Origin of the sequence: Variovorax sp. KK3, from assembly GCF_001984055.1 — a bacterium.
Classification (GTDB): Bacteria; Pseudomonadota; Gammaproteobacteria; order Burkholderiales; family Burkholderiaceae_C; genus Variovorax.
Window position 1 is genome coordinate 1 of sequence record NZ_LYVO01000030.1, and the last position, 80,888, is coordinate 80,888.

The 80,888-nt window shown below is 68.2% G+C and carries 75 protein-coding genes, 1 tRNA gene and 1 pseudogene; 24 read left to right on the forward strand and 53 right to left on the reverse strand.

Annotated elements, in window-relative coordinates; translation table 11 throughout:
- Positions 1-54: 54 nt before the first annotated feature.
- The 9 genes from B0W80_RS16035 to B0W80_RS16070 form a co-directional block, all read right to left on the reverse strand.
- The gene (locus B0W80_RS16035; protein ID WP_077000226.1) at positions 55-1,518 is read right to left on the reverse strand and encodes an aldehyde dehydrogenase family protein; all 1,464 of its coding nucleotides are present in this window, start codon (positions 1,516-1,518) and stop codon (positions 55-57) included.
- A gap of 81 nt (positions 1,519-1,599) precedes the next feature.
- The gene (locus B0W80_RS16040; protein ID WP_077000162.1) at positions 1,600-2,070 is read right to left on the reverse strand and encodes a nuclear transport factor 2 family protein; all 471 of its coding nucleotides are present in this window, start codon (positions 2,068-2,070) and stop codon (positions 1,600-1,602) included.
- Between the two features lie 30 nt (positions 2,071-2,100).
- Positions 2,101-2,487, reverse strand: coding sequence for a cytochrome c family protein (locus B0W80_RS16045; protein ID WP_083745438.1), 387 nt, complete (start codon positions 2,485-2,487; stop codon positions 2,101-2,103).
- Positions 2,484-4,232 (reverse strand): FAD-dependent oxidoreductase, encoded by a 1,749-nt coding sequence (locus tag B0W80_RS16050; RefSeq protein ID WP_083745439.1) that lies wholly within the window; start codon positions 4,230-4,232, stop codon positions 2,484-2,486. The genes B0W80_RS16045 and B0W80_RS16050 overlap by 4 nt, the downstream gene beginning before the upstream one ends.
- A gap of 49 nt (positions 4,233-4,281) precedes the next feature.
- On the reverse strand, positions 4,282-5,289 hold the full coding sequence (locus B0W80_RS16055; protein WP_077000163.1) for a hydroxyquinol 1,2-dioxygenase: 1,008 nt from the start codon (positions 5,287-5,289) through the stop codon (positions 4,282-4,284).
- Between the two features lie 137 nt (positions 5,290-5,426).
- Positions 5,427-5,939, reverse strand: coding sequence for a hydroxyquinol 1,2-dioxygenase (locus tag B0W80_RS16060; RefSeq protein ID WP_077000164.1), 513 nt, complete (start codon positions 5,937-5,939; stop codon positions 5,427-5,429).
- A 154-nt stretch (positions 5,940-6,093) separates the two neighbouring features.
- Complete coding sequence (locus B0W80_RS16065; protein WP_077000165.1) at positions 6,094-6,507, reverse strand: hypothetical protein; 414 nt, start codon at positions 6,505-6,507, stop codon at positions 6,094-6,096.
- Complete coding sequence (locus B0W80_RS35505) at positions 6,504-6,680, reverse strand: hypothetical protein (RefSeq protein WP_179106943.1); 177 nt, start codon at positions 6,678-6,680, stop codon at positions 6,504-6,506. Before B0W80_RS35505 ends, B0W80_RS16065 begins: the two co-directional genes overlap by 4 nt.
- A 12-nt stretch (positions 6,681-6,692) precedes the next feature.
- Complete coding sequence (locus B0W80_RS16070) at positions 6,693-7,643, reverse strand: LysR family transcriptional regulator (protein ID WP_077000166.1); 951 nt, start codon at positions 7,641-7,643, stop codon at positions 6,693-6,695.
- Between the two features lie 64 nt (positions 7,644-7,707).
- Here B0W80_RS16070 and B0W80_RS16075 point away from each other — a divergent pair, with 64 nt between their 5' ends.
- Complete coding sequence (locus B0W80_RS16075) at positions 7,708-8,142, forward strand: DUF1841 family protein (protein WP_077000167.1); 435 nt, start codon at positions 7,708-7,710, stop codon at positions 8,140-8,142.
- Here B0W80_RS16075 and B0W80_RS16080 read toward each other — a convergent pair.
- The gene (locus B0W80_RS16080) at positions 8,118-9,089 is read right to left on the reverse strand and encodes a LysR substrate-binding domain-containing protein (RefSeq protein ID WP_256856596.1); all 972 of its coding nucleotides are present in this window, start codon (positions 9,087-9,089) and stop codon (positions 8,118-8,120) included. The genes B0W80_RS16075 and B0W80_RS16080 overlap by 25 nt on opposite strands.
- 113 nt (positions 9,090-9,202) lie before the next feature.
- Between B0W80_RS16080 and pcaH the strand changes: the two genes are divergently transcribed.
- Together pcaH and pcaG are read left to right on the forward strand one after the other, a co-directional pair.
- Complete coding sequence (gene pcaH / locus B0W80_RS16085; protein WP_077000168.1) at positions 9,203-9,934, forward strand: protocatechuate 3,4-dioxygenase subunit beta; 732 nt, start codon at positions 9,203-9,205, stop codon at positions 9,932-9,934.
- Between the two features lie 176 nt (positions 9,935-10,110).
- Positions 10,111-10,713 (forward strand): protocatechuate 3,4-dioxygenase subunit alpha, encoded by a 603-nt coding sequence (gene pcaG, locus B0W80_RS16090; protein WP_218668910.1) that lies wholly within the window; start codon positions 10,111-10,113, stop codon positions 10,711-10,713.
- Between the two features lie 81 nt (positions 10,714-10,794).
- Here pcaG and B0W80_RS16095 read toward each other — a convergent pair whose 3' ends face one another.
- Positions 10,795-11,478 carry a cytochrome c gene (locus tag B0W80_RS16095; RefSeq protein ID WP_077000170.1) on the reverse strand — a complete coding sequence of 228 codons (684 nt, stop codon included), beginning with the start codon at positions 11,476-11,478 and terminating at the stop codon, positions 10,795-10,797.
- A gap of 160 nt (positions 11,479-11,638) precedes the next feature.
- Between B0W80_RS16095 and B0W80_RS16100 the strand changes: the two genes are divergently transcribed.
- The 8 genes from B0W80_RS16100 to B0W80_RS16135 all read left to right on the forward strand — a co-directional run bounded on the left by B0W80_RS16100 (position 11,639) and on the right by B0W80_RS16135 (position 21,765).
- Positions 11,639-12,481 (forward strand): MoxR family ATPase, encoded by an 843-nt coding sequence (locus B0W80_RS16100; RefSeq protein WP_077000171.1) that lies wholly within the window; start codon positions 11,639-11,641, stop codon positions 12,479-12,481.
- Positions 12,478-12,720: a hypothetical protein gene (locus B0W80_RS16105; RefSeq protein ID WP_077000172.1), complete on the forward strand. Its 243-nt coding sequence runs from the start codon at positions 12,478-12,480 to the stop codon at positions 12,718-12,720. Before B0W80_RS16100 ends, B0W80_RS16105 begins: the two co-directional genes overlap by 4 nt.
- Positions 12,721-12,724: 4 nt before the next feature.
- Positions 12,725-13,336, forward strand: coding sequence for a GNAT family N-acetyltransferase (locus B0W80_RS16110; RefSeq protein ID WP_077000173.1), 612 nt, complete (start codon positions 12,725-12,727; stop codon positions 13,334-13,336).
- Between the two features lie 6 nt (positions 13,337-13,342).
- Positions 13,343-14,530, forward strand: a complete 1,188-nt coding sequence (locus B0W80_RS16115) for a VWA domain-containing protein (RefSeq protein ID WP_077000174.1) — start codon at positions 13,343-13,345, stop codon at positions 14,528-14,530.
- A gap of 270 nt (positions 14,531-14,800) precedes the next feature.
- A complete protein-coding gene (locus B0W80_RS16120; protein ID WP_218668911.1) occupies positions 14,801-15,604 on the forward strand; it encodes a 2OG-Fe(II) oxygenase in 804 nt (267 codons plus the stop codon).
- Between the two features lie 63 nt (positions 15,605-15,667).
- Positions 15,668-17,557, forward strand: a complete 1,890-nt coding sequence (locus B0W80_RS16125; protein WP_077000176.1) for an autotransporter assembly complex family protein — start codon at positions 15,668-15,670, stop codon at positions 17,555-17,557.
- A 1-nt stretch (position 17,558) separates the two neighbouring features.
- Positions 17,559-21,632 (forward strand): translocation/assembly module TamB domain-containing protein, encoded by a 4,074-nt coding sequence (locus tag B0W80_RS16130; RefSeq protein ID WP_077000177.1) that lies wholly within the window; start codon positions 17,559-17,561, stop codon positions 21,630-21,632.
- A gap of 58 nt (positions 21,633-21,690) precedes the next feature.
- Positions 21,691-21,765, forward strand: a tRNA-Arg gene (locus B0W80_RS16135).
- Between the two features lie 795 nt (positions 21,766-22,560).
- Here B0W80_RS16135 and B0W80_RS16145 read toward each other — a convergent pair.
- The 12 genes from B0W80_RS16145 to B0W80_RS16200 form a co-directional block, all read right to left on the reverse strand.
- The gene (locus tag B0W80_RS16145; RefSeq protein ID WP_077000179.1) at positions 22,561-23,040 is read right to left on the reverse strand and encodes a DUF2501 domain-containing protein; all 480 of its coding nucleotides are present in this window, start codon (positions 23,038-23,040) and stop codon (positions 22,561-22,563) included.
- 84 nt (positions 23,041-23,124) lie between these two features.
- On the reverse strand, positions 23,125-24,552 hold the full coding sequence (locus tag B0W80_RS16150) for an MmgE/PrpD family protein (RefSeq protein ID WP_077000180.1): 1,428 nt from the start codon (positions 24,550-24,552) through the stop codon (positions 23,125-23,127).
- Between the two features lie 16 nt (positions 24,553-24,568).
- Entirely contained in the window at positions 24,569-25,576 is a 1,008-nt protein-coding gene (locus B0W80_RS16155; protein ID WP_077000181.1) for a tripartite tricarboxylate transporter substrate binding protein, read from the reverse strand.
- 13 nt (positions 25,577-25,589) lie between these two features.
- Entirely contained in the window at positions 25,590-26,948 is a 1,359-nt protein-coding gene (locus B0W80_RS16160) for an MmgE/PrpD family protein (RefSeq protein WP_077000182.1), read from the reverse strand.
- 3 nt (positions 26,949-26,951) lie between these two features.
- The gene (locus tag B0W80_RS16165; protein ID WP_077000183.1) at positions 26,952-27,920 is read right to left on the reverse strand and encodes a tripartite tricarboxylate transporter substrate binding protein; all 969 of its coding nucleotides are present in this window, start codon (positions 27,918-27,920) and stop codon (positions 26,952-26,954) included.
- Positions 27,917-28,744 (reverse strand): N-acyl homoserine lactonase family protein, encoded by an 828-nt coding sequence (locus tag B0W80_RS16170; RefSeq protein WP_077000184.1) that lies wholly within the window; start codon positions 28,742-28,744, stop codon positions 27,917-27,919. Before B0W80_RS16170 ends, B0W80_RS16165 begins: the two co-directional genes overlap by 4 nt.
- 3 nt (positions 28,745-28,747) lie before the next feature.
- Positions 28,748-30,130 (reverse strand): MmgE/PrpD family protein, encoded by a 1,383-nt coding sequence (locus B0W80_RS16175; protein ID WP_077000185.1) that lies wholly within the window; start codon positions 30,128-30,130, stop codon positions 28,748-28,750.
- Positions 30,131-30,176: 46 nt separating this feature from the next.
- Positions 30,177-31,574, reverse strand: coding sequence for an MmgE/PrpD family protein (locus tag B0W80_RS16180; RefSeq protein ID WP_077000186.1), 1,398 nt, complete (start codon positions 31,572-31,574; stop codon positions 30,177-30,179).
- A 36-nt stretch (positions 31,575-31,610) separates the two neighbouring features.
- A complete protein-coding gene (locus tag B0W80_RS16185; RefSeq protein ID WP_077000187.1) occupies positions 31,611-32,585 on the reverse strand; it encodes a tripartite tricarboxylate transporter substrate binding protein in 975 nt (324 codons plus the stop codon).
- Positions 32,586-32,598: 13 nt separating this feature from the next.
- Entirely contained in the window at positions 32,599-33,573 is a 975-nt protein-coding gene (locus B0W80_RS16190; protein WP_077000188.1) for a tripartite tricarboxylate transporter substrate binding protein, read from the reverse strand.
- 54 nt (positions 33,574-33,627) lie between these two features.
- Positions 33,628-34,422 (reverse strand): N-acyl homoserine lactonase family protein, encoded by a 795-nt coding sequence (locus tag B0W80_RS16195; protein WP_077000189.1) that lies wholly within the window; start codon positions 34,420-34,422, stop codon positions 33,628-33,630.
- The gene (locus tag B0W80_RS16200; RefSeq protein WP_083745441.1) at positions 34,419-36,452 is read right to left on the reverse strand and encodes an FAD-dependent oxidoreductase; all 2,034 of its coding nucleotides are present in this window, start codon (positions 36,450-36,452) and stop codon (positions 34,419-34,421) included. Before B0W80_RS16200 ends, B0W80_RS16195 begins: the two co-directional genes overlap by 4 nt.
- A gap of 85 nt (positions 36,453-36,537) precedes the next feature.
- Between B0W80_RS16200 and B0W80_RS16205 the strand changes: the two genes are divergently transcribed.
- Positions 36,538-37,461, forward strand: a complete 924-nt coding sequence (locus B0W80_RS16205) for a LysR family transcriptional regulator (RefSeq protein WP_077000191.1) — start codon at positions 36,538-36,540, stop codon at positions 37,459-37,461.
- Between the two features lie 10 nt (positions 37,462-37,471).
- Here the strand turns inward: B0W80_RS16205 and paoC are convergent, their stop codons facing one another.
- The 8 genes from paoC to B0W80_RS16245 all read right to left on the reverse strand — a co-directional run bounded on the left by paoC (position 37,472) and on the right by B0W80_RS16245 (position 46,207).
- Entirely contained in the window at positions 37,472-39,679 is a 2,208-nt protein-coding gene (gene paoC, locus B0W80_RS16210) for an aldehyde oxidoreductase molybdenum-binding subunit PaoC (protein ID WP_077000192.1), read from the reverse strand.
- A gap of 2 nt (positions 39,680-39,681) precedes the next feature.
- Positions 39,682-40,632, reverse strand: coding sequence for a xanthine dehydrogenase family protein subunit M (locus B0W80_RS16215; RefSeq protein WP_077000193.1), 951 nt, complete (start codon positions 40,630-40,632; stop codon positions 39,682-39,684).
- Positions 40,629-41,282: an aldehyde dehydrogenase iron-sulfur subunit PaoA gene (gene paoA, locus B0W80_RS16220; protein ID WP_077000194.1), complete on the reverse strand. Its 654-nt coding sequence runs from the start codon at positions 41,280-41,282 to the stop codon at positions 40,629-40,631. The genes B0W80_RS16215 and paoA overlap by 4 nt, the downstream gene beginning before the upstream one ends.
- Before the next feature lie 227 nt (positions 41,283-41,509).
- Positions 41,510-42,433 carry an SMP-30/gluconolactonase/LRE family protein gene (locus tag B0W80_RS16225; RefSeq protein ID WP_077000195.1) on the reverse strand — a complete coding sequence of 308 codons (924 nt, stop codon included), beginning with the start codon at positions 42,431-42,433 and terminating at the stop codon, positions 41,510-41,512.
- Between the two features lie 70 nt (positions 42,434-42,503).
- Positions 42,504-43,481, reverse strand: a complete 978-nt coding sequence (locus B0W80_RS16230; protein WP_083745442.1) for a tripartite tricarboxylate transporter substrate binding protein — start codon at positions 43,479-43,481, stop codon at positions 42,504-42,506.
- Positions 43,482-43,512: 31 nt separating this feature from the next.
- The gene (locus tag B0W80_RS16235) at positions 43,513-44,439 is read right to left on the reverse strand and encodes an NAD(P)-dependent oxidoreductase (RefSeq protein ID WP_077000196.1); all 927 of its coding nucleotides are present in this window, start codon (positions 44,437-44,439) and stop codon (positions 43,513-43,515) included.
- Positions 44,436-45,125 carry an RraA family protein gene (locus B0W80_RS16240; RefSeq protein WP_179106944.1) on the reverse strand — a complete coding sequence of 230 codons (690 nt, stop codon included), beginning with the start codon at positions 45,123-45,125 and terminating at the stop codon, positions 44,436-44,438. The genes B0W80_RS16235 and B0W80_RS16240 overlap by 4 nt, the downstream gene beginning before the upstream one ends.
- A 134-nt stretch (positions 45,126-45,259) precedes the next feature.
- Positions 45,260-46,207, reverse strand: a complete 948-nt coding sequence (locus B0W80_RS16245; protein ID WP_256856598.1) for a tripartite tricarboxylate transporter substrate binding protein — start codon at positions 46,205-46,207, stop codon at positions 45,260-45,262.
- A 159-nt stretch (positions 46,208-46,366) separates the two neighbouring features.
- Here B0W80_RS16245 and B0W80_RS16250 point away from each other — a divergent pair, with 159 nt between their 5' ends.
- The 3 genes from B0W80_RS16250 to B0W80_RS16260 all read left to right on the forward strand — a co-directional run bounded on the left by B0W80_RS16250 (position 46,367) and on the right by B0W80_RS16260 (position 48,723).
- The gene (locus tag B0W80_RS16250; RefSeq protein WP_077000199.1) at positions 46,367-47,164 is read left to right on the forward strand and encodes an IclR family transcriptional regulator; all 798 of its coding nucleotides are present in this window, start codon (positions 46,367-46,369) and stop codon (positions 47,162-47,164) included.
- Between the two features lie 161 nt (positions 47,165-47,325).
- Positions 47,326-47,529 (forward strand): hypothetical protein, encoded by a 204-nt coding sequence (locus tag B0W80_RS16255; protein ID WP_077000200.1) that lies wholly within the window; start codon positions 47,326-47,328, stop codon positions 47,527-47,529.
- A gap of 111 nt (positions 47,530-47,640) precedes the next feature.
- Complete coding sequence (locus B0W80_RS16260) at positions 47,641-48,723, forward strand: NUDIX domain-containing protein (protein ID WP_077000201.1); 1,083 nt, start codon at positions 47,641-47,643, stop codon at positions 48,721-48,723.
- 30 nt (positions 48,724-48,753) lie between these two features.
- Here the strand turns inward: B0W80_RS16260 and B0W80_RS16265 are convergent, their stop codons facing one another.
- The 8 genes from B0W80_RS16265 to B0W80_RS16300 all read right to left on the reverse strand — a co-directional run bounded on the left by B0W80_RS16265 (position 48,754) and on the right by B0W80_RS16300 (position 54,663).
- Positions 48,754-49,101 carry a hypothetical protein gene (locus B0W80_RS16265; protein ID WP_083745443.1) on the reverse strand — a complete coding sequence of 116 codons (348 nt, stop codon included), beginning with the start codon at positions 49,099-49,101 and terminating at the stop codon, positions 48,754-48,756.
- The gene (locus tag B0W80_RS16270) at positions 49,098-49,589 is read right to left on the reverse strand and encodes a hypothetical protein (RefSeq protein ID WP_143684652.1); all 492 of its coding nucleotides are present in this window, start codon (positions 49,587-49,589) and stop codon (positions 49,098-49,100) included. Before B0W80_RS16270 ends, B0W80_RS16265 begins: the two co-directional genes overlap by 4 nt.
- A gap of 315 nt (positions 49,590-49,904) precedes the next feature.
- On the reverse strand, positions 49,905-50,651 hold the full coding sequence (locus B0W80_RS16275) for a 1-acyl-sn-glycerol-3-phosphate acyltransferase (protein ID WP_077000203.1): 747 nt from the start codon (positions 50,649-50,651) through the stop codon (positions 49,905-49,907).
- Positions 50,652-50,667: 16 nt separating this feature from the next.
- Positions 50,668-51,942, reverse strand: a complete 1,275-nt coding sequence (locus B0W80_RS16280) for a dihydroorotase (protein ID WP_077000232.1) — start codon at positions 51,940-51,942, stop codon at positions 50,668-50,670.
- Between the two features lie 145 nt (positions 51,943-52,087).
- Positions 52,088-53,050 carry an aspartate carbamoyltransferase catalytic subunit gene (locus B0W80_RS16285; RefSeq protein WP_077000204.1) on the reverse strand — a complete coding sequence of 321 codons (963 nt, stop codon included), beginning with the start codon at positions 53,048-53,050 and terminating at the stop codon, positions 52,088-52,090.
- Between the two features lie 88 nt (positions 53,051-53,138).
- Positions 53,139-53,633, reverse strand: coding sequence for a bifunctional pyr operon transcriptional regulator/uracil phosphoribosyltransferase PyrR (gene pyrR / locus B0W80_RS16290; protein WP_077000205.1), 495 nt, complete (start codon positions 53,631-53,633; stop codon positions 53,139-53,141).
- The gene (gene ruvX, locus B0W80_RS16295; protein ID WP_077000233.1) at positions 53,630-54,052 is read right to left on the reverse strand and encodes a Holliday junction resolvase RuvX; all 423 of its coding nucleotides are present in this window, start codon (positions 54,050-54,052) and stop codon (positions 53,630-53,632) included. The genes pyrR and ruvX overlap by 4 nt, the downstream gene beginning before the upstream one ends.
- Before the next feature lie 11 nt (positions 54,053-54,063).
- On the reverse strand, positions 54,064-54,663 hold the full coding sequence (locus B0W80_RS16300) for a YqgE/AlgH family protein (RefSeq protein ID WP_077000206.1): 600 nt from the start codon (positions 54,661-54,663) through the stop codon (positions 54,064-54,066).
- Between B0W80_RS16300 and B0W80_RS16305 the strand changes: the two genes are divergently transcribed.
- On the forward strand, positions 54,662-56,182 hold the full coding sequence (locus tag B0W80_RS16305) for a deoxyribodipyrimidine photo-lyase (protein ID WP_077000207.1): 1,521 nt from the start codon (positions 54,662-54,664) through the stop codon (positions 56,180-56,182). The two genes, B0W80_RS16300 and B0W80_RS16305, sit on opposite strands and share 2 nt — an antisense overlap.
- 12 nt (positions 56,183-56,194) lie before the next feature.
- On the opposite strand, the gene B0W80_RS16310 is transcribed toward B0W80_RS16305, so the two are convergent.
- The 6 genes from B0W80_RS16310 to B0W80_RS16335 all read right to left on the reverse strand — a co-directional run bounded on the left by B0W80_RS16310 (position 56,195) and on the right by B0W80_RS16335 (position 66,400).
- Positions 56,195-62,419 (reverse strand): Hpt domain-containing protein, encoded by a 6,225-nt coding sequence (locus B0W80_RS16310; RefSeq protein ID WP_077000208.1) that lies wholly within the window; start codon positions 62,417-62,419, stop codon positions 56,195-56,197.
- A gap of 16 nt (positions 62,420-62,435) precedes the next feature.
- Entirely contained in the window at positions 62,436-64,784 is a 2,349-nt protein-coding gene (locus tag B0W80_RS16315) for a methyl-accepting chemotaxis protein (protein WP_077000209.1), read from the reverse strand.
- 40 nt (positions 64,785-64,824) lie between these two features.
- Positions 64,825-65,355, reverse strand: a complete 531-nt coding sequence (locus B0W80_RS16320) for a chemotaxis protein CheW (RefSeq protein WP_077000210.1) — start codon at positions 65,353-65,355, stop codon at positions 64,825-64,827.
- Between the two features lie 33 nt (positions 65,356-65,388).
- A complete protein-coding gene (locus B0W80_RS16325) occupies positions 65,389-65,754 on the reverse strand; it encodes a PleD family two-component system response regulator (RefSeq protein ID WP_077000211.1) in 366 nt (121 codons plus the stop codon).
- Positions 65,754-66,152, reverse strand: coding sequence for a PleD family two-component system response regulator (locus B0W80_RS16330; RefSeq protein ID WP_077000212.1), 399 nt, complete (start codon positions 66,150-66,152; stop codon positions 65,754-65,756). The genes B0W80_RS16325 and B0W80_RS16330 overlap by 1 nt, the downstream gene beginning before the upstream one ends.
- Positions 66,153-66,229: 77 nt before the next feature.
- The gene (locus B0W80_RS16335; RefSeq protein ID WP_007838397.1) at positions 66,230-66,400 is read right to left on the reverse strand and encodes a rubredoxin; all 171 of its coding nucleotides are present in this window, start codon (positions 66,398-66,400) and stop codon (positions 66,230-66,232) included.
- 111 nt (positions 66,401-66,511) lie between these two features.
- On the opposite strand from B0W80_RS16335, the gene B0W80_RS16340 reads away from it, so the two are divergent.
- The 3 genes from B0W80_RS16340 to B0W80_RS16350 are packed head-to-tail and all read left to right on the forward strand — an operon-like array spanning position 66,512 to position 69,299.
- Positions 66,512-67,477 carry a bifunctional hydroxymethylpyrimidine kinase/phosphomethylpyrimidine kinase gene (locus B0W80_RS16340; RefSeq protein ID WP_077000213.1) on the forward strand — a complete coding sequence of 322 codons (966 nt, stop codon included), beginning with the start codon at positions 66,512-66,514 and terminating at the stop codon, positions 67,475-67,477.
- Between the two features lie 21 nt (positions 67,478-67,498).
- Complete coding sequence (hemL, locus tag B0W80_RS16345; protein ID WP_077000214.1) at positions 67,499-68,782, forward strand: glutamate-1-semialdehyde 2,1-aminomutase; 1,284 nt, start codon at positions 67,499-67,501, stop codon at positions 68,780-68,782.
- Between the two features lie 10 nt (positions 68,783-68,792).
- Positions 68,793-69,299 carry a hypothetical protein gene (locus B0W80_RS16350; RefSeq protein ID WP_077000215.1) on the forward strand — a complete coding sequence of 169 codons (507 nt, stop codon included), beginning with the start codon at positions 68,793-68,795 and terminating at the stop codon, positions 69,297-69,299.
- A gap of 69 nt (positions 69,300-69,368) precedes the next feature.
- Here B0W80_RS16350 and purH read toward each other — a convergent pair whose 3' ends face one another.
- From purH to dusB, 3 genes are read right to left on the reverse strand one after another with little or no spacing between them, the layout of a single operon-like run.
- A complete protein-coding gene (purH, locus tag B0W80_RS16355; protein WP_077000216.1) occupies positions 69,369-70,940 on the reverse strand; it encodes a bifunctional phosphoribosylaminoimidazolecarboxamide formyltransferase/IMP cyclohydrolase in 1,572 nt (523 codons plus the stop codon).
- Between the two features lie 7 nt (positions 70,941-70,947).
- Positions 70,948-71,184, reverse strand: a complete 237-nt coding sequence (locus B0W80_RS16360) for a Fis family transcriptional regulator (RefSeq protein ID WP_077000217.1) — start codon at positions 71,182-71,184, stop codon at positions 70,948-70,950.
- A gap of 28 nt (positions 71,185-71,212) precedes the next feature.
- Entirely contained in the window at positions 71,213-72,271 is a 1,059-nt protein-coding gene (gene dusB / locus B0W80_RS16365; protein WP_077000218.1) for a tRNA dihydrouridine synthase DusB, read from the reverse strand.
- Between the two features lie 188 nt (positions 72,272-72,459).
- Here dusB and B0W80_RS16370 point away from each other — a divergent pair, with 188 nt between their 5' ends.
- A complete protein-coding gene (locus B0W80_RS16370; protein WP_077000234.1) occupies positions 72,460-72,933 on the forward strand; it encodes a YqaA family protein in 474 nt (157 codons plus the stop codon).
- Between the two features lie 18 nt (positions 72,934-72,951).
- Here B0W80_RS16370 and B0W80_RS16375 read toward each other — a convergent pair whose 3' ends face one another.
- The 3 genes from B0W80_RS16375 to B0W80_RS16385 all read right to left on the reverse strand — a co-directional run bounded on the left by B0W80_RS16375 (position 72,952) and on the right by B0W80_RS16385 (position 75,714).
- On the reverse strand, positions 72,952-73,626 hold the full coding sequence (locus tag B0W80_RS16375; RefSeq protein ID WP_077000219.1) for a glutathione S-transferase: 675 nt from the start codon (positions 73,624-73,626) through the stop codon (positions 72,952-72,954).
- 14 nt (positions 73,627-73,640) lie between these two features.
- Positions 73,641-74,732: a redox-regulated ATPase YchF gene (ychF, locus tag B0W80_RS16380; RefSeq protein ID WP_077000220.1), complete on the reverse strand. Its 1,092-nt coding sequence runs from the start codon at positions 74,730-74,732 to the stop codon at positions 73,641-73,643.
- Positions 74,733-74,829: 97 nt separating this feature from the next.
- Entirely contained in the window at positions 74,830-75,714 is an 885-nt protein-coding gene (locus tag B0W80_RS16385; protein ID WP_077000235.1) for an MOSC domain-containing protein, read from the reverse strand.
- A 54-nt stretch (positions 75,715-75,768) separates the two neighbouring features.
- Here B0W80_RS16385 and B0W80_RS16390 point away from each other — a divergent pair, with 54 nt between their 5' ends.
- Genes B0W80_RS16390 through B0W80_RS16405 form a run of 4 tightly spaced genes read left to right on the forward strand, consistent with a single transcriptional unit; the run spans position 75,769 to position 80,225 of the window.
- On the forward strand, positions 75,769-76,878 hold the full coding sequence (locus B0W80_RS16390; protein ID WP_077000221.1) for an FAD-dependent monooxygenase: 1,110 nt from the start codon (positions 75,769-75,771) through the stop codon (positions 76,876-76,878).
- A 20-nt stretch (positions 76,879-76,898) separates the two neighbouring features.
- Positions 76,899-77,609 (forward strand): DsbC family protein, encoded by a 711-nt coding sequence (locus B0W80_RS16395; protein WP_077000222.1) that lies wholly within the window; start codon positions 76,899-76,901, stop codon positions 77,607-77,609.
- Complete coding sequence (locus tag B0W80_RS16400) at positions 77,609-79,402, forward strand: M61 family metallopeptidase (protein ID WP_077000223.1); 1,794 nt, start codon at positions 77,609-77,611, stop codon at positions 79,400-79,402. The genes B0W80_RS16395 and B0W80_RS16400 overlap by 1 nt, the downstream gene beginning before the upstream one ends.
- A 43-nt stretch (positions 79,403-79,445) precedes the next feature.
- Complete coding sequence (locus B0W80_RS16405; protein WP_077000224.1) at positions 79,446-80,225, forward strand: enoyl-CoA hydratase; 780 nt, start codon at positions 79,446-79,448, stop codon at positions 80,223-80,225.
- A 1-nt stretch (position 80,226) separates the two neighbouring features.
- Here B0W80_RS16405 and B0W80_RS16410 read toward each other — a convergent pair whose 3' ends face one another.
- Positions 80,227-80,640, reverse strand: coding sequence for a hypothetical protein (locus tag B0W80_RS16410; RefSeq protein WP_218668912.1), 414 nt, complete (start codon positions 80,638-80,640; stop codon positions 80,227-80,229).
- Positions 80,637-80,888, reverse strand: a pseudogene (locus B0W80_RS35935) (hypothetical protein); the annotation flags it as partial. The pseudogene B0W80_RS35935 and the gene B0W80_RS16410, both read right to left, overlap by 4 nt.

The window sequence follows — 80,888 nt, forward strand, 5'->3', positions numbered from 1 at the left end:
CCACGCGCTGGGGTTGGCTGGTGTAGCTGAAGTCGCGCACGGTGGCCCTGGTGTTCAGCGCTGGAAATGCGGCGGGATCTGCGCGTCGACGTTGACCCACACGCTCTTGACCTGCGTGTACTCGCGCATCGCGTCGAAGCCCATCTCGCGGCCATAGCCGCTTTGCCCCACGCCGCCGAAGGGCGAGCCGGGGTTCACGCGCTTGTAGCTGTTGATCCACACCATGCCGGCGTGCAGGTCGCGCGCGACCTTGTGGGCGCGCTGCAGGTTGTTGGTCCACAGGCCGCTGCCGAGGCCGTAGTCGGTGCCGTTGGCGATCTGCATGGCCTCGGCGTCGTCCTTGAAGGTGAGCACGGTGACGAAGGGCCCGAACACTTCTTCCTGCGCGACGCGGTCGCGGAAGCTTTTCGCGCGCACCACGGTCGGCTCGACGTAGCAGCCCTTGGCCAGATCGCCACCCGGCCCCTTGCCGCCGGCGAGCACGTCGCCGCCCTCGCCTTGCGCCACCTCGACGTAGCTCAACACGCGCTCGCGATGCACGGCGCTGGTGAGCGGCCCCATCTCCGTGGCATCGTCGAGCGGGTTGCCGAGACGGATGGACTTCGCCAGCGGAATGAACTTGTCGAGAAAAGCGTCGGCGATCTTCTCGTGCAGCATCAGCCGCGAGCCCGCGATGCAGGCCTGGCCCTGGTTGTGAAAGATGGCCCAGGCACTGCCGTTGACGGCGGCCGCGAGGTTGGCGTCTTCGAAGACGATGTTGGGACCCTTGCCGCCGAGCTCGAGCTGCACCTTCTTGAGATTGCCGGCACTGGCTTCGACGATGCGGCGGCCGGTGGCGGTGCTGCCGGTGAAGGCGATCTTGGCAATCTCGGGATGCTCGGCGATGTACTGCCCCGCCACGCTGCCGAGGCCGGGCAACATGTTGACCACGCCATCGGGCAAGCCGACCTCGGCCATCAGCTCGACGATCTTGAGCGAGCTCAATGGCGTGATCTCGGCCGGCTTCATCACGATGCAGTTGCCGGCCGCGAGCGCGGGCGCCATCTTCCAGCTGGTGAACATGAGCGGGAAGTTCCACGGCACCACCTGGCCCACGATGCCGACCGGCTCGCGCAGCGTGTAGTTGAGGAAGCCCTCTTCCACCGGAATGGTCTCGCCCTGGAACTTGTCGGCCATGCCGCCGAAATAGCGGAAGCAGGCCGCCGTGCGCGGCACGTCGAGGCGGCGCGAGTCGCGCACGGGGTGGCCGGTGTCCAGCGATTCGAGGCGCGCGAGTTCTTCGGCGTTGGCCTCGATCAGGTCGGCCAGCTTGAGCAGGATGCGTCCTCGATCGGCCGCGGCCATGCGGCGCCACGCCGGCAAGGCGCGCTTCGCCGCGGCCACGGCCTTGTCGACGTCGGCCTTGCCGGCCAGCGCGACCTCGGCGATGGTCGAGTTGTCATGCGGGTTGAGCGTGGCCAGCGTCTCGCCCGACTCGGCATCGATGAAGCGGCCGTCGATGAAGAGCTGGTGGCGGATCGGTGACTTGAGGCCGGCGGCCTGCTGGATGTCGGCGAGGTTCATGGCGAGAGGCACTCCCTGTTCGTGTCGATGTCGATGTCAGCTCGCCTTGCCGGCAAGCCATGGATAACGCGAGGTGTCCTTGCTTGCGTAATCCGGATCGAGATAGATGAAGCAACGCTGGATCAGGAAGTCGCGCACCTCGAACACATCGCACCAGCGGCCTGCGCCCCACTCGGGCACGCCGGCGCGCCAGGGGCCATCGGCATGCTCGCCGTAGCTGGTGCCTTCGCAGGCGAACAGGTCGGTGCCGGTGAAGATCCAGTTGAAGCCCGCGTAGTCGTGGCGGATGGCCTTGCCGCGGCTGCCGACTTCGCCGAAGAGCTTGCCGATCTCGTCCTTGCCGTTGGCCAGGCCCCACTTGGGAAAGTAGACCTGCGCATCGCTCGCGAACAAGTCGAGGATGGAGCCGCCGGTGGACGTGACGCCACCGTTGTCGTAGGCCTTGAGGTATTCGAGGGCGACCGACTTGCGTTGCTCGTCGGTCATGGTTTGGCGGGTAAGGGCCATGGCATGTCTCCTTCTGTCTCGGTCGTTGGGTTACTTGAGCGACTGCATGTACTCGATGAGCGCGGCGCGCTTCTTCGGGTCGTCCTGGAAATAGGCCATCGTGCTGCCGGGCGCGACGGACTGGGTGTCGGTGAGCCACTTGTCGAGCAGGGCGCGGTCCCAGGTCTTGCCCTTCATCGCGTCGAGGTACTGCTTCGAATAGGTGAAGCCCGCACCGCCCGCGGCCGGCTTGCCGATGAGGCCGTAGAGGTTGGGGCCGACGCCATGCGGCGCACCCTTGTCGAAGCTGTGGCATTGCGCGCAGGCGGACTGGGCCAGGCGTTGGCCGACCGACTGGGCCTGAGCCTGGGCTTGCGCCTGGCTCGCGACGAGCGCCGTGACGAGCGCAAGCATCGGCAGCAATGTCGTGCTCCTCATGCCGCGCTCCTGCCTTCGGCGTTCACTGCGTTGGCGGCGCGATAGGCGAAGGCGATGATCGGTCCCAGCGTCGCACCACCGGCCCAGTAAGCGCGGCCGGAGGCCGAGGCGACGCAGTTGCCCACGCCGTACAGGCCGGGAATGGGCTGGTCGCGGACGTCGAGCACGCGCCCGTTCGTGTCGGTCTTTGGGCCGCCCTTGGTGTCGAGCGTGCCGGCGACCACCAGCGCCGCATAGTAGGGGCCACTGTCCGCGATGGGCCACATCGTCGGGTTGCTTCGGCCGGCCTCTTCCTTCACGTCACCGTTGAACAGCTGCTCGACGACGCGTTCGCCGCGGCGGAAGTTCAGATCCTTGCCGGTCTTCGCGAACTGGTTGAAGCGCGCGATGGCGGCCTGCAGGTTGGGCAGGAAGTCGGGGCCGAGCCTCGCGCCGCCGGTGACGCCTGCGTACTTCGCCATGCGCTCGTCGATGGCGCGCGCCAGTTCGGCCAGCGTGGCGCCCTTGATCACGTGGCGGTCGTCGGTGCCCGGCGGCACGATCAGGCGGCCGTATTCAGCGCTGGCCGAATGCTGCTGCGAGCGCTGGTCCCAGACGGCGATGCGCACGAGGTTGGGGTACTCGGCCTTGGCGCCGTCCCATTCGAAGAAGGTCTGGGCCAGCTCGTTGTATTGCAGCTTCTCGTTGACGTTGCGCTGGCCGTACTTGTTGACGAAGAGCATCGAGTCGCCGGCCACCGAGAACATGCCGGAGATGGAGCCGTCTTTCGCTACCGCTTTTTCGAGCGGGATCGGGCAGGTCCAGGCGTAGTTCATGTTGCGCAGTTGCGCGCCCAGCGGGCCGGCCAGGCCCACGAAGTCGCCCTCGTTGCTGGGCGCGGCGCAGCCGCCATAGATAGGGCCGTTGAGGAAGTTCTTGCGCAGCTCGACGTTGTGGGTGAAGCCGCCGGTCGCGAAGATCACGGCCTTGCGGGCCCGCAGGCGCACGGTGGCGTCGAGTTCGTCCTTGGCCTCGACGCCGATGACGCGGCCGGTCTTGTCCTGCAGGATTTTGGTGACGCGCATGCCGGTGCGGATCGGGATGCCTTCCTGCCGCGCCTTGGTCGACAGGGTGCGCACCGCGACCAGGCCGCCGTCGGACATGCTGGGGATCGCGTCCTTCGGCACCAGCACGCGTCCCTTGGGCGCCTTGTCCTCGGGCAGCTCGGCGAAGTAGTCGGGCACGTCGGCGACGTGTCGGTACGGAAGCGCGCCCTTGTTGGCCAGCAGTTCGGCCGCGGGCGAGGCGCTGTCGTAGAACGCGGAGCACATGTCGTACTCCCACTGGTTGAAGCCGTAGCGCGGGTGGTTGGGGTCGTAGCCCTGCGGGTTGGAGAGCCGCGCCACGTACTTCAGGAAGTCGGGCTTCGGGTCGGAGATGCCGGCCTTCCTCATGGCCTCGTTGTTCGGCACCCAGTACCAGAAGGCGGCCTTGGCGGTGGTGCCGCCGATGCTGCCCGCCTTCTCGAGGATGACAGCGCTGTTGCCCTGCCAGCGTGCGAACAGCGCCGAGGCCAGGCCGCCGCATCCGCTGCCGGCCACGACCACGTCGTAGGTGGCGTCGAATCCGCCCGCGGTCGCGGCATCGGCTTCGTGGGTCGACAGGCCGAGGGTGGCCGCGGCGACGGCGGCGGAGCCCACGCCCGCTTGCTGCATGAATCGTCGGCGCGAGGCTGCGCCGGCATCGGACCGGATAAGGTCTGCCATGGATGTCTCCTCAAAAGGACGCGCCGCAAGTGCGGCGCGTTATCGCCCGTTAGAAACTCACTGGGATTTCGGGGCTCTCGCCCTTCTGGATCTCGTACACCAGGCTCGGCGAGCCGTTCTCCCACACCAGCAGCATCGAACGCTTGGGGCTGAAGCCCTGGTGGCGGCAGTAGGCGGGCATGGCGGCCATGTCGCCGGCCTTCATGATCACGCGGGCCATGGGGCGGCCGGTGTTCTTGTCGCCGCAGTCCCAATGGATCTCGTCGGTCATCTGGAAGAACCACTCGACGCGGTCGTTGCCGTGGATGATCGGCAGGATGTGCTCCTCGGTGGTCGGGCACATGAAGCTGTGCTTGACAACCGAGGTGAAGCTCGGGTTCCAGGTCACCTGCGAGCGGCTCAGGAAGCCGAAGAGGTTGAAGGCATGCACCTCGTTCTCGAAGCCGGGCTCGGGGTGCAGTTCGGGCTGGGCCTGCGGCACGTCGGCGAAAGCGCGGTTGACCGGTGCGCCGGTGTCGTCGCTGCGCAGGCGCAGGTCGTCCTTGAGGCCCACGCAGCGCGTGGCCAGCTCGCGCGCCCGGGTGATCTTGGCGGTGTTGTTGCCGTTCTTGCGGCCGTAGGGCGAGCCGGTTTCCTGCGGCGCGCTGAAGGGGTCGAAGCTCTCGTTGGTCCAGTCGTCGAGCATCGCTTCGAAGGTCGCGCGGATCTGCGCGGTCGGGAAGTTCTCCAGCAGGTCGATGCCGGCTTCCTTCATCGTGCCGTTGTAGCTGCCGGCATAGAGGTCGACCGACTGGTAGTGGTTGACGGTGCCGACCACGTCGTCGAAGTTGACCCAGCCGTAGAAGAAGCCCCAGGCCACGTCGCGCATCAGGGCGCGCAGGTAGTTGCCGACGTCCATGGTGTGGCTCATCGGCCGGCCGTCCTTGGACTTCCAGGTGATGTGGGCGAAGTATTCGTCGCGATGGAAGCCGAAGCTGCCGAGCGTGAAGTCCTTGTAGCCCAGCGTGGCGTGGGGCTGGGAGGCGATGACCTTCGCGAGTTCTGCGGGGGCGTTCATAGTTCAACTCCAATGTTCGATGTTGGCCAGATGGTTTTTCGGTGGAACACCGCGGAACCGGCTTTGCCGGGCCGCTGGTGTTGCCCCCGGTGAGGGGGTTGGCGGAGCGACACGAAGTGCGCGCAGCCTGGGGGAGGTCAATGTGTTTGGCAGATGTCGGCCCACTTCTCGATCGAGAGATCGCCCTTGCAGGTCTGCAGCACGATCACGCCGGGCTCGCCGCGGGTTCGGAACTGGTAGGCCGTGTTCTTCGGCAGCAGGCCCTGGTGGCCGCGGGTCAGCTTCATCCAGCCCATCTTCTGGCCCTTGGGTTCGCCCTGGACGAGCACGGCGCCGTTCTTGTCCTCGTCGGCGACGGCCTGTGCGCCGTCGAGCTTGACGAGATGCACCTCGACCTCGCCGTCCATCACCAGAGCGAACTCGTCGTGGGCGCAGGTGTACCAGGGAGAGGTGCCCTCGGCGCGCAGCGCTTCGAGCACGTAGATCTGGTTCTGGCCGAACACGACCTTCTCGTACGGCTTGCTGCGGCTCGCGATGTCGAAGCAGTTCGAGAAGGCGTAGTGCTTCACGTCGTCGTCGATCGGCTCGACGTGGCCCTTCTCGAAGTTCTTGAGCGACCCGAAGCGGGTCTGGTATGCGACGGCGGTCATGGGCTTGTCTCCTGGGGTCATCGATGCAGCGGTGCTGCGATGGGGTGAACTCTAGGAACAGCGGGCCGCCTCGGGTAGGCCTCAAATGCGGGCCGCATTGTTCGGCCGTTCCGGTCAATCGGCAGGGTTTTCCCGGGATCGACCCTGAGGCGGGTCAGGGCTTGCGGCCGCGCCAGTCGGAGAAAAACGAGAAGAAGCACATGCCGAAGAACAGCACGCCGGCGACGCCGGTCCATCGGTCCTTGGCGGTGTTGCCGTCCAATGCCATCCACGCACCACCGAGCACGAAGACGAGGCTGGCCAGCGCGCAGAGCAGGTCGAAGGCGCGGGCCATGGCCGGGCGCGGCGCAGGCGGCGAGACGTAGGGGCGCGGTTCGACGTGGCCGAGCTTCGCGGGCAGCTGCGCGAGCGGCTCCCACAACTCTTCGCGATACATGCGGAAGCGGCGCGTCGCGGCCTCGACTTCGAACCGGCGCAGCTCGCCGGTGCGATCGGTCAGCGCGATACCGACGACGCCCGCGCGCGGGAAGCGCAATGCGGTGGGGGCGCGGTAGTTGGCCTCGCTCACAGCACCTCGCCGCTCGCCACCTCGATGAGCTGGACCGTGAGCCACGTTCCGGAGCGTTCGTCGTCGGTGCGATGCATCTCGACGCGCACGTCGCCGTCGGGCGACAACGCGGTTTCGAGCAGTGCGCGGCCCTCGAAGCGGAGCGTGTCGGCGCGCGGCGGCTGCTTGTTCATGAGGATGGCCTCTCAGGCATCCGCGATGAGCGCCGAAGGCAGCAGCCCGCGCTCGACCATGGCCGCGTCCCACGGCGCCACGCGCGTGAAGGCCGCCGTGATGTGCTCGATGAAGAGCTTGAGCTTGAAGGCATTGCGCGAGGTGCCCGCATACACCGCACTGAGCGAGAACGACGACAGCTGGTGCTCGGCCAGCACCACTTGCAGTTCGCCGCGCAGGATCGCGTCGCCCGCCACCAGGGTCGGCAGGCAGACGATGCCGGCATGCTCCAGCGCGTATTCGCGCAGCAGGTGCACGCTGTTGGTCAGGAGCGCCGCGGTCATGTAGAGCGTGATCTGCTCGCCCGCGTGATGAAAGGTCCAGCGGTCGCGGCTCGGGTAGCCCGAGTAGAGGCCCAGGCGATGCTTGTGCAGGTCGCGCGGGCTCTGCGGCGTGCCGTTGGCGCGCAGGTATTCGGGCGTGGCGCAGAACACGCGCCGCACCGGGAAGAGCGGGCGCGACACCAGCTCGGTCGAGGCGGCTGGAAATATCTGCAGGGCGCAGTCGACGCCGGCCTTGACCGGATCGACCACCGCGTCGCTCACGATCAGCTCCAGGTGGATGTCGGGGTAGCTCGACTGGAAAGCGCGCAACACCGAGGCCAAGTGGCCCAGCACGAAGCCGGTGAGCGCGTGGACGCGCAGCGTGCCGGTGGGGCCGGCACGGGCGCCGCGCATCTGGTCCATCACGTCGTGCGCGCGGCCCACGAGCTCGGTGCAATCGCGCAGGAAGGCCTGGCCCACGTCGCTGAGCCGCACCACGCGCGTGCTGCGGTGGAAGAGCGGCGCGCCCACGTGCTCTTCGAGCTGCTTGACGCGCGTGGTGACGACCGACTTGGCCACCCGCATCTGCCGCGCCGCCTCGGCGAAGCTCTGCGTCTGCGCGACCCGGACGAATGTCTCGATGTTTTCAAGTCGGTCCATGGGGCGCAAATGTAGCGGCCGCACGCGCCGTGCGCCCTTGGGGGCGGTGCTAACCTCGCCCCCCATGTTCAATCCCACTCAAGAAGAGGTGCGCCGCTTCTTCTGCGACGTCTACGCCAAGAGCCGCAGTGGCGCGCCGATGGAGGCGCTGGAGATCATCGCCAGCCGCTGGATCGACGAGCACCCCGAATACCATGCCGAACTGGCCGATGCCGATGCCGCGGTGGCGCGTGTGTACGACGGCAAGGACGGGCGCGAGAACCCGTTCCTGCATCTGTCGATGCACCTGTCGGTGAGCGAACAATGCTCCATCGACCAGCCGCGCGGTATCCGCCAGGCGGTCGAGCTGCTGGCGGCGCGCCGCGATTCACTGCTCGATGCGCACCACGAGGCGATGGAATGCCTGGGGCAGATGATGTGGGAAAGCCAGCGCGCGGGGCGCCCGCCCGATGGCGATGCCTACGTGGCCTGCGTTCAGCGGCGCGCCACGCGGGACTGATCGGCGCCGCGACCGACGCTGTTGTCGCGCAGCAGGCTGATCAGGGCTTGGCGCGCGGGCGACGGCTCGGCATCGCTGCGCAGGAGCAGTCCCACCGGCTCCTCCGTGCCGGTGGTGTCGACCGCGAGCCGGGTCAGCAGGCCGCTCGCCAGGTCGTCGTGTGCCGCGCCGATAGGGGTGAACCACACCGCATCCGAACGCACGACGAGCGCGCGGGCCACCGACAGGTCGAGGGTCTGCGTCGTGTGGGCCGGCAGGCGCAGGCCCAGTCCCGACAGAAAGCTCTCGGTGTGGTGGCGCGGGATCGTGCCCTCGCCGTAGACCACCATGGGGTGGCGAAGCACGTCCTGCACCGAGGGCGCCGCCTTCGACAGCGCATGGCCGGCCCGCGCGACCAGCGCCAGCGGTTCGGTGTAGAGCAGCTCGAAGGTGAGGCCGGCCATCAGCTGCGGATCGCTCATGCGGCCGGCGACCAGGTCGAGCTCGCCGGCACGCAGGGCATCGAGCAGGAACGCGTTGGCGCCTGTGTGGACCTGCACCTGCAACTCGGGCAGGCGTTCGCGCAGGGCGGCCAGGGCCGGCGGCAGCAGCGAGGGCGCCACGCTGGGCAGCGCGCCGATGCGCAGGCGCTGCAGCCGCGCGCCCGATGCCGGCATCAGGTCTTCGGCGCCTGCGTCCAGCGCTTCGAGCACGCGGAGCGCGTGCGCCAGCAGCTGTTCGCCCGCCACGGTGAAGCCCTGGATGCCGCGGCGGCCCGCACTGCCGCGATCCACCAGCCGCGCCCCGGCGAGCGTTTCGAGTTCGGCCAGGGTCTTGGACACGGCCGGCTGGCTCAGTGCCAGGCGCTCGGCCGCCCGGGCCAGGTGGCGCTCCTGCGCCACGGCCACCAGGCATCGCAGGTGCCGCAGCTGCACGCCTCGCAGAAAGGCTTCGGATCTGGCGGCCACGTGAACTCCCCTCAATTACCGCTGCTTATGAAAAAACACAAAAACGTCAATTTACATCAGCAATGCGCATGAATACAGTTCGAGGCATCCCCTACGAACACGGAGACAAGTTCATGAGCTCTTCCACCTCGCCGACGGGCGCCCTGCCCACGCTGACGCCGCGCGACTGGCCCAGCCATCCCTCGTACATCTACCCGGGTTACAGGTCGACCGCCAAGCGCGGGCCGACGCAGGCGCTGATTCCGCTGAAGGCGTCGCTGGGCGAGATCCGCCAGCCGGTGTACGGCCACAGCAGCATCGGCGAGCTGGACCACGACCTGACCCGCAACGCGCGCCGCAATGGCGAGCCGCTGGGCGAACGCATGATCCTCACCGGGCAGGTGCTCGACGATCGCCGCCGCCCGGTGCGCAACACGCTGGTCGAGCTGTGGCAGGCCAACGCCTGCGGCCGCTACGTGCACAAGGTCGACCAGCACGACGCGCCGCTGGACCCCAACTTCCTCGGCGCCGGCCGCTGCATGACCGACGACGAGGGCCGCTACCGCTTCCTCACGATCAAGCCGGGCGCCTACCCATGGGGCAACCATCCGAACGCGTGGCGCCCGCAGCACATCCACCTGTCGCTGTTCGGCGAGCACTTCGCCAGCCGGCTGGTGACGCAGATGTACTTTCCGGGCGACCCGCTGCATCAGTACGACCCGATGTTCACCGGCACGCCGGAGCACGTGCGCAACCGGCTGATCGCCGACTTCAGCCTCGACGTGACGGAAGAGAACTACGCGCTGGGCTACGTGTTCGACATCGTGCTGCGCGGCGCGGACGAAACGCCCTTCGAAAACCGCTGAACCAAGTTCTCCCCCAGGCTCCCCCACTTCGTGTGGTCCGCCAACCCCCTCGCCGGGGGCGACACCAGCGGCCCGGCAAAGCCGGTTCCGCGGTGTCCCCCGCCTGGCACGCATGGCGGCTGGCATTGCAGTTCTGAAGCGCACGGCAGCGCAACGCAAAAGGAAATGAAATCATGATGAGCGCACTCGAAACCAACTTCGGCCAGACCCCTTCGCAAACGGTCGGCCCCTACTTCGCCTACGGCCTGACGGCCACCCAGTACGGCTATGACTTCGACCAACCCTTCGACGCAGTGGTGGCGCTGGACGACGCACGCGGCGAGCGCATCCGTATCGAAGGCCGCGTGATCGACGGCGACGGCAAGCCGATCAACGACGCGCTGGTCGAGATCAGCCAGCCCGACGGCACAGGCGCCTATCCCCGATCGGTGGAAGACGCGCAGGCCATCGGCTTCCGCGCCTTCGGACGCGCAGGCACCGGCACCGATGCGCAGAACCGCTTCGTGTTCCACACGGTCAAGCCCGGCGCCGAGTCTGCCGGCGAGGCACCGCACGTCAACGTGATCGTGCTGATGCGCGGCATGCTGCTGCACGCCTTCACCCGGCTCTACTTCAGCGACGAGGCCAAGGCGAACGCGGACGACAAGGTGCTGGCCAGCGTGCCGGCCGCGCGGCGGCAGACGCTGATCGCGGAGCGCATCGAGACGGGTGGGCAGGTGACTTACCGCTTCGACATCCACATGCAGGGCCCGAACGAGACGGTGTTCTTCGACGTCTGAGGCACGGCGCTCGCACGACGCGACCCCAATGAAAAAAGCCCGCTGCGGTCGCAGCGGGCTTTTTCGTTGGGGAAACCGTTCTTACTTGGCGTGGTGGATGCGCGATTCCGGCACCGTCTTGAGTTCACCGGGCAGCGAGCTGATGTAGCTGGCCAGATCCTTGAGCTCGGCATTGCTGAACTTCTTGGCCTGTCCGCTCATCACGCCGTTGGAGCGGCCGATGGTGAGGTTCTTCTCGACCTTGTACGACTTGAGGGCGACCAGCAGGTAGTCGGCGTGCTGGCCGGCCAGCTTGGGCACGGTGCCGTCGTTCGGCGTGTTGAAGTTGGCGCCATGGCACTTGGTGCAGGCGTTGTCCTTGTCGCGGGAGATCAGGGCCTGCACGCGCTCGCTGGGCTGGCGGGCGGCGGTGGCGGGGGGTGCATCGCCTTCCTGCACACCGAGCTGGCTGTAGTAGGCGGCGAGGTCGGCGATGTCCTGCTCGGTCAGCGAGTCGGCAATGGCTCGCATGGTGGGATGCTTGCGGTCGCCGCCCTTGTACGCCGAGAGGGCCGAGGTGATGTACGTGGCGCTCTGGCCCGCGATCATCGGCACCTTGTGGACCTCGGGGAAGCTGGCCTGGTAGCCGATGATGCCGTGGCAACCCACGCACATCGCCACCTTCTTCGAGCCATTTTCGACACTGCCCGTGATCTTCTGGGCCTGGGCCGAGACCGTCACGCAAGCGACAGCGAGGGCAAACACCGTGGACAACAACTTGTTCATTTTGCGCGCACAATCTCGTGGAGAACTGGTTTCTTCAAGTCAACATTTGATTATATGCAGGGCCCTTGGCGGTCCCGGCCGCGAAGCACCAGGCATCGCGCAACGCAGATGATTGAAGTGTTGCGTCTTCACATCCACCCTTCTCTTCCACGCGCCATCCATGAAATTCAAGGGCTCCGACAATTACGTCGCCACACAGGATCTGATGCTCGCGGTCAACGCGGCGATCACGCTCAAGCGCCCACTGCTGGTCAAGGGCGAGCCGGGCACCGGCAAGACGATGCTGGCCGAGGAAGTGGCGAGCTCGCTGCAGCTGCCGCTGCTGCAGTGGCACATCAAGTCCACCACCAAGGCCCAGCAAGGCCTCTACGAGTACGACGCGGTGAGCCGCCTGCGCGATTCGCAGCTGGGCGACGAGCGGGTGAAGGACATCCACAACTACATCGTGAAGGGCGTGCTGTGGCAGGCCTTCACGGCCGAACAGCCGGTGGCGCTGCTGATCGACGAGATCGACAAGGCCGACATCGAATTCCCGAACGACCTGCTGCGCGAACTCGACCGCATGGAGTTCTACTGCTACGAGACGCGCGAGCTGGTGCAGGCCAAGCATCGTCCGGTGGTCTTCATCACCTCGAACAACGAGAAGGAGCTGCCCGACGCCTTCCTGCGCCGTTGCTTCTTCCACTACATCAAGTTCCCCGACGCCGAGACCATGAAGAGCATCGTGGCGGTGCACTTCCCCAAGCTCAAGCAAGACCTGCTGGCTTCGGCGATGAAGACCTTCTACGACGTGCGCAACCTGCCCGGGTTGAAGAAGAAGCCGTCGACCTCCGAACTGCTCGACTGGCTCAAGCTGCTGGTGGCTGAAGACATTCCGCTCGAAGCGCTGCAAAGCAAGGACGACAAGGTCGCGGTGCCGCCGCTGGTGGGCGCGCTGCTCAAGAACGAACAGGACGTGACGCTGTTCGAGAAGCTCGTCTTCATGCAGCGCCACAACCGATGAACGAGGGCCGCCCCACCACCCGACAGTTGCTGCTGCTGGGCGTGGCGCAGGCGGTGCTGTTCCTCGCGGGCGCGCTGCTCGGCCGCTGGCTCGGGCTGTTGTTCGGCCTCGATGCGTTCGGGCCCGGCTACGGCAACGGCACCATCGTCGGCATCCTGCTGATCGGCCTGGGCGGCGGCGCCGGCGCACAGCTCGCGCGGGTCTGGTTCACGCGCAAGTACGGTTCACCGAGGAGTTGAGAAGATGGCGTTCGTCGAGCCCGTCACGCTGAGGTCGCGCGGCATCGCGCTGGTGCCCCTGGGGCTGGATCACGAAGAAGGGCTGCGTGCCGCCGCGGCCGACGGCGAGTTGTGGAAGCTGCGCATCACCTCGGTGCCCGAGCCCCAGGACACTCGCGCCTACATCGAGACCGCTTTGGCAGGCCGCGAGGCCGGCCACCGCTTCGCCTTCGCCGTCACCGACGAGGCCAGCGGCACGGTGCTGGGCTCCACCAGCTTCCACGACATCCTGCCCGCGGTGAAGCGCGTGGAGATCGGCTACACGTGGTACGCCAGGCGCTGCCAGCGCACGCACGTCAACACCACCTGCAAGCTGCTCATGATGACGCACGCCTTCGACACGCTGGGCTGCCACGTGGTGGGCTGGCGCACCGACAACTTCAACCACGCGTCGCAGCGCGCCATCGAGCGCCTGGGCGCGCGCAAGGACGGCGTGATCCGCGGCCACGCGATGCGCCGCGACGGCACCATCCGCGACACCGTGATGTACAGCCTGCGCTCGGGCGAGTGGCCCGAGGTGCGGGCGCAACTGCTCTACCTGCTCGACAAGCCGCGTCCCGCGCGCGGCGAGGAGTGATTCGCCATGCTGATCGACTTCTTCTACACGCTGCGCTCGGCCAAGCTGCCGGTGTCGGTCAAGGAATACCTGAGCCTGCTCGAAGCGCTGCAGGCCGACGTGGTGGGCCCGAACTCCGACGGCGCCTACGGCCTCGACGACTTCTACTACCTCTCGCGCACCGCGCTGGTGAAGGACGAGAAGCACTACGACAAGTTCGACCGCGCCTTCGCCGCCTACTTCAAGGGCGTAGAGCTGGTGACCGACTTCACCAAGGAAGTGCCGCTCGACTGGCTGCGCAAGACGCTCGAACGCGAGTTCACGGCCGAGGAGAAAGCCAAGATCGAGAAGATGGGCTGGGACGAGCTCATGGAAACGCTCAAGAAGCGCTTCGAGGAACAGAAGGAGCGCCACGAGGGCGGCAGCAAATGGATCGGCACGGGCGGCACCTCGCCCTTCGGCCACGGCGGCTACAACCCGCAGGGCATCCGCATCGGCGGCGCCGGCAAGAACAAGAGCGCCGTGAAGGTGTGGGACCAGCGTGCCTACAAGGACTACGACGACAGCCAGGAGCTGGGCACCCGCAACATCAAGATGGCGCTGCGCAAGCTGCGCAAGTTCGCGCGTGAAGGCCACGAGGACGAACTCGACCTCGACGAGACCATCCACAAGACCGCGGCCAATGCCGGCTACCTCGACATCAAGATGCGCCCGGAGCGCCACAACAACGTCAAGGTGCTGTTGCTGATGGACGTGGGCGGCACGATGGACGAGCACGTGCAGCGCGTCGAGGAACTGTTCTCGGCCGTGAAGACCGAGTTCAAGCACCTCGAGTTCTATTACTTCCACAACTGCGTCTACGACTTCATGTGGAAGAACAACCGGCGGCGCTTCTCCGAGAAGTTCGCCACGCTGGACATCATTCGCAAGTACAACAAGGACTACAAGCTGATCTTCGTGGGCGACGCGACCATGAGCCCCTACGAGATCCTGCAGCCCGGCGGCAGCGTCGAATACAACAACGAGGAAGCCGGCGCCGAATGGATCCAGCGCCTGACCCACGCCTTCCCGAAATTCGCCTGGATCAACCCCGAACCCCAGGGCGTGTGGCAGTACCGGCAAAGCATCGCAGTGATGCAACAACTCGTATCGCACCGCATGTATCCGCTGACCCTCAAGGGGCTCGAGGAATCCATGCGTTTGCTCTCCAAATAGCGCGTTCCAGACGGAAGGCATAGGCCATCTGGAAGCTGCCAAAGCGCAACATGTGCGAAAAAAGTTGTCACAAGTCACAGACTGAGGGTTACATTTAACACCTAAGGATTCATTTAAGTCGCGTCGACGACGCGGATCCGCTGGAGGTGTTTGCTCATGTCCGCCGTACTGTCCCTTCCGCTCGAAACACCGGTTCTCGAGCAGCCGCTACCGCCTTCGGAGCCGGCAACGCTCTTTCAGCTGCATGCTGATTTCGTAAGCATCCGGGGCGTGCGCCTGCCGCGCGCCGAGCTGGTCGACCGCTCACTCTTCACGCCCGAGCGTCGCGAGCAGTTGCGCGACCAGCTGATGGCCGGCGCGCCCTTCCCGCACCTGGTGCTCGAGAACATCTTCAATCCGGCCCTGCTGGAGCTGGTGCTGGAAGAATTCGAAGCCCAGTCGGACAACTGGACGGACGTGAAGAGCCGTTACGAATCGACCCGCCGCTCGGTGCTGGGGCCCACGCTCGGCCCGGCCACGCAGCTGTATTTCGACATCATCCATTCCGGCTGGTTCATCGACTGGCTGTCGTCGCTGACGGGCGTGCCCTACCTGCTGTCCGATCCCAAGCTCTTCGGCGGCGGCCTGCATGAAAGCCGCACCGGCGCCACTTTCGCGGTGCACCGCGACTTCAATCGCCACCGCCACCTGGGCCTGAAGAACGAGATGGTCTTCATCACCTACCTCAACAAGGGCTGGCACCCGGACTGGGGCTCGGGCCTGGAGCTCTGGGACAAGAAGCACAACCGCTGCGTGACCACCGTGCAGCCCGAGTTCGGCCGCACCATCCTGCTGCCGCACGGCCCGGTGAGCTACCACGGCCACACCAAGCCGCTGCAGGCGCCCGACGGCCGCCCGCGCCGCTCGGTGGCCGCCTACTACTACACCAGCCCGCTGGCCGGCAAGCAGCACGGCGACGAATCGGCCTCGGTCTTCATGAAGACGCACAAGGTCGATCGCGTCAAGGCCTTCGCCCGCATGATGACGCCGCCCGCCGTCTGGCTGCTGGCGCGCAAGGTCACCGGCCGCGCGTAACCCGCCCCGGCTGCGCGGCCCCCGCCTACGGGGCCGTGCCGAGCGTGCTGTCAGAATGACCGCATGCTCAGGGTGCTCCGTTGGCTCTCGCCGGCTTGGATGCCGGCGTTTCTTTGTGCAGGCCTCCTTCTGTTGCAAGGTTGCAGCCTGCTGCCGAAGAGCGAGCCGACGCAACAAGAAGGCGCGCAGCCCGTGGCGGGCGAGCGGATGTCGGGGCAGCGCGATGCCTTCACGGTGGACGTGCGTGCGCCCGATTCGGTGCGCGAGTATCTGGAGCGCAACCTCGAGATCCAGCGCTACCGCCAGCTCGACGACCTGGGCGCAGCCGAGCTGTCGCGCCTCATGGTGGCGGCCGAATCGAACGCGCGTGAACTGCTAGGCACGCTCGGCTATTTCACGCCCTCGCTCACGCTCGAACTACAGGAAACGCCGACCGCCAAGGCACCGCGAGAGGTCCGCATCACGGTCGAGCCCGGCGAGCCCACGCGCATCCGCGCCGTGGACATCGAGTTCAGCGGCCCCATCGCCAGCGACGCCGCGGCCGCGTCGCAGCGCGAGGCCATCCGGCGCGACTGGCCGCTGCGCACGGGCCAGGTTTTCACCCAGAACGGCTGGGACGGTGCCAAGTCGGCCGCGCTGCGCAGCCTGACGGCGCGGCGCTTTCCCACCGGCAGCGTGGCCTTCAGCCGCGCCGACATCGATGCCGACCGCGCCCAGGCCGGGCTCAGCGTGCGTTACGAGTCGGGCCCGGCCTACCGCTTCGGGCCGCTCGAAGTGCGCGGCAGCGAGCGCTACGAGGCCGACGGCGCGCGCCGCATCGCACGCCTGCCCACGGGCAGCGACTACGACCAGCAGAAGCTGCTCGACGCGCAGCAGCGCCTGGCGAGCAGCGGCTATTACGACTCGGTGTTCCTCACGCTCGACACCGACGGCACCAACCCGCTGTGGGCGCCCGTCATCGCCCAGGTGCGCGAGGCGCCGCTGCAGAAGATCGTGCTCGGTGCCGGCTTCACCACCGACAGCGGCGCGCGTGTCTCGGTGGACCACATTCACAACAAGATGCCGCTGCTGGGCTGGCGAGCGGTGTCCAAGCTGTCGATCGACCGTGAAACGCAATCGCTCGGCACCGAGTGGAACGACATTCCCGACGACCGGGGCTGGCGCTGGTTCAGCTCCGGCCAGCTCAAGAGCGAGACATCCGGCAGCTACAAGGTCGACTCGGGGCGGCTGCGCGGCGGGCTGGGCAAATCGAGCGATCACATCGACTACAGCTACTTCCTGCAATACGACTACGCGCAGAACCGCGGCATCGACGCGCCGCCCTCGGCGTCGGCGATATCGGCCAACTGGGGCTGGACTGGGCGCTACTTCGACAACGCGGGCCAGCCCACGCGCGGCCATGGCCTGGCGTTGGAGGTCGGCGTCGGCTACACGCTGACGGGCGAGCGCCTGCCCTTCACGCGCCTGTACGGCCGCTGGCTCGGCATCGTGCCCCTGGGACGCACCGAAGAAGGCGACCAGGCGACCGAGGCACGCCGCGGACGCCTGCAGTTCCGTGCCGAAGCCGGTGCGGTCATCGCGAAGGACCGCGCCCAGATCCCGTCCACCCTGATGTACCTGACCGGCGGCGACACCACCGTACGCGGCTACGGCTACCGCCAGATCGGCACCGAGCGCGCCGACGGCCAGATCATCGCCGGCCGCTACCTCACCGTGCTCAGCGCCGAGTACCAGCGGCCCTTCGTCTACCAGGGCAAGCCGACGGACTGGGAGAGCGTCGTGTTCGTCGATGCCGGCTCGGTGGCCGACCGGCCCGGCGACCTGAAGACCAAGGTCGGCGTGGGCGTGGGCGCGCGCTGGCGCAGCCCTGTCGGGCCGGTGCAGGCCGACGTGGCCTACGGGGTCGCCACCAAGAAATTCAGGCTGCACCTGCGGCTGGGCTTCACGTTCTAGGATGGAACCGGACACCCAGCCCGCCTCCCTCGCGCCGCGCCGCTCTCGCGGCCGACGTGCATTGCGCGCAGCGGCCTGGAGCCTGTTGGGCTCGGTCGTGCTCGTGGTCGCACTCGTCGGCGGCGCCTGGTGGTGGCTGGGCACCAACGATTCGCTGGCCTTCGCACTCGCCAAGGCGGCGCGCTACCTGCCGCCCGGCCAGACGCTCGAAAGCCGCGAGGTCACCGGCTCGCTGCGCGCGGGCGGCCGCATCGGCTTCCTGCGCTGGCAGAGCGAGAGCCTGGCCGTCGAGGTGCACGAGGCCACCATCGGCTGGACGCTGCCGCCGCTGCTGGAGCGCAAGGTGAAGCTGGGCGAGGTGCACGCGACGCAGGTGTCGATCGAGCCGCGTGGGCCCAAGGAAAACAAGCCGCTCGAACCGCTAACGCCCATCGTGCTGCCGGTGGACGTGGAGTTGCCCTTCCGCATCGACACCCTGCGCTGGGCCGGCCCGCCCGAGCTGCGCGCCGACATGCTGGCCGGCAGCTACAAGTACAGCAGCGACAAGCATCAGGTCGACATCGAAGGCGTCGACATCGCCGAAGGCCACTACGCCGCGCGCGTCGCGCTGCAGGGCTCGGCGCCGATGGCCCTCGATGCCGCGCTCGAAGGCCGCGTTCGCGCCCCGCTCGCGGAGGGCCGCACCATCGACCTGCTGGCCGACGCCAAGATCAAGGGCACGCTCGCCACCGCCGATGCAAAGCTGGCCATCGAGGCGCAGGTCCGCCCTGCGGAAGAAGGCACCCCCGATCCGATGCAAGCGCAGCTGCGCGCCAACATCGCGCCTTGGCTGCCGCAGCCCGTGATCGACGCCGACGCGAAGCTGCAGAACCTCGATCTCGCCTTGTTGTGGCCCGAAGCGCCGGCCACGCAACTGAGCGGCGAGATCCAGGCCGGCCCCGATCCCGCCGCCACCGCCGGCACCACCGTCTGGCAGGCCCGCGCCGACATCCGCAACGCACGCCCCGGACCCTGGAACGAACGCAAGCTCCCGGTCGAGCAGGTGCGGGTCCGCACCGTCTACGACGGCAGCACCTGGACCCTGCCCGAAGCCACCGTGCGCGCCGGCGGCGGACGCATCGACGCAGCGGGTGCATGGAGCCCCGCCCCGGCGCCCTGGGACATCACGGCCACCGTGCTCGGCGTACAGCCCGGCGCCCTGCACACCGAGCTGGCGGGCCCGCCGGTGAACGGACGTGTCGAGGCCCGGCAGCGCGACGACGCGATCGCCTTCGACCTGGCGCTCCAATCCGCCGGCCGCACCGGCAGCAAGGTGCTGCAGGGCCTGCGCCTCGATCGCGCCCAGGCCCGCGGCCAATACACGCTCTCGACCCAGGTGCTGGACCTGCGCACGCTGCGCGTCGACGCCGCCAGCGCCACGGTCGAAGGGCAGCTGCAGCTGCGCGTGGCCGAGCAGGGCGGCAGCGGCGACGTCAAGCTCTCGATGCCTGGCGGGCAGGCGCAGGTCAAGGGCCGCATCGCGCCCGCCAGCGGAGGCGGCGACATCCAGGCGCGCGTCGACGACGCCGCCGTGCTGCAGCGCTGGGTCGAAGGCCTGCCAGGGCTGTCGTCCGCCTTCGCCGGCGCATCGGCGCAAGGCAGCGCGAGGCTCGACGCGAGCTGGCAAGGCGGCTGGCAGGCGGTGCAGCGACGGCTGCAGAACGCCAATGCGCCCGCCGCGCGCGGACAGGCCGACCCGACCATCAAGGCCCAGCTGACGGTGCCGCGCCTGGCACTGCGCATGCCGCCGTCCGCCGAGGGCGCACCGGCAACGGACGTCCAACTGCGCGACCTGAGCGCCGAGCTGGCCGGCAGCCTCGCGCAGGCCACGCTGGCACTCAAGGGCGAAGCCACCACCGGCACGCAGACGATCAGGCTCGACACCACCGCCGGCGGCGGCCTGGAGCGCGCGCGGCAATGGCGCGCCTCGATCTCGACCCTGCGGCTCGAAGCCAAGGACAGCGCGCGTCCCGGCCCGTGGGTGCTGACCCTGGATCGGCCGGTCAGCGCCACCGTACAAACGGGCGATGCGGACCGCCTGCAAGTCGACGCATCCGCCGCCGGCGCCGTGCTGCGCGGCCCGGTGCCCGGCACCGTGCGCATCGACTGGGAGCCGCTGCGCTACAGCCACAGCGGCGGTGCATCGGGCCGCGTGTTCCGGCTCAAGTCGCAAGGCCGGCTGCGCGGGCTGCCGATGGCATGGACCGAGGCGCTGGGCGAAAACAAGGCCCTGTCCGAGATGGGCATCAGCGGCGACCTGATCTTCGACGGCGACTGGGACATCGATGCCGGCGACGCGCTGCGCGCGCGCGCCCGCCTCAACCGCGCCAGTGGCGACATTCGCGTGCAGGCCGGCGAGGCCGCGCTCGTCACCCGCATCACCAGCCGCGGCACCGGCACCGCGAGCGAACGCACCATGAACGCGGCCGGCGAAGGCCTCAGCACGCCGGCCGGCCTGCGCCGCGCCGAATTCACGCTCGACGCCGAAGGCGACGCCGTCAAGGCCAACCTCGCCTGGGACAGCGAACGCGCAGGCCAGATCAACGCCCAGGCCGGCACGCGGGTGCAGCAACGCGCGGGCGGCTGGCAATGGGCACCCGATGCGCCGCTCGATGGCAAGATCAGCGCACGGCTGCCCAACCTCGGCGTGTGGTCGATGCTCGCGCCGCCGGGCTGGCGCGTGGCCGGCACGCTCGAAGCCGATGCGACCCTGTCCGGCAACCGCGAAGTGCCGCGCTGGAACGGCACCCTCGCAGCCAACCAACTCGCGCTGCGCGCCCTCGTCGAGGGGCTGGACCTGCGCGACGGCCGCTTGCGCGCATCGCTGACCGGCGATCGCATGGAGATCACCGAGTTCACGCTGAAGGGCGGCCGAGGCAGCACCACCCGCATCCCGGGCCAGAGCGGCAACCTCAGCACCGCGGCCAGCGAGGCCGCGAGCGACGGCGGCACCCTGTCCGTGCGCGGAGAAATGAGCTGGGGCGCCGCGCCGGCCACCGGCACCGGCATCCGCATGGCGATGCAGACCCAGTTGCGCAAGCTGCGCGTGCTGGTGCGCACCGATCGCCAGGTCACGCTGTCGGGCGACCTGCAGACGCGGCTGGACAACGGCCAGTTCACCGTGCGCGGCGACCTGAAAACCGACCGTGCCGTGATCATCCTGCCCGACGAGACGGCCCCATCCCTGGGCAGCGACGTGGTCGTGCGCTCCGCCGCCAAGGAACGCGAGGCGGCCGAAGCAGCCCGCCGCCAGGCCGCCGCCGCGGCTGCGGCCACCGCCACCGAAGAAGCGCAGGGCGCGCGCGCCCAGACCGCCAAGCCGCCCGACATCGCCATCGGCTTCGACCTCGGCGACGATTTCGCGGTGCAGGGCCGCGGCATCACGACCCGGCTGGAGGGCAAGCTCGACGTCCGCAGCACCGCCTTGAACGTGCCGCCGCGCATCACCGGCGAGGTGCGCATCATCAAGGGCCAGTACCGCGCCTACGGCCAGCGGCTCGACGTCGAAACCGGCATCGCCCGCTTCAACGGCCCCTACGACAACCCGGCGCTCGACATCCTCGCCATCCGGCCCAACATCTCGCAGCGTGCCGGCGTGCAGATCACCGGCAGCGCTCAATCGCCGCGCGTGCGGCTGTACTCCGAGCCCGCGCTGTCCGACGCCGAGACCTTGTCGTGGGTCATCCTGGGCCGCGCCTCGGCCACCAGCGGCGGCGAATCGGTGCTGCTGCAGCAAGCCGCGCTGGCGCTCTTGGGCAAGCTCGGCTCCGGCAGCCCGGGCGGCGGGCTCGCCAGCCGCTTCGGCCTCGACGAGATTGGCTTCAAGGGCCCTGGCAGCGGCGGCGACGTGCGCGACTCGGCCGTGACGCTGGGCAAGCGGCTGTCGAAGGACTTCTACGTCACCTACGAGCGCAGCCTGTCGGGTACGCTGGGCTCGCTCTTCATCTTCTACGACCTCACCCGCAGCCTGACGCTGCGCGGGCAGGCCGGGCAGCAGAGCGGGGTGGACCTGATCTACACGCTCAAGTACGACTGACCGGGCCTCGCACCCCGTCGAACTGGTAAAGTCGCGACCGCCTGCGCCCTTTGCCCTTGTCCCTGTAGTTCAATGGATAGAACGGGGTCCTCCTAAGACTCAGATACAGGTTCGATTCCTGTCGGGGGCACCAGCGATCCCGACCCCGCCCCGGCCAGAGGGGTCCGGTCGGGGCAAAGTGTGAGTCAGACGGTCTGGGTCTCGCGCGCCGCGGCTCCGCCCGACCTTCGGAATACGCAGCTTCAACAGGCCGTGCTTGGGTTCCGCCGGCACCTTTTCGTGAAGACGCAAAGAGGGAGGCACCCTGCGGTCCAGGCCGTGCTTCACTTTCCCAGGGTGGCCGCCTCATCCCGGACCGGGTCGCGCCCCTTGAAATCGGACTGCTCGCATCCAGATTGCCCCGGAGGGCGAGCTTCCCGCCGCTCTCATGCCACCCCTAGAACTGCCAAGCTGAAAGGAGTCCGACATGGCACTAGAGTTCTTGCGTGAACTGGCGGCACAACGGTTGCCCATCACCGTCAGAGACCCCCTCCTGGTCGATCGAGTCCGCGTGCTGCGAAGAACCGAATGCATCGCCGCACTCACCTCTCCGATCGGATCCGACCAGCCGTTTGCGACGGTGCTTTGTTTGACGAAGCGAGGCCGGGATGCTCTCAAATTGGCCGATGAACAAGGCGACCAACCGCAGATCTCGAAGCCCGACCGCAAACCCGTACAATGCCTCACCCGCTCACGATCGAGCGGGTCCCCGTTTCTCACGACGGGAAGTCGATCGATGCCGCCACCGACAAGAAAATTCATGGGCGACACTGCATCTCAAAGCACGTAGCGTGGACCGCGTAAGAGTTCACGACCACATGTCCCGAAGCCCGCCCCTGGCGGGCTTTCTCTTTGGGGCTCCACACGCCCGCGTCGGGATGCCCGGCCGTCAGACCAGCGACTTGGCATTCGCCAGCACGTAGTCGCAGGCCTTCGTCTTGAGCTTCCCGCTGATGTTCTTGATGTTCAGGGACTTGCCGTCGCTGCCCTGCAGCAGGCCCTTGGCGCCGTTGGCATAGCCGGTCTGCTGCGGCTTCTGGCCCGTGACTGCGCCCAGCAGCTTGTCCTTGACGCTGGTGGCGGCATCGGCGCTCAGGTAGTTGTTCTTGATGCAGTACTGCAGCACGCCGGCTGCATTGCCCATGGTGCTCGAACCCACTGCCGGCATCGACAGGCCGAGGCCGCTCGCGAGTGCGGCACCGGCACCGGCCGCACCACCGGTGCTCTCGCCAGTGCCGCTGCTGGTGCCCGATGTCGCATTGGATTTGTTGAGCTTTTCCTTCAACGAGTCGAGCATCTGGTTCTGGGCAGGCGCGGACATCGCCGCGACCAGCAAGGCGAATGCGACGATGGGGGTGTGGGTTTTCATGATCGGGGCTCCTGTGCGGTCGATGTTCGATGCAGTCTAAGCACAGGCCACTCGATCATCAATTTCTGCCGGGCACCCCTTCGGCTACTGCGGAAACTCCGCCACCGCCGACGCCGTCAGCACCGCATTGAGCGGCGCCATCGAATCGGCGTCGAACACACTGTTCGCCAGCGCAAGAATCTCCACCGCCCGCTCGGCGCCCACGGCCACGGAGGCCAGCGACATGAACTTGCGCTCGATCTCGTCGTGCGGCATCGGGTTCTCGGGCATGCCGCGCGAATAGTCGACGCGCTGGCTGATGGTGCGGCCGTCGCGCGTCACCACGCTGACGCGGCCACCGTAGATCTCGGGATAGGCAGCGTCGATCTCGGGGTCGATCTCGATCTCCACGCGCTGCGCCAGCGCCACCGTGCGCGGCTCGACGATGCGCTCGCGCGTGAACTGCTCCAGGTAGGCCTGTCCGTCGCACATGGCGACCGCGATGTTGTAGCGCAGGCTCATCTGCGCGTTGAGCACGGAATCGGCCTCGTAGTCGAAGCCGGTCTGCGTCTGCACGACGCTCGGGATGCCGGCGATCACGCGCTCGACGTCGTCGATGCCCAGGCGGTGCTCGCGCATGATGAGAATCGCTGCATCGACGCAGGCATGGTTGCTGCCGCAGCAGGCGTGCGGCTTGAAGCAGGTCGCATCGGCATGCCAGCGCTCGCCCAGCCCGTCGGTGATGCGGCCCGGGCGCGGTGCGTCGGACATGGCGAACAGGAAGCCGCCGTCCTCCGCCTCGAGGATGTAGCGCGGCCCTTCGAAGCCGCGCGCGGCCAGCAGCGCCGCGGTCACGCCGTCCTGCGCAGCGCGGCCCGGGTGCATGCGCTTGCTCATCGAGCCGTCGGTGGTGAAGGCCCACAGCCCCGCCGACTGCGTGCCCGCCAGGCCCAGCGCGCTCGCCGTGGTCTGCGCATCGAGGCCGAGGATGACGCTGGCCGTCGCCGCCGCGGCGAAGGTGCCGCAGGTGCCGGTCAGGTGCCAGCCGCGCATGCGCGCACGCCCGGGGTTCGCGGCCTGGCTCACGCGGTTCATGGTTTCGTAGCCGGCCGCGATCGCGGCCATCACGACGCTGCCGGGTGCCTTCTCGCGCTCGCCCAGCGCCAGCGCGACCGGCACCACGACCGCACCCGGATGGATCTTCGCGCGGCTGTGGTCGTCGAAGTCGAAGCTGTGGATGGCGGTGCCGCTCGCGAGCACGCTGTGGCCCACGCTAACCCGCTGCGCGGCGCCCCAGAGCCCCGCCTCGGCCGGCCCGCCCTGCTCCGCCGCGAAGGCACGCAGGGTGCGGCCCCAGGGCGTCGTGAGGCCGTAGAGCCCGCAGCCGATGGCGTCGACCACCGCCTTGGCCAGCACCTCGCGCGTGGCGGCCGGCACGGCCTGCGGGCGCAGCGATGCGATGAAGCCGGCCAGGGCCAGCGTGATGCCGCGATGCTCGCGCGCGAGCGGCTTCCAGGCGTTCAGGTCGTCCATGTGCTCGTCTCGTCGTTCATTGGTCGGCCTTGGCGCCCGACTCGCGCGCCACCTTGCCCCAGCGCGTCGTCTCCTCGCGCATGAAGACGGCGAAGGCGTCCGGCGACGCATGCGTCAGCGGCTCGACGCCGACCTTGAGCATCGCCTCCTTCACCTCGGGCGAATGCGCGACCTTGACGAGGGCCGCATAGAGCTTGTCGACGATCGGCTTCGGCGTCTTCGCCGGCGCCATCACCGCGAACCAGTTGAAGGCCAGCAGTCCCGGCATGCCCTGCTCGACCGAGGTCGGCGTGTCGGGCAGCGAGGGCGCACGCGCCGTGTTGGTGATGGCGATCGGCCGCAAGCGCCCGTTGGCGACCATCGCCTGCAGTGCCGGCAGGTCCATGATGACGCCGTCGACTTGGCCGCCCACCGTGTCGGTCACGGCCGGCCCCGCGCCCTTGTACGGCACGTGCAGGAACTTTCCGCTGGTCGCGGTGCGCAGGAGCTCGATCGCCAGATGCGGCAGCCCGCCGTTGCCTGACGACGAGAGCGAGACCTCGCGCGTCTTCGACAGCGCGATCAACTCCTGCAACGTCTTGGCCTGCACCGAGGGATGCACCGCCACCAGCTCGGGCGTGTTCGCCACCGTCGTGATGCCCACCAGGTCGTTCAGCGCGTCGAAGGGCATCTTCGCGTAGGTGCTCGGGCTGATGACCAGCGGGCTCGCGCTCGCCAGCGTGATGGTGTAGCCGTCGGGCGCCGAACGGGCGACGAACTCGGTGCCGATGAGCGCATTGCTTCCGGGCTTGTTGACGACCACCACCGGCACGCCGAGCGCATCGCCGAGGCGCGGCGCGATGATGCGCGCGACGATGTCGTTCGATCCGCCGGGCGGGAAGCCGACGATCAGGTTGATGGGCCGGTTGGGGTAGTCCGCCTGTGCGTGCGCCAAGCCGCCGTGCGTGGCCAGCACGAACGCGCCCAGTGCGGCCGCGCCGAGCAGACGGCGCCGGGCCGGTGCGGATCGATGGGTTGTCTTCATCTTGTCTCCTGGTCTAACTTGTCGAAGCGGGTGCGAGCAGCGCAGCGATCTGCGCGGCGTCGATGTCTTCCATGCGGGCGATGGCGTCGCGTAGCGCTTGCGCTCGGGCAATGCCGAGGCAAGGCGACGCAAGCGCGAGGAATTTGCGCTCGACGTCCTGCGCGGTCAGCGGCCACTCGGGCTCGCCGCGCGCGTTGGTCACGGCATGCCGCGCACGCCGGCCCGAGCGGGTTTCCACGTCGATCCAGGCACCGCGTTCCATGGGGTAGCGCGCGTCGAGCGCTGGGTCGACCACGACCTCGATGCGCGCCATCATCGCGCGCACGGCCTCGTCCGCGAGCCTGGCATCGGTGTAGCTGAAGATCGACGCATCGCCATCGACGAATGCCAGCGCCACCGAGAAGCCGATGCTGAACTGGGCCTGCTCGCCATTGCGCGGCGGCTCGATGGCGGCGGCGCGGGTCACGCTGTCGACGGCCACGGTGACGCGCTGCACGTCGCTCGCGCCCAGCCGCTCGGCCGAGATCAGTTCGAGCGCGCAGTCCAGCGGCGCATGGTTGCCGCGGCAGCCTGCGTGGCGCTTGAGGTAGGTCTCGCCGATCCGGAACTCGCGGCCCAGGCCTTCAACGATGGCCGCGAGATCCGCTCCGGCCACGTGGTCCGCACCGGCGCCGAAGCCCGGCAGGAAGCCGTTCTCCAGAACCCGTGCCGCGCCTTCGTGCCCGGCTTGCGCCAACGCGGCTGCGACCATGCCGCCCTCGCAAGCGCGCGCGACCTGGATCGGCTGCGTCGCCGAGCTCTTCAAGGCTTCCTTCATCCCGACGCCCAGGTTCGCGCCGATCGCGATGGCGTGCCCGCAGGCCTCGGGCGACAAGCGGCGCAAGCGCGCGACGGCCGCGGCGGACGCCACGGCGCCGAGCACGGCGGTGCTCTGGAAGCCGCGCTGCACGCAAGCCGGGTAGATGGCCCGGCCCAGGCGAAGAAAGACTTCGTAGCCGGCGAGCACGGCCGCGATCATCTCGGCGCCGGTCGCGCCGCGCGCCTGCCCATCGGCCAACACCGCCGGCACGACGACCGACGAAGGGTGGCCGCCCGTGAAGCGCGAGCCGTCTTCCAGATAGGTCGAATGCGCCGCGAAGCTGTTGACCAGCGCGGCCTCGCGCGCCGAGCGCGGTATGCCGTCGCCCCAGACGCGGATGCTGCCCGCCGATTCGAGCACCGGATCGAGCACGCGGTGGTGATGCAGCGCGACGCCCGCGAGCCCCGCGCCCAAGGTGTCGAGCACGCGCAACCGCACGGCGTCGATCACCGCGGGCGGCAGCGCCGCGGTGTCGATGCCGGCGACGAACTCGCCGAGGCGCGCAGCGAGCATGGCCTAGTCGATCCGCAGCTTGAGGTCGGCGATCACCTTCTTCCACTTGGCGACGTCGTCGTTCAACTGGCGGGTGAACGCTTCCGAACTGTTGGCGACCACCTCCGCACCCTGCGGCGCGAAGGCCTCGCGGATCTCGGGCGACTGCAGCACGGCGACCACGTCGGCGTGAATCTTGTCGAGCACCGGCTTCGGCGTCTTGGCCGGCGCGAAGAGGCCGTACCAGGTGTCGGCCTCGTAGCCCGCAAGGCCGGCCTCCGCCAGCGTCGGGATGTCCGCTGCCGCCGCCGGGCGACGCGCGCTCGTGCTGGCCAGCGCGCGCAGCTTCCCGGCCTTGATGTGCGGCAGCACCACCGGCGCGTTGGCAATCCACACCTGGGTCTGGCCGCCCAGCATGTCGGCCAGCGCCGGGCCGCTGCCCTTGTAAGGCACGTGCGTCAGGTCGATGCCGGCCATGCGCTTGAACATCTCGGTCGCCAGGTGCGACGGCGTGCCGTTGCCGGGCGTCGCGTAGTTCAGCGTGCCGGGCTTCGCCTTGGCCAGCGCGATCAGCTCGGCCACGGACTGGGCCGGCACCGAGGGATGCACCACCAGGATGTTCGGCGTGTTCGCCACCATCGTGATGGCCGCAAAGTCCTTGGTCGAATCGAAGCCCGCGTTGGCGTAGAGGCTCTGGTTCACCGCGTGCGTGCCCTGCACGCCGAGGATCAGCGTGTAGCCGTCAGGCGCCGCTTCGGCCGCGGCCCTGGTGCCGACGTTGCCGCCAGCACCGCCGCGGTTGTCGATAACCACCGGCTGGCCCCATTTTTCGGAGAGCTTCTGCGCGATCGGGCGCGCGATGATGTCGGTGCCGCCGCCGGGCGGGAAGGGCACGATCAGCCGCACCGCGCGGTTCGGATACGCCTGCGCCGCGGCCAGGAATGCCGATCCCGCAAGTGCCGCGGCGAACAGCAGCTTCAAAGTCGTCTTCATGAGGCAGGGCCTTCCGTGTCGAGCGGTGCGAGATCCAGCCGCACCGCGATGCCTTCGAGCTGCGGCGACACTGGCGCGTAGCGGTGCATGACGAGCGGGTCGTGCCCGGGAATCACGTGCTGCGGCGAATCCGCCAGTGCCAGCAGCCGTGCGTAGCCTTCGAGCACGTCGCCCACGTGGAACACCAGCGGAAAGCAGCGATTCGTCTCGAAGTGCTCGTAGTAGTGGCTCGCGTCGGAGGCCAGCACGACCCAGCCGCGCGCCGTGTGCACCCGCACTGCCTGCAGCCCGGCCGTGTGGCCGCCGATGCGGTGCACGCTGATGCCGGGGCCGATCTCGGCGTCGCCGCGGCGGAAGTCGATGCGGTCCTGATAGGCCAGCCGCACCATGCCCGTCACGTGCTCGACCTCGTAGGCACGGGCGAAGCGCTCGCAGCACATGTAGCGGCCGGTGGCGAACGCCATCTCGTCGTCCTGCAGATGGAAGCGCGCGTTCGGGTATTCGTCGAAGGTGCCGATGTGGTCGTTGTGCAGGTGGGTGACGACGATCTGCTCGACGTCGTCGCGCTCGATGCCCAGCAGCCCCAGCGCCTCGGCCGGCGTGCGCAGCAGCGTGCGGTGGCGCTTCACCGCCATGTCGGCATTGAAGCCGGTGTCGATCAGGAACAGGCGCTCGGCATCGCGCACCACCCACAGGTAGTAGTCCATCGGCATCGGCACATCGTGTGGATCGCCGCCGACGAAGTGATCGGGCCGCGCGCCGGCCCGGGTCGCGTATCGGAGCGCGACCACTTCATAGTCCGGCAGTGCGGCGGCCTCGGTCATCGCTCAGTGCCCCGCCGGCATCGACGCGAGCTGCATGAGCTGGCCGACGTCGGCGATGTCCTCGATGTTCTGCACCATCGCGGCGATCTCGGTCGCGCGGCCGGCGCCCAGCACCGGGTGCACGAGGCTGTCGAACTTGGCGCGCAGCTCGTCGTCGTTCATCGGGTTCTGGATCGAGCCCTTGGGATAGTCGACCTGCGACATGTGTTGCGTGCCGTCTTCCATGGTCATCGTCATGCGGCACGACACGCCGCGCGGCAGCGAGGCATCGGGCACGATGTTCACCAGGTCCGACAGGCGCAGCAGCATCGGCTCCGGCAGGCGGGCGTTGTTGTACTGCGCGAAGAGCGCCTGGCCGTCGGTGAGCGCCACTGCCACCGAATAGGGCAGGCTGACCTGGGCCTCGTGGTACGTCTGCGGCCGCTTGTTCTGGTGGTAGTGCGCCCACTCGGGATGGCGCGCCATCTCGATCGAACGCACGCGGTCCAGGTCGGGCGAATGCTTGCGGCGAATCTCCAATGCACAGTCGATCGCGTTGTGGATCGGGCGTGCGCAGGAGTAGGGCTTGAACTCGATGTCGAGCTGGTAGTCGTCGTTGAGGCCCGCGACGAGTTGCTGCGGGTCGTTCTTGTCGGTGAAGGCCGCGAGAAAGCCGCGCTCGCCGTCGAAGATGGTCGATGCGCCCGTGAAGCCCAGTCCCGCGATGGTCGCGGCGGTGACGCCGTTGCGCGCCGCCGGGCCGGGATTGAAGCGCTTCTGCATCGAAGGCCCGTACATCTCCATGAGCCCCCCGGACGAGGCGCCGGCCAGGCCGAGCGCCGAGACGATCTGGTCGGCAGTCAGCTTCTGCAGCGTGGCCGCTGCGACAGTTGCGCCGAATACGCCGCAGGTGGGTGTGGTGTGAAAGCCGCGGTTGCGCAGCGAGTTGTTGGCCGCCTTGCTCAGGCGCTCCATCATTTCGCAGCCGGCCGCGAGCGCGACCAGCAGGTCCTTGCCGCTCGCGCCCTTCTGCTCGGCCGTCGCGAGCGCGGCGGAATACACCGGCGGGCTGAAGTGGAACAGCGCCAGCACGTCGATGTCGTCCAGCTCCACGCTGTGTGAAGAGATCGCGTTGGCGAAAGCGGCCTGCATGGCCGGCACGCGGCCCGTGCCGCCGATCAGCGTGGCCTCGGCATGGCCGCCGGTCACGTCCGCGAAGGCGCGTGCGATCTTGCCGCTGCCGGTCTGGCTGCCGGAGACGGCCACGCCGATGTAGTCGAGCAGCAGGCGCTTGACGGCCTTGCGGGTGTCGGCCGTCAGGCCGGCGTAGCTGAAGCGGCTGAAATGTTCGCCCAACTGGTCGGCGAGCGTGGCGGCGGAGGCTGAGGCGGAAGCGGTCTGGTTCATGAGGTCGTCGAAGAAGAGTGAAAACGAAAAAAGGGGCCAAGCAAGGTCAGCGGGGCGCCGCCAGCAGCGCGATCAGTTCGTCGCAGCTGGCGGATTCCTCGATGCGGTCGACCAGCGCGATCACGCGGTCGATGTGCGCCGGCGACAGGCACGATGCGACGACGTTGCGGAACTTGTATTCCACGTCTTCAGCCGTCATCGGGTTCTCGGGGCTGCCGCGGCGATTCAGGATTTCGTGGCTGAAACTGCGGCCGTCGCGCGTCGTCACCTTCACGCGCGCCGCATGGCGGAAGGCAGCGCCCATGCCTTCGATCTCTTCGTCGATGTGGGCATGCACGCGGCCGACGAAGTCGACGAGGCGCGGCTCGGCCAGGCGGTCTTCGGCGTACTGCGCGACGAAGGCGACGCCGTCGTGTGCGATGACCGCGATGCCGTAGAACAGGTTCATCTGCGCCGCCGTCACGCCCTGCGCCTTGTACTGCCACGCGCAGTGCTGGTAGGTCATCTTGCTGGTGCCGACGTCGACGCGTTCGATGTCACCGGGTGCGAGCCCGTGCGTGTCCATCAGGTGCTTGAACGCGTCGAGGGACGAGTGGATGCTGGTCACGCAGGCATGCGGCTTGTAGCCGACCTTGCCGGCTTCCCACACGGCGCCCAGCTCGTCGGTGAGGCGCGGCGCGTTGGGCTTGTCCGAATAGGAACTCAGGTAGCCGCCGTAGCCGGCTTCCAGCACGTCGCCGATGCCGGTGAAGCCGCGTTGCGCGAGCAGCGCCGAGTACACGCCGCTCTGGCCAGCGCGCCCAGAATGGAAGCGCTTGACCATCGCGCCTTCCTGTGCCGCCATCAGCCCGCCGGCCTGCGAGCCGACGATGCCGAGCGCATGCTGCATCTGGCCGGCGTCGAGTTCGAGCATGCGCGCCGCGGACGCCGCCGCCACGAACACGCCTGAGGCACCTTGCGGATGAAATCCGCGGAAGAACAGGCCCATGGTGGCCGCATTGCCGACCCGCGTGCCGATCTCGTAGCCCGTGGCCATCGCGGTGAGCAGCTCGCGGCCCGATGCGCGCCCTTTCTGCTCGGCGAAGGCGAGCACCACCGGCACCGCGATCGAGCCGGCATGCACGATCGATTCCTTGTGGATGTCGTCGAGCTCGAAGGCGTGGCCCGCGGTGGCGTTGACCAGCACCGCACCCGCCACCGACGTCTTGCGCCCGCTGCCGAAGATCGAGGCCACGGGCCGCGCGCCCTCCTCCTCGACCATCGCCTGCACGCGCTGCGTCCATGGCAGCGTGGCGCCAAAGAGGCAGCAGCCGATGCTGTCGAGCAGGCTGGTCTTCATGCGTGCGACGACCTGCTTCGGGATGTCCTCGAAGGCGACGGCCGATGCGAACTCGGCCAGGGTGCGGGTGGCGCCTTCCAGCAGGGCGGGCGTGTTGCTGCTCATCGGATGGTGTCCTCTTGCGATTCGGTTGAAGGTGTTTCAGTCGGCCTTGAGCCCGACCATCTTGGCGATGCGGCTCCACTTGGTGACCTCGGAGGCCACGAGGCCGCCCCACTGCTCGGGCGTGTTGGGTCCGTTCACCACGTCGAAGCCGGCATCGACCATCTGCTGCTTGAACACCGGGTCCGCGAGGATGGCGAGCACCTCGCGGTTGATGCGTTCGATGACCGGGCGCGGTGTGCCCGCGGGCGCGTACATCCCGCTCCACTGCAGGGTCTGGAAGCCGGGAATGCCGGCCTCCGAGATGGTCGGAAACTCCGGCAGCGAAGGCGAGCGCTGGTCGTCGCCGATGCCCAGCACGCGCAGCTTGCCGGCCTTCACGTGCGGCAGCGGCGCGGCCGCACCGCTCATCGCCAGCTCGACCTGTCCGCCCAGCAGGTCGTTGAGCATCGGGCCCGAGCCGCGATAAGGCACGTGCACGATGTTCGTGCCGGTCATGCTCTTGAGCAGCTCCATCGGCAGGGCATTGGCGTTGGAGCTCGCGCCGTAGCTGAGCTTGCCGGGGTTGGCCTTGGCGTAGTCGATCAGCTCGGCCACCGTCTTCACGGGCAGCTTGGTGCTCACCAGCAGCAGCACCTGCTGGTTGGCCGTCTGCACGATGGGTGCGAGGTCGCGCGCCGAGTCGTAGGGCAGCTTCTTGCCGAAGGCCACGTTGTAGGCCTGGCTGGTGCCGTCGATGAGCAACGTGTAGCCGTCCGGCGGTGCCTTGGCGACGATGTCGGTGCCGATGCTGCCGTCGGAGCCCGGGCGGTTGTCGATCAGCACCGGTACGCCGAGCGAATCGGCAAGACGCCGGCCGACCATGCGGCCGAGGATGTCGGTGCCGCCCGCGGGGGTGTAGGGCACCACCAGCCGGATCGGCTTGGTGGGCCAGGCCGGCGCCTGTGCGAACACCGGCGCCGCGGCCGCGATGCCGGCTGCGAGCATCGCCGCGTGGAAGAGCCTGCGCTTCATGCTGCTGCCCGCCCTATTCGATGACGGTGCCGGAGGCCTTGATCAGCGCCGCCCACTTCTTGTATTCGGAATGCAGGAACGCGTTGGCCTCTTCCGAGTTGCCGTTGATCACGCTGACGCCCGCGCCCTTGAGCTTTTCCTGCAGGTCCGGCATCTTCAGCACGCGGTCCAGCTGCGTCTGCAGCGTGGCGACCACGTTCTTCGGCATGCCGGCCGGGCCAAGCACCATGTACCAGGTGGTCGACGAATAGCCCTTCACGCCGCCCTCTTCGATGGTCGGCATGTCGGGCGCGATGGGCGAGCGCTTGGCGCCGGTCTGGCCAAGCGACACCAGTCGGCCGTCGCGCACGTAGGGCATGCTTTCGGAAATGGGCAGCATGGTCACGTCGACCTGGCCTGCGATCACGTCGAGCATGGCCGGGCCGCCGCCGCGGTACGGGATGTGCAGGTACTGCATGCCCGTCATCGAGCGCAGCACGTCCATCGCCAGGTGCGACGAGCTGCCGTTGCCCGAGCTCGCGAAGCGCACGGCATCGGGCTTGCCCTTGCCGGCCTCGACCAGGTCACGGACCGACTTGATCGGAAGCTTGGGGTTGGCCAGCAGCACGAGCGGCGCCTCGCCGATCAGCGCGATGGGCGTGAAGTCCTCGAGCTTGTAGTTGGCCTTCTTGTACAAGCTCGGGTTGATCGCGATGCCGGGCGTGCTGAAGAGGATGGTGTAGCCGTCGGGCTTGGCCGCAGCAGTCGCGGCGAACGCGATGTTGCCGCCGGCACCGGTGCGGTTCTCGACCACGAACGAGCCGCCCGTCGTTTCGCTGAGCTTCTGCATCACGTGCCGGCCCACGATGTCGGCGCTGCCGCCGGCAGGGAAGGCCACGATCACCTGCACGGGGCGCGTGGGGTAGTCCTGCGCTGCCACGGGTGCGGCCAGCGCCGCGGCGCCGAGCGCGGCGGCGGCGAGCCATGGCTTCGAGAACAGTGGTTGCATGTGTTGTCTCCTGCGTTGTTTTGAAATTCGTTCGTTCGGTCGGTCGTTCGATGCTCAGTCCAGCGGCGCCACGTCGAGCCGCACCGCGATGCCGTCGAGCGCCGCCGACGGCGCCGGATAGCGCTGCATCACCAGCGGGTCGTGGCCCGGCACGATGTGGCGCGGCGAATCGGCCAGCCGCTCCAGCGTCGCGTAGCCATCGACCGCTTCGCCGACGTTGAACATGGTCGTGAACACGCGGCGCTTCTCGAAGTGCTCGTAGTAGTGGCTGGCGTCCGAAGCCAGCACCACCCAGCCGCGCCGGGTGTGCACGCGCACGCACTGCAGCCCGTGCGTGTGGCCGCCGATGCGGTGCACGCTGAGGCCCGGCGCCAGTTCGGCCGTGCCGTCGTGGAAGGCGACGCGGTCCTTGTAGACCATGCGCACCATGCCGACCACCTCGTCGACCTCGTAGCCATGGTTGAACTGGCGATGCCGCATGTGGCGCCCGGTCGCGTAGGCCATCTCGTCGTCCTGCAGGTGGAAGCGCGCGGCCGGAAAGCTCTCGAAGGTGCCGACGTGGTCGTAGTGCAGGTGGGTGATGACCACGTCGCGCACCGTGGCCGCATCGACGTCGAGCAGCGCCAGACCCTCGGCCGGCGTGCGCAGCAGCGTGCGGCCGCGCTTCGCCGCGACCTCGGCGCCGAAGCCGGTGTCGACCACGAAGCTGCGCTCGGGGCCGCGGACCAGCCACACGAAGTAGTCCATCGGCATCGGCGCGTCGTGTGCATCGCCGCCGATGAAGTTGTTCTTGCGGCGTCCGTCGCGCGTCGCGTAGCGGATGGCGAAGACTTCGTATTCGGGGTTCATGCGACGGCTCCTGCCAGGTTGTCGGCGGCAGCGCGTGCGGCGGCAGGCGCCGCGCGCGCGGGCTGCGCATCGAGGGCCAGGCCCACCATCCAGGCATCGCGCAGGCCGCTCAGGAAGTCGCCCGGCACGTTGCAGTCGCCGACGCGCGCATACGGGATTCCGCTGGCTTCGACGACTTCGAGCACATCGAGGCTGGGGCGCGGCCCGGTGGCGAAGACCAGCGCTTCGCCGATCGGCAGCAGCGTGGCCTCGCCTTTGCCGATGCGCACCTTCAGGTGGCGGCCGGCGACGCCGTCGATGCGGCAGTCGGTGATCACGCGCATGCCGGCGGCCGCCACGCGTTCGAGCAGCTCGAAGCGGTTGTTGCGCGCCATGCCGTTGGCGGCACCGGGCTGCATCTCCAGCACCTGCACCTGGCACGCCTTCTCGCGCAGCAGGTCGGCCAGCTCGACGCCCACCATGCCGCCGCCGACGATGGTGAGCGCCGCGCCGTGCGCGACGAGCGACGGATCGCGGAACACGTCCCACGCGTGCAGCACCGGAATGCCGGCGTCGAGCTCGCGCGTGTCGAGCGGCGCGGGGCGCGGCAACGCGCCGGTCGCCACCACCACGAAGTCGGGCGCGAAGGCGGCGAGCCGCGCCGCATCGGTGTCGATGCCGGTGCGCACCGGCACGCCGAGCGCGGTCAGCTCGATGCGGCGGTAGTCCCACACCGGCTGCACTTCGGTCTTGTCGGGCGCCGCGACCGCGAGGTGCATCTGGCCGCCGGTGCGGGTGTCCTTCTCCCACACCTCGACGCGGTGGCCGCGCCCCGCCGCCACGCGTGCGGCCTCGACCCCGGCCACGCCGGCACCGAGCACCAGCACGCGCTTGCGCCCCGTCTTGGGCGCGGCGAAGAGCTGCGGCTCCGCATGTTCGAGCGTCTCGAACTCGGTGCCCAGCATCGGGTTCTGCACGCAGGCCACGTCCTTCTCGAGCGTCAAGCGCTCGAAGCACACGTTGCAGGCGATGCATTGCCGGATCGGCGCCTGCACCTGGCCGAAGGCCTTGAGGCACCAGTGCGGATCGGCATAGAGCGCCCGGCCCACCGAAATGAAGTCGGCACTGCCGGAAGCCAGCACCTGCTCGGCATCTTGCGGCTCGACGATGCGTCCAGCCACCATCACCGGGATGCCGACCGCGTCCTTGATGGGCTTGGCATGCGGCGCCAGGCAGCCGCGCGGGAACGACGGCGGCTGGATGCAGTACTTCGACAGCTGCGGACTCTCGTTGCTGCCGCCCGACAGATCGATGGCCGCGACGCCGGCGCGCTCCACCGCCTTGGCCAGTTCGACGATCTCGTCGCGCGTGTAGCCCTCGGGCGTGAACTCGCTGGCGCTCAACCGCACCACCAGGCACAAGTCGGGCAAGGCTTGCCGCACCCGGTCGATGGTCTCCAGCAGCAGGCGCATGCGGTTCTCGATCGAGCCGCCGTACTGGTCGGTGCGCTGGTTGATGCGGCGTGTGAAGAACTGCTGGAAGAGGTAGCCGTTGGCCGCATGGATCTCGACGCCGTCGTAGCCCGCGAGGGCCAGCCGACGAGCCGCCGCGACGAAGAGCTTCTGGATCTCGTGGATCTCCGGCACCGCCAGCGCGCGCACCGCGTCGCCGGTGTTGGGGTTGGTCCAGGCCGACGGGCCGACCGGCTCCATGTTGAGCACCGAGCGACGCAGCAAGCCGCCGCGGTGATTGAGCTGGCCGAAGACGTGGCAGTCGTGTTCCTTGATCGCTTCGACGATGCTCGCGAGCCCCGGGATGAAGCGGTCGTGGTAGCAGCACAGCGAGTTGTGGTGCGGCCTGGCCTGCTCGGTCACGACCATGGCCTCGGTCATGATCATCGCGACGCCGCCTCGGGCGCGCTCGGCGTAATAGGCCTTGTCTCGTGCGGTGGAGAGTCCGTCGGTGGTGCTGTAGTTGGTGCCCATCGGCGCCATCACCACGCGGTTTTTCAGGCGAAGGCTGCCCAGGGCAGCAGGGGTTTGCAAAAGCATCGCCGGATGGTAATTAGCGCCCCCGCAAACATTAATCCCATCGAATTACAAACACTGTTGAATTTTCTTCACCAATAATCGGCGGATGGACAATCTCAACGCCTTGCAGGTCTTCACGCGCGTGGCGGAGAGCCGCAGCTTCACGCTGGCCGCCGACCGGCTCGGGCTCACGCCGTCGGCGGTCAGCAAGTCGGTGTCGAAGCTCGAGGCCGAGCTGGGCGTGAAGCTGCTGCATCGTTCGACGCGCCTGGTCAGCCTGACCAACGAGGGCGCCAGCTTCTTCGACCGCTGCCGCCACATCCTGTCCGAAATCGAGGACGCGAAGAGCGCGCTCACGCTCAGCAACAGCGTGCCGCGCGGCAAGCTGCGCGTGCAGATGCCAGTGGGCTTCGGGCGCCGGGTGGTCGTGCCGGCCCTGCTGCGCTTCACCGAGCAGCACCCCGACCTGAGCGTGGACGTCGAACTGAGCGACCGGGCCGCGGACCTGGCCTACGAGGGCTTCGACCTTGCGATCCAGATCGGCGCGATCGCGGACACGCGCCTGGTCGCGCGCCACCTCTGCAACCTGAGCTTCGCGGCCTACGCCTCGCCGGCCTACCTGGCGCGCCACGGCGAGCCGGCCACGCCCGACGACCTGGACCACCACCGTTGCCTGGCCTACATCTACCCGATCACCGGCAACCACCGCGCCTGGCAGTTCAGCCAGGACGGGCGGACCTTCGCGAAGACCGTGAGCGGCGGGCTCAACATGAACAACGCCGAGTCGCTGCTGGAGGCCGCGGTGGCCGGCGCCGGCATCACGATGATCAGCAACTTCATCGCGGCCGACGCGCTGCGCCGCGGCCAGCTCAAGCGCATCCTGACCGGCTTCGTGGCCAAGGGACCCGACGTGCACGCGGTGTACCTGCCGGGCCGCCACCTGTCGGCGAAGGTGCGCACCTTCATCGACTTCCTGCTGGCGCTGGTCGAGCGCTTCAAGCAGATGGAAGCGTCGATCCAGCAGGCTTGAGCCGGCGCGATCAGGCCAAGGGCGGCAACCGGTCCAACAGCTTGTCGAGCGTGATCGGGTAGTTGCGCACCCGCACGCCCGTCGCGTTGTAGACGGCGTTGGCCACGGCGGCGCCCACGCCGCAGATGCCGAGTTCGCCCACGCCCTTGGCCTTCATCGGCGACGAGATCGGATCGGTCTCCTCCATGAAGATCACCTCCTGGTGCGGAATGTCGGCGTGCACGGGCACCTCGTAGCCGGCCAGGTCGTGGTTGACGAAGAAGCCGTGCCGCTTGTCGAGTGCGAGCTCTTCCATCAGCGCACCGCCGACGCCCATCGTCATCGCGCCGATCACCTGGCTGCGGGCCGACTTCGGGTTCAGGATGCGGCCCGCCGCGCAGACCGCGAGCATGCGCCGCACGCGGATCTCGCCGGTGGCCGCATCGACGCCCACCTCCACGAAGTGCGCACCGAAGGTGGACTGCTGGTACTTCTTGTCGAGATCGCCGTACTCGATGCCGTCCTCGGCCACCAGCCCGCCCGCACCCGCAGACTGCGCCAGCGGCACCGAGCGGCCACCGGCACGCACCATGCCATCGGAGAACTCGGCATCGGCGCTCACGCCTAGCTTGCGGGTCACGGCTTCGCGCAGCTTCATGCATGCGGCGAAGACGCCCGAGGTCGAGTTGTTCGCGCCCCACTGCCCGCCCGATCCGCACGACACGGGAAAGCTCGAATCGCCGAGGCGCACGCGAACCTTGTCGAGCGACACGCCCATGGTCTCGGCCGCGGTCTGCGCGATGATGGTGTACGAGCCCGTGCCGATGTCGGTCATGTCGGTCTCGACCGTGACGATGCCCTGGGCGTCCAGCCGCACGCGCGCGGCCGACTTCATCAACAGGTTGTTGCGGAACGCGGCGGCGACGCCCATGCCGATGAGCCATCGGCCTTCGCGCTGCTGCCCCGGCGCGGCCTTGCGTCGGCTCCATCCGAAGCGCTCGGCGCCGGTGCGCATGCATTCGATCAGCCGGCGCTGCGAGAAGGGGCGCTCGGGCTTTTCGGGGTCGACCTGCGTGTCGTTGAGCACGCGGAATTCGATCGGGTCGATGCCGAGCTTCTCCGCCATCTCGTCCATGGCGACTTCCAACGCCATCATGCCTGGCGCCTCGCCGGGCGCACGCATGGCGTTGCCTTCCGGCAAGTCGAGCACGGCGAGGCGCGTGGTGGTCAGGCGGTTGGGGCCGGCATACAGCAGGCGTGTCTGGTTGACGGCCGTCTCCGGCGCACCGCCGGGCAGGTCGCCCGACCAGCCCTCGTGCGCGATGGCGGTGATCTTGCCGTCGCGCGTCGCACCCATGCGGATGCGCTGGATGGTCGCGGGCCGGTGCGTGGTGTTGTTCATCATCAAGGGCCGCTGCAGCGCCACCTTGACCGGCCGCCGCACCGCACGCGCACCCAACGCCGCCAGCAGCGCATCGGCCCGCACGAACAGCTTGCCGCCAAAGCCGCCGCCGATGAAGGGCGAGACGATGCGCACGTTGGACTTCTTGATGCCGAGCGTCTTGGCCACGTCGCCGTTGCCCCAGGCGATCATCTGGTTCGATGTCCAGATGGTCAGCTTCTCGCCCTTCCAGTCCGCGATGGAGGCATGCGGCTCCATCATCGCGTGCGATTCGTCGGGCGTGGAGTAGCGCGCATCCAGCTGCACGGGGGCCGCGCCGAATGCGCTTGCGAAGTCTCCCAGCTTGGTTTCGGGCGGGCCCGAGTTCTCGCTGGCCTTGGGCATCTGCGCCGCGCCCATCTCGGCGGCCAGGTCGTACCTGCCGGGCGCACGCGTGTACTCGATGCGCACCAGCTGCGCCGCCGCGCGCGCCTGCTCGAAGGTGTTGGCCACGACCAGGGCGACCGCCTGGTGGTAGTGGTCGACTTCCGGGCCGGCCAGCAGCTTGGCCGTGTTGAAGTCACCCTTGCCGAGCTTGCCGGCATTGCGCGCGGTGACGATCGCCAGCACGCCAGGCGACGCCCGTGCCGCAACGAGGTCCATCGAGGCGATGCGTCCCTTCGCGACGCCGGCGCCGACGACGTAGCCATAGGCCGCGCGCGGAAGCTCGGCGTTGCGCTCGTAGGCGTAGCGCGCCGTGCCCGTGGTCTTGACCGGGCCGTCGACGCGGTCGGTCGGCTTGCCGATGACCTTGAGCTGGTCGATCGGGTTGGTGGTGGCAGGTGTGTCGAACTTCATGATCAGCTCTTCCCTTGTTCGATGGCCGCCGCGAGCGCGCGCTCGGCGAGCGTCAGCTTGAAGGCGTTTTCTTCGGTGGGCCGCGCATCGGCGAAGAGCCGCGTGGTCACGGCCTTGGCACCTTGCGGCATGGCGGACTCGGCGGCTTCGATGCGCCAGGGCTTGTGCGCCACACCGCCAACGGCGACGCGGCCCGAGCCGTCGCGCTGCACGATGGCCGCCACGGATACCAGCGCGAAGGCGTAGGAAGCGCGGTCACGCACCTTGCGGTAGACCTGCGTGCCGCCGGCCGGCCGCGGCAAGGTCACGGCGGTGATCAGCTCGTCGCGCTCCAGCACCGTGTCGATGTGCGGTGTGTCGCCGGGCAGCCGATGGAAGTCGGCGATCGGGATCACCCGCGTGCGCCCGTCGGGCCGCACGGTTTCGACCGACGCGTCCAGCACGCGCATGGCGACAGCCATGTCGCTCGGGTGCGTCGCGATGCAGGCGGTGCTCGAACCGACCACCGCGAGCTGCCGCGTCACGCCGCCGATGGCGCTGCAACCGCTGCCAGGCCGCCGCTTGTTGCAGGGCTGGTCGGTGTCGTAGAAATAGGGGCAGCGCGTGCGCTGAAGCAAGTTGCCGGCGGTGGTCGCCTTGTTGCGCAGCTGGCCCGAGGCGCCGGCCAGCAAGGCACGCGACAGCACGCCGTAGTCGCGCCGCACGCGTTCGTCGGCGGCCAGGTCGGTGTTGCGCACCAGGGCGCCGATTCGCAGGCCGCCTTCGGGCAGCGCATCGATCTTGTCGAGCGCCAGGCCGTTGACGTCGACCAGGTGCGCCGGCGCTTCGATCTGCAGCTTCATCAGGTCGAGCAGGTTGGTGCCGCCGGCGATGAACTTCGCACCGGGATGGCTGGCCACCGCAGCCGCAGCCTGGGCCGGCGACTGCACGCGTTCGTAGGTGAAGGGCTTCATGACCGGCCCCCTGCCACCTCGGTGATGGCGTCGACGATGTTGGAGTAGGCCCCGCAGCGACAGATGTTGCCGCTCATGCGCTCGCGCAACTCGTCGGCCGACAGCATCGGCCGCGCGGTGAGGTCGCCGCTCACGTGGCTGGGCACGCCGCGCTTGATCTCGTCGAGCACGCCGACCGCCGAACAGATCTGGCCCGGCGTGCAGTAGCCGCACTGGTAGCCATCGTGCTTGACGAAGGCGGACTGCATCGGGTGCATGTTCTGCGGCGTGCCGAGGCCTTCGATGGTGGTGATCTGCGCGCCGTCGTGCATGACGGCCAGCGTCAGGCAGGCGTTGATGCGGCGGCCGTCGGCGATGACCGTGCAGGCACCGCATTGGCCGTGGTCGCAGCCCTTCTTGGTGCCGGTCAGGTTCAGGTGCTCGCGCAAGGCGTCGAGCAGCGTGGTGCGCGTGTCGAGGTCGAGCGAATGGGCCTGGCCGTTGACGGTCAGCGCAGTTTTCATTCGGGGCACCGCGGCGTCGGAAGCCGCGACCGGCGGCGCGTTGGGCGCGGCCGCCGCGGGCGCGGACGCCGAGGCCGCCGCCGCGGCGGCAGCGCCGGCGATGAGCGCCTCGCGGCGCGAGATCAAGGGAAAGGTGGGACTGTCCATCGGGGGGCTCCTGTCGTTGTCGAAACGGGGACGTGGGATCCCCGGGCGCGTGGCCGCTGTCCTGCAAAGAACAACGGGCATTGCGCCCCGATCAGCCTGCCGCCGCTGTCGGAATGCGGGAGCGCGTGGTGACAGAAGAACGCGCGTGTCCTTCGTTGAGCGCGCTTGGATCGACGTACCGAGGCGGGCCGATACAAACCGTCACGGACGCTGTTGTCGCTGTTGTTTTACCGGGTGGCTGCGTGGAGCCGCATGCCCGGCACGTCGAGTTGTGTGCGCAGGATGGTGCCCGTGGCGGATTCGGTGCAGTAGAGCGTCGTGCGCTGTGGGCCGCCGTAGGCGATGTTCGTCAACGACATGCCCTCGGTGCTTCGCAGCACGATCTCGGGCTCCGCGCGATGGTCGAGCACCCAGACATAGCCGAGGCCCGGGTTGGCGACCAGCAGTCGGCCTTTCTCGTCCATCGCCAGGCCGTCGGGGCCGCTGGGGCCGTAGGAGGTGAAGAACTGCCCGACCTTCGCCACGCTGCCGTCTGGCATCAGCGGCGCACGCCACACGCAGTTGCCGCGGGTCGCGGCGACGAAGAGCACGCGTTCGTCGGGCGAGAGCACGATGCCGTTGGGGCTCGGCACGTTGTTCATGAGCAGGTCGAGCCGGCCGTCGGGCGCGAGGCGGTAGACCCGGCCCGTGGGCTCGTGCATGCCGCTCTGGCCCTGGTCGGTGAAGTACAGATTGCCCTGCGAGTCGAAGACCAGGTCGTTCACGCCGCGGAAGCGCTCGCTGTTGCGCCGCTCGAGGTAGGGACGGACCTGGCCGGTGAGCACGTCGAGCGCCATCAGCCCGTTCTTGTAGTCCGTGACGAGCAGCGTGCGCTCGTCGGCGAACTTCATGCCGTTGGGCTCGCCGCCGAACTCGGCGACCAGGTCCCACTGCCCCGCGGCGTCGATACGAAAGACGCGACCCCAGGGGATGTCGGTCACGTACAGGTTGCCGGCGGCATCGAACACCGGCCCTTCGAGGAAGGAGTCGACCGGCGCACCGCCGCGATTGGCATCGGCCCAGGCGCTGCGCTGCGCCGTGCGGCGCCAGCGCTCGGGCATGCGCGTGAAGACCTCCAGGTCGCGAACTTCCGGCGGGCGCAGCAGCAGCATGTGCATGTCTCCTTGCTTCGAGTCGACGCGGGGCCGAAGCCCAGCGCTTCCGCTCGTTGGCTGATCGTGGCTATTGTTTCTCGACCTTGGCGGCTGCCGCCACCTGGCCCCAGAGCTGGGTGTTGTCGCGCAGCATCTTGGCCAGTGGCTCGCCCGAGACGACAGAAGGCACGGAGCCCAGGTCGGCGGAGAACTTCTGTACGTCGGCGCTCGCCATGGCCGTGGCGATTTCCTTCTGCAGGCGCTGCAGCGCGGGTGCGGGCGTTCCCTTCGGTGCCCAGAAGCCGGTGAAGTTGATCACGCTGTAGTTCTTGATGCCGGCTTCGGCGAAGGTGGGCACGTCGGGCAGTGCGGCGAGGCGCTTGTCGCCGCTGATGCCGAGCAGGCGCACCTTGCCGCCCTTGACCTGGCCCATCACGCCCGGCGTCGACGCGATCTGGAAGTCGATGGTGCCGGACAGCAGCGCGAGCGTGGCCTCGCCCGCGCCCTTGAACGGAACGTGCGTGACCTCGACCTTCGCCGCACTGGCCAGGGCCTCGGTGGAGAAGTGCGGCGTGGTGCCGGCGCCGCCGGTGCCGTAGTTGAGCTTGCCGGGGTTGGCCTTGGCATAGCCGACCAGGTCCGACAGCGTCTTGAAGCGCGAGTCGGCGCCGACCACCAGCGCCATCGGCGCGAAGTTGAAGGCGGACACCGGCACCAGGTCGCGCTCGGCGTCGAACGGCAGCTTGTTGAAGACGTGCGGCAGGATCGAATAGGTCGTGTCGTTGGCCATCAGCGTGTAGCCGTCGGGCGCGGACTTGGCCACCTGCTGCGCGCCGATGGTGCCCGTGGCGCCGGCCTTGTTCTCCACGAAGAAGCTCTGGCCGGTCTGCTCGGTCAGCTTCTGCGCGATGCGCCGCGTCACCTGGTCCACCGCTCCGCCGGGCGGATAAGGCACCACGATACGCACGGGCTTCGCGGGGTAGGTGCCCTGTGCGAAGGCCGTGCCGGTGCTTGCGCAGATCGCCGTCAGGCACAGGCCGATGGCGGCCAGCTTCGAATACTTCATGTCGTTGTCTCCTGGATGTCTTGCGGGCCGCTCAGACGGTGGCCGGTTGCCGCGCCAGCACGTCGAGCGCATTGCGCGCCGCTGCCACGCCCATGTTGACGTAGGCATCGCTGGTGACGCCGCCGATGTGCGGGCTCAACACGAAGCCCTTCTCGCCCTGGAAAGGATGGCCCGCGGCCATCGGCTCGACGACGAAGCTGTCCAGCCCGGCCGCCATCACCTGGCCGGAACGCACGGCGGCGAGCAGCGCCGCTTCGTCGATCAGGCCGCCGCGGGCCGTGTTGACCAGGACCACGCCGCGGCGCGCCTGTGCCAGCGATGCTTCGTTGACCAGTTGCCGGTTGCCCTCGGTCAGCGGGCAGTGCAGCGAGATCACGTCCGACTCGCGCCAGATGGCGGGCAGGTCGACCTGTTCGACGTAAGCCGGCAGGTCTTTGGCGAAGGGGTCGAACCCAATCACGCGCATGCCGATCGCATCGGCCATCTTCGCGAAGCGCAAGCCGATGGCGCCGAGTCCGACCAGGCCGACCGTGCGGCCGTTCAATTCGAGGCTCTTGTGCGTGGCCTTGTCCCAATGGCCGGCATGCATGCGGGCATCGAGCGACACGACGGACTTCGCGCAGGCCAGCATCAGCGCCAACGCCTGCTCGGCCACGGCCGCAGCATTGGCGCCGGCAGCGGCGACGACCTCGATGCCGCGCGCCTTCGCAGCCACCTTGTCGATGGTGTCGGTGCCGCTGCCGTGCTTGGAGATGACGCGCAAGGCCGGTGCGGCATCCATCGCGGCGGCGCCGACCTTGCTGTAGCGCACGATGATCGCCACGGGGTTGTGTCGGGCGCACAGGGCCACGACGTCGTCTTCGGTCGGCGTCTTGCCGGCGAACACCAGTTCGTGATCGCGGAGCAATTCGAGGGCTTGCGGCGCCAGGTCGGCGCCTGTGACCAGAACGGTGCTCACAGTTTCTCCCCTTCCTTGAGCACGCCCGCGGCACGCAGCGCGCCGTCGAGCCACGACGCGGCCGTGTCGCCGGCCTTGATGGCGGCGATGCGCTTGGCCTCGTCCTGCACCTTCTTGCGCGCCGCGCCGATCAGCGACTCGATCTTCTCGCGCTCGACCACCATCACGCCGTCGCCGTCGCCGATGACGAAGTCGCCGGCCCGCACGGTCACGCCGCCCACCGTCACCGGGTGGCCGATGCGGCCGCCGATGTTCTTGGTCGGGCCGTTGGGGTTGGTGCCGACCGAGAAGACGGGGTAGTCCATCTCGTCGATCTCGAGGCTGTCGCGCACCGCGCCGTCGACGACGACGCCGGCGATGCCGCGCTGGCGGCAGGCGGTCATCATGATGGTGCCCATGAGCGCCGAGGTCTGGTCGGCCTTGCCGTCGATCACGAGCACGTCGCCGGGCTGGGCCAGTGCGATCGCGGCGTGGATCATCAGGTTGTCGCCGGGCCGCACTTCGACCGTGAAGGCGGGGCCGGCCAGCTTCATGCGGGAGCGCAGCGGCTTGATGCGGCCGTGCAGCGCGCCGCGGCGGCCTGCCACGTCGGCGAAGATCGCCGGCTGGAATTCGGAGGCCTGCTTCACGATCTCGGCGGGGACGCGATCGAAGTCGCGGACGATGTCGGACAGTGGGTTGCTCATGATGTGTCTTTCGGTGAAGGAAGGCGGGGTGAGGTCGGGGTGACGGGCATGGCTGCGCCCGGCCGCGTGGTGTGTGGCAGCTAAACGTTGGAAAGTGGCCGGCGCTCAGCCGGCCGCGGGGCAGGCGATGCGGGTCAGTCGACCTTGGCGCCGGAGTCCTTGACGACCTTGCCCCAGCGCGCGATGTCCTCGCTGATCAGCTTGCCGAACTGCTCGGGCGTGCCGCCGAGCACGTCGGCGCCCTGCCCTTCGAGCTTCTTCTTCACCTCGGCGTCCTGCAGGGCCTTGTTGAAGGCGACGTTGAGCTTGGCGACTGCATCCTTCGGCATCGCGGCCGGCCCGGCGACACCGAACCAGGTGACGGCTTCGAAGCCCTTGTAGCCCGACTCGGCGATGGTGGGCACCTGCGGCAGGTCGTGCACGCGCTTGTCGGACGTCACCGCGATGGCGCGCATCTTGCCGTTGCGAATGTGGCCGATCAGCGTCGGGATGGACGACATGTAGAGCTGGATCTGCCCGCCGATCAGGTCGGTCACGCCTTGCGCGGCGCCCTTGTAGGGAACGTGCGTGAACTTGACGCCGGCGATCTTCTGGAACTGCTCGACGGCCAGGTGCGCCACCGTGCCGCTGCCGGAGCTCGCGTAGTTGATCGACTCCGGCTTGGCCTTGCCCGCCGCGATCACGTCGGCGAGGGTCTTGTAGGGCGAGTCGGTCGCCACGACGAGCACGAGCGGCGAGCTGGCGACCAGGCCGACGGGTGCCAGGTCCTTCTGCGGGTTGTAGGGCAGCTTGGCGTAGAGCGTCGGGTTGATGGCCAGGTTGCTGGTCTGCCCGAGCACGATGGTGTAGCCGTCGGGCGCGGCCTTGGCTGCGGCATCGACGCCGAGGTTGCCGCCGGAACCGGGCTTGTTGTCCACGACCAGCGTCCAGCCCTGCTGCGTGGCTACCTTGTTCGCGACCTCGCGGGCGATGATGTCCGTGCCTCCGCCGGCGGGGAACGGCACGATGAGCTTGATCGGCCGCGCAGGGTAGGCCTGCGCGAACGCGGCGCCGGTGGCGAGTGACATCGCGGCGATCAGCATGACGCGACGGGGAAGGGCGAGGTTCGAGGTGTTCAAGGGTTGTCTCCGCATGTTCGATTCAGGGGCATCGCCTGCTTCAGGCTTGGACGGACTTTAGTTTTGTGTTTCGCTCCGTACAATGCTGGTCCACTGTGTGAACCACGAACCGTATAGCGGACCATGCCAAAAGCCGATTCGACCCCCACCAGGCAGCCGGCGCGCATTGCGACCGAGGCGACGGCGGACAGCCCCGAAGCCGGCGGTGGCGTCACTGCCGTGACCCGCGCACTTCAGCTGCTCGAAGCCTTCGGCATGCAGGACCAGCGCCTGTCGCTCGCGGAGCTGACCCGTCGCAGCGGCATGCACAAGACGACGGCGCTGCGGCTGCTGCGAACCCTGGCCGGCAGCGGCTACGTGGTGCAGCGCGACGACGGTGAATGGCGCCTCGGCCCAGCTGCTGGCTGGCTGGGCGCGCGCTACCAGGCGGCCTTCGACGTCAACAACGTGGTCGAGCCGATGTTGCGCGAGTTGTCGCAGGCGACCGGCGAGAGTGCGGCCTTCTACGTGCGCGAGGGGAGCATTCGCACCTGCCTCATGCGCGTCGAGGGCCCGCAGCCGATCCGGCACCACGCGCGCATGGGCTCTGCATTGCCGCTCGACAAGGGTTCGCCGGGCCGGGTGATCCTGGCGTTTTCTGGAGAGCCGGGGGCGCTGTACGAAGAGATCAGGCAGCGTGGTTATCACTTCTCCATCGGGGAGCGCGAACAAGGCGTGGCGACCGTGTCGGCACCGGTGTTCGGATTGAACTGGAAGCTTCTCGGATCGGTGTGCATCTCGGGGCCCGCCGACCGGTTGCCGAAGAGCAAGCTGCTGCGGCATGCGAAGACGATCATCCATGCGGCCAACCAGCTGTCGTATGCGCTGGCCGGCAGCACCACGCCGCAAACGCCGAAGGTGGTTTCTTCGTGGCACCCATGAACGAGTTTTCATAAGTGCCACGTGCGGCCCGCCGTGTCCAGGGCCTGACAGCGCTACCCGAGGGATTTCCGCAGTCTCACCACGCCGTACTTCAAAGTCAGCCACTTCCTACGTACGCAAATGCCGGCCTGACGCAGCCTTCGTTCATCAAGGAGGGCGCAATGGGCACCGTCGACGTCTCTGAACCCACATTCACCGAATGGCAACGCTTGACCGACGCCTACGCCAAGGCGATCGTCGAAATGGAGAACGGCAAGCCCGGTGCGGCGGAGCGGGTGAGTTCGCTGTGCAAAAGGCTGGTCTACGTTCAGAACAAGCTTTCTTCGCTCTTCGGATCGCTCAGCGCTCAGCGGCAGCTGCATTGAACTTCCGTTGAATCTGCGTTAATGGGAGCCGGCGCAGACGCGCAGCGACCCCCGCCTTCTCGCAGTGCCTCGTGGGTAAGATGCGCGCGTGCCGGTCACGGCGCCCAACCCATGATGTCCTATCCCCCGAGTTCCACCCACGATGTTGCGGTCTTGATCGGCCGCTTCCAGCCTTTCCACAACGCGCATCAGATCCTGCTGCGCAAGGCGCTCGATGCAGCGCCGCGTGTCGTCGTGGTGCTCGGCTCGGCGTTCCAGGCGCGGTCGCCCAAGAACCCGTTCAGCTGGCAAGAGCGCGCGGACATGATCCGGCGCGCAGTGAGCGATGCCGATGGTGCACGCCTGCTGTTCGTGCCCATGCGCGACCATTTCGACGAGGAGCGCTGGTTCGCCGAACTGCGACTGGCGGTCGATGCGGCGCTCGTGGCCCAGGGCGCGGCACCGGCATCGGCCGCGAACACCGTGCTGGTCGGTCACGTGAAGGACGCCACGCGTGACTACCTGAATGGCTTCGACGGCTGGACGCTGCAGGCGATCGACCGCGTGCACACGGCCAGCGCAGCGGCCGTGCAGCAGGCGCTCTTCAGTGGCGAGGCAGACGCTTCCGAGGCGCTCAAGCGTGCGGTGCCGGCTGGCACGCTGGCAGCGCTGCAGCCGTGGATGACGACGCCGCTGCACGCCTCGCTTGCCGATGAATGGGAGCAACTGCGGCAGCACGATGCCGCCTGGTCCGTGGCGCCCTATCCCGTCGTGCTGGTTACCGTGGACTGCGTGGTCAAGTGCGGCGACCAGGTGCTGCTGATTCGGCGTGGGCATTCACCCGGCAAGGGGCTGCTCGCCGTGCCCGGCGGATTTCTCGAAGTGCGCGAAACCACGCTTCAGTCGGCCCTGCGCGAACTCGAGGAAGAAACGCACCTCGACCTGTCGCCCGCCGAGTTGCTGGCCTGCCTGGCCACCACCGAGGTCTTCGACCGACCCGACCGCAGCCAGCGCGGACGGACGATCACGCATGGTCATTTCTTCGATCTGGGTGACCGGCCTCCCCCTGCGGTGCGCGCGGACGACGATGCCGCGGCCGCCGAGTGGACCCCGGTCGCTGCGCTGCCCGGGCTCGAGGACCAGTTCCTCGACGATCACTTCCAGATGCTCGACCACTTTCTGGGCCTGTTGCCGCGGCCCGCGGTCGAGGCCTGAAGCACATCGGCCGGCGGCGAAGCGAATCGGTCAGCCGCAGCGAGCCGCCACCACGCGGCCGTTGTTTTCGATGTCGACGATCAGGCGCAGCGAGTCGTAAGGCACGTGCTCATCGGTGGGCGCCAAGGCCATGGCACGCCGGGCACCGGCGCGCAAACGCATTTCTTCGAGCAGAGGCCGACTGACCTGCTGGCCCAACGCGAACCGGATGCGCGCCGAAGTGCACCGGCCCGGCGCGTCGGTGAAGGCCGGTGGGGGAAGTCCTTCAGCGGAGAACGGAGGCACCGTTCCGTGGAACTGGCAGCCGCCCAGGGCCAGCAGCGAAAGAAGAAGCAGCGACTGGCGCGGCACCCACGCCAACTGGCGCCCGGTGGTCATGGCTGAGTCAGCAACGGAGCGACGCCGGTGGTGCTGTGCCGCTTCGCGTCGACCGACGTCTGCTGCGAGTGCTCGGGCCGGGCTTGCCGGCGCAGGTTGAGCCAGACCACCGTCCACAGAACGCTCTGGATGATCCCGGCATGCAAGGCCAGAACCTGCCCGTCGATGCCGGCGCCCTGGCCGCGCGCGACGACCAACACGAAGAGAAACACGGTGAATGCGCAGAAGGAGAGGAGCCAGCGGGACTTGCGCACGTGGGCGAGTCGAAGAATGTGCAGCAGATGCGGGAAGCGTCGCAGCCTGTGGCCCTGGGCTTCGGCTTCCTGGAGAAAGGGCACGGAGAGGAAGTTGATGGCGATCAACAGAAGAATGGCATCCATGGCGCGTCCTGTGTGTGCTGAAAGTGCGCGAATGATGCGCGGCACCGTCAGGCCGTCGAACGCCTTGCGACAATTGATGAGATTCGAGCCGTGGGGCGCCCGGGCCACGCCGACTTCTTCACGGACTCACGGACTCACGGACTCACGTACTCACGGACACCAATGGCTCATGGGCTTCAGTCCGCTCGCGGCTTCTGCAGCGGCTGCGTGTAGGCCACGGCCCACGCGCGTGCATTGCCTTCTCCGGCAGGCCCGGGCCCGCGGCGGCGTTTAACCTGCGTTCACGCGTTTGGAAAAAGGTGGGTGGCCTTCAACGGGCCGCTCGATTTTTTTCTACGCAACGGTTTCCTCCTCCCCGGCGCCCCTGGCGCCGTTGCACAGCGCCCTTCGGGGCGCTGTTTTTTTGCGCGGAGCAAACGGGGGCTAGTGGGTCTGGCGCCAGAGCGCGTGCACGTCCGCATGCAGCGACAGCGCCCAGGCACGCCGGTCTCGCCCCCAGGCCGGCTGCGGCTCACCGAAGCGCACGATGGCGTGAATCGGCGGCGCCTTGAGCACACGCCAAAGCGAAACCCACAGGTTGTCTGCGCCGATGTAACGGGGCGCCATGCTGGTTTCGCCACTGGCGGCATCGGCGAAGCGAAGCGCGGTCGGCTGCACGGGCGCGCCGGAGGAAATCGCCGCCTGCAGCAGGTTGGCATGAAAGGGCAACAGGGTGGTGCCGTCGCCGGTCGTGCCTTCCGGAAATACCGCGATCACTTCACCGCGGCTCAGGGCCTCGGTCATGTGATGGACCACGCGAAGTGCGTCGCGGCGCCGCTCGCGCTCGATGTAGAGCGAACCCGCGCCGGTCGCCAGCGCGCCGATCAGCGGCCAGCGCTGTACGTTCGACTTGGACACGAAGCGCACGTGGCGCGCCGCGTGGATGGTGAGGATGTCCAGCCACGACACGTGGTTGCTCACCATCAGCACCGGGCCGCGCTCGGGCGGCGTGCCCTGCACCACCAGCCGGATGTCCATGAGCGCGAGCATCTTGTCCGCCCACGCTTGCACACGCTGTTCGCGCTCGTCCTGCGTGAGCTTTGGGAACTTGCTGCGAATGGTCCACCAGCCCGCGTACGCATGGGCCAGGGCTCGCAGCAGCTTGAGGCTGGCGGACAGGTTCTGCAGCATCGGGCGGTGTCTGGCCTCAGCAGGTGTGAACCAGCCGGCCACCGACCAGCGTATGCCGCGTCCGCCCTCGCAGGGCATAGCCGCCGAAGGGCGTGTGCTTGCCCTGGCTGCGCAGGGCCTCGGGCCGGACCTGCCATTCGATGGCGGGATCGGCCACGCAGACGTCGGCTGCGCCGCCCTGCTCCAACCGGCCCGCTCCCGCGACGCCGACCAGCCGCGCCGGCGCAGCGCTGACGACCTCGACGGCACGCATGAGTCCGGCGCCGCTCTGCTCGCCCCACTGCAGGGCCAGCGGCAGCAGCAGTTCGAGGCCGCTGGCGCCGGGTTCGCTCTCTGCGAAGGGCAAGGTTTTCGCGTCGGCCTCCACCGGCGTGTGGTCGGAAACCAGGGCGTCGATGGTGCCGTCGGCCAGCCCGGCCGACAGCGCGTCGCGGTCGCGCTGCTGGCGCAGCGGTGGGTTGAGGCGCGCGCGGCTGTCGAAGTACCCGATGTCGATGTCGGCCAGGTGCAGCGAATTGATGCTGACATCGCAGCTGACAGGCAGCCCTTCGGCCTTGGCCGCGCGGACCAGGGCCACGCCCGCCGCACTCGACAGGCGGCACAGGTGAACCCGCGCGCCAGTGGAACGGACCAGTTCGAAGATCGTGAAGAGCGCGATCGTCTCCGCCGCCACCGGCACGCCCGACAGCCCCAGGCGCGTGGCCAGCGGGCCGCTGGCGGCCACGCCCTGCCCCAGGTCGCGGTCTTGCGGCCGCAGCCATGCCGTGTAGCCGAAGGTGCTGGCGTACTGCAGCGCACGCTGCAGTACCTGCGTGCTGGGCATCGGCACCTCGGCCTGGCTGAAGCCGATACAGCCGGCTTCGGTGAGCTCGGCCATTTCGGTCAGCACCTCGCCCTTGAGCCCCCGGGTCAGCGCGCCGAGCGGAAAGAGGCGCGCGCTCTGCATCTTCTCCGCCCGGAACTTGAGCATCTCGACCAGTCCGGGCTCGTCGAGCACGGGGTCGGTGTCGGGCGGGCAGACCAGGCTGGTCACGCCGCCGGCCACGGCCGCGGCCATCTCGCTTTCGAGCATGCGCTCGTGCTCGTAGCCGGGCTCTCGAAGGCGCGCCGCCAGGTCGACCAGGCCCGGCAGGACAAGGCAGCCGGTGGCATCGAGCGTGCGGTCGGCGTTGAAGTCGGCAGGCGTGCCGCCGATGGCGAGCAGCTTGCCGTCGGCTACGGCCACGTCGGCCTGCCTGTCGAGTCCGGACGCGGGGTCGACGACGCGTCCGTTGGTTATCAAAATTCTCATGCTGGATTCCTGAGGCCTGACCGAAATGGCGGTCGAGCGGCGTAGCGAGCGAGCCGAGGTCGCGGCGAGCAACGCAGCCGCACTTTCGTGCGGCGAGCAGCGCAGGTGCGAGATCGGTTCGCGCAGTAGCCGAGCGGCCGCCATTTCATGCTTCGTTACCTGCGACGATGCTCATGACGGCCATGCGCACGGCGATGCCGAAAGTGACCTGCGGCAGGATCACGCTCTGCCGGCCATCGACCACTGCCGAGTCGATCTCCACGCCGCGGTTGATGGGCCCCGGATGCATCACGATGGCATCGGGTTTGGCCAGCTGAAGCTTCTCGGGCGTCAAGCCATAGGTCTTGAAGAATTCTTGCGACGACGGCAGCAGCGCGCCGCTCATGCGCTCGTTCTGCAGCCGCAGCATGATGATCACGTCGCAGTCGCGAATGCCTTCTTCGAGCGTGTGGCACACGCGCACGCCCATCTGGGCCATGTCGCCGGGCACCAGCGTCTTGGGTCCGACCACGCGAACCTCGGCACAGCCCAGCGTCGTCAGCGCATGGATGTCGGAGCGCGCGACGCGCGAGTGCAGCACGTCGCCGACGATCGCCACCGTGAGGTTGGCGAAGTCCTTCTTGTAGTGCCGGATCGTGTACATGTCGAGCAGCCCCTGCGTCGGGTGCGCATGGCGGCCGTCGCCGGCATTCACCACATGCACGTGGGGCGCCACGTGCTGAGCGATCAGGTAAGGGGCGCCCGACTCGCTGTGCCGAACCACGAAGAGGTCGGCCGCCATCGCGCTCAGGTTGGCGATGGTGTCGAGCAGCGACTCGCCCTTGCTCGCCGATGAGCGAGCGATGTCGAGATTGATCACGTCGGCCGACAGCCGCTTGGCCGCGATCTCGAAGGTGGTGCGGGTGCGCGTCGAGTTCTCGAAGAACAGGTTGAACACGCTCTTGCCGCGCAGCAGCGGCACCTTCTTGACCTCGCGGTCGCTCACGCTGGCGAAGGTGGCGGCGGTGTCGAGGATCTGCGTGAGGATGGACTTCGGCAGGCCCTCGATCGACAACAGGTGGATCAGCTCGCCGTTCTGGTTGAGTTGGGGGTTGCGCTTGTAGAGCATCAGGTCTCCCGCCGGGCCGCCCCGAGGGAGGCCGTCACCCCCTCGGGGGGCAGCGAATACACGAAGTGGTGAGCGTGGGGGCGCTTCATCAGGCTTGCTCCACCTGGAACCGGAGGCCGCTCTTCTCGTCTCTCGCCAAGGCGAGCGCCTGCGCCGCGGGCAGCTCGAGCTTCGTTGCGGCGAAGTCCGCCGCCACGGGCAGCTCGCGCCCGCCGCGGTCGACCATGACCGCGAGCCGCACGCAGCTCGGACGGCCGAAGTCGAACAGTTCATTGAGCACCGCACGGATGGTGCGGCCGGTGTAGAGCACGTCGTCGAGCAGCAGCACGTCGGCGCCGTTCACGTCGAAGGGCAGCGAGGTCTGCGCGCTCGCCGCCATGCCACGCCGCGCGAAATCGTCGCGGTGCATGGCCGACGAGATGATGCCGGGCGCCCCAGGCAGGCCCAGGTCTTTCTGCAGGCGCTCGACCAGCCAGGCACCGCCGGAGGTGACGCCGACGAGGCGGGTGTCCCCGCGCATCAGGGCTTTCACGCCACGCAGCAGCTCGAGGTAGAGCGCTTCGGCGTCGGGAATGGGGGTCACGCAAGACTCCTCAGGAACTGTTCAAGAATGATGCAGGCCGAGGCCGCGTCGGCATCGCGTGCGCCCCCGGCGAGCGCCTCGGTCGTGCTGTAGCGCTCGTCGACCTCGTACACCGGCAAGCCGAAGCGCCCTCTCAGCTGGCGGGCGAAGCGCTGGGCGGCGCGGGTGTTGTCGTGCGCGGCGCCGTCGGGGTGGTAGGGGATGCCGACCACGAGGGCGTCCGGCTGCCATTCGCGGATGCGGGCTTCGACCTGCGCGAAACGGGCGTCGCCTTCGGCCCGGATGGTCGACTGCGGCGTCGCGGCGGCCAGCAGCCGGTTGCCGCTGGCCACGCCGGTGCGCTTCAGACCGAAGTCGAAGGCCAGGAAGCTTTGGAAATGCGATGGAACAGAGGCAGGAGGGGCGGCGCTGTCGGGCATGGCCTCGACCCTCATGCGTGCCCCGCCTCGGGCGACAGGGTCCAGGCCTGCAGGCCGAGCAGCAGCAGCGCCTTGTCGTAGCGCTGCTCGATGGGGGTGTCGAAGATCACGGCCGGGTCGGCGCCCACGGTGAGCCAGCTGTTCTCGGCCAGTTCGGATTCGAGCTGGCCCTCGCCCCAGGCCGCGTAGCCGAGCGACACCAGCACCTTGCGCGGCCCGGCACCGGTGGCCAGCGCCTCCAGCACGTCTTTGGAGGTGGTCATTTCGAGGCCGCCGGGGATGGTCATGGTGGAGGCGTAGACCGACTCGTTGGGCTTCTCGCCCTCGCCGAACACCGGCTCGTGCAGCACGAAGCCACGCTCGGTTTGCACCGGGCCACCCTGGAAGACCGGCGCCGTGCCGAGTTCGGGACGTGAGAGGCGCAGTTCGATCTTTTCGAACAGCACGCCGAGGTTGATGTCGCTGGGTTTGTTGATCACCAGGCCGAGCGCGCCGCGCTCGCTGTGTTCGCAAAGATAGACCACGCTTCGACTGAAGGCTTTGTCCGACAGCCCCGGCATCGCAATCAGAAAGTGATGCGTGAGGTTCATCGGGGCAGAATCGGAAGCCATGCCGCCGATTTTACTGGCCGTCGACAAGACGTACCCCAAGGGCCTGATGTGGTTCCGCCGCGACCTGCGCGTGGACGACAACGCCGCGCTCTACCATGCCCTGCGCGCCTGCCGTCAGGTGGTGTGCGTGTTCGTGTTCGACCGGGCCATCCTCGATGACCTGCCGCGCACCGACCGGCGGGTCGAATTCATCCGGGAGTCGCTGGTCGAGCTGGCGTCCGAGCTGCATGCGCTGGGCGGCGGCCTGATCGTGCGCCATGCCGTCGCGGAGGACGAGATCGCGACGCTGGCGCGCGATCTGGAGGTGCAGGCGGTCTTCGCGAATCGCGACGACGAACCGGAGGCACTGGCGCGCGACGCCAAGGTGCTGGGCGGGCTGGCCAATGGCGGCGTCAGCTTCCACACCTACAAGGACCAGGCCATCTTCGACCGCGACGAGCTGCTGACGAAGGCCGGGCAGCCGTACACCGTGTTCGGGCCCTACCGTCGGGCGTGGATGGCGAAGGTGGACGACTTCTACTTGAAGGCCTACCCGGTTCGAAACCATGCCGATGCGCTGGTGGCGCCACCGACCGATCATCGATCGGCCGTGCCGTCGCTGGCCGACATCGGCTTCGAGAAAAGCAATCTCGGCGAGCTGGAAATGCCGACCGGCAGCCGGGGCGGCGTGGCTTTGTTCGAGCACTTCTTCGACCGCATCGACCGTTACCACGAAACCCGCAACTTCCCTGCGGTGCGCGGGCCCAGCTACCTGGGTGTGCACCTGCGCTTCGGCACCGTTTCCGTCCGGCAGATGGCAAGCGTGGCGCACCAGCTCGCGCTGCAGGGCGACGAAGGCGCTTCGACCTGGCTCGGTGAGTTGATCTGGCGCGATTTCTTCTTCCAGGTGCTGACGCACCATCCGGGCGTCGGTGAGGGCAAGAGTTTCCGGCCCGAATACGACCGGATCCAGTGGCACCACGGCAAGCATGCCGACGCGCTGTTCAAGGCGTGGTGCGAGGGACGCACCGGCTACCCGCTGGTGGACGCTGCCATGTTGCAGATCAACCAGAGCGGCTACATGCACAACCGCCTGCGCATGGTGGTGGCCAGCTTTCTCTGCAAGGACCTGGGCCTCGACTGGCGGCGTGGCGAGCGCTATTTCGCCGTGCACCTCAACGACTTCGAGCTGTCGTCGAACAACGGCAACTGGCAATGGGCCAGCTCCAGCGGCTGCGACGCGCAGCCCTACTTCCGCATCTTCAACCCCGTCACGCAGAGCGAGCGCTTCGATCCCGAGGGCAAGTTCATCCGGCGCTACCTGCCGCAGCTGGCAAAGCTCCCGAACGCGCGCATTCACGCACCCTGGACCGCGGCACCGCTCGAGCTGGAAGCGGCCGACGTGCGCCTGGGCGACAACTACCCGGCGCCCATCGTCGACCATGCCGTGGCGCGGGAGCACACGCTCGAGCGCTACGCGGTGGTACGCGAAGGGCCGCGTGAGCCCCGTGGGAACAAGAAGAAAAAGGCCGGCGCCTGAGGGCGCCGGCCCTCAGGCCGCCATTGCCTGGGGCGTCTCGGCGCTGGCGTAGCGCCGCACCAGGCGCAGCAGCTCGTCTTCGGCATAGGGCTTGCCGAGGTAGTGATTGACGCCCAGCGCGCGCGCATGGTCGTGGTGCTTCTCGGCGATGCGCGACGTGATCATGATGATCGGCAGGTCGGCCAGCGCGGCGTCGGCGCGGATGTTGCGGGCGAGGTCGAAACCGTCCATGCGCGGCATCTCGATGTCCGACAGAACCACCGACGGGCGCTCCTGTTGCAGGCGTTCGAGCGCTTGCAGGCCGTCGGCCGCCAGCGCCACCCGATAACCCTCGCGCTGCAACAGGCGCTGCGTGACGCGGCGCACGGTGATCGAATCGTCCACCACCAGCACCAGCGGCACTTGCGGCGCCGGCTGATGCGCCGCCGGCATGTCGGAACCACGCGCCGCGGCCATCGCCGCGACGGCGCCGGACTGGATCTGGCGCGCCAGGTCGCCGTGCACCGCGGCCAGCGCCACGGGGTTGTAGATCAGTGCAACCGCACCGGAGGCCAGCACCGAAATGCCGGCCATGCCGGGCAGCCGCGACAGCTGCGGCCCGAGGTTCTTGACCACCACTTCCTGGTTGCCGAGCACTTCGTCCACGTGCAGGGCCACCCGCTGCGCCGCGCTTCGCACGATCACGACGGTGTTGGCCTTGCCCGTGCCGCGCTCGCTGCGCGAGGACGACTGCAGCAGCGCGCCGGCCCAGAAGAAGGGCACCTGCTCGCCGCCGAACGAATAGTGCTGCGCCTGGTAGGCCGCCTCGAGTTCGGGGCCGCTGACGCGCTGCACCAGCTCGACCAGGTTGGAGGGCACACCGACGGAACTGGCGCCGGCGCGCACCATGACCACGTGCGTCACCGCGGTGGTCAGCGGCAACACCAGCTTGAACTCGGTGCCTTCGCCCGCCTTGCTCTTGGTCTCGATGCGGCCACCGAGCGCCGCGACCTGCGAGCGAACGACGTCCATGCCGATCCCGCGGCCGGCCAGTTCGGAAACCTGGTCGGCGGTGGAAAAGCCCGGCGTGAAGATCAGGTCGGCCGCCTCGGCCTCGCTCAGATGCTGGTCGGCGGACACCAGGCCCAACGCACGCCCACGTTCGACGATGCGCGCGTGGTTGAGCCCGGCACCGTCGTCGCGGAAGCTGACCGAGACGTCGTTGCCCTCGTGATGCAGCTCGATGGCGATCAGGCCGCTCGCTTCCTTGCCGGCCCTCTCGCGCGTCGCGACGTCTTCGATCCCATGCGCGACGCTGTTGCGCAGCAGGTGCTCGAAGGCCGGCGTCATGCGGTCCAGTACGCCGCGGTCCATCTCGATGGTGCCGCCGACGATGTCGAGGCGGACCTGCTTGCCGGTGTCCTTGGAGGCCTGGCGCACCACGCGGTAGAGGCGCTCGGATATGCCTTCGAATTCCACCATGCGCGTGCGCAGCAGGCCGCGCTGCAGTTCGCGCGTTTGCCGGGCCTGGGCGCTCAGGTCGTCTTCGGTGGCCTGCACGGTTTTCTGCAGCGTGCGCTGCACCGTGGCCACGTCGTTGACCGACTCGGCCATCATGCGGGTGAGTTCCTGCACCCGGGTGAAGCGGTCGAACTCGAGCGGATCGAAGGACTGGGCCGAATCCTTGGCCTGGGCCAGGCGCGACTGCATCTGGCTTTCGGCCTGTACCTCGATGTCGCGCAGCTGCTGGCGCAGGCGGTCGAGGTTGCCGGTCAGGTCGTGCAGCGAACCGCGCAACTGGCTGAGCTCGGCTTCGAGGCGAGAGCGCGTGATGATGACCTCGCCGGCCTGCGCGACCAGGCGGTCGAGCAGGTGGGTGCGAATGCGCACGGCCTGGCTGGTGATGGGCCGCAGCGGCGTGAGCGTCGACGGTGAAGGCAGCGCAACGGCCGGGCGAACGGGCGCCTCGTCGGACGCTGCCAGGGCCGACAGCGCGTCGTTGGCTTTCGCGATGGCCTGCGCGCCTTCCGCTTCAGTCTCGTGTGCTGCTTCGGCCTGCGGCACGGGGGCGGCGGCCGGTTCGGGAGTAGCCGCGGGCGCGGCAGCCCGCTGCGCCAGCTCGGTCTGCATGGCATCGTCGGCCACGCGCAGCGCGTCGAAGGTGGCTTGGAGCGAATCGAATCGGGCCAGAAGCTGTTCGACGGAAGCGCGGTCCGCACCGGTCGAGCCGATGGCTTCGATCTCCGACTCCATGCGATGGGCGCGCTCGCCCAGGCGCATCGCACCGGCCAGCCGGGCGCTGCCCTTCAGCGTGTGCAGGGTGCGCAGCGTGGAGGCACGCGGCGCCGGGTCGTCCAGGCGCTGCGACCAGGCGCGCAGGGCGGCGCCGAGCTGCGGCAGCAATTCGGCTGCTTCTTCCTCGAATATCGGAAACAGATCGACGTCGACCGCATCGGTCACGTCGATGGAGTCTTCGCCCTCGTCGAGCGACACGTCGGCGCCGCCGATGCGCGGGAGCGGCACGGTGTTCGCAGCCGGCTCGCCGACGTCTGCCGGCATCGGCCATTCCGCCACGTCACGCAACGCATGCAGCGTTGCCACCGACGGCTCCTTGAGGAAGCCTGCGGCGAACTGATGCAGCAGTCGCCGCAGCTCGTCGGCTGCAGCGACGAGCACTGCGCCTTGCGCCGGCGTGCCGCGGCCCTGCATGTGCAAGTGCTGCAGCGCTGCCTCGAACGAACGGGCCATGTCCGACAAGCCCTGGAAGCCCACCGTCGCCGAGCTGCCCGCCAGGGAGTGGGCCAGGTTGATGGTGGATTCGGCCACGCGGTGGTGCGATTCGAGCGCCCACTCGCCGACATCGTGGACCAACTGCCGCGACCATTCGTCGGCTTCGACAAGGTAGACGTTGTAGAGCGCGATGCCGATGCGCAACGGACCGATCACCTTGACCTGATCCTCGGCGCTGGGCGTCGCGGCTTCCTCGATCGGCGCGTCGGCAGCAGCCGCTGCGGCAGCCATCGATGGCACGAGTTCAGGCTCGGCCCGGGGCTCGGCCCGGGGCTCGGACTGCGGCTCGGGTTCAAGCTGCCCGCCGGTGACCACTTCGGGTCCGGCTCCTGCAATTGGTGTTTCGAGCGTTTCGAACGTTCCGACCGATCCGACCCTTTCGATCGGCGCTTCGGCTGCCTGCTCGGGCACAGGCGGCTCGAACTGCGGCGCGGCGGCGGCTTCGGGCTCTGGCTCAGGTTCAGATTCAGATACAGGATCGAGATGCAGCTCGAGCGAAAGCTCGGGCATGGGCTCGAACACGGGTGCCGTCGTCGTGGCATCGTCCTGCGGTGCGGCTTCCTCCTGCCGTACAGGCTCTTCCTGCGACCGGGCCCTCAGCAAAGGCGCGGGCAGCGCATCGGCCTCCGGCTCGGACGCCGGCAGCGGCAGTGCGGGCTCGATCGCCACATGGGCGGTTTCGAGGAAATCGATGTCTTCCAACTCGGCCGGCAGCAGCGGCTCTTCAGGCACCGGCCTGGGCCGGTCTCCGAAATCGACGAAATCGGTGATGGCGAATTCGTCGTCGCCAGCGAGCGCCTCGTGCGTTTCGGGCTGCGGCTGAGCGGCGGGCGTCGCCGCCGCGGGCAGCTCGAATGAGAAGTCACCCAGGTTCAGATCGGGCAGATCGGGCAAGGGCAGCGGCTCGTGCAGCACGGCAGCCGGCACCTGCGACCCCGCCTCGTCTTCGAGATCCCGCTCCACTTCCGGCTCCAACGCCGCCTTGGCGTCGACCAGGGACTCCTCGGCCGCGATGTGGCGTGCCGCCGCGACGAGTGCATCGGCATCGGCCACGGGCGCTGGCGGTGCGATGGGCTCGCCGGTGCGCAAGGCCTCGGCCACGCTGCGCAAGGGCGCAGACTGCCAGTTGTGCGGTTCGTTGCCGGCAATGGCCTCGACCCATTTCGCGAAATCGGTCAGCGCGCGGCGGGTGCCGGCCAGAAGCTCCGGCGTGGCGGGGCGCTGGTCGGCAAGCCAGGTGTTCAGCACCTGCTCGAAGGACCAGGCCGCTTCGCCGAAGTCCATGAGGCCGACCATGCGCGAGCTGCCCTTCAGCGTGTGGAAGGCGCGGCGCAACACCGTCAACTCGGCGTTGTCGTCCGGACGCGCGCCCAGCGCCGACACGGCCGCCAGGCCGTTGTGCAGCACCTCGCGGGCCTCGTCGAGAAAGATGTTCTGGAGATCGTCTTCTTCTAGCTCCCGCACTTCGGTGTCGGGCAGCCCCTCGAGCGGCGCGGGGCCGGTGATCTTGGCGGTCCAGCTCGCGGCGGGGCGTGTCACTTCCTCGATCGGCGGCGGCGGCGCCTTGCGCGTCGGCGTCGCAAGCGCGGCGAGCTTGGCGGCGATCTGCGCGTCGACCTCTTCGACACTCAGCACGGTCTCGGTCACCGAAACCGGACCGGAGGCCGATGCGAAGGAAGCGCTCGGCGTCGCGTCCGCCAGGGCTTCGGCCTCGGCCGCCTGGCGTCCCATCAGCGGCTTGAGTTCGCCGGCCTCGGCGTCGAACACGAACAGGCGCTTGGCCAGTGCCGGCTGGTAGCTCAGCATGTCGATCAGGAAGCCGAGAGCGCCCAGGTTGTTGCCGAGCGAATCGAAATCCTTGGCATCGGCAGCCGAGGGTGCGTCGGCAATCAGGCGGTCGACCATTTCGCGCATGCGCTGCACGGTCTGCGCAGCCTGGTCGAGGCCGAGCACGGAGAACACGCCCTTCATCTGCAGCAACTGCGTGGGCACGGCGCGCAACAGGTTCTTTTCGCTCGACCGGCGGAAGAACTGGTCGAGCGACTTCTCGAGTTCGCCCAGGTGGCTGCGCAGCTCGCCGACCACGGTGCCCATGGTCTGGCGGTCGCTGATGCGGCGGTAGAGCTCTTCCATCCACGGCTCGAGCGGCTCCGAACGGCCTCCGTCGCGTGCCCGGTCGATGCGGCCGGCCAGCTGGACGGTGCGGGCCGTCAACTGACGGTCATGCGGGTCGAGATCCTCGAACGCCGCTTCGAGGTAGAGGACGGAGGTCGCGACCTCCATCGCCAGCTCGGTGCCCGGCGGCCTGCCGGAACGCATCGAGGCTTCGACGGCGTTGTTGAGCGCCTGCACCATCGGCTGGCTGGGCGGGTGCAGCTTCTGCAGCGATTCGCCCAGCTGCGCGAAGGTGTCGGCCACCTGGCGGGTGCGCGCGACGTCGCCGCTCGAAAGCGCCGACCACATTTCCTTGGCAGTTTCGATGCGCTTTCGGGCCTGGGCCAGCAGCTGGGGATCGAAGCGGCCGAATTGCTCGATGGTGTAGTCGACCTTCTGCTCGTTGACCACGCCCCATGCGACGCGCACGGCGCGCAGGGTCGCCGCCTCGTCGCGCGGACCGGGTACGGCCTGCGCGCAGAAGAAGAGCAGATCCTGTCCGAGCCGATCGGACACGGTGTTGTCGCCGCGCGCGAGCGTGGCGTATTGCAACAGCACGCGCGAGGCGGCCCGCTTGACGTGGGCGTCGGCAGGAATCAGCGCCAACGCCAACGCCTCGAAAAAGCCGGCGGCCAAGGTCCAGAAGCTGGCCACCCGCGGCACCGAGGCGCCTCGGCCCAGGCTCAGGCACAACGCGTGCAGCCGCCGCGCCGCCTGGTCGTCGCCGCTCTTGACGATCTTGAGCACTTCGCGGTCGAGCTTGGAGCGCACCGCGGGGTCGTACACCATCGCGGTCTGGGTGGGCGAGGGCTTGATCTCGGCCCAGCGCCAGTTCATGTCCCACAGGTCGGCCGGGTGCACGCGCTCGTTGCCCACCAGCTCCAGCACGTCGCGGTATTGCGGAAACAGCGCGACAGAAGACACGGTCTTGCCGGCCAGAACGGCGCTGAGGAAATCGGCCACCGCGAAGCCCGCGCGGTCGATCTTTTGCGCTGCCGCGTCGGTGCAACGCGCCGGCTCGGCGACGAAGCTCTGAACCGCGAATTCCATCGCGCCCATCACCAGGGCCGGCGCCGAATGCCCCACCATCTGCAACGCGCCCACCGCCTGGTGAAGCTGCTGCCTGGCCAGCCGCAGCGGCGCGGTGTCGGGCTCGGCGCTGCCGCCGGCTTCGCGCGCGAAGCGCTTCAGCGTCTTGCTCGCGTTGTCGAGCGATTTCTGGATTTCTCCGAGCACCCAGGCCAGAGGCCCGAGGTCTTCATGCGCCGGCGCGTGACCGGCTCGGGGGGCGGTGGCGGGGCTTGGTGTCGACACGTTCGGAACTCGGGGGTCAGGCAATCTTGAATCGGGCCACGGACTGACGCAGTTCCTCGGCCATGTGCGAAAGCTCGCGCACCTGCTGGGCCGTGGTGCGCGTGCCTTCCCCGGTCTGTTCCGTCACGGCGAAGATGTGCTGGATGTTGGCGGCCACCACGTTGGCCGAGTCAGCCTCGCGCGACGCCGACTGCGAGATCTGCTCGATGAGTTCGGCCAGCCGGCGCGACACGCGGTCGATCTCGGAGAGCGCCGTGCCGGCGTTGTCGGACAACTTGGCGCCTTCGACCACGCCCTGCGTCGAGCGCTCCATGGCGCCGACGGCGTCCTGCGTGTCGGTCTGGATCGCCTTCACCAGCGCCGAGATCTGGCGCGTGGCATCGGCGGAGCGTTCGGCCAGCCGCTGCACTTCTTCCGCCACCACCGAGAAGCCGCGGCCGGCCTCGCCGGCGGATGCGGCCTGGATGGCGGCGTTCAGCGCGAGCACGTTGGTCTGCTCGGTGATGTCCGAGATCAGTTCGGTGATTTCGCCGATCTCCTGGGACGATTCGCCCAGGCGCTTGATGCGCTTGGAGGTCTCCTGAATCTGATCGCGGATCGAGTTCATGCCGCCGATCGCGTTCTGCACGGCCTGGAGGCCCGACGACGCGGCCTGCAGCGACTGGCGCGCCACCGTGGCGGACTCCTGTGCCTGCGAGGACACGCCGTTGATGCGCTCGGCCATCGTCAGCACCGACTGGCCGGTTTCGCGAATCTCACGCAGCTGCTCGGTCGACGCGGCCAGCAGCTCCGTGGACGTGCTTTCGACCTGCGACGTGGTCTGCGCGACCCGGGTCGCCGTGTTCTGGACGTTGCCGACGAGCAGGCGAAGTTCTTCCACCGTGTAGTTCACCGAGTCGGCGATGGCGCCGGTGATGTCCTCCGTCACGGTGGCTTCCTGTGTCAGGTCGCCCTCGGCCACTGTCTGCAGCTCGTTCATCAAGCGAAGAATGGCGGCCTGGTTGGCGGCGTTCACGCGGCTCGCGTCGTCACTGGCGCGCTCGGCCGCTACCCGTTCGCGCTCGGCGGACAGCGCGCGTTCGCGGCCTTCGCGCACCTGCACGAAGCCGATCGCGCCGGCCAGTGCGAGCGCCGCGAGCGACAGCACGAAGAGCAACACCACCGTGCCGGCACCCAGGCCGGTGCGGGCGGACAGCTTTTCCTGCAGGTCGCCCAGCGAGGTGCGCAGCGGTTCGCTGTCGGCCAGGATCGCGGCCTGCGCCTCGCGGGCAGCCACCAGGCCCTGCAGGTTGCCGAGGATCGCGCCGGCTTGGGTGCGCGTCTGCTCGTAGGTCTTGAGGATGGCCTCGAGCTGCTGGCGGGTCTGCGCGTCGCGCGTGCCCGGCAGGCGCTGCTGCGAATTGCCCTCGAGCAGACCGCGCGTGACTTCCTGGAAGGTGTTCAGGTCCTTGCCGAGCAGGAACACCGCATCGGGGCTCACGCCTTCGACGGTGAGAAACTCGTTGGCGGACTTGCCGATGCGCTGCGTCAGCATCACCAGCTGGCCGGCCGCCGAGATCTCGGGCAGCGAGGCGTTCTGCTGCATCTTGAGCGAGGCCACGGTCTCGGTCATTTCGAGCAGGTCGGAGGACTGGCGGTTGATGTCGCGCAGCGCGGTGCCGACCTGGGTCAGGATCTTCTGCTGCGCGAGCACGGCCTTGGCGCTCTTGTCGGCGCGCTCGACGAGCGGTGCGATCTTGCCGAGCTCGGTTTCGTACTGGCTGCCGACGCGCTCCAGCTTCAGGGCGTCGTCGCCGTTGGCCAGGCCTTGCACGCGGCGCGTCAGGTCGTCGGAAGATTCCTTCACTTCGGTGAACGCCGGAACGTTGCCCACCAGCGCCTGCGACACGGACTTGGCCAGGCGCTGCGACTGCATCAGGGCCTGGCCCGTGGCCGCCACCTGCTGGGCGAGCCGTTCGGCACGCAGGATGGCGGAACCGGCCACCAGCAGCAGCAGCAACACGACCACGGCAAGCACGATGGCCAACACGCGCTGCTGGCGCGCGGGGTTGGAGCGCAGCGAGCCGCCGCCCGACGCCGGGTCCGGCGACGCCGCGCCGGGCGCGTCGGACAACACGGGGTCGTTGTTGGCCGTGGCCGACGAGGCGATGGAGGGCGATTGGTCGTTGGCCGCATCCATGGCGAGGACCACGGTCTCGGGTGGCGACTCGGACGCCGGATCGCGTCGGATGCGAATCGTCTTCTCCTCGGGCGGCTGGATGGTTTCAGGGCCGTCCAGCGACAGGGTCGACCCGCTGTCCGCGCGCCCGGCGTTGTCGCCGCCCGCGGGCAGGAATTTCTTGAACTTGTCGGCGATCGAGCTCACGGTCGGTCCTTAGGTAATGTTTCTTTGCGCGGCACTGCGCTCAGGCGCCGATGCTCAAAAACTGTGGCTGCTGCGAGAGCGCCTGCAGGTTGATTTCCTGCCAGCGCTCGCCCGCGGCGTCGGTGTAGGCGTGCCCCAGCCATGCCGGCGCACCATCATCGGGCGCCTGCGATGCGGTGAAAGCCTCCACGCCGCGCAGCCCGACCAGCCGGTCGATCAGCAGGGCGCAATTGACTTCCAGCATCTCGTTGAGCGCGACCAGGCGCGACTGCGCGCGTGTCGCCTCGTTGGCCGGGGGTGCCGCCTGGCCGGTCGCGAAGGCAGACAGCTGCACGATGCCATACACACCGCCGCGCAGGTTGGCGACGCCGAGGAACCAGGGCTGGACGTAGGGCACCGGCTGCGGCGGATTCCAGGGAAAGATCTCGCCGGCGTGGCCGAGCGGGAACAGGTACTTCGCGTCACCTGCCTCCACGGCGAGCCACGAGGCGGACACACCCGAGGTGCGAGCGGCCTGCAGACGGCTCGCGAGCCGGGACTGGAAGGCACGTAGAGCGTCGCGGTTGGCCATGGAAGAGGACGAAAGCGAAAAGCGGACCGGCGATCAGGCGAGTGCGCTGATCTTGGCGATCAGCTCGGCCGGGTTGACCGGTTTCACGATGTAGTCGCGAGCACCTTGCCGCATGCCCCAGAGACGGTCGGTCTCCTGGTTCTTGCTGGTGCACATGATGATCGGCACCGACGCGTACTGCGGATTGCGCGCGATCGCGCGCGTGAGCTGAAAGCCGTTCTGGCCCGGCATCACGATGTCCATGAGGATCAGGTCGGGTTGCTCTTCCTCGAGGCGGCGCATCGCGTCTTCCGCGTTCTCGGCCGTCTTCACCGAGAAGCCGTTCTTCTGGAGCAGATCGGTGAGGAAGAGCAACTCGGTCTTGGAGTCGTCGACCACGAGAACATTGCGAATAGCCATTACTGCACTTCCTGCGAGACGGTGCCGAACTGCTCTACAGCCTGCAGCAGTTGGTCTTTGGTGAAGGGTTTCGTGAGGTAGTCCTGCGAGCCGACCATGCGGCCGCGCGCTTTGTCGAACACGCCGTCCTTGGAAGAGAGCATCACGACCGGCACCTTGGAGAAGTGCGAGTTGCGCTTGATGATGGCGCAGGTCTGGTAGCCGTCGAGCCGCGGCATCAGGATGTCGCAGAAGATGAGGTGCGGCTTGTGGTCGTTGACCTTGGAGAGCGCATCGAACCCGTCTTCGGCAAGCAGCACCTCGTGGCCACCCTGCTTGAGAAAGATCTCGGCGCTTCGCCGAATGGTGTTGCTGTCGTCGATGACGAGCACTTTGTAACCGGATCCATTCGAGCTCATTGGCGGGGCTCCTTTGTGACACTCTAAGACCGAAACGCCCCGTCAGGGGCGCCAGAAGCACGGCCCTGTGCCATGCTTCAGATTTCAACCATCTCGAAGTCTTCCTTGCGTGCGCCACACTCGGGACAGGTCCAGTTCATCGGAACATCTGCCCACGCCGTGCCGGCCGCAATACCATCCTCTGGCACTCCCACCGCTTCGTCGTAGATCCACCCGCAAATCAGGCACATCCAGGTTTTCGTATTCATCGCAGCTTAAGGTCCCTGTTCATAGAATGCAACGATCGTATCCAAACGTATCAATAAAACGCGTGAGAACCGTCTCAGATACGCCACCATCTGGCGCGCCCTGCAGCGTAATTGACGACTTACTTACTACCACCGGAGCACGACCACAAAGTGAGCGATCTTAACGACCCGAACGCCGGCGAAGACAGCGTCGAAGACACGGCGAACCCGCCCTGCGTGCTGGTCTTCAATGCCAGCGACCCGAGCGGTGCCGGCGGCCTGGCCTGCGATGCAGTGGCGATGGCTTCGGTCGGCGCGCACATGCTGCCGGTCGTGACCGGCGCCTACGCGCGCGACACCGCGGAAATCTTCGACCACTTCCCGTTCGACGAAGACGCCGTCGCCGAGCAGGCGCGCACCGTGCTCGAAGACGTGGAAGTGCAACTGATCAAGGTGGGCTTCGTCGGCACGCCCGAAAACCTGAGCACCGTGGCCGAGACGGCGACCGACTATCCCGACGTGCCGGTGGTGGCTTACATGCCCAACCTCTCGTGGTGGGAAGACACCCAGATCGAGGCCTACCTCGACGCGTTCCGCGAACTGGTGCTCCCCCAGACCACCGTGCTGGTCGGCAACCACAGCACCCTGTGGCGCTGGCTCCTGCCCGACTGGGCCGGCGAACGCCCGCCCAGCGCACGCGACATCGCACGGGCCGCCAACGAGTTCGGCGTGCCGTACACGCTGGTCACGGGCATGGTGCTGCCCGAGCAGTACATCGACAACGTGCTGGCCTCGCCGCAAACCGTGCTCGCCAGCGAGAAGTACGAACGGCTCGACGCCATCTTCGCCGGCGCCGGCGACACGCTCTCGGGCGCGCTCGCAGCCCTGCTCGCCAGCGGCACCGACCTGGCCGCTGCCACCATCGAGGCGTTGAGCTACATGGACCGCTGCCTGGACGCGGGCTTTCGCCCCGGCATGGGCCACGTGCTGCCCGACCGCCTGTTCTGGGCTCAGCCCGAAGACGACGACGAGGACGACGCGGACGACGATGCCGCGACCATCGACCTCGCACTGCCCCCTCACGACACACGACACTGACCGCGCTCGATCGAGACAGCCATGCCCGACAACCCGAACGACATCCTTTTCGAGCGCGCCCGCGCCGTGATCCCCGGCGGCGTGAACTCGCCCGTGCGCGCCTTCCGCGCCGTGGGCGGCACCCCGCGCTTCGTGCAGCGCGCACAGGGCGCCTATTTCTGGGACGCCGCCGGCCAGCGCTACATCGACTACATCGGCTCCTGGGGCCCGATGATCCTGGGCCACGGCCACCCTGCGGTGGTCGAGGCGGTGCAGCGGGCCGTGATCGACGGCTTTTCGTTCGGCGCACCGACCGAGCGCGAGATCGAACTGGCCGAAGCCATCCTCGCCCTGCTGCCTTCGATGGAAATGATCCGCCTGGTCAGCTCCGGCACCGAGGCCGCGATGAGCGCCTTGCGGCTGGCGCGCGGCGCAACCGGCCGCAAGTACATCATCAAGTTCGAGGGCTGCTACCACGGCCATGCCGACGCGCTGCTCGTGAAGGCCGGCTCCGGCCTCGCGACCTTCGGCAACCCGACCTCGGCCGGCGTGCCGCCCGAGGTGGTGCAGCACACGCTGGTGCTCGAGTACAACAACCTCGCGCAGCTCGAAGAAGCCTTCACGCTGCATGGCCAGGAGATCGCGGGCCTGATGATCGAGGCCATCGCCGGCAACATGAACTTCGTCCGCGCCAGCGCCGCCTTCGCCAAACGCTGCCGCGAGCTGTGCACGCAGCATGGCGCGCTGCTGATCTTCGACGAGGTGATGACCGGCTTTCGCGTCGGGCTGCACGGCGCGCAGGGCGTGCTGGACGTGCGGCCCGACCTGACCGTGCTCGGCAAGGTGATCGGCGGCGGCATGCCGCTCGCGGCCTTCGGCGGCCCGCGCGCCATCATGGAACAGCTCGCGCCGCTGGGGCCGGTGTACCAGGCGGGCACGCTGTCGGGCAATCCGGTCGCGACGGCTTGCGGCCTCGCCACGCTCAAGGAAATCGCCAAGCCGGGCTTCTACGAGTCGCTCGCTGCGAAGACGCGTTCGCTGGTCGACGGCCTGAAGTCCGCCGCGGCCGCCGAGGGCCAGCCCTTCAGCGCCGACAGCGAGGGCGGCATGTTCGGCTTCTTCCTCCTGAACGAACTGCCGCAGAACTACGCCACCGTGATGACCACCGACGGCGCGAGCTTCAACCGGCTGTTCCACGGCTTGCTCGATCGCGGCGTGTATATTGCGCCCGCGTTGTACGAGGCCGGCTTCGTCAGCGCCGCCCACTGCGACGACGACATCGCTGCCACCATCGAAGCTGCACGCCAGATCTTCAGGAAGAGCTGAGCCACCGCCCATGAAGCCCCTGCGCCTGCTCCCGGCCCTGAGCATGTTTTTTTCGGGCCTGGCGCTGGCGCAGTCCGCCAGCTTCGCGACGACCGGCTTCGACGAGCCCTTCGACCTGCGCAAGACCTGGATCAACCCTGGCTTCTATTCCGCGCATTTCGATCGTGGCCGCGGGCTGGAGAACAAGAACCCGGGCCTGGGCTTCGAGTACCCGCTCAACGACGTGTACCGCGTCACACTGGGCACCTTCCACAACAGCGACCGGCGCCAGTCGCACTACGTCGGCCTCTACGTGCTGCCCTTCGAATTCCACGGCGTGCGCTTCGGCGCAGTGGTGGGCGGCTTCGACGGCTATCCCAACTACCGCAACGGCAACTGGTTCCCTGCGTTGATCCCCACCGCGGCCATCGAAGGCAAGAACTGGGGCTTGAACATCGCCTACGTTCCGACGATCAAGAACCGGCTCTACGGCGCCATCAGCTTCCAGCTGAAGTACCGGTTCGGCACCGGCGCCTAAGGGTGGCCGATGACAAAGGGCGGCACGAAGCCGCCCTTGTCGCAACGTTGCATGGCTTGCCTGGCGCGCTCAGTGCCTGAAGTGGCGCACGCCCGAAAACACCATCGCCACGCCGCGCTCGTCGGCGGCATCGATGACTTCCTGATCGCGCATCGAGCCGCCCGGCTGGATCACGCAGGTGGCGCCGGCATCGACCACCACATCCAGGCCGTCGCGGAAGGGGAAGAAGGCATCGCTTGCCACCGCGGTGCCCGCGAGCGACAGACCGGCATGCTCGGCCTTGATGCTGGCGATGCGCGCCGAATCGAGCCGGCTCATCTGGCCTGCGCCGACGCCCATCGTCATGCCGCCGGCACAGAACACGATGGCGTTGCTCTTCACGTACTTGGCCACCTTCCAGGCGAACAGCAGATCCTGCAGTTGCGCGGGCGTGGGCTGCTTCTTGCTGACGACCTTGAGTTCGTCGATGGACAACTCGCGGTTGTCCGCCGTCTGCATCAGCAGCCCCGAGCCGACACGCTTCACGTCCACCAGGTTGCGGCCCTGCTCCCAGGCCGTCTTGCCACCCGGCGGCAGCGCGATCTCGAGGATGCGCACGTTGACCTTGCTCTTGAAAACCTCCAGCGCGTCGGCCGCATAGCCGGGCGCCATCAGCACCTCGACGAACTGCTTGGACACGGCCTCGGCCGCGGCCCGGTCGAGCGGACGGTTGAACGCGATGATGCCGCCGAAGGCCGAGGTCGGGTCGGTCTTGAAGGCCTTGGCATAGGCCTCGTGCGCGTCCTGCCCGATCGCCACGCCGCAGGGGTTGGCGTGCTTCACGATCACGCAGGCGGGCGTGTCGAAGCTCTTCACGCATTCCCACGCCGCGTCGGCATCGGCGATGTTGTTGTAGCTGAGCTCCTTGCCCTGCAGCTGCTTCGCGCTGACCAGCGAGCCCGGTGCCGGATACAGGTCGCGGTAGAAGGCGGCCTGCTGGTGCGGGTTCTCGCCGTAGCGCAGGTCTTGCAGCTTCACGAAGCGCCCATTGCTCTGCGCCGGGAAGAGCGCGTGCGTGCCGTCGTCCTGCAGGCCCGACAGGTAGTCGCTGATCGCGCCGTCGTACTGGCTGATGCGGTTGAAGGCGGCCACCGAGAACGCGAACTTCGTCTTCTGGCTCAGCTTGCCGTCGGCCTGCAAGTCGGCCAGCGCCTGCGGGTACTGCGAAGCGTCGGTCAGCACGCCGACGTCCTTCCAGTTCTTCGCGGCGCTGCGCACCATCGCCGGGCCGCCGATGTCGATGTTCTCGATCGCGTCTTCGAGCGTGCAGCCCGGCTTGGCCACGGTGGCCTCGAAGGGGTACAGGTTGACCACCAGCAGGTCGATGGTGTCGATGCCGTGTGTCTCGAGCGCCGCCATGTGCGCCGGCACATCGCGCCGCGCCAGCAGGCCGCCGTGCACCTTGGGATGCAGCGTCTTCACGCGCCCGTCGAGCATTTCGGGAAAGCCGGTGAGTTCGGCCACTTCGGTCACCGGCAGGCCCGCATCGGCCAAGAGCTTGGCGGTGCCGCCGGTGGACAGCAGGCGGATGCCCAGCGCATGCAGGGCTTGGGCGAATTCGAGGATGCCGGTCTTGTCGGAAACGGAAATCAGTGCATTCATCAAAGGCTTACTTCAGGAGTTTGTGTTCGACCAGCTTCTTGCGCAGCGTGTTGCGGTTGAGGCCCAGCCACTGGGCCGCCTTCGACTGGTTGCCTTCGGCCCGCGCCATCACGACGTCGAGCAGAGGCTTTTCGACCACGCGCACGAGCATGTCGTACATGCCGTCGGGTTCCGTGCCGCGCAGGTCGCGGAAATAGCTGTCCAGGCTGCTTCGTACGCAGTCTTCAATGTGTTTCTTGCTCATGGCCCTCTTCTCTTCTTTTCTTCGTCGTTCAGGCGAGCGCGTCGGCCTGCTGGTCTGTCGACGCTTGCGCGTCGTCGCCGGCGCCGGAAGGGATGCGGTCCATCCGTGCCGCGAGGCCGTCGAAGAACTCGGCGACCGCGCGCCATTGCGCGTCGCAATCCTCGATGGCATTCATGCTGTCGCGAAAGGCGTCGCCGCCTGGCAGCGCACGCACGTACCAGCCGATGTGCTTGCGCGCGGTGCGCACGCCGCTATATTCGCCGTAGAGCGCGTAGTGCTGCTGCAGGTGATCGAGCAGCAGACGCCGAACCTCGGCCACGAGCGGCGGCGCGAGGTGCAGGCCGGTGGCCAGGTAGTGCGCGATCTCGCGGAACACCCACGGGCGCCCTTGCGCGGCGCGGCCCACCATCACGGCATCGGCTCCGGTGAGCGCGAACACCTGCTTCGCCTTTTCAGGTGAATCGATGTCGCCGTTGGCCACCACCGGCACGCGCACCGCCGACTTGACCGCGGCGATGGTGTCGTACTCTGCCTGGCCCTTGTAGCCCTGCTCGCGGGTACGGCCGTGCACGGTAAGCATGCGCACACCTGCATTCTCGAAACGCCGTGCGAGCGCGACCGCATTGCGATGGTCGGCACTCCAGCCCGTGCGCATCTTGAGCGTGACCGGCACGTCGTGCGGCGCGGCAGCACGAACCACCGCTTCGACGATCTCGAGGGCCAGCGGCTCGTCGCGCATCAGCGCCGAGCCGGCCCACTTGTTGCACACCTTCTTGGCCGGGCAACCCATGTTGATGTCGATGACCTGTGCGCCGCGGTCGATGTTGTACTGCGCGGCCTCGGCCATCATGGCCGCGTCGGTGCCGGCGATCTGCACCGCGATGGGGCCCGGCTCGCCCGTATGGTCGGCACGGCGCGAGGTCTTCAGCGAATTCCACAGGTCCTTGCGCGAGGTCACCATCTCGCTCACCGCGTAGCCCGCGCCGAGCTCGCGGCACAGCATGCGGAACGGCCGATCCGTGACGCCCGCCATCGGCGCGACGAACAGGCGGTTCTCCAGCACGAGGTTGCCGATCTGCAGGGTCATGGAGAGGAAAGAAGTGGCGAGCGCGCCGGGGGCTGCTGAAAAATGAGGCACGATTGTAGCGGCGCCTCGCGCGTGCCGCTGCAACGATTTGCAGTTTCGGCTTTCGCTTTCCGCCGCATCAGAAAACGGCGCACATGGCGTATACGCGCACGCCACATAGCATCGCGCCTTTCTATACTGCTTCGCACATGCAAGCCTGGCTCGAATCCCTCATGGCGCTTCTCGCGCTGCCGCAATTCGGGCTCAGCACCTTGTTCATCGTGGCCTTCGTCTCGGCCACGCTGATCCCGGTGGGCTCCGAACCCGCGTTGTTCGGGCTGCTCAAGCTCAACCCCGAACTGTTCTGGCCGGCCATCCTGGTCGCGACCGCCGGCAACACGCTGGGCGGCGTCGTCGACTGGTGGATGGGCTACGCGGCGCACCAGGTGGCGGACAAGTACTCGCACTCCAAGCATCACATGCGCGTGCTCACATGGCTCGAACGCATGGGCCCCAAGGCCTGCCTCTTTTCTTTTCTGCCACTGGTGGGCGATCCGCTGTGCGCCGTCGCAGGCTGGCTGCGGCTGTCCTTCTGGCCATGCGTGTTCTACATGGCAATCGGCAAGTTCGCGCGCTACGTCAGCATGACCGTCGCACTGCTTTACATCTGGCCCAACGCCTGAAGTGCTTGCGGCCGCTGCTCAGCTGAGCAGCCCATAAGGCCCGCCGCGTTCCAGCGCGCGGCGGTAGGCCGGCCGCGCATGGATGCGCTCGAGGTAGGCCATGAGCTTCGGCCGCTTCGCGTCGAGCCCACCGCGCGCCCGTGCGGCCTCGACCGGAAAGCTCATCTGAATGTCCGCGCCGGAGAAGTCAGCGCCGGCAAACCATTCGCTCTTGCCCAACTCGCCCTCCATGAAATCCATGTGGCCCCGGATGTTGGGCATCACGAAAGCGGACTTCGCCTTGCTGGCGATGCTCTTCGCCACCGGCCGGGCGAAGAAAGGCATCTTCGCGTTCTCGATGCGATCGAACATCAGCTTGAGCAGCAGCGGCGGCATGGCCGAACCCTCGGCGTAGTGCATCCAGTAGCGGTAGCGCAGCGCCTCGGCCGTGCCTGCCGGCGGCAGCAGGCGGCCCTGGCCGTAGCGCTCGATCAGCGTCTCGAGGATCGCACCCGACTCCGCCAGCACGAAGCCGTCGTCGGTCGTCACCACGGGCGACTTGCCCAGCGGATGCACGGCGCGCAGGCTCGGCGGCGCGAGCATGGTCTTGGGATCGCGCTGGTAATGCACGATCTCGTACGGAAGGTTGAGCTCCTCGAGCAGCCACAGCACGCGCTGCGAGCGCGAGTTGTTCAGGTGATGGACGGTGATCATCGTTTGGCCAGCGCTCAACTGCTGAACAGGAAGTTCATCACGTCGCCGTCCTTCACGACGTACTCCTTGCCTTCGGCGCGCATCTTGCCCGCATCCTTCGCGCCTTGCTCGCCCTTCAACGCGATGTAGTCGGCGAACGAGATGGTCTGGGCACGGATGTAGCCCTTCTCGAAATCGGTATGAATGACGCCGGCGGCCTGTGGGCCGGTGTCGCCGATGTGGATGGTCCAGGCGCGCACTTCCTTCACGCCGGCGGTGAAGTAGGTCTGCAGGCCCAGCAACGAGTAGGCCGCGCGGATGAGGCGATTGAGGCCCGGCTCTTCCTGCCCGATCTCGGAGAGGAACATCGCCTTGTCTTCCTCGTCCATGTCGGCCAACTCCGATTCGATCTTGGCGCTGATGGCCACCACCGGCGCGTTCTGCGCGGCAGCATAGTCGCGCAGGCGATCGAGGAAGGGGTTGTTCTCGAAGCCGTCTTCCGCCACGTTGCCGACGAACATCGCGGGCTTGGCGGTGATCAGCGTGAACTGCTTGATCAGCGGCTTGTCTTCCTTGCTGAACTCGACCGTGCGCACCGGCTTGTTGTCGTTCAGCGCCGCCAGACATTTTTCGAGCAAGGCCACCAGCTTGATGGCTTCCTTGTCGCCCGAGCGTGCGGTCTTGGTGTGTCGCGCCAACGCCTTCTCGACCGTGGCGAGGTCCGCCAGGCACAACTCGGTCTGGATCACCTCGATGTCGGAAATCGGGTCGACCTTGCCGGCCACGTGGATCACGTTCTCGTCCTCGAAGCAGCGCACCACGTTGACGATGGCATCGGTCTCGCGGATGTGCGCGAGGAACTGGTTGCCCAGGCCTTCGCCCTTGCTGGCGCCGGCCACCAGGCCCGCGATGTCGACGAACTCGACGATGGCCGGCACGATGCGCTCCGGCTTGACGATCTCGGCCAGCTGGGCCAGGCGAGCGTCGGGCACCTCGACCACACCCACGTTGGGCTCGATGGTGCAGAAGGGATAGTTCTCGGCCGCGATGCCTGCCTTGGTCAGCGCATTGAAAAGGGTGGACTTGCCGACGTTGGGCAGGCCGACGATGCCGCACTGGAGACTCATGGCGGGGCTTTCTCAGGATTGCTTGGGGAAGCGGCGATTTTAGGCGGTGGCATTCGTGGCGGCCCGGCATCCGGCCAGTGGCACCCGCGGCAGAAGGTCAATCGAAGCGATAGTTCGCCGCCACCGGCTGCCCGACCTTGAGCAGATGCTCGACGCCTTCGCGCACGATGCAGTTCATGCCGAAGGTGATCGCCCCGTCCACGCGCGGGTCCTGCCGGTAGGTGCGCAGCATGTCGCCGACCTCGGGGCTGGACTCGGCGGTCGCCGGGTCGATGTCGGGGATCGGGCAGCGCGCGCAGGGCTTGACGGGCTGCAATTGCGCGATGCCTTCGGCGGTCTGCGTGTGCAGCATCTCGACCCGGTCCTCGTCGTGCGACTCGATGCCGGCCAGCACGATGTTGGGACGGAAGCGCTCGATGCCGACCGCCTCGTGGCCCGCCGAGGCGAGCCGCTCATTGAGCTCGGCCAGCGAGCCCTCGCTGGCCACCAGCACCGCGAAGCCGTCGGCGAACTGGTTGAGCGCCTCCACGCCATCGGTCCACTTCATGCTCGACAGACGCTTGTGCTCGGGATCGAAGCGCACCAGCCGCAGCTTGCGCGGCCGGCCCGGCTCGGACAGGAAGTCGCTGAACCACTGGGCGGCGATGTCGCCCATGTCGTAGGCCGCCACCTCGTCGCTCCACACGCGCACGCGCACGGGCTGCTCGACCCGGTCGAAGGCGATGTGCAGCGCCAGCATGCCGGGAGCGCGCAGCACCATCTCCGAATACTTCATCTGCGGCCGCACGAGCGCCATGCGCGGTAGCTCGCGCTGGCTGACGAAGTCGCCCTGCTCGTCGACCACCATCCACGCACGGTCGAACTCCAGCCCGGTCTCGGTCAGCAGCGCCTCCGGCAACTCGACGCCGGCACAGGACTTGATGGGATAGACGAACAGGCGGGCGATGCGGGCCTGGAGGTCGAAGTCGGCGAGATCGGTCACGGGCAAGTCCTTGGGTGGTGGCGGGCGATTGTCCCGCACTCCTACAATCCCTCGATGGCTCTTCCCCCCGAGGTTTGCATTCGCGGCGCCGGCATCGTCGGCCGCGTGCTGGCGCTTCTGCTGGCACGCGAGCGCGTGCGGGTGGCATTGGTGGCACCGGCCGCCACGCCCGCGCGGCAGGACGTGCGCGCCTATGCGCTCAATGCCTCGTCGAGGGCTTTGCTCGAATCGCTGCGGGCCTGGCCCGATGCGCCGCATGCCACCACCGTGCGCGAGATGCTGGTGTACGGCGACGAGGGCGGCCGCGTGCAGTTCCACGCCGCGCGGCAGAAGGTGGACGCACTGGCCTGGATCGTGGACGTGCCCGCACTCGAACAGATACTGGCCGACGCCGTGCGCTTCCAGTCACGCATCGAAGTCGTGTCCGCGCCGGTGCCCGCGCCGCTGACGGTGGTCTGCGAAGGCCGCACCAGCGCCACCCGGGAACAGCTGGGCGTGCGCTATGACGTGACGCGCTACCCGCAGCATGCGATCGCAGCGCGCGTGGTGGCCGACGAGCCGCACGACGGCGCCGCGCGCCAGTGGTTCAACGACCGCGGCGAGGTGTTCGCCCTGCTGCCGATGGCGGACAAGCAGCTCGCGCTGGTGTGGTCGGTCGACCAGCTGCGCGCGCCCGAGCTGCTGGCGCTGTCCGCCGACGAATTCAATGCCGCGCTGCACGAGGCCAGCCATGGCGCGCTGGGCGGCCTTCGCCTGGTGAGCGAGCGTGCGGCCTGGCCTCTCGCTCGCGCCATCGCCGACCGCTGGACCGGCAGGCTCGCGGACGGCACGGCCTGGGCCCTGGCCGGCGATGCCGCCCACACGGTGCATCCGCTGGCAGGCCAGGGCCTCAACCTGGGCCTGGCCGATGCCGCCGCACTGGCCGACATCATCAAGGACCGCGAATACTGGCGCAGCGTGGGCGATGCCCGCCTGCTGCGCCGTTACGAACGTGCGCGACGCGCCGACGTGCTGTCGATGAGCCTGGCCACCGACGGCCTGCAGCAACTCTTCGCGCACAGCGCCGACCCGCTGCCGGCCCTGCGCAACTGGGGCATGCGCGGCTTCGACCGCTCGCGGCTGATCAAGAACTGGGTTGCGAAGCAGGCCATGGGCCTGTCCTGAACCTCGAGGACACCACCACCATGAAATTTGCATCCGCACTTCTGGCCGCACTGGCCATGGCCCACAGCCTTGGCGCCGTGGCCGGCGAGGCCGAGATCCGCCAGAACCTGGCCTCCCGCATTCCGCAGTTCGCCAAGATCGACGAGATCCGCAAGGCGCCGATGCCCGGCCTGTACGAAGTCCGCATCAACGGCTTCGAGATCTACTACACCGACGAGCAGGGCAACTACCTGCTGCAGGGCAACCTGATCGACGTCAAGGCCCGCCGCAACCTCACCGAGGAGCGCGTCGAGAAGCTCAGCGAAGTCGCCTTCGACAAGCTGCCCGTGAAAGACGCGATCAAGATCGTTCGCGGCAACGGCAAGCGCAAGCTGGCCGTGTTCGAAGACCCGAACTGCGGCTACTGCAAGCAGTTCGAGCGTGACCTGACCAAGGTCGACAACGTCACGATCCACCTCTTCCTGTATCCGGTGCTGGGGCCCGACTCGGTGACCAAGTCGCAAAACATCTGGTGCGCCAAGGACAAGGCCAAGGCCTGGGCCGACTGGATGCAACGCGGCACGGTGCCGGAAAAGGCCGAGTGCGACACCGCTGCAGTGACGCGCAACCGCGAGTTCGGCCAGAAGTACAACATCACCGGCACGCCGACGCTGATCTTCTCCGACGGATCTCGCACGCCGGGGGCCATTCCGGCCGCGCAGGTCGAAAAGCAACTGGCCGCCATCAACTGATGGTCGCGCTGGCCATTCACTTCCGCGTGGAATGCGCGGACCGAAACGCCCATTTCTTCGCCGTCACGCTTCGCATCGAGCGGCCCGCCGCGCAGCAGCGTGTCTCACTGCCGGTGTGGATTCCGGGCAGCTACCTGGTGCGCGAGTTCGCGAAGAACCTGCAAGACCTCGAGGCCCGCCAGGGCCGCCGCGCGCTGGCCGTGCAGCAGCTCGACAAGTGCAGCTGGCTCGTGGACTGCGCGCCCGGCAAGCCGCTCGAACTGCGCTACCGCGTCTGCGCCTACGACAACTCGGTGCGCACCGCCTGGCTCGACGCCACGCGCGGCTTCTTCAACGGCACCAGCCTGTGCCTGCGCGTGGACGGCCAGACCGATGCGCCGCACGCCATCGAGATCGTCGGCCCCAAGCTCGCCCCGGACGAACAGCGCTGGTCTTGCGCGACGGCACTGAAGGCGACCAAGGCCGACCGCCAGGGCTTCGGCCACTACCTGGCCGCCGACTACGACGAGCTGGCGGACAGCCCCGTGGAAATGGGTGCGTTCTGGAGCGCCGAGTTCGAAGCCTGCGGCGTGCCGCACCGCTTCGTCGTCGCCGGCGCACCGCCCTCCTTCGACGGCGAGCGGCTCATCGCCGACGCGCGCGCCATCTGCGAGACGCAGATGCGCTTCTGGCGCGGCCCCAAGGCCGGCAAGCGCGGCGGCCCGAAGCCGCCGCACGACCGCTACGTCTTCATGCTGAACGCCGTGGACGACGGCTACGGCGGCCTCGAGCACCGCCACTCGACCGCGCTGATCTGCACGCGGCGCGACCTGCCGCAGCTTGGCGTGCCCAAGCAGGCCGAAGGCTACACCACGCTGCTGGGGCTGATCAGCCACGAGTACTTCCACACCTGGAACGTCAAGCGCCTGCGGCCTGCAGAGTTCGTGCGATACGACTACGCACAGGAGAACTACACGCAGCTGCTGTGGCTGTTCGAAGGCTTCACCAGCTACTACGACGACCTGCTGCTTCGCCGCGCCGGGCTGCTGGACGATGGGTCGTACCTGCGGCTTCTGAACAAGACCGCCAACCAGGTGCTGCAGGCGCCGGGGCGCCACGTGCAGTCGGTGGCGCAGGCCAGCTTCGACGCCTGGGTCAAGTACTACCGGCAGGACGAGCAGACCGCCAACACCACCATCAGCTACTACACCAAGGGCGCACTGGTCGCGCTGTGCTTCGACCTGACGCTGCGCGCCGAAGGCAAGGGCTCGCTCGACGACGTGATGCGCCAGCTGTGGACGAAGAGCAATGGCGGGCCCGTGGCCGAGACGGACTTTGCGGCCGCGCTCGAAAGCGTGGGCGGGCGCTCCTTCGCTGGCGAGATCGCGCGCTGGGTGCATTCGACCGAAGAACTGCCACTGGCCGCGTTGCTGGCGCAGCATGGCGTCTCAGCCAACGAAGACCCGGCCCAGCGCGCGCAGGAACTGGGCTTGCGCGTGGCCGAGGCCGCCGGCAGCGTGCAGGTCAAGATGGTGCTGCGCGGCGGCGCGGCCGAACAGGCGGGCTTCTCGGCCAACGACGAATGGATCGGCATCGAGCTGGCCGCCCACAAGGGCCGGCCGGCGCAGGGCTGGCGCATCGCGCGGCTCGACGACCTGGCGCTCTACCTCGGCCCGCTCAAGAAGATCACCGCGCTCGTGGCGCGCGACCGGCGCCTGCTGCGCCTGCCGCTGACGCTGCCGAGCGGCGTCACCACATGGCGCCTGGCAGCGCAGGAGCCGGCCAAACTGGCTCGCTGGCTGGCGCCGCAGTAGAGGCGCCCGCCGCTTTTCGCATTCATTCCTTCAGGAGACATCCATGAGCTACGAAACCATCGAAGTCCGCACCGAGGCCGGCAAAGTCGGCATCGTGACGCTGAACCGGCCCAAGGCGCTGAACGCGCTCAACGACACCCTGATGACCGAGCTGGGCGCAGCGCTCCAGGCCTTCGACGCCGACCCGGCCATCGGCTGCATCATCGTGACCGGCAGCGAGCGCGCCTTCGCGGCCGGCGCCGACATCGGCGCCATGGCGAGCTACAGCTTCGTGGACGTCTACAAGGGCGACTACATCACGCGCAACTGGGAAACCATCCGCAGCGTGCGCAAGCCCGTCATCGCGGCGGTGAGCGGCTTCGCGCTGGGCGGCGGCTGCGAGCTGGCCATGATGTGCGACTTCATCATCGCGGCCGACAACGCGAAGTTCGGCCAGCCCGAGATCAAGCTCGGCGTGATCCCCGGCGCCGGCGGCACGCAGCGCCTGCCGCGTGCGGTGGGCAAGGCCAAGGCCATGGACATGGCGCTGACCGCCCGCATGATGGACGCGAACGAGGCCGAGCGTGCCGGCCTGGTCAGCCGCGTCGTGCCCTACGACAAGATGATGGACGAGGCGCTGGGCGCCGCGCTGATCATTGCCGACTTCTCGCAGGTGGCGGTGATGGCGGCCAAGGAATCGGTCAACCGCGCCTTCGAAAGCGGCTTGGCCGACGGCGTGATGTTCGAGCGGCGCCTGTTCCACGCCCTCTTCGCCACCACCGACCAGAAGGAAGGCATGGACGCCTTCGTCAACAAGCGCAAGGCGGCTTTCAAGCACCAATGAGTCAGCGCGGCGGCTCGGGTGGCGGCGCCGACTCGGGCACCGCCGGCGCCGTCGGCTGCGGCTGAAGCGGCGGCTGGCCCGGCGGCGTGGTCAGCCATGACGGCGCGGGCGGCGGTGCCGGCGGCTCCATCGCATGCTGCAAGGCACCGCGCAGCGCCGCGAGCGAGCCCGCCGAGGGCGCGCCGGTCGTCGGCGGCTTCTGGCCCTCGCGCCAGCGCACCTGGCTGCGGCCCAGTTCGAAGACTGCAAGCACTTCCCCGTTTGCACGCTCCAGCGTCACGCGCCACTCGGCGGCGCCCGTCAGCGGCTGCGGGTTGACGGCCGACAGGGCGGCCGATCCCAGCAAGGCATTGATCTCGGCTGCCTCGCCGCGCGACAGGCTGCGGCTTGCGCTGCCGCGCGGTGCGATGGTCATGCGGCTCCATTGAGACAGGGCGGCGAAGGTGGGCATCTCACCCGTTTCGTGGCACGCGTCGTCGGGGCCGCCGCTGCCGGTGCAGCCGCACGCGGTGATTCAGCCGCATCGCGCGCCACGCCGGGCGCCTGGCCGCCGGGCGCGGCGAAGCGCTGGTTGGCCGCGTTGCGCTCCGACTCGCGCCGCAGTGCGTCGGGCGGTGCCTCGCGAGCCCCCAGCGCACCCGCAGCCCCCGCCGCGCCTCGTCC

Bases quoted from the DNA above. Each gene is read 5' to 3' on its own strand.
- B0W80_RS16260 (WP_077000201.1), top strand. From the start codon at position 47,641: ATGATGTCCTATCCCCCGAGTTCCACCCACGATGTTGCGGTCTTGATC.
- paoA (WP_077000194.1), bottom strand. From the start codon at position 41,282: ATGGACAGTCCCACCTTTCCCTTGATCTCGCGCCGCGAGGCGCTCATC.
- B0W80_RS35505 (WP_179106943.1), bottom strand. From the start codon at position 6,680: ATGAACAAGCAGCCGCCGCGCGCCGACACGCTCCGCTTCGAGGGCCGC.
- B0W80_RS16150 (WP_077000180.1), bottom strand. From the start codon at position 24,552: ATGGACGACCTGAACGCCTGGAAGCCGCTCGCGCGCGAGCATCGCGGC.
- B0W80_RS16400 (WP_077000223.1), top strand. From the start codon at position 77,609: ATGGTCGCGCTGGCCATTCACTTCCGCGTGGAATGCGCGGACCGAAAC.
- ychF (WP_077000220.1), bottom strand. From the start codon at position 74,732: ATGAGTCTCCAGTGCGGCATCGTCGGCCTGCCCAACGTCGGCAAGTCC.
- B0W80_RS16190 (WP_077000188.1), bottom strand. From the start codon at position 33,573: ATGCAACCACTGTTCTCGAAGCCATGGCTCGCCGCCGCCGCGCTCGGC.
- hemL (WP_077000214.1), top strand. From the start codon at position 67,499: ATGCCCGACAACCCGAACGACATCCTTTTCGAGCGCGCCCGCGCCGTG.
- B0W80_RS16320 (WP_077000210.1), bottom strand. From the start codon at position 65,355: ATGGCCAACCGCGACGCTCTACGTGCCTTCCAGTCCCGGCTCGCGAGC.
- paoC (WP_077000192.1), bottom strand. From the start codon at position 39,679: ATGAAGTTCGACACACCTGCCACCACCAACCCGATCGACCAGCTCAAG.
- B0W80_RS16230 (WP_083745442.1), bottom strand. From the start codon at position 43,481: ATGAAGTATTCGAAGCTGGCCGCCATCGGCCTGTGCCTGACGGCGATC.
- B0W80_RS16185 (WP_077000187.1), bottom strand. From the start codon at position 32,585: ATGAAGCGCAGGCTCTTCCACGCGGCGATGCTCGCAGCCGGCATCGCG.
- B0W80_RS16240 (WP_179106944.1), bottom strand. From the start codon at position 45,125: ATGAGCAACCCACTGTCCGACATCGTCCGCGACTTCGATCGCGTCCCC.
- B0W80_RS16410 (WP_218668912.1), bottom strand. From the start codon at position 80,640: ATGACCATCGCACCGCGCGGCAGCGCAAGCCGCAGCCTGTCGCGCGGC.
- B0W80_RS16045 (WP_083745438.1), bottom strand. From the start codon at position 2,487: ATGAGGAGCACGACATTGCTGCCGATGCTTGCGCTCGTCACGGCGCTC.
- B0W80_RS16280 (WP_077000232.1), bottom strand. From the start codon at position 51,942: ATGAGAATTTTGATAACCAACGGACGCGTCGTCGACCCCGCGTCCGGA.
- B0W80_RS16050 (WP_083745439.1), bottom strand. From the start codon at position 4,232: ATGGCAGACCTTATCCGGTCCGATGCCGGCGCAGCCTCGCGCCGACGA.
- B0W80_RS16145 (WP_077000179.1), bottom strand. From the start codon at position 23,040: ATGAAAACCCACACCCCCATCGTCGCATTCGCCTTGCTGGTCGCGGCG.
- B0W80_RS16115 (WP_077000174.1), top strand. From the start codon at position 13,343: ATGCTGATCGACTTCTTCTACACGCTGCGCTCGGCCAAGCTGCCGGTG.
- B0W80_RS16405 (WP_077000224.1), top strand. From the start codon at position 79,446: ATGAGCTACGAAACCATCGAAGTCCGCACCGAGGCCGGCAAAGTCGGC.
- B0W80_RS16245 (WP_256856598.1), bottom strand. From the start codon at position 46,207: ATGCTGATCGCCGCGATGTCACTCGCCACCGGCGCCGCGTTCGCGCAG.
- B0W80_RS16335 (WP_007838397.1), bottom strand. From the start codon at position 66,400: ATGAATACGAAAACCTGGATGTGCCTGATTTGCGGGTGGATCTACGAC.
- B0W80_RS16350 (WP_077000215.1), top strand. From the start codon at position 68,793: ATGAAGCCCCTGCGCCTGCTCCCGGCCCTGAGCATGTTTTTTTCGGGC.
- B0W80_RS16125 (WP_077000176.1), top strand. From the start codon at position 15,668: ATGCTCAGGGTGCTCCGTTGGCTCTCGCCGGCTTGGATGCCGGCGTTT.
- B0W80_RS16170 (WP_077000184.1), bottom strand. From the start codon at position 28,744: ATGACCGAGGCCGCCGCACTGCCGGACTATGAAGTGGTCGCGCTCCGA.
- B0W80_RS16300 (WP_077000206.1), bottom strand. From the start codon at position 54,663: ATGGCTTCCGATTCTGCCCCGATGAACCTCACGCATCACTTTCTGATT.
- pcaH (WP_077000168.1), top strand. From the start codon at position 9,203: ATGAGCTCTTCCACCTCGCCGACGGGCGCCCTGCCCACGCTGACGCCG.
- B0W80_RS16255 (WP_077000200.1), top strand. From the start codon at position 47,326: ATGGGCACCGTCGACGTCTCTGAACCCACATTCACCGAATGGCAACGC.
- B0W80_RS16225 (WP_077000195.1), bottom strand. From the start codon at position 42,433: ATGCTGCTGCTGCGCCCGCCGGAAGTTCGCGACCTGGAGGTCTTCACG.
- B0W80_RS16375 (WP_077000219.1), bottom strand. From the start codon at position 73,626: ATGATCACCGTCCATCACCTGAACAACTCGCGCTCGCAGCGCGTGCTG.
- B0W80_RS16370 (WP_077000234.1), top strand. From the start codon at position 72,460: ATGCAAGCCTGGCTCGAATCCCTCATGGCGCTTCTCGCGCTGCCGCAA.
- B0W80_RS16250 (WP_077000199.1), top strand. From the start codon at position 46,367: ATGCCAAAAGCCGATTCGACCCCCACCAGGCAGCCGGCGCGCATTGCG.
- B0W80_RS16165 (WP_077000183.1), bottom strand. From the start codon at position 27,920: ATGAAGACGACTTTGAAGCTGCTGTTCGCCGCGGCACTTGCGGGATCG.
- B0W80_RS16285 (WP_077000204.1), bottom strand. From the start codon at position 53,050: ATGCTCTACAAGCGCAACCCCCAACTCAACCAGAACGGCGAGCTGATC.
- B0W80_RS16265 (WP_083745443.1), bottom strand. From the start codon at position 49,101: ATGACCACCGGGCGCCAGTTGGCGTGGGTGCCGCGCCAGTCGCTGCTT.
- ruvX (WP_077000233.1), bottom strand. From the start codon at position 54,052: ATGCCCGACAGCGCCGCCCCTCCTGCCTCTGTTCCATCGCATTTCCAA.
- B0W80_RS16200 (WP_083745441.1), bottom strand. From the start codon at position 36,452: ATGCTTTTGCAAACCCCTGCTGCCCTGGGCAGCCTTCGCCTGAAAAAC.
- B0W80_RS16180 (WP_077000186.1), bottom strand. From the start codon at position 31,574: ATGAGCAGCAACACGCCCGCCCTGCTGGAAGGCGCCACCCGCACCCTG.
- B0W80_RS16060 (WP_077000164.1), bottom strand. From the start codon at position 5,939: ATGACCGCCGTCGCATACCAGACCCGCTTCGGGTCGCTCAAGAACTTC.
- B0W80_RS16100 (WP_077000171.1), top strand. From the start codon at position 11,639: ATGAAATTCAAGGGCTCCGACAATTACGTCGCCACACAGGATCTGATG.
- B0W80_RS16055 (WP_077000163.1), bottom strand. From the start codon at position 5,289: ATGAACGCCCCCGCAGAACTCGCGAAGGTCATCGCCTCCCAGCCCCAC.
- B0W80_RS16205 (WP_077000191.1), top strand. From the start codon at position 36,538: ATGGACAATCTCAACGCCTTGCAGGTCTTCACGCGCGTGGCGGAGAGC.
- B0W80_RS16305 (WP_077000207.1), top strand. From the start codon at position 54,662: ATGCCGCCGATTTTACTGGCCGTCGACAAGACGTACCCCAAGGGCCTG.
- B0W80_RS16155 (WP_077000181.1), bottom strand. From the start codon at position 25,576: ATGAAGACAACCCATCGATCCGCACCGGCCCGGCGCCGTCTGCTCGGC.
- B0W80_RS16110 (WP_077000173.1), top strand. From the start codon at position 12,725: ATGGCGTTCGTCGAGCCCGTCACGCTGAGGTCGCGCGGCATCGCGCTG.
- B0W80_RS16215 (WP_077000193.1), bottom strand. From the start codon at position 40,632: ATGAAGCCCTTCACCTACGAACGCGTGCAGTCGCCGGCCCAGGCTGCG.
- B0W80_RS16075 (WP_077000167.1), top strand. From the start codon at position 7,708: ATGTTCAATCCCACTCAAGAAGAGGTGCGCCGCTTCTTCTGCGACGTC.
- dusB (WP_077000218.1), bottom strand. From the start codon at position 72,271: ATGACCCTGCAGATCGGCAACCTCGTGCTGGAGAACCGCCTGTTCGTC.
- B0W80_RS16040 (WP_077000162.1), bottom strand. From the start codon at position 2,070: ATGGCCCTTACCCGCCAAACCATGACCGACGAGCAACGCAAGTCGGTC.
- B0W80_RS16325 (WP_077000211.1), bottom strand. From the start codon at position 65,754: ATGGCTATTCGCAATGTTCTCGTGGTCGACGACTCCAAGACCGAGTTG.
- B0W80_RS16360 (WP_077000217.1), bottom strand. From the start codon at position 71,184: ATGAGCAAGAAACACATTGAAGACTGCGTACGAAGCAGCCTGGACAGC.
- B0W80_RS16275 (WP_077000203.1), bottom strand. From the start codon at position 50,651: ATGCTGCAGAACCTGTCCGCCAGCCTCAAGCTGCTGCGAGCCCTGGCC.
- B0W80_RS16390 (WP_077000221.1), top strand. From the start codon at position 75,769: ATGGCTCTTCCCCCCGAGGTTTGCATTCGCGGCGCCGGCATCGTCGGC.
- B0W80_RS16070 (WP_077000166.1), bottom strand. From the start codon at position 7,643: ATGGACCGACTTGAAAACATCGAGACATTCGTCCGGGTCGCGCAGACG.
- B0W80_RS16130 (WP_077000177.1), top strand. From the start codon at position 17,559: ATGGAACCGGACACCCAGCCCGCCTCCCTCGCGCCGCGCCGCTCTCGC.
- purH (WP_077000216.1), bottom strand. From the start codon at position 70,940: ATGAATGCACTGATTTCCGTTTCCGACAAGACCGGCATCCTCGAATTC.
- B0W80_RS16105 (WP_077000172.1), top strand. From the start codon at position 12,478: ATGAACGAGGGCCGCCCCACCACCCGACAGTTGCTGCTGCTGGGCGTG.
- B0W80_RS16160 (WP_077000182.1), bottom strand. From the start codon at position 26,948: ATGCTCGCTGCGCGCCTCGGCGAGTTCGTCGCCGGCATCGACACCGCG.
- B0W80_RS16175 (WP_077000185.1), bottom strand. From the start codon at position 30,130: ATGAACCAGACCGCTTCCGCCTCAGCCTCCGCCGCCACGCTCGCCGAC.
- pcaG (WP_218668910.1), top strand. From the start codon at position 10,111: ATGAGCGCACTCGAAACCAACTTCGGCCAGACCCCTTCGCAAACGGTC.
- B0W80_RS16395 (WP_077000222.1), top strand. From the start codon at position 76,899: ATGAAATTTGCATCCGCACTTCTGGCCGCACTGGCCATGGCCCACAGC.
- B0W80_RS16330 (WP_077000212.1), bottom strand. From the start codon at position 66,152: ATGAGCTCGAATGGATCCGGTTACAAAGTGCTCGTCATCGACGACAGC.
- B0W80_RS16095 (WP_077000170.1), bottom strand. From the start codon at position 11,478: ATGAACAAGTTGTTGTCCACGGTGTTTGCCCTCGCTGTCGCTTGCGTG.
- B0W80_RS16195 (WP_077000189.1), bottom strand. From the start codon at position 34,422: ATGAACCCCGAATACGAAGTCTTCGCCATCCGCTACGCGACGCGCGAC.